Origin of the sequence: Micromonospora sp. NPDC049523, assembly GCF_040676775.1 — a bacterium.
Lineage (GTDB): Bacteria > Actinomycetota > Actinomycetes > Mycobacteriales > Micromonosporaceae > Micromonospora_G.
Genome location: NZ_JBFAPP010000004.1, coordinates 1 through 114210, shown reverse-complemented (window position 1 = coordinate 114210; position 114210 = coordinate 1). Strand labels below are relative to the sequence as shown.

Annotated in this window: 99 protein-coding genes, 1 tRNA gene and 1 pseudogene (1 of these 101 only partly in view); 35 read left to right on the top strand and 66 right to left on the bottom strand. The window is 70.8% G+C overall.

What is annotated here, in order from left to right:
* From AB0J90_RS07305 to AB0J90_RS07290, 4 genes are all read right to left on the bottom strand, one after another.
* On the bottom strand, positions 1-1231 hold the 5' portion of the coding sequence (locus AB0J90_RS07305) for a hypothetical protein (RefSeq protein WP_363593128.1). 41 nt of this gene lie to the left of the window's left edge; 1231 of the gene's 1272 nt are visible here — the first part of the coding sequence; it begins with the start codon at positions 1229-1231; its stop codon lies beyond the left edge, outside the window.
* Positions 1232-1630: 399 nt separating this feature from the next.
* Positions 1631-2593 carry a zinc-binding dehydrogenase gene (locus AB0J90_RS07300; RefSeq protein ID WP_363593126.1) on the bottom strand — a complete coding sequence of 321 codons (963 nt, stop codon included), beginning with the start codon at positions 2591-2593 and terminating at the stop codon, positions 1631-1633.
* Positions 2594-2744: 151 nt separating this feature from the next.
* A complete protein-coding gene (locus tag AB0J90_RS07295; RefSeq protein WP_363593124.1) occupies positions 2745-3923 on the bottom strand; it encodes an NADP-dependent malic enzyme in 1179 nt (392 codons plus the stop codon).
* A gap of 141 nt (positions 3924-4064) precedes the next feature.
* Entirely contained in the window at positions 4065-4421 is a 357-nt protein-coding gene (locus tag AB0J90_RS07290; RefSeq protein ID WP_363593657.1) for a S24/S26 family peptidase, read from the bottom strand.
* Between the two features lie 90 nt (positions 4422-4511).
* Here AB0J90_RS07290 and sodN point away from each other — a divergent pair, with 90 nt between their 5' ends.
* The 3 genes from sodN to AB0J90_RS07275 all read left to right on the top strand — a co-directional run bounded on the left by sodN (position 4512) and on the right by AB0J90_RS07275 (position 9477).
* Positions 4512-4919, top strand: a complete 408-nt coding sequence (gene sodN / locus AB0J90_RS07285) for a superoxide dismutase, Ni (protein ID WP_326562730.1) — start codon at positions 4512-4514, stop codon at positions 4917-4919.
* A gap of 104 nt (positions 4920-5023) precedes the next feature.
* Positions 5024-5455, top strand: coding sequence for a GNAT family N-acetyltransferase (locus AB0J90_RS07280; RefSeq protein WP_363593655.1), 432 nt, complete (start codon positions 5024-5026; stop codon positions 5453-5455).
* 257 nt (positions 5456-5712) lie between these two features.
* A complete protein-coding gene (locus AB0J90_RS07275) occupies positions 5713-9477 on the top strand; it encodes a S8 family serine peptidase (protein ID WP_363593122.1) in 3765 nt (1254 codons plus the stop codon).
* Between the two features lie 44 nt (positions 9478-9521).
* Here the strand turns inward: AB0J90_RS07275 and AB0J90_RS07270 are convergent, their stop codons facing one another.
* Entirely contained in the window at positions 9522-10538 is a 1017-nt protein-coding gene (locus AB0J90_RS07270) for a TrmB family transcriptional regulator (protein WP_363593120.1), read from the bottom strand.
* Positions 10539-10698: 160 nt separating this feature from the next.
* Positions 10699-10899 carry a hypothetical protein gene (locus AB0J90_RS07265; RefSeq protein WP_363593118.1) on the bottom strand — a complete coding sequence of 67 codons (201 nt, stop codon included), beginning with the start codon at positions 10897-10899 and terminating at the stop codon, positions 10699-10701.
* 57 nt (positions 10900-10956) lie between these two features.
* Between AB0J90_RS07265 and AB0J90_RS07260 the strand changes: the two genes are divergently transcribed.
* Positions 10957-11154: a hypothetical protein gene (locus AB0J90_RS07260; RefSeq protein ID WP_363593116.1), complete on the top strand. Its 198-nt coding sequence runs from the start codon at positions 10957-10959 to the stop codon at positions 11152-11154.
* An 84-nt stretch (positions 11155-11238) separates the two neighbouring features.
* Here the strand turns inward: AB0J90_RS07260 and AB0J90_RS07255 are convergent, their stop codons facing one another.
* On the bottom strand, positions 11239-12177 hold the full coding sequence (locus AB0J90_RS07255; protein ID WP_363593114.1) for an NADP-dependent oxidoreductase: 939 nt from the start codon (positions 12175-12177) through the stop codon (positions 11239-11241).
* A 102-nt stretch (positions 12178-12279) separates the two neighbouring features.
* Between AB0J90_RS07255 and AB0J90_RS07250 the strand changes: the two genes are divergently transcribed.
* Positions 12280-12696, top strand: coding sequence for a helix-turn-helix domain-containing protein (locus AB0J90_RS07250; RefSeq protein ID WP_363593112.1), 417 nt, complete (start codon positions 12280-12282; stop codon positions 12694-12696).
* Between the two features lie 26 nt (positions 12697-12722).
* Here the strand turns inward: AB0J90_RS07250 and AB0J90_RS07245 are convergent, their stop codons facing one another.
* Both AB0J90_RS07245 and AB0J90_RS07240 read right to left on the bottom strand, forming a co-directional pair.
* Positions 12723-13481, bottom strand: coding sequence for an SDR family oxidoreductase (locus tag AB0J90_RS07245; RefSeq protein WP_363593110.1), 759 nt, complete (start codon positions 13479-13481; stop codon positions 12723-12725).
* Between the two features lie 193 nt (positions 13482-13674).
* Entirely contained in the window at positions 13675-14598 is a 924-nt protein-coding gene (locus tag AB0J90_RS07240) for an aminoglycoside phosphotransferase family protein (RefSeq protein WP_363593108.1), read from the bottom strand.
* Between the two features lie 251 nt (positions 14599-14849).
* Here AB0J90_RS07240 and AB0J90_RS07235 point away from each other — a divergent pair, with 251 nt between their 5' ends.
* On the top strand, positions 14850-15284 hold the full coding sequence (locus AB0J90_RS07235; protein ID WP_363593106.1) for a VOC family protein: 435 nt from the start codon (positions 14850-14852) through the stop codon (positions 15282-15284).
* Between the two features lie 23 nt (positions 15285-15307).
* Here AB0J90_RS07235 and AB0J90_RS07230 read toward each other — a convergent pair whose 3' ends face one another.
* From AB0J90_RS07230 to AB0J90_RS07220, 3 genes are read right to left on the bottom strand one after another with little or no spacing between them, the layout of a single operon-like run.
* Positions 15308-15469, bottom strand: a complete 162-nt coding sequence (locus AB0J90_RS07230) for a hypothetical protein (RefSeq protein ID WP_363593104.1) — start codon at positions 15467-15469, stop codon at positions 15308-15310.
* Positions 15459-15668 carry a DUF397 domain-containing protein gene (locus tag AB0J90_RS07225; RefSeq protein ID WP_363593102.1) on the bottom strand — a complete coding sequence of 70 codons (210 nt, stop codon included), beginning with the start codon at positions 15666-15668 and terminating at the stop codon, positions 15459-15461. The genes AB0J90_RS07230 and AB0J90_RS07225 overlap by 11 nt, the downstream gene beginning before the upstream one ends.
* Positions 15659-16471, bottom strand: a complete 813-nt coding sequence (locus tag AB0J90_RS07220) for a helix-turn-helix transcriptional regulator (protein ID WP_363593100.1) — start codon at positions 16469-16471, stop codon at positions 15659-15661. Before AB0J90_RS07220 ends, AB0J90_RS07225 begins: the two co-directional genes overlap by 10 nt.
* A gap of 809 nt (positions 16472-17280) precedes the next feature.
* On the opposite strand from AB0J90_RS07220, the gene AB0J90_RS07215 reads away from it, so the two are divergent.
* Positions 17281-17643, top strand: coding sequence for an ATP-binding protein (locus AB0J90_RS07215; protein WP_326563155.1), 363 nt, complete (start codon positions 17281-17283; stop codon positions 17641-17643).
* Between the two features lie 310 nt (positions 17644-17953).
* On the opposite strand, the gene AB0J90_RS07210 is transcribed toward AB0J90_RS07215, so the two are convergent.
* Positions 17954-18406 carry a hypothetical protein gene (locus AB0J90_RS07210; protein ID WP_363593098.1) on the bottom strand — a complete coding sequence of 151 codons (453 nt, stop codon included), beginning with the start codon at positions 18404-18406 and terminating at the stop codon, positions 17954-17956.
* On the opposite strand from AB0J90_RS07210, the gene AB0J90_RS07205 reads away from it, so the two are divergent.
* Both AB0J90_RS07205 and AB0J90_RS07200 read left to right on the top strand, forming a co-directional pair.
* Positions 18405-19355 carry a diacylglycerol kinase family protein gene (locus AB0J90_RS07205; protein ID WP_363593096.1) on the top strand — a complete coding sequence of 317 codons (951 nt, stop codon included), beginning with the start codon at positions 18405-18407 and terminating at the stop codon, positions 19353-19355. The two genes, AB0J90_RS07210 and AB0J90_RS07205, sit on opposite strands and share 2 nt — an antisense overlap.
* A gap of 434 nt (positions 19356-19789) precedes the next feature.
* On the top strand, positions 19790-20047 hold the full coding sequence (locus AB0J90_RS07200; protein WP_326562714.1) for a WhiB family transcriptional regulator: 258 nt from the start codon (positions 19790-19792) through the stop codon (positions 20045-20047).
* Positions 20048-20148: 101 nt separating this feature from the next.
* Here the strand turns inward: AB0J90_RS07200 and AB0J90_RS07195 are convergent, their stop codons facing one another.
* The 5 genes from AB0J90_RS07195 to AB0J90_RS07175 form a co-directional block, all read right to left on the bottom strand.
* Positions 20149-21192: an aldo/keto reductase family protein gene (locus AB0J90_RS07195; RefSeq protein WP_363593094.1), complete on the bottom strand. Its 1044-nt coding sequence runs from the start codon at positions 21190-21192 to the stop codon at positions 20149-20151.
* A 111-nt stretch (positions 21193-21303) separates the two neighbouring features.
* Positions 21304-22158, bottom strand: a complete 855-nt coding sequence (locus AB0J90_RS07190) for a CbiX/SirB N-terminal domain-containing protein (protein WP_363593092.1) — start codon at positions 22156-22158, stop codon at positions 21304-21306.
* Complete coding sequence (locus AB0J90_RS07185) at positions 22140-22904, bottom strand: phosphoadenylyl-sulfate reductase (RefSeq protein ID WP_363593090.1); 765 nt, start codon at positions 22902-22904, stop codon at positions 22140-22142. The genes AB0J90_RS07190 and AB0J90_RS07185 overlap by 19 nt, the downstream gene beginning before the upstream one ends.
* Positions 22901-23059, bottom strand: a complete 159-nt coding sequence (locus AB0J90_RS07180; RefSeq protein ID WP_363593088.1) for a hypothetical protein — start codon at positions 23057-23059, stop codon at positions 22901-22903. Before AB0J90_RS07180 ends, AB0J90_RS07185 begins: the two co-directional genes overlap by 4 nt.
* On the bottom strand, positions 23056-24789 hold the full coding sequence (locus tag AB0J90_RS07175) for a nitrite/sulfite reductase (RefSeq protein ID WP_363593086.1): 1734 nt from the start codon (positions 24787-24789) through the stop codon (positions 23056-23058). The genes AB0J90_RS07180 and AB0J90_RS07175 overlap by 4 nt, the downstream gene beginning before the upstream one ends.
* Positions 24790-25600: 811 nt before the next feature.
* Here AB0J90_RS07175 and AB0J90_RS07170 point away from each other — a divergent pair.
* The 3 genes from AB0J90_RS07170 to AB0J90_RS07160 are packed head-to-tail and all read left to right on the top strand — an operon-like array spanning position 25601 to position 29490.
* Positions 25601-27088: a glycosyltransferase family 39 protein gene (locus tag AB0J90_RS07170; protein WP_363593084.1), complete on the top strand. Its 1488-nt coding sequence runs from the start codon at positions 25601-25603 to the stop codon at positions 27086-27088.
* A gap of 16 nt (positions 27089-27104) precedes the next feature.
* A complete protein-coding gene (locus AB0J90_RS07165; RefSeq protein ID WP_363593082.1) occupies positions 27105-28424 on the top strand; it encodes a glycosyltransferase family 2 protein in 1320 nt (439 codons plus the stop codon).
* The gene (locus AB0J90_RS07160; RefSeq protein ID WP_363593080.1) at positions 28417-29490 is read left to right on the top strand and encodes a glycosyl hydrolase; all 1074 of its coding nucleotides are present in this window, start codon (positions 28417-28419) and stop codon (positions 29488-29490) included. The genes AB0J90_RS07165 and AB0J90_RS07160 overlap by 8 nt, the downstream gene beginning before the upstream one ends.
* 39 nt (positions 29491-29529) lie before the next feature.
* On the opposite strand, the gene AB0J90_RS07155 is transcribed toward AB0J90_RS07160, so the two are convergent.
* Positions 29530-30546: a glycosyl hydrolase gene (locus AB0J90_RS07155; protein ID WP_363593078.1), complete on the bottom strand. Its 1017-nt coding sequence runs from the start codon at positions 30544-30546 to the stop codon at positions 29530-29532.
* Positions 30547-30825: 279 nt separating this feature from the next.
* On the opposite strand from AB0J90_RS07155, the gene AB0J90_RS07150 reads away from it, so the two are divergent.
* Positions 30826-32349, top strand: a complete 1524-nt coding sequence (locus tag AB0J90_RS07150; RefSeq protein ID WP_363593076.1) for a hypothetical protein — start codon at positions 30826-30828, stop codon at positions 32347-32349.
* 140 nt (positions 32350-32489) lie between these two features.
* Complete coding sequence (locus AB0J90_RS07145) at positions 32490-33947, top strand: glycosyltransferase family 39 protein (protein ID WP_363593074.1); 1458 nt, start codon at positions 32490-32492, stop codon at positions 33945-33947.
* Between the two features lie 120 nt (positions 33948-34067).
* Here AB0J90_RS07145 and AB0J90_RS07140 read toward each other — a convergent pair whose 3' ends face one another.
* On the bottom strand, positions 34068-35588 hold the full coding sequence (locus AB0J90_RS07140; RefSeq protein ID WP_326562707.1) for a histidine kinase N-terminal domain-containing protein: 1521 nt from the start codon (positions 35586-35588) through the stop codon (positions 34068-34070).
* 48 nt (positions 35589-35636) lie between these two features.
* On the bottom strand, positions 35637-36671 hold the full coding sequence (locus AB0J90_RS07135; protein WP_363593653.1) for an SIS domain-containing protein: 1035 nt from the start codon (positions 36669-36671) through the stop codon (positions 35637-35639).
* 219 nt (positions 36672-36890) lie between these two features.
* Here AB0J90_RS07135 and AB0J90_RS07130 point away from each other — a divergent pair, with 219 nt between their 5' ends.
* A complete protein-coding gene (locus tag AB0J90_RS07130) occupies positions 36891-38708 on the top strand; it encodes a tetratricopeptide repeat protein (RefSeq protein ID WP_363593072.1) in 1818 nt (605 codons plus the stop codon).
* A gap of 59 nt (positions 38709-38767) precedes the next feature.
* On the opposite strand, the gene AB0J90_RS07125 is transcribed toward AB0J90_RS07130, so the two are convergent.
* Positions 38768-40366, bottom strand: a complete 1599-nt coding sequence (locus AB0J90_RS07125; protein ID WP_363593070.1) for an MDR family MFS transporter — start codon at positions 40364-40366, stop codon at positions 38768-38770.
* 117 nt (positions 40367-40483) lie between these two features.
* Here AB0J90_RS07125 and AB0J90_RS07120 point away from each other — a divergent pair, with 117 nt between their 5' ends.
* A complete protein-coding gene (locus tag AB0J90_RS07120; protein WP_363593068.1) occupies positions 40484-41056 on the top strand; it encodes a TetR/AcrR family transcriptional regulator in 573 nt (190 codons plus the stop codon).
* Between the two features lie 45 nt (positions 41057-41101).
* On the opposite strand, the gene AB0J90_RS07115 is transcribed toward AB0J90_RS07120, so the two are convergent.
* The 7 genes from AB0J90_RS07115 to AB0J90_RS07085 form a co-directional block, all read right to left on the bottom strand.
* On the bottom strand, positions 41102-41629 hold the full coding sequence (locus tag AB0J90_RS07115; protein WP_363593067.1) for a GNAT family N-acetyltransferase: 528 nt from the start codon (positions 41627-41629) through the stop codon (positions 41102-41104).
* Positions 41626-41841 carry a biotin/lipoyl-binding carrier protein gene (locus AB0J90_RS07110; protein WP_326562702.1) on the bottom strand — a complete coding sequence of 72 codons (216 nt, stop codon included), beginning with the start codon at positions 41839-41841 and terminating at the stop codon, positions 41626-41628. Before AB0J90_RS07110 ends, AB0J90_RS07115 begins: the two co-directional genes overlap by 4 nt.
* Positions 41842-42217: 376 nt before the next feature.
* Entirely contained in the window at positions 42218-42505 is a 288-nt protein-coding gene (gene rsrA, locus AB0J90_RS07105; protein ID WP_363593066.1) for a mycothiol system anti-sigma-R factor, read from the bottom strand.
* 4 nt (positions 42506-42509) lie between these two features.
* Positions 42510-43316 carry a sigma-70 family RNA polymerase sigma factor gene (locus AB0J90_RS07100; protein ID WP_363593651.1) on the bottom strand — a complete coding sequence of 269 codons (807 nt, stop codon included), beginning with the start codon at positions 43314-43316 and terminating at the stop codon, positions 42510-42512.
* A gap of 384 nt (positions 43317-43700) precedes the next feature.
* A complete protein-coding gene (locus AB0J90_RS07095) occupies positions 43701-44318 on the bottom strand; it encodes an alpha/beta family hydrolase (protein WP_363593064.1) in 618 nt (205 codons plus the stop codon).
* A 50-nt stretch (positions 44319-44368) separates the two neighbouring features.
* A complete protein-coding gene (locus AB0J90_RS07090; protein WP_363593062.1) occupies positions 44369-44767 on the bottom strand; it encodes a WhiB family transcriptional regulator in 399 nt (132 codons plus the stop codon).
* A 199-nt stretch (positions 44768-44966) separates the two neighbouring features.
* The gene (locus AB0J90_RS07085) at positions 44967-45860 is read right to left on the bottom strand and encodes an SOS response-associated peptidase (protein ID WP_363593060.1); all 894 of its coding nucleotides are present in this window, start codon (positions 45858-45860) and stop codon (positions 44967-44969) included.
* A 175-nt stretch (positions 45861-46035) separates the two neighbouring features.
* Here AB0J90_RS07085 and aroA point away from each other — a divergent pair, with 175 nt between their 5' ends.
* From aroA to AB0J90_RS07065, 4 genes are all read left to right on the top strand, one after another.
* On the top strand, positions 46036-47343 hold the full coding sequence (aroA, locus tag AB0J90_RS07080; protein WP_363593058.1) for a 3-phosphoshikimate 1-carboxyvinyltransferase: 1308 nt from the start codon (positions 46036-46038) through the stop codon (positions 47341-47343).
* A gap of 60 nt (positions 47344-47403) precedes the next feature.
* A complete protein-coding gene (gene rsgA / locus AB0J90_RS07075) occupies positions 47404-48579 on the top strand; it encodes a ribosome small subunit-dependent GTPase A (RefSeq protein WP_363593649.1) in 1176 nt (391 codons plus the stop codon).
* 139 nt (positions 48580-48718) lie between these two features.
* Positions 48719-49510 (top strand): histidinol-phosphatase, encoded by a 792-nt coding sequence (gene hisN, locus AB0J90_RS07070; protein WP_363593056.1) that lies wholly within the window; start codon positions 48719-48721, stop codon positions 49508-49510.
* A gap of 72 nt (positions 49511-49582) precedes the next feature.
* Positions 49583-50458, top strand: a complete 876-nt coding sequence (locus tag AB0J90_RS07065) for a hypothetical protein (protein ID WP_363593054.1) — start codon at positions 49583-49585, stop codon at positions 50456-50458.
* 9 nt (positions 50459-50467) lie between these two features.
* Here AB0J90_RS07065 and AB0J90_RS07060 read toward each other — a convergent pair whose 3' ends face one another.
* Positions 50468-51667, bottom strand: a complete 1200-nt coding sequence (locus tag AB0J90_RS07060; protein WP_363593052.1) for a glycosyltransferase — start codon at positions 51665-51667, stop codon at positions 50468-50470.
* A gap of 474 nt (positions 51668-52141) precedes the next feature.
* Here AB0J90_RS07060 and AB0J90_RS07055 point away from each other — a divergent pair, with 474 nt between their 5' ends.
* Positions 52142-52738 carry a DUF5709 domain-containing protein gene (locus tag AB0J90_RS07055; RefSeq protein WP_363593050.1) on the top strand — a complete coding sequence of 199 codons (597 nt, stop codon included), beginning with the start codon at positions 52142-52144 and terminating at the stop codon, positions 52736-52738.
* A 48-nt stretch (positions 52739-52786) separates the two neighbouring features.
* Here AB0J90_RS07055 and AB0J90_RS07050 read toward each other — a convergent pair whose 3' ends face one another.
* Together AB0J90_RS07050 and AB0J90_RS07045 are read right to left on the bottom strand one after the other, a co-directional pair.
* Positions 52787-53449 (bottom strand): response regulator transcription factor, encoded by a 663-nt coding sequence (locus tag AB0J90_RS07050; RefSeq protein WP_363593048.1) that lies wholly within the window; start codon positions 53447-53449, stop codon positions 52787-52789.
* Positions 53450-53567: 118 nt separating this feature from the next.
* Positions 53568-54710, bottom strand: a complete 1143-nt coding sequence (locus AB0J90_RS07045; protein ID WP_363593047.1) for a DUF5931 domain-containing protein — start codon at positions 54708-54710, stop codon at positions 53568-53570.
* Between the two features lie 217 nt (positions 54711-54927).
* Between AB0J90_RS07045 and AB0J90_RS07040 the strand changes: the two genes are divergently transcribed.
* On the top strand, positions 54928-55386 hold the full coding sequence (locus tag AB0J90_RS07040) for an ATP-binding protein (RefSeq protein ID WP_363593045.1): 459 nt from the start codon (positions 54928-54930) through the stop codon (positions 55384-55386).
* On the opposite strand, the gene AB0J90_RS07035 is transcribed toward AB0J90_RS07040, so the two are convergent.
* Positions 55379-56317, bottom strand: coding sequence for a ribose-phosphate pyrophosphokinase (locus AB0J90_RS07035; protein WP_363593043.1), 939 nt, complete (start codon positions 56315-56317; stop codon positions 55379-55381). The two genes, AB0J90_RS07040 and AB0J90_RS07035, sit on opposite strands and share 8 nt — an antisense overlap.
* An 84-nt stretch (positions 56318-56401) precedes the next feature.
* Here AB0J90_RS07035 and glpK point away from each other — a divergent pair, with 84 nt between their 5' ends.
* Complete coding sequence (gene glpK / locus AB0J90_RS07030) at positions 56402-57889, top strand: glycerol kinase GlpK (RefSeq protein ID WP_363593041.1); 1488 nt, start codon at positions 56402-56404, stop codon at positions 57887-57889.
* Positions 57890-57906: 17 nt separating this feature from the next.
* Here the strand turns inward: glpK and AB0J90_RS07025 are convergent, their stop codons facing one another.
* Positions 57907-58737, bottom strand: a complete 831-nt coding sequence (locus AB0J90_RS07025; RefSeq protein WP_363593039.1) for a phosphoribosylaminoimidazolesuccinocarboxamide synthase — start codon at positions 58735-58737, stop codon at positions 57907-57909.
* Between the two features lie 322 nt (positions 58738-59059).
* Here AB0J90_RS07025 and AB0J90_RS07020 point away from each other — a divergent pair, with 322 nt between their 5' ends.
* Positions 59060-60373, top strand: coding sequence for an extracellular solute-binding protein (locus AB0J90_RS07020; protein WP_363593037.1), 1314 nt, complete (start codon positions 59060-59062; stop codon positions 60371-60373).
* Between the two features lie 84 nt (positions 60374-60457).
* Here AB0J90_RS07020 and AB0J90_RS07015 read toward each other — a convergent pair whose 3' ends face one another.
* Both AB0J90_RS07015 and AB0J90_RS07010 read right to left on the bottom strand, forming a co-directional pair.
* Complete coding sequence (locus AB0J90_RS07015) at positions 60458-60706, bottom strand: hypothetical protein (protein WP_363593035.1); 249 nt, start codon at positions 60704-60706, stop codon at positions 60458-60460.
* Positions 60707-60806: 100 nt separating this feature from the next.
* Positions 60807-61829, bottom strand: a complete 1023-nt coding sequence (locus AB0J90_RS07010; RefSeq protein WP_363593033.1) for a DUF695 domain-containing protein — start codon at positions 61827-61829, stop codon at positions 60807-60809.
* A 377-nt stretch (positions 61830-62206) separates the two neighbouring features.
* Here AB0J90_RS07010 and AB0J90_RS07005 point away from each other — a divergent pair, with 377 nt between their 5' ends.
* Positions 62207-64261, top strand: a complete 2055-nt coding sequence (locus AB0J90_RS07005) for a LuxR C-terminal-related transcriptional regulator (protein WP_363593031.1) — start codon at positions 62207-62209, stop codon at positions 64259-64261.
* 69 nt (positions 64262-64330) lie between these two features.
* Here the strand turns inward: AB0J90_RS07005 and AB0J90_RS07000 are convergent, their stop codons facing one another.
* The 8 genes from AB0J90_RS07000 to AB0J90_RS06965 form a co-directional block, all read right to left on the bottom strand.
* Positions 64331-65479, bottom strand: a complete 1149-nt coding sequence (locus AB0J90_RS07000) for an oxalate decarboxylase family bicupin (protein WP_363593029.1) — start codon at positions 65477-65479, stop codon at positions 64331-64333.
* Between the two features lie 351 nt (positions 65480-65830).
* On the bottom strand, positions 65831-67024 hold the full coding sequence (locus tag AB0J90_RS06995; RefSeq protein ID WP_363593027.1) for an Nramp family divalent metal transporter: 1194 nt from the start codon (positions 67022-67024) through the stop codon (positions 65831-65833).
* Positions 67025-67187: 163 nt separating this feature from the next.
* Positions 67188-69848 (bottom strand): hypothetical protein, encoded by a 2661-nt coding sequence (locus tag AB0J90_RS06990; protein ID WP_363593025.1) that lies wholly within the window; start codon positions 69846-69848, stop codon positions 67188-67190.
* Positions 69845-70654: an SDR family oxidoreductase gene (locus AB0J90_RS06985; protein WP_363593023.1), complete on the bottom strand. Its 810-nt coding sequence runs from the start codon at positions 70652-70654 to the stop codon at positions 69845-69847. The genes AB0J90_RS06990 and AB0J90_RS06985 overlap by 4 nt, the downstream gene beginning before the upstream one ends.
* Entirely contained in the window at positions 70617-72014 is a 1398-nt protein-coding gene (locus AB0J90_RS06980; RefSeq protein ID WP_363593021.1) for a Mur ligase domain-containing protein, read from the bottom strand. The genes AB0J90_RS06985 and AB0J90_RS06980 overlap by 38 nt, the downstream gene beginning before the upstream one ends.
* Before the next feature lie 279 nt (positions 72015-72293).
* Positions 72294-72367 (bottom strand) — tRNA-Met (locus tag AB0J90_RS06975).
* A gap of 235 nt (positions 72368-72602) precedes the next feature.
* Positions 72603-75629: a UPF0182 family protein gene (locus AB0J90_RS06970; RefSeq protein WP_363593019.1), complete on the bottom strand. Its 3027-nt coding sequence runs from the start codon at positions 75627-75629 to the stop codon at positions 72603-72605.
* A gap of 109 nt (positions 75630-75738) precedes the next feature.
* Positions 75739-76755, bottom strand: a complete 1017-nt coding sequence (locus AB0J90_RS06965; RefSeq protein ID WP_363593017.1) for a PDZ domain-containing protein — start codon at positions 76753-76755, stop codon at positions 75739-75741.
* A gap of 182 nt (positions 76756-76937) precedes the next feature.
* On the opposite strand from AB0J90_RS06965, the gene AB0J90_RS06960 reads away from it, so the two are divergent.
* The gene (locus AB0J90_RS06960; RefSeq protein WP_363593647.1) at positions 76938-78170 is read left to right on the top strand and encodes a zinc-dependent metalloprotease; all 1233 of its coding nucleotides are present in this window, start codon (positions 76938-76940) and stop codon (positions 78168-78170) included.
* 26 nt (positions 78171-78196) lie between these two features.
* On the opposite strand, the gene AB0J90_RS06955 is transcribed toward AB0J90_RS06960, so the two are convergent.
* Together AB0J90_RS06955 and AB0J90_RS06950 are read right to left on the bottom strand one after the other, a co-directional pair.
* Positions 78197-78796, bottom strand: a complete 600-nt coding sequence (locus tag AB0J90_RS06955; RefSeq protein WP_363593015.1) for a hypothetical protein — start codon at positions 78794-78796, stop codon at positions 78197-78199.
* A gap of 29 nt (positions 78797-78825) precedes the next feature.
* Complete coding sequence (locus tag AB0J90_RS06950; protein WP_363593013.1) at positions 78826-79356, bottom strand: M48 family metallopeptidase; 531 nt, start codon at positions 79354-79356, stop codon at positions 78826-78828.
* 513 nt (positions 79357-79869) lie between these two features.
* Here AB0J90_RS06950 and AB0J90_RS06945 point away from each other — a divergent pair.
* From AB0J90_RS06945 to AB0J90_RS06935, 3 genes are all read left to right on the top strand, one after another.
* Positions 79870-80037 (top strand): DUF5679 domain-containing protein, encoded by a 168-nt coding sequence (locus AB0J90_RS06945; protein WP_165436864.1) that lies wholly within the window; start codon positions 79870-79872, stop codon positions 80035-80037.
* Positions 80038-80277: 240 nt separating this feature from the next.
* Positions 80278-81351, top strand: a complete 1074-nt coding sequence (locus tag AB0J90_RS06940) for a hypothetical protein (protein WP_363593011.1) — start codon at positions 80278-80280, stop codon at positions 81349-81351.
* Positions 81352-81486: 135 nt separating this feature from the next.
* Complete coding sequence (locus AB0J90_RS06935; RefSeq protein ID WP_363593009.1) at positions 81487-82881, top strand: AarF/ABC1/UbiB kinase family protein; 1395 nt, start codon at positions 81487-81489, stop codon at positions 82879-82881.
* A 380-nt stretch (positions 82882-83261) separates the two neighbouring features.
* Here AB0J90_RS06935 and AB0J90_RS06930 read toward each other — a convergent pair whose 3' ends face one another.
* From AB0J90_RS06930 to AB0J90_RS06920, 3 genes are all read right to left on the bottom strand, one after another.
* The gene (locus AB0J90_RS06930) at positions 83262-83627 is read right to left on the bottom strand and encodes a WhiB family transcriptional regulator (protein ID WP_326562673.1); all 366 of its coding nucleotides are present in this window, start codon (positions 83625-83627) and stop codon (positions 83262-83264) included.
* A gap of 131 nt (positions 83628-83758) precedes the next feature.
* Positions 83759-84013 (bottom strand): hypothetical protein, encoded by a 255-nt coding sequence (locus AB0J90_RS06925; protein ID WP_363593007.1) that lies wholly within the window; start codon positions 84011-84013, stop codon positions 83759-83761.
* Positions 84014-84138: 125 nt separating this feature from the next.
* Positions 84139-86364 (bottom strand): ATP-dependent DNA helicase UvrD2, encoded by a 2226-nt coding sequence (locus AB0J90_RS06920; RefSeq protein WP_363593005.1) that lies wholly within the window; start codon positions 86362-86364, stop codon positions 84139-84141.
* A 76-nt stretch (positions 86365-86440) separates the two neighbouring features.
* Between AB0J90_RS06920 and AB0J90_RS06915 the strand changes: the two genes are divergently transcribed.
* Positions 86441-86692, top strand: a complete 252-nt coding sequence (locus tag AB0J90_RS06915; RefSeq protein ID WP_363593003.1) for a mycoredoxin — start codon at positions 86441-86443, stop codon at positions 86690-86692.
* 80 nt (positions 86693-86772) lie between these two features.
* Here AB0J90_RS06915 and AB0J90_RS06910 read toward each other — a convergent pair whose 3' ends face one another.
* Together AB0J90_RS06910 and AB0J90_RS06905 are read right to left on the bottom strand one after the other, a co-directional pair.
* Positions 86773-88011, bottom strand: coding sequence for an MFS transporter (locus tag AB0J90_RS06910; protein WP_363593001.1), 1239 nt, complete (start codon positions 88009-88011; stop codon positions 86773-86775).
* A gap of 32 nt (positions 88012-88043) precedes the next feature.
* Complete coding sequence (locus AB0J90_RS06905; protein WP_363592999.1) at positions 88044-88733, bottom strand: helix-turn-helix domain-containing protein; 690 nt, start codon at positions 88731-88733, stop codon at positions 88044-88046.
* Between the two features lie 355 nt (positions 88734-89088).
* On the opposite strand from AB0J90_RS06905, the gene AB0J90_RS06900 reads away from it, so the two are divergent.
* From AB0J90_RS06900 to AB0J90_RS06890, 3 genes are all read left to right on the top strand, one after another.
* Positions 89089-90045, top strand: coding sequence for a helix-turn-helix transcriptional regulator (locus AB0J90_RS06900; protein WP_363593645.1), 957 nt, complete (start codon positions 89089-89091; stop codon positions 90043-90045).
* A gap of 70 nt (positions 90046-90115) precedes the next feature.
* Complete coding sequence (locus AB0J90_RS06895) at positions 90116-90361, top strand: DUF397 domain-containing protein (protein WP_363592997.1); 246 nt, start codon at positions 90116-90118, stop codon at positions 90359-90361.
* 522 nt (positions 90362-90883) lie between these two features.
* Positions 90884-91186, top strand: coding sequence for a hypothetical protein (locus AB0J90_RS06890; protein ID WP_363592995.1), 303 nt, complete (start codon positions 90884-90886; stop codon positions 91184-91186).
* Between the two features lie 163 nt (positions 91187-91349).
* Here the strand turns inward: AB0J90_RS06890 and nudC are convergent, their stop codons facing one another.
* From nudC to AB0J90_RS06825, 13 genes are all read right to left on the bottom strand, one after another.
* On the bottom strand, positions 91350-92285 hold the full coding sequence (gene nudC, locus AB0J90_RS06885) for an NAD(+) diphosphatase (RefSeq protein ID WP_363593643.1): 936 nt from the start codon (positions 92283-92285) through the stop codon (positions 91350-91352).
* Positions 92286-92296: 11 nt separating this feature from the next.
* Positions 92297-93619, bottom strand: a complete 1323-nt coding sequence (locus AB0J90_RS06880; protein ID WP_363593641.1) for a pitrilysin family protein — start codon at positions 93617-93619, stop codon at positions 92297-92299.
* A gap of 29 nt (positions 93620-93648) precedes the next feature.
* The gene (locus tag AB0J90_RS06875; RefSeq protein WP_363592993.1) at positions 93649-94959 is read right to left on the bottom strand and encodes a pitrilysin family protein; all 1311 of its coding nucleotides are present in this window, start codon (positions 94957-94959) and stop codon (positions 93649-93651) included.
* A 9-nt stretch (positions 94960-94968) separates the two neighbouring features.
* Complete coding sequence (locus AB0J90_RS06870) at positions 94969-96099, bottom strand: LLM class flavin-dependent oxidoreductase (RefSeq protein ID WP_363592991.1); 1131 nt, start codon at positions 96097-96099, stop codon at positions 94969-94971.
* Between the two features lie 149 nt (positions 96100-96248).
* Positions 96249-97637 carry an FAD/NAD(P)-binding protein gene (locus AB0J90_RS06865; RefSeq protein WP_363592989.1) on the bottom strand — a complete coding sequence of 463 codons (1389 nt, stop codon included), beginning with the start codon at positions 97635-97637 and terminating at the stop codon, positions 96249-96251.
* Between the two features lie 199 nt (positions 97638-97836).
* Positions 97837-98781 carry a hypothetical protein gene (locus AB0J90_RS06860; RefSeq protein WP_363592987.1) on the bottom strand — a complete coding sequence of 315 codons (945 nt, stop codon included), beginning with the start codon at positions 98779-98781 and terminating at the stop codon, positions 97837-97839.
* 108 nt (positions 98782-98889) lie between these two features.
* Positions 98890-99099 carry a hypothetical protein gene (locus tag AB0J90_RS06855; protein ID WP_363592985.1) on the bottom strand — a complete coding sequence of 70 codons (210 nt, stop codon included), beginning with the start codon at positions 99097-99099 and terminating at the stop codon, positions 98890-98892.
* Positions 99100-99284: 185 nt separating this feature from the next.
* Positions 99285-100592, bottom strand: a complete 1308-nt coding sequence (locus AB0J90_RS06850; protein WP_363592983.1) for a DEAD/DEAH box helicase — start codon at positions 100590-100592, stop codon at positions 99285-99287.
* A gap of 192 nt (positions 100593-100784) precedes the next feature.
* A complete protein-coding gene (locus AB0J90_RS06845; RefSeq protein WP_326562658.1) occupies positions 100785-100988 on the bottom strand; it encodes a cold-shock protein in 204 nt (67 codons plus the stop codon).
* A 225-nt stretch (positions 100989-101213) separates the two neighbouring features.
* Positions 101214-104627 carry a UvrD-helicase domain-containing protein gene (locus tag AB0J90_RS06840; protein ID WP_363592981.1) on the bottom strand — a complete coding sequence of 1138 codons (3414 nt, stop codon included), beginning with the start codon at positions 104625-104627 and terminating at the stop codon, positions 101214-101216.
* Entirely contained in the window at positions 104624-108154 is a 3531-nt protein-coding gene (locus AB0J90_RS06835) for an ATP-dependent DNA helicase (RefSeq protein ID WP_363592979.1), read from the bottom strand. The genes AB0J90_RS06840 and AB0J90_RS06835 overlap by 4 nt, the downstream gene beginning before the upstream one ends.
* A gap of 120 nt (positions 108155-108274) precedes the next feature.
* Positions 108275-108820 (bottom strand): TIGR00730 family Rossman fold protein, encoded by a 546-nt coding sequence (locus tag AB0J90_RS06830; RefSeq protein ID WP_363592977.1) that lies wholly within the window; start codon positions 108818-108820, stop codon positions 108275-108277.
* A 4-nt stretch (positions 108821-108824) separates the two neighbouring features.
* On the bottom strand, positions 108825-109670 hold the full coding sequence (locus AB0J90_RS06825) for a TIGR00730 family Rossman fold protein (RefSeq protein ID WP_363592975.1): 846 nt from the start codon (positions 109668-109670) through the stop codon (positions 108825-108827).
* A 170-nt stretch (positions 109671-109840) separates the two neighbouring features.
* Here AB0J90_RS06825 and AB0J90_RS06820 point away from each other — a divergent pair, with 170 nt between their 5' ends.
* Entirely contained in the window at positions 109841-110020 is a 180-nt protein-coding gene (locus AB0J90_RS06820; RefSeq protein ID WP_363592973.1) for a hypothetical protein, read from the top strand.
* A gap of 81 nt (positions 110021-110101) precedes the next feature.
* Here the strand turns inward: AB0J90_RS06820 and dapE are convergent, their stop codons facing one another.
* Positions 110102-111175 (bottom strand): succinyl-diaminopimelate desuccinylase, encoded by a 1074-nt coding sequence (gene dapE / locus AB0J90_RS06815; RefSeq protein ID WP_363592971.1) that lies wholly within the window; start codon positions 111173-111175, stop codon positions 110102-110104.
* A gap of 104 nt (positions 111176-111279) precedes the next feature.
* Between dapE and dapD the strand changes: the two genes are divergently transcribed.
* Positions 111280-112239, top strand: coding sequence for a 2,3,4,5-tetrahydropyridine-2,6-dicarboxylate N-succinyltransferase (gene dapD, locus AB0J90_RS06810; RefSeq protein ID WP_363592969.1), 960 nt, complete (start codon positions 111280-111282; stop codon positions 112237-112239).
* A 111-nt stretch (positions 112240-112350) separates the two neighbouring features.
* Here dapD and AB0J90_RS06805 read toward each other — a convergent pair.
* Positions 112351-114210: pseudogene (locus tag AB0J90_RS06805) on the bottom strand (peptidase S8); the annotation flags it as partial.

Genomic DNA, 114210 nt, shown 5'->3' with positions numbered 1-114210 from the left:
TTGCCTTGTCCCAGCTGATCCCGGCTTGGCCGGGACGGGCCACCACACCGAAGCGGTAGTTCCGGCCGAAGACGTTCTGCCGGAACTGGATGTTGGTGCCCTTGAGGTCGTCGCGGATCCCGATCGAGTAGTTACCGCCGTTGCAGTAGTTCTGCTCGAAGGTCAGGTTGTTCACGCTCGGCCCGGTGGTCGAGCCGATCATGATGCAGGCGTTGAACGGATCCCCCGTCGTCGGGTTGTACGTCTCCAGCGAATTGCCGCGTACCACGATGTTCGAGGCGCCGGTGGTCTGCAACGCGTCGTTGTGCGAGCCGCTGGTCCGGGCGAGGTGGTGGATCCAGGAGTTCTCGATCACCGTGTTGCTGCCCAGGCGCGGGCCGTCGATCGTGTTGGTGATCTCCACCCGGCGCAGCGTGTAGTCGCCGCAGCAGACGGCCGCGGAGTTCTTGGCCTGGCCGTTGATCTCGACGTCCTCGACCAGCAGGTTGGCCGCGCCACCGAGGGTCCTGATCGAGTAGAGGCCGCCGCAGCTGATCCGCGACTTCCGCAGGATCACGTTCTTGGCGGTGACGGTCACGCAGCCCTTGATGTCGAGTCCGGTGAAGACCTGGCCGTCCTTGGTCGCGTTGATCGAGCCGGAGGCCTTGAGCGTGGTGCCGGCCGGTACGCCGGTGGTGTCCGGGCCGGGGAACGATTCCGGGATGCGGCCGGCGACCTCGCGCGGCGGCGGTGCGCTGGCGGCGGGCGGTGCGGTGGTACGGCTGGCGCTGGGGCGGGCGCTGGGGGTGGCGGTCGACTCCGACGGCGGCGGTTCGGGGTTCGGTCCGATCTCGGCTCCGGCGTTCACCGCCTTGCCGTTCCAGGTCGACTCGACAATCGTCGCGGGGGCGGAGTCGGAATACATGAAGCCGTTGCGGCAGCCGAAGATCTGCACCCGCCGGGCGGTGTAGTTGCCGAAGACCAGGCCATTGGTACGGGCCGAACCGCAATGAATCTTGGTGTCCTCGACCACGGTGCCGGAAAAACCGTCGAAAACCCGCAACGCGTGTGATGCCCCGCCGTAGCGGATCGTCGAATTCTTGATCGTGACGTTGTTCGCCCGTACGTGTATGTAGCCGTTGACCACGGCGCCGTCGATCACGGTGCCGTCCTTGTAGACCGCCATCGAACCGTCACGGCTGCCCGCGACGGCCACCCCGATGCCGGCAACGGCAATAACAAGGGTCGTCAAAATTACCAACAATGAACGCGGCCGGCGGCTAAATAACTTATGCCCGCCTCGCGAGGATCGTGATGCTTGTTCATTATCTGTGTGCGCCGCCGAGAACCTCAAGATCTAACCCCTTCGACCTACATATAGTCCGCAATCAGCAGAGCAGAACCGCATGACTGTACCGCGCACTCAAGGTGACCATGGGGTATCACAAGGAGATCGGAAACCGAACCTTTAGTTTTCCTAAAGGGGGCCTTTCCCAAGGCTTATCTCCGCTTTTCAGGGGCCTTATGCCGCTCGTTTGCCCTGCTTTGCCCAGGGAGAAAGGTCCGGATTTCCAAATCGCGGGGTCGCGCGTGTTCGGCCCGCTACCCTGGGCGAAAGGTGGGGCATCGCCGTCCGAAGCGGACGGTCGGCTCACCGGGTGTGGTCGAGCACCACCTTGCCGAACACCTCGCCCGACTGCAGCCGGGCGAACGCGTCGGCCACCTGGGAGAACCCGTAGACCGAGTCGACCACCGGACGGATCCCCCGGTCGGCACAGAACGCGAGCAGCTCGGCCAATTCGGCGGGCGTACCCATCGAGGTGCCGAGGATCTCCAACTGCAGCGCGAACACCCGACGCAGGTTCACCTTCGGCTCGTGACCCGAGGTCGCCCCCGACACCACGATCCGGGCGCCCGGCCTGGCGGACTTCATCGAGTGGTCGAACGTCGCCGCGCCGACCGTCTCGATCACCACGTCGACCCGCTCCGGCAGCCGGGCTCCGGGAGCCACCGCCGTCGCACCGAGCGCGGCGATCCGGTCCCGCTTGGCGGCGTCGCGGCTGGTCGCGTACACCCGCTTGCCCATCGCCACCGCGAGCACCACGGCGGCGGTCGCCACCCCGCCCCCGGCGCCCTGGACCAGCACCGCGTCACCCTCGTCGACCCGCCCCCGGTCGGTGAGCATCCGGTACGCGGTCAGCCAGGCCGTCGGCAGGCAGGCCACGTCGGTGAGCGAGAGCCCCGCCGGTACGGGCACCAGGTTCCCCCTCGGCACCGCGACCCGCTCGGCCAGCGTGCCCTGGAACTTCTCCGACAGGATCGACACGCCACGGGGGTCGGCCGGGTCCAGCACCACCGGGTAGACGAGCACCTCGTTGCCGTCCGGGTCGATGCCGGCGGCATCGCAGCCGAGGATCATCGGCAACTGCTCCGCGCTCAGCCCGACCCCGACCAGCGACCACAGGTCGTGCCGGTTGAGGGAGCTGGCCCTGACCTCCACGGTCACCCAGTCGTCGGCCGGGTGCACCGGCTCCGGACGATCACCGACGGTGAGCGCGGCGAGCGGATTGTCGGCATCGAACGTGGAGGCGAAGGCAGCACGCATGATCCGCACGCTAACAGCGCCGGCCCACCACCGGAACCGCCCCGCCCGCGCCGCCCCCACCGCCCGGCCCCCTGACCAGCCATCACGCGAAGCGATCCCGGAGATGGCCAAGGGTCCCTCCCTACCCGCGAAGCGATAGGAAGGGACCCCTTGGGCACACTCAGGCGCGGGCGACGCCGTCGCGGCGGGCAGCGTCCAGGACCGCCTCGGCGACCGCCGGGGCGACCCGCGGGTCGAGCGGCGACGGGACGATCGCGTCCGCGGTCAGGTTCTCGGCGACCACCGCGGCGATCGCGTCGGCGGCGGCCACCTTCATGCCGTCGGTGATCCGGGTGGCCCGCGCGTCGAGCGCGCCCCGGAAGATCCCGGGGAAGGCGAGCACGTTGTTGATCTGGTTCGGGAAGTCGCTGCGGCCGGTGGCGACCACCGCGACGTGCCGGCCCGCGACGTCCGGGTGCACCTCCGGGGTGGGGTTGGCCAGGGCGAAGACGATGCCGCCCGACGCCATGCCGGCGATCGCCGCCTCCGGGATCTGGCCGCCGGAGACACCGATCAGCACGTCGGCGTCGTGCAGCGCGGCGGTGATGTCACCCTGCCGGCGCGCGGAGTTGGTGAACCCGGCCAGCTCCGCCTTGACCTGGGTGAGCCCGTCGCGTTCCGGGTGCAGGATGCCGCGCGAGTCGCAGACCACGATGTCGTCGGGGTTGACCCCGCCCGCGGCCAGCATCCTGGTCACCGCGACGCCGGCCGCGCCCGCGCCGCTGATCACCACCCGCAGGTCGCCGAGCTTGCGGTTGAGCAACGTGGCCGCGTTGCGCAGGGCGGCGAGCACCACGATCGCGGTGCCGTGCTGGTCGTCGTGGAAGACCGGGATCGGCAGCGTCTCCTCCAGCCGGCGCTCGATCTCGAAGCAGCGGGGTGCGCTGATGTCCTCCAGGTTGATCCCGCCGAACGACGGGGCCAGCGCGGTCACCACCGAGATGATCTCTTCCACGTCCTGCGTGTCCAGGCAGATCGGCACCGCGTCGACGCCGCCGAACTGCTTGAACAGCACCGCCTTGCCCTCCATCACCGGCATCGCCGCGCGGGGACCGATGTTGCCCAGCCCGAGTACGGCCGAGCCGTCGGTCACCACGGCCACCGTGTGCGAGACCCAGGTGTAGTCGTCGACCAGTGCCGGGTCGGCCGCGATCGCCTCGCAGACCCGGGCAACCCCGGGGGTGTACGCGAGCGACAGGTCTTCCCGACTGGTCAGCGGTACCGTCGAGGCCACCGCCAGCTTGCCGCCTCGGTGCAGTTCGAAAACCGGATCAGCATGATCCACAGAAGACGATGACATGGGAACTCCAGGATTCGTCGAGCAGTTGGACCCAACCGGCTCGACGCGAGGTCGGCGAAAGACCGGCGGTGCGGTGCGGGGGGTCACCCAGGCACGGCCAATGAGCATACTGTCGTCTGTTTACCGTACCTGTGAGCAGGGTCATACCGAGTGGTAACCGAACCTCCGCAGGCGCGGCCAGTACCGCAGCACCACCCGACCGAGCACATCGGCCACTCCGTACGCTCGGGAGTCGTCCGTGATCAGCGGATTGTCACCGTGCAGCCACCAGCCGCCGTCCTCGGCGCGCACCACCCGCTTGACCACAACCAGGTCGGGGCGGCTGCGGAAGATCGCGACGACCACGTCACCGGGCCGGACGGCGCGACCACGGCGCCGTACCAGCACCGCGTCGCCGTGACGCAGCGTCGGCACCATGGACGGACCGACCACGAGTACGGCGAACAGCCCACGCCCCGACGGCACCGGCCGGTCCGGTCGATTTCCCGCTGGTCCCATCCGCACCAGGTTTCACCTCCCCGCCCCTGGGGACGTAAGTCAGGAGTAATGTCGTCTCGGATCATCGCAAACATCCCACGGAGGGCCTTGATGCGACTTCCACGCATCCTCACACCACGTTTCGTCGCGCACGCCCACTGCGACCTGCCTTGCGGGGTCTACGACCCGGCTCAGGCTCGGATTGAGGCCGAGTCCGTAAAGGCGATCTGCGAGAAGTACCAGGCCAACACGGACCCGGAGTTCCGGACCCGTGCCCTGATCATCAAGGAACAGCGCGCTGAGCTGGTCAAGCACCACCTGTGGGTGCTCTGGACCGACTACTTCAAGCCGCCGCACTTCGAGAAGTACCCGAACCTGCACTCGCTGTTCAACGAGGCCACCAAGCTGGCCGGTGGCGGCGGCGGCGCCAAGGCGTCGACCGACCCGGCCAAGGCCGACGAACTGCTGCAGAAGATCGACGAGATCTCGAAGATCTTCTGGGAGACCAAGCAGGCGTGAGCTCCACTGTTTCCACCGGCCGGCCACAAGCCGACCGGGGGGACGCGAGTCCCCCACCCGCGATTCGGCCGGCGCGTCCCTCGGACGTGCCGGCCATCGTCGCGATGGTGCACGAGCTGGCCGACTACGAGCGCGCCCCCGACGAGTGCCACCTCACCGAGGAGCAGCTACACGCGGCTCTCTTCGCCGAGCAGCCGGCGCTGTTCGGCCATGTCGCGCTCGACGCCGACGGTGAGCCGCTCGGTTTCGCGCTCTGGTTCCTCAACTTCTCCACCTGGCGCGGCGTACACGGGATCTACCTGGAGGACCTCTACGTCCGGCCGGCGGCCCGGGGCACCGGTACGGGCCGAAGGCTGCTCGCCACCCTGGCCGCCGTCTGCGTCGAGCGCGGTTACCAGCGGCTGGACTGGTGGGTGCTCGACTGGAACCCGGCCCGCGAGTTCTACCACTCGATCGGTGCCGCCGCGATGGACGAGTGGCTGCCGTACCGGCTTACCGGCGCAGCGCTGACCGATCTCGCCCGGCACGCCGACTGACGACTCCCGATCCCCCCGCCGGCAGCCATCCTGCCGGCGATGAGTGCTGCCCGCAGACCTAGATGCAGGTCGTCGCACACTATCGATCGATCACCAACTGTTGATAGCTGGTTTACCCGGTGCTGCGACGGGATGTCCACTTAGCGCCATGTCGCCTCTGCGGCACCGCCGATACGGGACCGGCGAAATATTCCAGCCACAGACTCCGAGCTGTCGCCATTTCTATGGCGGTCCGCTGAACCTGAGGAGTCTGGGACATGTCCACCCCCCTGCGTCGTACGGCCGCCGGCTTGGTGGCCGTACTCGCGATCACCGCCGCCGGTACCCCACCGGCATCGGCCGCGCCATCGACGGCCGTACCGCCGGGAGCGGCGCCGAGCCTGTCGACCGGCGGCTCGTCCAAGGTCACCCTGATCACCGGTGACGTCGTCGAGGTCGCCCCGGCCGGCGGTGGCCGGTACGCCGCCTCGGTCCACCCCGCCCCCGGCCGGGAGGGGATCACCTTCCACACCGTCGAGGTCGACGGCGGGATGCGGGTGCTGCCCAGCGACGTCGTCCCGTACGTCTCCGCGGGCACCCTGGACGCGGACCTGTTCGACGTCGAGGAGCTGATCGCCGACGGTTACGGCGACGGTTCGGCGGCCAACCTGCCGCTCATCGTCCGGTACCGGGACCCCGGCGCCGCCAGCACGGCCCGCGCCCTCGCCGGCACCACCGCCGCCCGCCCGCTGGCCAGCATCGGCGGTGCCGCACTGACCGCCCGCAAGGACTCGCTGGCCGGCTTCTGGCAGGCCGCCGCACCCGCGACGACCGCACCCGGCGCCCGGTCGACCGGCTCCGGTACACCCGCGTTCGGCAACGGGATCAGCCAGATCTGGCTCGACGGCAAGGTCCACCCGGTGCTCGACCGGAGTACCGCCCAGATCGGCGCGCCCGCCGCCTGGCAGGCCGGCTTCGACGGCACCGGGGTCAAGGTAGCCGTGCTCGACACCGGCATCGACCAGACCCACCCCGACATCGCCGGCAAGGTGGCGCTCGCGCAGAACTTCTCCGACAGCGCCGACACCACCGACCACTTCGGCCACGGCACCCACGTGGCGGCGACCGTGGCCGGCACCGGCGCCGGGTCCGGCGGCACCCGCAAGGGGGTGGCCCCGGGCGCGAGCCTGCTGGTCGGCAAGGTGCTCGGCGACGACGGCAGCGGCTACGAGTCGTGGATCATCTCCGGCATGGAGTGGGCCGCCGACCAGGGCGCGGCGGTCATCAACATGAGCCTCGGCGGTGGTGGAACCGACGGCAGTGACCCGATGAGCCAAGCGGTCGACCGGATCACCGCCGAGGACGGCACCCTGTTCGTGATCGCCGCCGGCAACGAGGGCGCGGACTACACCGTCGGTTCGCCCGGTGTCGCCCCGTCGGCGCTGACCGTCGGCGCGGTGGACCGGGACGAGTCGCTGGCCGAGTTCTCCAGCCGGGGCCCGCGCCTCGGTGACGAGGGCCTGAAGCCGGAGATCACCGCTCCGGGTGTGGACATCGTCGCCGCCCGTGCCACCGGCACCACCATGGGTACGCCGGTCGACGACCTCTACACGGCCGCGTCCGGCACCTCGATGGCCACCCCGCACGTGGCGGGTGCGGCCGTACTCCTGGCCCAGCAGCACCCCGACTGGTCGCCGGCACGACTGAAGAACGCACTGGTCAGCACGGCCCGTACGAACAGGGAACTGTCGGTGTTCGCCGAGGGTGCCGGTCGGGTGGACGTGGCCCGTGCGGTGAGCCAGCGGGTGTTCGCCACCGGGGTGGCCGACTTCGGGCTGCACACGGGCGCCGGACCGGACACCGCGCCGGTCAGCCGGACGGTGACGTACACCAACGACGGGACGGCGCCGGTGACGCTCACGCTCGCCGTGGACGTGTCGAACCTCGGCACCAAGGCCCCGCAGAACGGTGCCGTCACCACCGGCAGCGGCACGGTCACCGTACCGGCCGGCGGGTCGGTGGACGTACCGGTCACGGTCGACCTGGCCAAGCTCGCCCCCGGCCAGTACGGCGGCTGGGTCACCGCGACCGGGCCGGGTGGCGTACTCGTCACGACGGCGCTGGCGGTCACCTCGGAGGGGCCCCGGCACACGGTGACCCTGCGGGCGGTGGATCGCGCCGGCAAGCCGGTGGCGGTGCCGTTCGTCCTGCTCCAGGGCGACAGCAGCCGCTCGGACTTCCTCGGTTTCCTGTGGGAGGGCACGACCCAGCAGGTGCAGCTCGAGGAGGGCAGCTACCTGCTGAACGCGCTGATCTCCGACGGCGGTGTGCAGAACGAGCAGGCGACCGCGATCGTCGACCCGGAGTTGCGGGTCGACCGGGACATCGAGGTGCTGCTCGACGCCCGCAAGGGCACCCCGATCCGGATCGAGACGCCCAAGCCGTCCGAGCAGCAGGCGGTGCTGAGCTACTACGTGCACCGGGTGACCGGCACCGGCCGGCAGATGGACGTCGGGACGATGCATTTCAGCACCGTCCAGCAGGTCAACGTCACCCCGACGAAGCGGGTCTCCAGTGGGAAGTTCGAGTTCTCCTCCCGCTGGCAGCTCGTCGCGCCGATGGTGCAGGCCAAGGTCGACGGGGTGTCCGGTCCGCTGGACATCAACCTGACCGGGCAGTCCCCGGCGTACGCCGGCAAGCGTGAGTTCCCGCTGGTCTACGCCGGCCGGGGTACGCCGGCCGAACTGGCGGCGGCGAAGGTACGCGGCGCCGCGGTCCTGATCCGCTCGGCGAACGAGCCGGGTGGCGAGGAGGCGCCGAGCGAGGGCGAGGTGACCGCTGCCGCGGCTGCCGCCGGTGCGGCGGTGACCCTGATGGTCCGCCCGGCGGACTGGTCGGCCTGGACGGTGTGGCGGCCGACCGGTGACCGGGAGGCGATCCCGATGCTGGCTGTGACGGCCGACGCCGGGGAGAAGCTGATCGCCCGCGCGGCCAAGGGCCGGGCCAAGTTGGAGCTGACCCTGACCACCTCCAGCCCCTACCTGTACGACGTCCAGCATGTCGAGACCGGCCGGGTTCCGGACCGGATCGTCTACCGGGTGACCGAAGCCAACTCGGTACGGATCACCTCCAGTTACGCCGACAACGGCGGTATCCCTTGGCAGAAGGAGCAGCGATTCGGATGGCGCCCCTGGCAGACGTTTTCGTGGAACGACTCGTCCCGCTTCGTCGAGACCCCGAAGGTCCGCGAGGAGTGGGTGACCAGCGGGGACTCACTGTGGCAGCACCGGGTGGCGCACGACTGGCCGTGGAACGACTTCGGTGCGCTGGCGAATGGGATGACCGAGCCGCCCACTTCCTACCGTGCCGGTAGGTCGCAGGAGAGCTGGATCGCCCCGGTGGTCCGGCCGGCGTCGCCGGCCGGGGTGCCGGAGCTGGTCTCCACCCGCACCGGGAACGCGTTCGCGCTGCGGGTGCCCGAGTTCGTCGACTCCGACGGCCACTTCACCATCGGTGAGGCGACGCAGGTCGAGGCGAAGCTGTGGCGCAACGGCAAGCTGCTGGCCGAGTTGCCGAACGCGCGCCAGGATGTCACCACCACCGGCCCGGAGGCTCGGTACCGGTTGGCGTTGACCACCCAACGCGACGGCGAGGAGTGGAGCTGGGGTACCCGTACCGAGACGGTGTGGGACTTCCGCTCCGGTCAGCAGTCCGGTGACCGGGCCAGGCCGCTGCCGCTGTTGCAGGTCGACTACGCGGCGCCGGTGGACGCGAACGGCCGGGCGAGCGACCGGCAGCACACGCTCGGTCTGAGCCTGCGCAGCCAGGACGGTCTGTCGGCGCCGCGCGGCACCGAGCTGGCCGTCGACGTGTCGTTCGACGAGGGACGCACCTGGAAGAAGGCGCGGGTGTCCGGGGACGGCACGGACTACCGGGCGACGATCCCGGCCGGCAGGGGCACGGTGTCGCTGCGGGTCAAGGCCACCGACCGGTCCGGCAACGCGGTCACCCAGACCGTGATCCGGGCGTACGGCCTGCGCTGAGGCCCGTCGGGCGGGGCGACTGGTCCCGTCGCCCCGCCCGACGCTCAGAGCCAGCCCCGACGGGCGGCCTGGAACGCCAGGCCGGTACGGGTGTCCACCCCGGCGAGCAGCATCAACCGCTCCAGCCGGCGTTGCACCGTACGGCGGCTGACGCCGAGTTGCGACGCGATCGACTTGTCGGGGAAGCCGGCCACGAACAGCGACAGCAGGAAACGTTCGCTCCCGTCCAGCACCTCGTCGACACCGGATTCGGTGGCCACGGTCAGCTCTCCTCCGGTGCCACCGGGCTCGCTGTCCCAACGGATCGGGCTGGCCCGGTCCCAGTGGCTCTCGAAGAGGGCGAACAGCGCGTCGAGCAGTTCACTGCGCCGGATCAGGGCGGCGGTCGGCTCGCCGATCCCCTGGTGGTCGTCGGGTACGAGCGGGCAGATCGCGGTGGAGCGGTCGGCGATGGCGAGCCGGACCGGCAGCGCCGGCAGCGTACGGGCCTCCTCGCCGCCGCGTACGCTCTCGGCGATGCTGTCCAGTTCGCCGGGCATTTCCAGCAGCGCCCGTTCGTAGATCGCCCGGTACCGTACGCCTCTGGTCAGGGCGGTCGACTCTTCGGAGTTCTCCGGTCCGGACATGGCCAGCGGGTTGGCCCGGCAGAACCAGAGGATTTCCTCGCGGGCGGAGTTTTGCAGGTCCCGGAGCTGTTCCCGTAGCGCGGCGGCACCGACGACCACCTCCACCAGGTGGTCGGCGTTGCGGCGGCGGTCGCTGGCCCGGTATTCCTCGGTGAGCGCGGCAACCGCCTGGCGCGCGGTTTCCAGCGACTCCTGCCGGCGCAGCAGGGTGTTGCCGAGGGCGACGTCCGGCGGCAGGGGTTCGAACACCGGCTCGGGGCCGGGTCGGGCGACCGCGAGTCCCTTGCTGCGCAACGCTTCCAGCAGTCCGGCCGCCTCGGTCACCGGCAGCGCGGCCAACCCGGCCAGGTCGGCGGGACTGGCTGCGGAGAGCCGCAGGAGCAGCCGGTACGCCCGCTCCTCCGCGGCCCCCAGCAGCCCGGTGTCGTCGAACATCACGTGCCTCCCCTGCCACCACACCAGGTCGAACTCTACGAACCCCGCGGTCGCCCGGCACGCCCGTACGGGCGCCGCAGTGATCATTCGACGCCGGATCCGGCGGCACGGATCCACCGATGGAGAAATTTATTGATCACAAATCGGGGTGGTTGGTTCCTCAGTTGCCGGCCGGGACGGTGGTGAACTGTGCCGCGTACGCCTCGCCGGGGGCGATGGGGGTGATGACGTCGACCAGTACGCCATCGGGGGCGGCGACGATGAAGTGCCGCTTGCCGAAGTCCTCGCTGCGCAGGGAGAGTTCCTCGGTGAGCCCGGCTTCGTGCACCAGCCGCCGGTGTTCGGCGTCCACGTCGGTCACCTCGAAGTTGAGGATCAGCCCCTGGACCGGTCGGCGGTAGCCGTCGGGCAGCGTCTCGTGGGTGTGGAGGCGCTGGAGTCGCTGGCCAGGGCCGGGGTGATCGCCCCGCAGCCGGTCCAGCCGCTGGCCCGGCTGCTGTCCGGGGCGATGAACGAGGCCGCGCTCTGGCTGGCCCAGTCCACCGACCCGGCGGCACCGGACGCCACGATGGCAGCCCTGGAACGCCTGCTCGACGGACTCCGCCACCCGGCCTGACCCGTTTCGACATCGCCGGCCTCAACGCGCTCGGCTCGTCCGGCCGGTACGCGCTCGGCTCAGCCAGCCCGGAGCCCGCTCGGGTCAGAAGGCGATGACGAGGCGACCGCGTACGCCACCGGCTTCGAGCAGGCGGTGGGCCTGCCCGGCCTGCTCCGGTGGGAAGGTGTCGGCGACCCGGAGGGTCAGCACCCCGGTCTCGGCGAGACGCCGCAGCTCGTCGAGTTCGTCGGGTCGGCCGCCGTAGTCGGGCATGTAGACGTACCCGGCTTTGATCCCGCGCGGCGCCTCGGCGGAGCCGCCGCTGACCCACGCGAGGCCGCCGCCGTCGCGGATCGCGTCGAACAGGTCGGCGGTGCCGACCGTGTCGACCGCGCCGTCGACGCCTCCGGGCGCGAGCTCGCGGAACCGGTCCGCGACACCGGGCCCCCGCACGACCACCTGGTCCGCGCCGAGGGCCGACACCCGGGGTACGTCCGACGCCTTGGCATCGGCGTACACCGTCAACCCCGCCTGCTTGGCAAGCTGTACGACGAACCCGCCGACCGCGCCCGCGGCACCGGTGACCGCCAGCGTCGCCCCCGGCGGCAGGTCGAGCTGGTCCAGTGCCATCCGGGCGGTCAGCCCGTTCATCGGCAGTGTCGCCGCTTCGGCGTGACTCGTCCCGGCGGGCGCCCGCCCCACCCAGTTCGCGTCCAGCACGACATGTTCGGCGTAGCCGCCGCCGTCGGGCCGGATGGGGACGACCATCGCCATCACCCGGTCCCCGATCCGCAGGTCGGTTGCCGTGCCCGCGCCGATCTGGTCGACCACCCCGGCAACCTCCTGACCCGGCAGGTACGGCTGCCGCACGCCCTCCATCAGGGCCGCTATCCGGCCGGAGCGCAGCAGCACGTCACCCGGGGTGACCCCGGCCGCGTGCACCCGGATCCCGATCTGGCCCGGTCCCGCCTCCGGCCGGGGCAGTTCGACCACCCGGAGCACCTCCGGTCCACCGAACTCGTCCAGTCCCACCGCTCGCACGTGCGACACCTCTCCGTGATCCGCCGGGAACAGAGCCCGGCCCCTATTGGTTGCCTAGCTAGTACGTTTCGAATACCAGGGTCACCCCGTGGAGGAACCACCATGACGGCCGCACTAGCCGACAAGATCACCCCGGCTGCGGAGCCTGCGGTCACCTGCGACGCCGAACTCATGCGCAGCGTGCTGGCACGGGTCGGCGACAAGTGGTCCGTTGTCGTGATCTGCGAGCTGGGCAAGGGGTCCCGCCGGTTCAACGAGCTGCGGCGGCTGGCGTACCCGATCACCCAGCGGATGCTCAGTGCGACCCTGCGCGGCCTTGAGCGCGACGGAGTGGTCACCCGTACGGTGCACCCCACCATCCCGCCGCAGGTCGAGTACGCCCTCGCCCCCGCCGGGCGGACCCTGCTCACCATCGTGCAGGACCTCGCCGGCTGGACCGAGCAGAACCTCGACGACATCCGCGCCACCCGCGCCGCATACGACCGCCGCCGTGAGGATCCGGCCACCGCCGAGCTGTGAGACCGACGGCGGCTCGGTGGCCGCGCCTACTTCGCGGTCAGGCCGCCGTCGATCGCGAGCGCCGCCCCGGTGATGAAGGTCGCCTCGTCGCTGAGCAGGAATGACGTGAACGCGGCAATGTCGTCCTCCGCGCCGGCTCTGCCGTTCGGCTGCAAGCCCAGGAAATACTGCTCGATTTCCGGGTTCGCCGAGACCTGACGCCACAATGGAGTGTCGACGAGTCCGGTCACCAACGCATTCACCCGTACGCCTTCTTTGGCGACGTCGAGCGCCGCCGAACGGGTGAGCCCGACGAGACCGTGTTTCGCCGCCGAATAGGCCGCCAATTTTGCGTCGCCGACCACACCGACGGTCGAGGCGTTGTTCACGATGGAACCGCCGCCGGACGCGACGATCGCCGGGATCTCGTGCTTGAGGCTGTAGAACACGCTGGTCAGGTTGCGGTCGATCGTGCTGCGCCAGAAGGCGTCGTCGATGTCGCGTACGGCACCGACGGCGTTGCCACCACCGGCGTTGTTGAACGCCCCGTCGAGCCGACCGAACTCGGCGACGGCGACCCGTACCAGCTCAGCGACCTGCTCCTCCACCGTGACATCGGTCGGCACGAACAGGACCTGGCCACCGCCCGCCGCGATCTCGGCGACAACCTCCACCCCGCGAGCCTTGTCGCGGGCGCCGATGACAACCTTCGCGCCCTCGCTCGCAGCCCGTCGGGCGAACGCCCGCCCCATTCCCATGGTGCCGCCAGTGACAATGATGACTTTCGATTCAAGTCGCACAGACATCTTCCCCGTATCCCTTTCCGGAATGGTCGAACATCTCGACCGGAGCCCATGATTCAGAGCTATCCGGTGACACGGCCAAGGCTGCCCGCGGACACGCCGATCGACAAGAAGGCAGTTATAAGTGCGCAGGTTCCCCGCAGGGAACCGCCCGACCACGACCCGCCGACGCCGCGCCGGACAGAGCGACGGTGGATCAGGCGCCGCGCTCGTACTCGGCGAGGATGTCGTCGAGGATCAGCTTCTCGGCCGCCTGGCGACCGGGGTGGGCCCCGGCCAGACCGGCGAAGACGATCAGCGCCTTCCAGAGAGCCCAGGCACGTCCCCGGGCCCAGGTGCCGGGGTCGACGTCGAGCGCGGTCCGGAACGCCTCGCGGCTCGGTCCGGACAGCAGGGTCCAGGCGATCGTCACGTCACAGGCCGGATCGCCGACGCCCGAGCAGCCGAAGTCGATGACGGCCGCCAACCGGCCGTCGCGGACCAGCAGGTTCCCGATGGCGACATCACCGTGGAACCAGACCGGCGTACGTTCCCACGTCGTCTTGAGCGCCGCCTCCCACAACGCGGTGGCCAAGTCGCCGGGGATCCGATCCCCCAGCATCGCGATCGACCTCCGGGTGTCGTCGTCGTACGTCTCCAGCGGCCCGCCCCGGTACGCACTGTGCAGCCCCGGCGGCGGCCCGTCGCTCGCGTCGACCCGTTGCAGAGCGCCGAGGAAGCCGGCCAGGTCGGTGGCGAACTCGGTCAGATCACGGATGCGCTCGGGCTCCGCCACCTCGCCCTCGATCCACCCGTAGACGGACCAGTTCAGCGGATACCCCTCGCCCGGTACGCCCATCGCCAGCGGTGCCGGGATGGGCAGCGGCAGGTGCGGGGCGAGTTTGTGCAGGTACCGGTGTTCCTTGGCGACCTGTGGCTCGTACCCCGGTCCGCTGGGCAGCCGTACGGTCATCTCGTCGCCGAGGTGGAAGGTCCGGTTGTCCCAGCCACCGAACTCGACCGGCCGGACGGGAAGGTCGGCCCACTGCGGGAACTGCGCCCGGACCAGCCGCCGTGCCAGCGCCACGTCGATCGTCGGGAAGGCGTCGGCGTTCACCCGATCCGTTCCGTCCTGCTCCATCCGACCAGGGTTGTACGGGCGTCGGCCGGTCGCAACCAAGTTTGCGTCCGGCACAGCGGCGACCCGGCTACCGCCGGCCGGAAACGACTTCGGCGCCGCCCGTGGGCGCGGTACCCGCGCGCTGTACGGCCGCCGCGTAAGGCGAAGTGTCCCCGCCGCGCGAATCGAGGTTCCGCGGCGCCGCAGCCGCCTCGGTCGTTACGATCGCGGTGCTGACCTGCTCACGCAGACTTCGACGAGGAAGTTCCGACATGGCGAGCACCGGTCCTTTCCAGGTCCGCTTCCATCACGTCAGCCTGTCCGTGGCCGACCTCGATGCGCAGCAACGCTGGTATCAGGACGCGCTCGGGTTCACCAACGTGATCGAGCAGTTCGAACTTCCCCAACCGCCGGTGCGGACGGCCGTACTCCAGGCGAGCAACGGCGTACGGGTCGAACTCATCGAGCGGAAGGGCTCCACCCGTCCGGAGGCCTTCACCGATCCGCTCGACACCGCGCGTGGTCAGGGGTACGGCCACTGGGCCCTGGAGGTCGACGACCTCGACGACGCCTTCACGCGCCTGACCCAGACCGGCGCACAGCCCGTCTGGCCGCCGGCCGACGCGGTCCAGCCCGGCGCCCGGTTCGCCTACGTCAAGGATCCCGAGGGGAACCTCATCGAGCTGATCCAGCCGCCGCCCGGCTGACACCTGCTCGGCTCACGGCCGGGTCAGGAGATGTTCCACGAGTTGCCCGGACGCGCGGTGTTACGACCCGACCGTACGGCGGCCCGCGCGCGACGCCCGATCGGTATGAGCACGGCCAACAGCACGGCCGCCCCCACGATCGGGGTGCCGACCATCACCATGATCACCAGCCACTCATCCGACACCCGCAGCCGCCCCACTTCCCGCGACCGAGCCGACGAACGCGCGCCACGCGGCCGGGCCGAAGGTCAGGGTGCCGCCGTCACGGTCCTTGGTGTCCCGCACCGCGACCACGCCCGGCAGGTTGTCCGCCACCTCGACGCAGTTGCCGCCGTTCTGGCTGCTCCGGGTGCTCTTACGCCACTTGGCGCCGGTCAAATCCATTTTTCCGCCACTTCCACAATCAACTCGGTGGACTGTTGAGGTGGCAACGCCTCGCCCAGGATGGAATCCCACGCCTTGCGGATCCACATCAGACCGGACGCCTCGTTCACCACCTGGCCCCGCAACTGGTTGTCGAGATACACGACCTCTTCGCCTTTGGGCAGGGTGGCTAGCACGAAGGGGCCGCTCAGGCCAGCGTACCCACCGACCGACAGCGGCACGACGTGCAATCGAAGCTGTGGCATGTCAGCGCTGAGCTTCACCAGGTGGAGCAACTGCTCCCGCATCACCTCGGGTCCGCCCACCGACCGGTGCAGCATCCCCTCGTCGAGCACGCCCACGATCTGCGGCGGCTTCTCCCGGCCGAGCACCACCTGTCGTGCCAGCCGGGCGGCCACCCGTCGCTCGACCTCGTCCGGCGGGAGCAGGCCACCGCTGGCGAAGACCGCCCGGGCGTACGCCTCGGTCTGCAACAACCCCGGCAGGACCATGGACTCGTACGACCGCAGGGAGGTCGCCTCGGCCTCGGCCAGCATCCAGTCGCGGAACCAGATCGGGGATGCCTCGGCAGCCTTGAGCTTCACGGCCAGGCGCTCGTACAGGCCGCCGGTCCGCAGCGCCCGGTCGGCGCCCCGGATGAAGTCCTCGGTGAGTGCCCTGGTGCCGTTCTCGACCGAGCTGACGTGTGACGGGGAGAAGTTCGCGGCGCGGCCGAATGCCTCCTGGGTCATCCCGGCGGCGACCCGCGCGAGTCGAATCTCGTCGACGAGGAATGCGGCGATGGAGGTGCGGGTGTCGGTCAACTCAATGCTCCTCAGTAAATAGATCAACTACTCACGCCACCCCGACCGACCACAAGCGAATCGGCAAGCCCTCTCAGGGCGCGTCTGTGCATCGATTGCTATTCCGAACCTAGCGAACTCCACACCAGACTGTCACTACGCGGGAGCGTTCGGATTCAACGGCAATTGGACCCGGACGGGCGTGACCGCGAGGCCGCCCCGGTTTCCCCACCCGTCCCGGGGCGGCCTCTCCACCAACACCGAGGGAGCCCCCGATGCCCCACCCAGAGGACGTTTCCGCAGGCCCAAGCCCCGACCCCACGACCCCGCCAGCCCAGGAGCCGACCGCCGACCCGCCAGCCGCGACCGGCACTCACCGCCGCCGACACAACCAACGCACGTACGCCGAACCATCCACTTCCGGCCCGTACGAGATATTCGCGATCGGTGTCTCCGGTCGAACCCGGCAGCATCCCCCGACCCGACGGAAAAGCTCCCCATAAAGCAACCGATCCCCTATCACCCGAGCCACCAAACGCCCCCACAAAAACCCCCACCCACCCCACCCCCTCACTTCGTTGATCATGAAGTTAACGCGGTTTTCGAGCCCGAATCCGTCCGTAACTTCATGATCAACGAGGTGAGGGGGCGGGGTGGGGCGGTGGCGTGGGGCGGGGTGAGGGGGCGGGCGGTACGGTGAGGGTGCTCGCCGGTGCCGGGGCGGGTCCCGTTCAGGGGACCGGCGTGATCGCCGAGCGTACGCAGCCGAGGGAGATGGGCAACCGGTGACTCGATCTAATACCCAGCCGACGGTCGACGACGACATCGTGATGCTCACGGTGCCCGCCGACGGCGGGTATCTGGGGGTGCTGCGTACCGCGACCGCCGGTCTGGCCGCGCGGCTGCACTTCGCCCTGGACGAGATCGAGGATCTGCGGATCGCGGTGGACGAGGCGTGCGCGATGCTGCTCGCCATCGCCACCCGGGACGCCGAGCTTGAGTGCCGGTTCTCGGTGACGGACGACGCCCTCACCGTCGAGGTGACCGTGCCGACCACCTCGGGTGCCCGACTGCCGGCCGAGTCGTCGTTCGCGTGGAAGGTGCTGACCGCGCTGACCACCTCCGCCAACGCCACCGCCAACGGGCGTCAGGCGACGATCACCCTGCTCACCCGCCGCGCCGCCGAATTCTGAGCCGGCCCGGCCACGTTCCGAGCCCGGCCCGCCCAGCACCGAGCGGCCGAGCATTCGGTAGCCGAACACCAGGCAGCCGAACACCAGGCGGCCCAGCATCAGGTAGCCGAGCACCAGGCAGCCGAACACCAGGCAGCCGAACACCAGGCGGCCCAGCATCAGGTAGCCGAGCACCAGGCAGCCGAACACCAGGCAGCCGAACACCAGGCAGCCGAACACCAGGCGGCCCAGCATCAGGTAGCCGAGCACCAGGCGGCCGAGCATCGAGCCCGCCGGGTTCCAACCGGCCGAGAGGCGGAGCCCCGCGCGGTCAGCCGACGCCGAGGGCGCGGGCGGTGGGGGCAGAGACCAGCAGGCCGATGACCAACACGCCGAGCGCCATCAGCGGGATGCCGAGCCAGGCCAGCCCGCCCTGGATCATGTAGTAGCCGACCGGCAGCAACATCAACTGGAGCACGATCGCGGGTGCGCGGGCACCGGCCCGGCGCCGTACGAGCGCGGCGGCGAGCAGCCACAACACGAGCGCGCCGCCGGCCGTGAAGGCGGTCACGAACAGTGCGTTCACGAGGTCACTGGCGGTCGCGGTCAGGTCCGCGTAGATCAGGTAGGCCGCCAGCAACCCGAGGCCGGTCGCCTCGCCGCGCAGCAGCCACACGGCCCAGCGCAGCGGTCCGGGCACCAGGGCAGATTCGCTGGTCACGGGTGAGTCGGTGGTCACGCGCGAAACGATACCCGCGCTTTGTCGCGGTACAGTGCCGCCCATGCGGGCCCTTCTGGTGGTCAATCCCAAGGCCACCGCCACCAGCCAGCGCAGCCGGGACGTACTCGTCCGGGCCCTGCGCAGCGAGGTCGATCTCACCGTCGAGTACACCCGGCGGCGTGATCACGCAGTGAGCCTGGCCAGGGAGGCGGTACGGGATCGGATGGACCTGGTCGTCACGCTGGGTGGTGACGGCACGGTCAACGAGGTGGTCAACGGGTTGATGACGGCCGAGACCTCGACCGTCGACCCGGACCGGCCGCCGGCCGAGCGGCTGCCCGCGCTGGCGGTGGTGCCGGGTGGGTCGACGAACGTCTTCGCGCGGGCGCTGGGTCTGCCCCGGGAGTGGCCGGAGGCGACCAGCGTGATCCTCGACGGCGTACGGCTGGGCCGGTTCCGGTCGGTCGGCCTGGGTCGGGCGGACGACCGCTATTTCACGTTCTGCGCCGGCTTCGGGCTGGACGCCGCGGTGATCCACCGGGTGGAGCAGGCCCGGCGACGGGGGCGGGTCTCCACCCCCTCGCTCTACCTGCGCGCGATGCTCACCCAGTACGCCTTCGGCCCGGAGCGCCGGCACCCGGACATCGCGCTGGAACTTCCGGACGGGATCGTGGCGAGCGAGCTGGCCACGGTGGCGATCCAGAACACCGCCCCGTGGACGTACATCGGGGACCGGGAAGTGAACCCGAACCCGGACGCGTCCTTCGATCTCGGGCTCGACGTGATGGCCGTACGCCGGCTGCGCGTGCCGAGCACCACACGTACGGTGACGCAGCTGCTCTCGCGGAAAACTCAGCCGCACGGGCGGCAAATTCTTCGGTTGCACGACCTGGAGGAGTTTTCCCTGGTCGCAGGCCGTCCGCAGGCGTTCCAGCTCGACGGGGACTACCTCGGCGAACGAGAAAAAGTTCGATTCGCCTCCGTAAGCGCCGCACTAAGAGTAATCTGCTAGCGCTGGGGTACAGCCTCCTCCATGGCCCCCTGAAAACGAGCCGGACGAGGAGACGAGTGTCGGAAATGCCAGCAATGTCGCGTGGACTGTACTATATTGATCCTTGGCTGTGGCACCCTGGGTCCCGGCAAGCGCCGGAATTCGGACAAAAGGGTTGTGGGCTTGCTCACCCGTTCAGAGTTTTTCCGAGCGGTCCCCTTGACATCACGGGAGTTCGTGAAAGTATTCACAAGCGAACTTGAGTTACCGGGACGTTGCCTTGAACTACTCGCTAAGCGAGTTGCTCACGCGGCGCTCCCAAGCGCACAACAGCCTGCGCACGTGCTTGTCGAATCGATGGGTGTACACCGTCGGGATCGGCGCGCCACGGATGCATATAGGAAAAGATCCACGCTATCCACTGCCACCCACCCAGATTGAGGAGTGTTGCCGCCATGGACTGGCGTCACCATGCTGTCTGCCGCGACGAAGACCCGGAGCTGTTCTTCCCGATCGGGACGTCTGGCCCGGCTCTCCTTCAGGTCGAGCAGGCCAAGGCCGTCTGCCGGCGCTGCTCCGTGACCGAAGATTGCCTCCAGTGGGCACTCGAATCCGGTCAGGACGCGGGCGTCTGGGGCGGAATGAGCGAAGAAGAGCGGCGCGCGGTCAAGCGCCGTGGCGGACTTCGGGTCCTGCGCGCTCACACCGCCTGACCAACCACACAAACGCTGAACGCGCCGGGGGAGTTACTCCCCCGGCGCGTTCTGTTGTGGTTATGCCGAATGGATCAACACCGCGCGTCATAGAAGGATCACTACGCATCGGTAGTTAGCGTCTCGGCCCGCGCCCAGTTGGCTTTCACCGCCATCATCTGAGCGGTCTTCGTAGCGTCATTCTCGATCAGATCCGCCAACGTCTCGTCTATGCGGCGCATCACATCGGCGTCCAGCCGTACCCCCGCCGCGGCGGCGTTCTCGGTCACCTGCTCCGGTCGGGTCGCTCCGATGAGCGCCGTGCTGACGCCGGGGCGTTGCAGGGTCCAGGCGATCGCCAGTTGGGCCATCGACAGTCCCGCCTCCTCGGCGACCGGGCGCAGCGCCTGCACCCGCCGCAACAGCTCGTCGCCGAGCACCCGCCGGATGAACACCGGCGCCCTGCCCCCACTGGCCGCCCGAGACCCGACCGGCGGCGGCTGCCCCGGCCGGTACTTGCCCGTCAGCACCCCCTGGGCGAGCGGCTGGAAGACGATCTGGCCGAGGCCCTCCCGCTCGCACAGCGGCAGCACCTCGGGTTCGATCACCCGCCAGAGCATGTTGTACTGCGGCTGGTTCGACACGATCCGGCCGCGCAGCCCGAGCTGGTCGGCGAGGGCGAGCGCGTCCCGGATCTGCGGCGCGGTCCACTCCGAAACACCCAGGTAGCGCACCTTGCCCTGGCGTACGAGGTCGTCGAAGGCAATCAGCGTCTCCTCCAGCGGGGTCCGGTCGTCGTACCGGTGGGCCTGGTAGAGGTCGACGTAGTCGGTGCCCAACCGGCGCAGCGACGCGTGGCAGGACTCCAGGACGTGCTTGCGGGACAGGCCGCGGTCGTTGGGTCCGTCGCCGGTCGGCAGGCACACCTTCGTGGCGATCTCGACCGACTCCCGGCGTACGCCGCGCAGCGCCTCGCCGAGCAACTCCTCCGCGGCACCCCGGGCGTAGACGTCGGCGGTGTCGAAGGTGGTGATCCCCGCCTCCACCGCGGCCCGTACGCAGACCAGGGCGGCGTCGCGCGCCACCAGTTCACCGTGGGTGAGCCAGTTGCCGTAGGTGATCTCGCTGACCCGCAGGCCGCTGCGGCCAAGATGACGATGCTTCATGATCGGTCACCCTAGCCAGCGGGAGCGTGCGTCGATGTCCCCGCGACGGGCCGCTGATCTCCGCGCGACCTCCAGAAGTCCCTGTTCGGTGGGACGACCGGAAGCGGAGGCTCAGGCCGCGATCCGTGGGGCCGCGTCGGGGCGCCCGCGTACCGGATCCGTCGGTGGCGCAACCGGCGGAGCATCGCCGCTCACGGCCGCGACCCGGTCCAGCACCAACCGGGCGATCTCCGGCGAGTCCGTCAGCGGGGCGGCGATCGCCACCGCCCCGGCAGCCCGCGCCGAAGCCACCGCGCTCTCGTAGAGACGGCCGGGGGCGAGGAAGTAGGCGGCCACGCCGATGCGGCGGGCGCCGCCGGCCCGCAGCCGCGCCACCGCCGCGCCCGCGGTGGGCGGGGCAGCCGAGGCGTACGCGGCCAGGCTCGGCACACCAAACGCCTCCCCCAGCGCCCCGGCGACCGCCTCGACCGTACGACGTGCCTCCGGCACCCGTGTCCCGGCCGCCGCCAGCACCAACCCGTCCAGCGGACCTGCAGCCGCCTCGGCGGCCCCGGCGTACATAGCCTCGGCCAGCCGATGCCGGAGCCCGGCCAGCAGCAGCTCGTCGGGCGCGATGGCCACCTGCGCCGGGCCTAGCACGTCGGTGACGCGTACGGGCAGCCGCAGACCCTGGGCCTGCGCGGCGGCGATCGCGCCGGGGATGTCGACCCGACCGTGGTACGCGGCGGTCAGCAGCAGCGGCACCACCGTGGCGCCCCGGTGACCGGACGCCTCCAGCTCGTGCAGCACCGCCACCGGCCCCGGCGTGGTGTGGTCGAGGTAGGCGGCCCGTACCGGCAGGCCGGGACGGGCCAGCTCGACCGCCCGTACCAGGGCCCGGGTCGCCACCGCTGCCCGGTGGTCCTGGCTGCCGTGGGCAACCAGGACCACCGGATCCGGTCCGGATCTCATACGTGCAGGCCGCACTCGGTCTTCTCGAACATGGCCCACCGTCCGGCCCGGGGGTCCTCCCCGGCCTTGGTACGGCGGGTGCACGGCCAGCAGCCGACCGAGGTGTAGCCGGACCGGAACAGCTCGTTGACCGGCACGTTCCAGCGGGAGATGTAGGCGTCCACGTCCGCCTGGCTCCACGCCGCGATCGGGTTGACCTTCACCTTGCCCTTGCGGGCGTCGAACGTCACCACCGGTGTGTTGGCGCGCGTCGGTGACTCGTCCCGGCGCAGCCCGGCGGCCCAGGCGTCGTAGTCGCCGAGCGCCCGTTCCAGCGGCTCGACCTTGCGCAGCGCGCAGCACTCGTCCGGCGCCTTGGCGAACAGGCGCGGGCCGTACTCGCCGTCCTGCTGGCCGACGGTCAGCCGCGGCCGGATCGACCGGACGGTGACCGGCAGCGTACGGGCGACCGTGTCACGGACCCGGAGCGTCTCCGGGAAGTGCAGGCCGGTGTCGAGGAAGACCACGTCGACGCCGGGCGCCACGCGCGAGACGAGGTGGGCGAGGACCGCGTCCGCCATCGAGCTGGTGACGCAGAACCGGTCGGCGAAGGTGTCCGCCGCCCAGCGGGCGATCTCGTCCGCCGGGGCGCCCTCCAACTCGCGGGCGGCCTCGTCGGCGAGCGCCTTGAGTTCTGCGGGCGAGCGTCGGGCCGGATCCGCCGGTGCGGGCGCCGGGCCGAGCGTGACCAGCCCGAGCTTGGTTGCCGAGAGCATGTTCATCGCGCCACCGCCCGTCCCAGTAGTCCGCTGAACTTGACCGTGAACACCCGCGCGCAGGCGTGACACTCCCAGGCGCCGTGCGATTCCTCGTTGGGCCGCAGGTCCTCCTCACCGCAGTACGGGCAGTACAGCGGTGCCGCGCGGGTGTCGCTCATCTCAGCTCCTCCTCGTCGGCCCGGAGCACCCACTGGGCGAACGCCTCGCCCTGCTGGCGCCCGGCCAGGTAACGGCGGGCCACTCGTTCGACGTACTCCGGAAGTTCCTCTGCCGTGGTCTTGAGGCCGCGCAGCTTGCGGCCGAATCCGGCGGTCTGGCCCTGGGCCATGCCCAGGCCGCCGCCGAGGTGGATCTGGTAGCCCTCGACCTGCCGTCCGTCCGGTCCGACGACGATCTGGCCCTTGAGTCCGATGTCGGCGGTCTGAGTCCGGGCGCAGGCGTTCGGGCATCCGTTGATGTGGATGGACAGGTCGGCGTCGAAGTCGCGCAGCCGCTCCTCCAGCCGGGCCACGAGTTCCTGGCCGCGGGCCTTGGTCTCGACGATGGCGAGCTTGCAGAACTCGATCCCGGTGCAGGCCATCGTGCTGCGCCGCCAGACCGACGGCCGGGCTTCCAGGCCGATCCCACGCAGGGCCGTGACCAACGATTCGGTCCGCTCTTCGGCGACGTCGAGGACCAGCAACTTCTGGTACGGGGTGAGCCGTACCCGGTCGCTGCCGTGCTCGGCGGCGAGGTCGGCCAGGGCGGTGAGCTGGCTGCCCGACACCCGTCCGACGACCGGCGCGGCGCCGACGTAGAACTTCCCGTCGCGCTGGCGCTGCACCCCGATGTGGTCGATCGGCTTCTCCGGCAGCTCCGGCGCCGGACCGTCGAGCAGCGTACGGCCGAGGTATTCCTTCTCCAGCACCTCGCGGAACTTCTCCACGCCCCAGTCGGCGACCAGGAACTTCAGCCGGGCGCGGTGCCGTAGCCGGCGGTAGCCGTAGTCCCGGAAGATCGAGACGACGCCCTCCCAGATGTCCGGCACCTCGGCCAGCGGCACCCAGACGCCGAGACGCTGGGCCAGCATCGGGTTGGTGCTCAGGCCGCCGCCGACCCAGAGGTCGAAGCCGGGGCCGTGTTCGGGGTGGTCGACGCCGAGGAACGAGATGTCGTTGACCTCGTACGGGGTGTCGGCCAGCCAGGAGATCGAGGACTTGAACTTGCGCGGCAGGTTCGAGTAGGCCGGGTCACCGACGTAGCGGGCGACGATCTCGTCGATCGCCGGGGTCGGGTCGATCACCTCGGCCTCGGCCACTCCGGCGACCGGGCTGCCGAGCACGATCCGGGGGCAGTCGCCGCACGCCTCGGTGGTCTGCAGGCCGACCGCTTCCAGCCGGCGCCAGATCTCCGGCACGTCCTCGACCCGGATCCAGTGGAGCTGGATGTTCTGCCGGTCGGTGATGTCGGCGCTGTCGCGGGCGAAGGTGGTGGAGATGTCGGCGATGGTGCGCAGCTGCTCCAGGCTGAGCTGGCCGCCGTCGATCCGGACCCGGAGCATGAAGTGCTCGTCTTCGAGTTCGTGTGGTTCGAGCACGGCGGTACGACCACCGTCGATGCCGGCCTTGCGCTGGGTATAGAGCCCCCACCAGCGGAAACGTCCACGCAAGTCGGCGGGGTCGATCGAGGCGAAGCCCCGGTGCGCGTAGATGTTCTCGATCCGGGCTCGTACGTTGAGCGGGTTGTCGTCCTTCTTCGACCGCTCGTTGGGGTTGAGCGGCTCGCGGTGGCCGAGCGCCCACTGGCCTTCGCCGCGTGGCCGGCGGGGTGCCCGTGCCGGCCGGTTCGCGGCGGCGCTCACCTGTTCGGGGGCGGTAACGGGCCGGGCCGGGGTGCTGCTGACCGCCATCGCGGCGTCCTCCGTTGTCTGCTGAGACGAGTTGCTCGACGTACGCGGAAGCGACGGCACCCCGGTTGATCAGCGGGGCGGAGACAACGGTGTCAGCAGGCCGGCGCGGAGCGCACCCGAGACAGATTTGGTCCAGGTGGCGTCAGTAAGCCGGACAGATCGCGCTACGTACGCGGCCGTAGTCGACGTGACGGCGGCAGGTCAGCCCCAGCGTCACGACGCGGCCTTCGACGGCGGTCATGCCGCCTAGCATCTCATGCGGCCGGGAGAACCGCCAAGGCTCACCGCCGACGCCGCTGCCGCCGGGGGTGCCGGCCGGTGCCGGGTGAGGGGTTCGACCGCATCGCTGGACAGCCGGATCCCTTGCACAGCCGGGGACGCCGCCCAAAAGGAGACAGTCCCTCGCTAGCACCTTCGAAGCGATAGGAACAGCATGAGAATTCTCACGTTCGCCGAGTAGAGGACGACGCTGGGGATGTTTGTCTGAAAGGCGCCCGGCCTATCCGGAAAAGGCATAGGAATACGTAACCTCTGCGCAATCAACAGGAGACGCGACGGACACCCTTCCCGATGCGGCTGCAACGCGTGTCGGGGCTCGCGGCTAGCATGCTGAGGCTGACAAACGATCAAGCATCGAACCTGCTGCTCCACACACCGGTGGCCAGGGGCTCAGCACATGGCAAGGACAGACCACTTCCCGCCCCGCGACTTCGCGTTCGCCCGCCCTTGGTGAGCTCAGATGCCTGCTAATGACCAGACCGCCCTCTTGCCGAAACAGCAAGCGCAACCGCTCGCGGAAGCACCGTCCTCTGTGGACGCCTGGGATCGCCAGACCAACGATCCGGACATCGAGAACGGCCTGGCCGGTCAGCGCCTGGCGATGCGGCATCTCTCCTGGCTGCTACCCACCCTGCTGATGGCGGCGCTGGCGCTGGTCCGCCCGAACTGGCCCGGTCAACGGGCATCCGAGCTGGACGCCTGGGGTTTCGTCCTCCGGCCCTGGCACGAGGTGTGGCCGCTGCTCGGCAACCTCGAAACCACCTCGGTCCCCTACTACCTAGGTCTCAGGGTGTGGGCCGAGATCTTCGGCAGTTCGGACTTCGCCCTGCGGCTGCCCGCCATCCTGGCCATGGTGGCGGCGACCGCGCTGCTCACCAGGCTCGGCAGCGACCTGCTCACGCCACGGGTGGGCTTTCTCGCCGGCATCCTCTTCGCCATCCTGCCGACGACCTCCCGGTACGCCCAGGAGATCGGTCCGCAGGCGCTGAGCATCTGCTTCGCCGTACTGGCCACGTTCATCCTGGTACGCCTGTTCGACCGGCCGAGCCTCGCCGGGACCTTCGGCTACGGCGTCACGGTCGTGTTGCTCGGTCTGGTCAGCGCACCCGCACTGGCCCTGCTCGCCGGCCACGCCGTGGCGGTCCTCACCATGCGCCGCCGGATCTTCGTCTCCTGGCTCGTCGCCGTGCTGGTCAGCCTCGTGATCGCAGTCGGGTTCCTCTACCTCCTCCGGCCGCCGAAGCTCGGATTCGAATGGACCTCGCCGGTCGACCTGCCCGAGGTCACCCGGTTGCCGCAGGGACTGTTCGGCCTGGCCCTGCTCGCCGGCATCGTGGTCGGGCTGGGGCTGCTGAGCTTCTCGTTCCGCAAGCCCGCCGTGATCTTCACGACCTGGGCCGTGGGACCGGTTCTCGTGCTCTACGTGTGCAGCCAGTTCGTCGAGGTGTGGGATGCCGAGGCGCTGCTGTTCACCCTGCCCGCCTGGACACTGCTCGTCGGCACGGCCCTGCTGCGGGCTCCGGTGGTGCGCGGCGTGTTCACCGCGTTGCTGATCGCCCTGTTGGCCGTCTCCACCCAGGTGGACGTCCGGGCCAGGGACGGCCACGGGCAGGACGACGCCCAGCTCGCCGCCGTACTCGCCGAGAACCTCGCCACCGGGGACGTCATCGTCTACGGTCCCGGCCCCGACGACGAACGGACCGGACGGGATCTGGTCGCCCGCTACCTACCGGCGAACCTGCGCCCACGGGACGCGCTGATGACGCGGGCACCTCGTACCGACGGCCATCTTCTGGCCGAGGAGTGTGTCGACGTCGCCAAGTGCCTCGGCGGTGCGCCGCGGGTCTGGCTCCTGCGGGTAGGGCCGACCGAGGACGTGCTCGCCGGCCTGCCGGCGGCCAAGGACGGAGAACTGCGCACCCGGTACGTCGAGGAGCGCACCTGGCGCCCGACCGGACTGACCCTGACCCTGTTCACCCTGGCCCCGGCCGCTCCCCCGGCAAAGCCGGCAACCCGGTAGACGAGGATAAACCCGAATGCTTGCATTTATCCTCCAAATTCGGGCCTGGACGGAGAGCGGGCAATTCTTCCTGTTCGCCGCGTTCATGCTCATGATCTGGATTCTCTGGATTCTGCGCGTCAGCCTGGCCAGCCACTATCGGCCGTGGAAAACCCCGTACGACGTGACCACGTCTGTGATCATTCCCGTGGTCGACGAACCCGAGGAGTTGTTCCGCTCCGTCTTGGACCGGATCCTCGAACAGCGCCCCACCGAGGTCATCGTCGTGATCAACGGGCCGCGCAACGAGGTGCTGGAGAAGATCTGCGGCGACCTCGAAGTGCGCTGGGCGTGGACCGACATCCCGGGTAAGCGCAACGCCCTCAAGGTGGGCGTCGGCCTGGCCACCTCGGACATCGCCGTACTGGTCGACTCGGACACGGTCTGGACGCCGAACACCCTGGCCGAACTGGTCAAACCGTTCCGCGATCCCCGGATCGGCGGAGTGACCACCCAGCAGCGGATCCTCGACCCCGGGCGCACCGTGCTGACCCGGTGGGCCGACTGGCTGGAGAACGTCCGCAACGAGTACTCGATGCCGGCGATGAGCGTGCTGGGCACCGTGGGGTGCCTGCCGGGGCGGACCATCGCGTTCCGCCGGTCGATCCTGGTACGCACCATGGAACGCTTCATGAGCGAGAAGTTCCTCGGTGTCTTCCTCGAAGTCAGCGACGACCGGACGCTGACCAACTACACCCTGATGAGCGGCTTCCGGACCGTCTACCAGTCGACCTCCCTGGTCTACACCGACGCTCCGACGGAACTCAAGAAGCTGGCGAAGCAGCAGTACCGCTGGGCCAGAGGGTCGCAGTACAACACCCTGCGCATGTTGGGATGGATGCTGCGCCGCACACCCCTGCTCGCGGTCTTCTACATCGCCGACATCGTGGTCCCGTTCGTCCTCGTCGGCTCGTTCATCTCCTGGGCCATCTCGCTCATCTCCGGCGTGCACTCCGAGCTCTACCGGACTCTTCCGCTGCCCGCGAGTCCGGTGGTCGCGGTCGCCGCGGTCCTGGTGCTGAGCGGACTGCTGACGACCCTGTCGCTGGCCATCCGGTTCGGTCGACACTTCGCCCACCGGCCCGGTGACCTGGTCCACCTACCCACCTTCATGATGATCAACACCCTGCTGCTGATGCCGGTACGGGTGTTGGGCTTCTTCCGCATGGCACACAACGCGGGCTGGGGCACCAGGGCGGGCGGGTTCGCGGGCGAGAAGGAACGCAACCCGCTCCGGTTGATCCCGTACGCCCTGGGAGGGCTCATGCTGGTGGCTTCGGTGATGATCGGTGTCTGAGCAGAAGCAGGCCTCACGCCGCAGGTTCCGGATCTGGATGGTCGCGAACGGGGTGGTGCTGGCGGCGATCACCGGGTGGCTGCTCAAGCCGGGCACCGGCGACCTACCGACACCCGCCGCCGCGCCCGCTCCCGTCACCAGCGTCACCGCGAGCCCTTCGTCGGAACCGACGGTGATCACGAAGGAAGCGGTGCTGGCGCTGCCCGGTCAGCACTTCGGGCTCAGCTCCCCGGACGTGCCCTGGTCCAGCGCACGACTCGGCGAACTGTCGACCAGCGCCGGCGCCAAGCCTTCGATGATCATGACGTTCACGAAGTGGACCGAGGAGTTCCGGGCGGACGTCGTGAAGCGCAGCTACGAGCAGGGCGCCGTACCGATCATCTCGTGGGAACCGTGGGCCGGCATCAAGAGCGGCACCAGTCAGCCGGCCTACGCCCTATCCAAGATCGAGAAGGGCGACTTCGACCCGTACATCACCCGCTTCGCCACCGCCCTGCGGGACGCCAGGTTGCCGGTCGCGATCCGGTTCGCCCACGAGATGAACGGCAACTGGTATCCGTGGTCGGAACGGCAGTCGGGCAACAAGAAGGGCGAGTACGTCCGCGCCTGGCGGCACGTGCACGACATCTTCGAAAAGGTCGGCGCCGACAACGCGATCTGGCTCTGGAGCCCGAACATCCTCCGGCCCGTACCCAGCGTCAGCATCAGCGCGCTGTATCCGGGTGACAAGTACGTGGACTGGGTCGGCATGGTCGGCTACGCCGTCGCGGAGAGCACGGCGGCACCGGTGTTCGACCCCACACTGAAGGCATTGCGCGCGGTGACCCGGAAGCCCGTGGTGATCACCGAGACCGGCGTGCAGCCCGGCTCGCGCAAGGTCGGCTGGATCCAGGACTTCTTCCGGTGGCTGCCGAAGCATCCGGAGGTCATCGGTTTCGTCTGGTTCGAGTACAGCACCAAGGATGGCGGCAACGCGGACTGGCGGTTCACCGCCAATGCCCAGACGACCCAGGCGTTCCGGACCGGTGTGACCAGCCTGAAACTCGCTCCCGCCCCCCGCGGCTGAGACCGGGGTGGCCGGGCTGGTCCCGGCCACCCCGTGGAACTAGGGCCTCGGCGGCGCCTTCTCGAAGTCCTGCAGGATGCCGCGGATCACCGGCTGCGTCTCGGGGTCGTCCACCACGTTCCAGGACAGGTCACCGACCCGGTCGCCGAGTTGCGCCGCGCCACGGGACTCAGCCTGGGACAACGCGAGCCCCTCCACCCAGTCGGCGCCCCCGGTGTCGAGCCAGGTACGCAGATCGCTCAGCCACTTGACCCGTCCCGCTGCGGCGGTGTTGACCTCGGTGAGAATGAACTTCTTGTTGAAGAGCCCTCGGGCCAACTCGAACCGGGCGACGAAGTCCGCGACGCTGTACTCCTTGCGGGCACCGAAGTTGATCATCGTCGAACCAAGCAGGTCGACGTAGTCGTCGCCGGGCCAGTAACCCCGCAAATTCTTCGTCCAGTCCTCCGCCGGCTCGAAGATGGAGGGATTGACCGAGAAGACAAAGCGGGCGTTCGTGGCACCTTCCGCGCGGAAAATGTCCACTATGTGCCGCCAGGCTGCGACATACCCGGCCGGGTCCCGACTCCACGGATACCAGTTACCGTTCATCTCGTGCGCATAGCGTACGTAGACGAGCAGCCCCGAGGCCGCGACCGACTTGGCCCAGCTCCTGATGTATTCGTCCTTCTTACCTGCCGCAATCGCCGCGTTACTGAACTCCGGCTGCTCGACGTACTGGGCGACCCTGCCCTTGTCGGCGCTCACCGACTGCCACGGCTCCCAGGTGAGCATGAAGGTCCTGACGCCCTGTCGTCGGAGTTCGGCGAAGTGCGTGTCAATCGTACGATTACGACTCCACGCCTCGAATTCCATGACCATGGTCGGTGGGGCCCCCACCGCGCCGGCCCACTCGTCGACGTGCCACGGATCCATTGCGACGCCCAACACCCGACTCGGCACTTCGGCTTCGGCCACTTCGGCCGGCGAACGGTCGCCTGACCCGCACCCGGCCAAACTCACGGCCGCTGCAAGCGCGACCAATAGCAGTACGGCCGATCTACGGCCAGCGGTCACCACGTGCGTCCTCCAACGAATCTCGACGCTGCCCGGAATACCGGCCCCCGAGCATCAACGGAACGGCAGAGCCCGTTGCGAACGCACCTGCCACGAACTCGCAACACGCCTGACCACCAGTTCTCATGGTAGCGGCAGAACGCGCTCGGGTAATCGTCGGTACAATCCCTTACGGATCCGTGATCCGATGCGGAACGCATGGTCGTACCGCTGCTCGCAACGGGTGACCGACGAATCGCGGTGCGCGGAACAGCGGGCCCGGGGAGGGATGGCTACCGGGTGTCCAAGAGGGCATTGTTCTGGGTGGGAGCGCTCGTCGCCTGCCTCACCGTCACAACGGGCATCGCGATCGTCCTACGCCCACAGGCGGACCCGCGCAGCGCGGCGGCACCCGCGTCCGACCCGCCGTCGACCGTGCCGCCGACCGCACCGTCGGGCGGTCTCCCCGCGACCGTCACCGTCGCCGCCGGCACCGAACTCGGCGCCCTCGACAACCCGGCCAGGTACCAGAACCAGAGCGGTCCATCACAGACGCTCACCCCGCTCGACGAGAAGCGGATAGCGCAACTCGAACCGGTCGTCCTCCGTGGTTGGTTCAAGCCGGAGAGCTATTACGACCATCTCACCGACAGCTACGACTTCGACTACCCGACGCCGGGCGGCGGCAAGCGCTTCTACGCGTACGCGGACCAGCTCGACCGCCTGTCCGAACAGATTTTCGCCAATTTCGACCAGTGCGATCCGGAGTTGATGACGCCGAACGACCCGGGGCGGTGCCGTGCCGTGTTGAAGGCAGGCATAAGGCACTACAAAGAGCGTTATCCGAGTCTGCGGTACATCGAGCTGTTCAACGAGCCCGACAAGACCTGGGAACCGAGTCCGGTCGAGCGCGCCCCGATCAGCGCGGCCGACTACTACACCTGGTACAAGGTCGGATACTCCATCGTGAACGAACTCAACGAGGAACTCGCCCCGGCCGTCCCACTGCGCATCGGCGGGCCCGCCGCGTACACGTTCGATTCGCCGTTCCTGAAGGAATTCCTGGACCGGTTCCGAGCGGACTCCGAGCCCACCAAGAGACTCGATTTCCTCTCCTACCACCAGTACCGGCGCCGTGACGACCCGGCCAGCGCGCAAACCGAGAAGAAGACCGCACAACAGTGGTTGTCGGAACGCGATCTGGACCCCGCGACGCCCGTTTACGTGACCGAGTACGGCGTCTTCCCCGGCGCGAACACCGGGACCACTTTCGAGGAAGACCTGCTGACCCAGGCCGCGGCCATGTCCACCCTCGGCTACTACTACGTCGCCGGCGGCACCGACATGGTGATGCATTGGGTCTTCGACCACGGCGAAAACGACCGGAAATCGCTGCTGGTCGACGGCGCCGACGGCAAGGTCAACCCGTACTACAACCTGGTCGCGATGCAGCGGAAGCTCAAGAGTCAACGGATCAAGGCCACTGCCGGCCCACTGAGCCCGAAGGGCATAGGCGTCAATGCCCTTGCCACCCGGGACAGGACCGGAATCGCCATCCTCGCCACGAACTACCAGTGGACCGACGGGACCGCGCAGTATCTGGTCGACCTGAGGGTCGACGATCTGCCCAGCGAATACACCAAGGGCAACATCCTGGTCGAGCGTTACCTGGTGGACGCCACCACGAGCAACTACGCGTACGACCCGACCCGTTCCGATCTCCAGCGGGTGGAGCGGTACACGATTCCTGCCACGTCGAGCCTCACGGCCACCTTCCACCTCGGTCGCAACGCCATGTCGCTGGTCGTGGTCACCCCCTTCTGAACCGGACACCCGCCCTCGGATACCTGCCGAAAACCCGTCCGGTCGAGCCGACGCCTCCATATGCTGGCGGAAGGTCCATGAGCTGCCGACCGCAGCACTCGGACACAGAGTTCGACCGAACAGATCTCCGAGGGTCGACCATGCCACTGCCGGCAGGCACCGGGGAGGCCCGTCCGTCGTCGAGCTGGCTCGACCGCTTGTCCTGGCTCTGGCCGGCACTGCTGACCCTGGCGATCACCCTGGTCCAGATCGACCGCGCCCCGCTGTGGCGTGACGAACTCGCCACCTGGAGCGCCGCCTCCCGTCCCACCGGCGACCTGCTCCGGCTGGCCGCCAACATCGACGGCGTAGCGGTCGCGTACTACCTGTTCATGCACGGCTGGATCGAACTCTTCGGCGACTCGGTGACCGCCCTGCGACTGCCGGCCGCACTGAGCCTGGCCGGCGCGGCGGCGCTGGTCGCCGTACTCGGGGGGCGGCTGTTCGGCGGGCAGGTGGGGCTGATCGCCGGGCTGCTCTTCGCCGTACTGCCGAGCACCTCCCGGTACGGCCAGGAAGCCCGCCCGTACGCCCTGGCCACCCTGTTCGCCGTACTCGCCACGCTGCTGCTGGTACGGGCGCTGGACCGCCCCGGCTGGTGGCGCTGGACCGGCTACGCCGCCGCTCTGGTCGGCCTGGGCCTGTCACACCTGCTGGCGACGAGCCTGGTCCTCGGGCACGCGGTGGCGGTACTGCTCGCCTGGCGGCAGCAGCACGAGCGGCGGCTGTGGCGTTGGCCGCTCGCTCTCGTACCGGCGATCCTGGTGCTGGCACCGCTGGCCCGGCTCGGCCGCGACCAGCAGACACGGCAACTGAACTGGGTACGCCCACCGACGCTCACCGACCTGCCCGACCTGCCCGGCGACCTGCTCCAGAACGGCACCGTCGGCGGTCTGCTGGTCGGACTGGCGGCGATCGGTCTGGTCACCCGGGGGCGCTGGGGCGTGGCGCTCGGCGCCTGCGTGCTGCTCCCCGCCGCCCTGCTGTACGTCGGCGGGCTGCTCACCCCGCTCTGGGTGCCGCGCTACCTGCTCTTCACGGCGCCGTTCGCCTGCCTGCTCGCCGCCGGCACGCTGGCGCCGCTACGGCTGCGCTGGGCGGTGCCGATCGTCGCGCTCGCCGGACTGCTCGGCGCACCGGCCCAGGCCAACCTCCGGCGTACGCACGAGACACCCCGCTCGGCGCCGATCGACTATCCGGCCGCCACCCGGATCATCGGCGCCCACCAGCAGCCCGGTGACGGCATCGTCTACTCCCCGCGCGACCCGCGTGCCTTCCTGGACATCGCCGTCCTGTACTACCTCGGCGAGCACCACCCGCGCGACGTGCTCGCGGTCGAGGGTCCGGTAGCCGCGGCCACCCTGGACACGCCCGAGTGCCCCCGACCGGCCACCTGCCTGACCGGCGTCACCCGCGTCTGGCTGCTCACCCGTGGGAAGCACGGGTCCGACCCGCTGGCCGCCGCCAGTCCCGCCAAGGCCACCGCCCTGCGCGACACCTTCCGGATAACCCGGACCTGGACCGTCCCCGGCCTGACCGTCACCCTCCTGACCCGCTAGCCGGCCCGTACAGACCCGCTAGCCGGCCCGTGCAGACCCGCTAGCCCGCCCCCGACCCGTCAGCCGGCCCGTCCAGACCTCACCCGACCCCGGAAAACGGCCCGGACCACCAGTTCCGGTTCACCGTTTGCCGAGCGGGACCACCAGGACGGCTTCGGTGCCACCCTCGGCGCGGTTGCGCAGTTCGATGGTGCCGGCGAGCTCCCCGGTGGCCAGGGCACGGACGATCTGCAAACCGAGGCGGCCACCGCTGGCCGCGTCGAAGTCGGCGGGCAGCCCCTGGCCGTTGTCGGCGACGGTCACGTGCAACTGCTTGCGGAACCGGTGCGCCGACACCACCACCTCGGCCGCGCCCTCCTCCATGCCGCCTTCCTCGTCGGGGGGCGGGAAGCCGTGCTCGACCGCGTTGAGCAGCAGTTCGTTGAGGACCATCACCAGCGAGGTGGCGATCTCCGCCGGCAGTACGCCGAACGTGCCCTCCCGGCGCATGCGTACCGCCACCTCGGTCGCGGCGACCTCGGTGGCGGCGGAGGCGACCCGGTCGACGATCCCGTCGAACTCCACCGCCTCGTCACTGGACATGGCCAGGGTCTCGTGCACCAGGGCGATCGAGGCGACCCGGCGTACGGACTCCTCCAGTGCCGCCTTGGCGGCCGGGATGTCGACCCGGCGGGCCTGCAGGCGCAACAGGGCGGCGACCGTCTGGAGGTTGTTCTTCACCCGGTGGTGGATCTCCCGGATGGTGGCGTCCTTGGTGATCAGGGCCCGGTCGCGGCGGCGTACCTCGGTCATGTCGCGGACCAGGACCAGCGCGCCGATCGGCACCCCGGCGGGCATCAGCGGCAATGCCCGGGTCAGTACGGTCGCACCGCGCGCCTCGATCTCCCGGCGGGCCGGCGCCTCGCCGCGCAGCGCGGCCAGCACCCGGTTGCCCGCCTCGGTGCCGTCGAGCGGGTCGGCGGCCAGTCGGGTGTTCAGCGCGGCCAGGTCCTCCCCCACCAGATGCGAGGCGAAACCCAACCGCCGGTACGCCGACTGCGCGTTGGGGCTCGCGTAGGTGACCTTCCCGCTGGCGTCGAGCCGGACCAGCCCGTCCCCGACCCGGGGCGCCGAGGTGGTCTCGCCCGGGTGCCGGGGCGGCGGGAAGGTGCCGTCGGCGAGCATCTGGGCCAGGTCGTCGGCGGTGGTGAGGTAGTTCAGCTCCAGTTGGCTCGGAGTACGGGCGGTGGAGAGGTTGGTGTCCCGCCCCACCACCGCGATCACCTCACCCGACTCGCCGTCGGCGGCGCGCAGCCGGACCGGGATCGCCTCGTGCCGGGCGGGGGTGTCGCCGTACCAGACCGGGTCACCCTCGCGCCAGATCCGCCCCTGGGTGTACGCGATGGTCAGGTGGGCCACCTCCGGCCCGCCGACGATCCGCCCCACCTGGTCGTCCTGGTACGCGGTCGGTGCGGTGGTCGGGCGTACCTGCGCGACGCAGAGGAACGCGTCGTTGTCGCCGTCCACCGGTACCCAGAGCAGCAGGTCGGCGAAGGAGAGGTCGGACAGGAGCTGCCAGTCGCCGGCGACCCGGTGCAGGTGGTCGATGTCGGCCGGACGGAGCAGCGTGTGCTCCTCGGCAAGGTCGCGCAGCGTGGACATCAGGCAAGCCTGCCACGTCCACCGCACCGGGCCGGCATGGCGGCCGACTCAGAGGGTGGAGGTGACCTTGTGCAGACCGCGGGGTGCGTCCGGATCCTCGCCCCGGGCCAGCGCGAGCGCGAGTGCGAGCTGCTGCAACGGCAGGATGTCGAGCAGTGGGGCGTACCGCTCGTCGACCTCCGGCACGACCAGCCGGGCGGTGGCACCGGACACGTCCGCCGGCCCGATCGCGACCACGTCGGCCCCGCGCTCGCCGACCCGGGCGAGCACGTCACGCATGGCCGTGCCGCCGGGACCGGCGCCGACCACCGCGAGCACCGGCACGTCCGGGTCGGTCATGGCGAGCGGGCCGTGCAGCAGGTCGGCGCCGGAGAAGGCGAGCGCCGGCAGGTACGAGGTCTCCATCAGCTTCAACGCCGCCTCGCGGGCGGTCGGGTAGGCGTAACCCCGGCCGGTGGTGACGACCCGGGCGGCGAACCGGTAGCGGGTGGCGAGCTGGCCGGCGGTCGGGTCGGCGAGCGTACGTTGCGCCAGCGCCGGCAGGGCGGCCAGCGCGGCCCGTTCCTCCGCGGGCAGTACGCCGTTGCCGGCGCGTACCCCTTCGATGAGCATGAGCAGGGCGAACAGCTCGGCGGTGTACGTCTTCGTGGCGGCGACCGCCCGCTCGTGCCCGGCGGCGACGTCGACGGAGAGTTCGGCGACCCCGGTCAGCGGCGAGTCGGGGGCGTTGGTCACGGCGAGGGTGAGCGCACCGGAGGCGCGGGCCTGGCGCAGCACCTCGGCCAGGTCGGACGAGCCGCCGCTCTGGCTGACCCCGATGACCAGCGCGCCGGACAGGTCGGGGCGGGCGCCGAAGAGGGTGACCGCGCTGGGCGAGGCGAGCCCGGCGGGCAGGCCGAGCCGGATCTCGGTGAGGTACGCGGCGTAGAGCGCGGCGTGGTCGGAGGTGCCGCGGGCGGTGAACACGACGTGCCGGGGGCGGCGTTCGGCGATGACGGCGGCGATCCGGGCGATCGCGTCGGCGTTCTCCGGCTCCAGCAGGCGCGCGAAACCGTCCGGCTGCTCGGCGATGTCGGCCGCCATACCGGCTCCCGGATGTGCCACGAGGACCTCCCCATCCATGCGCGATTGCCGCGCGTTTCATGCTCAGTCTTGCACGAAGTGAAGCGTATGAGCAATCAAGCAAGCAGTATCGAGCAGATAATCACCGCCTCTCCCGATCATGCTTTAGGCTTCCCGACCCAGGGGGGAACGAACGCGCGACGAGAGGCCGACACCGTGTCCGAGGGAGTGTCCGAGGGAATGGACGACCCGCGACTGTCGGCCGAGGGTGAGCTGGCGTTGGCGCGGCTGGCCCTGGACGAGGGCGACCTGCGACACGCCGCCGGGCACCTTGCCGGCGCGCTCGCGTACGCGCCGACCATGCCCGAGGTGCACGAGGTGCTGGCCCGACTGGCGGCCCGCAGCGAGGGCGGGGTGGACCTCTTCCCGCTCGACCACCACCCGTTCATCGGTGCCGTGGTGGCCCGCGCCCACCTGCTCGCCGCCACCGGCCGACCCGACGAGGGTCTCGAACTGCTCGCCGCCGCCACCGCGCACGCGCCGGGCGCCGACTGGGCCGGGGTGCCCTGGGTCAGCACCCCCGAACTGCCAGCCCTGCTCGACCCGGAGCAGATCGCCCGGCTGCTGATGCAGATCTGCGCCGCCGTCGCCGACCCGGTCGACGAGGACGAACGCGAGCCGCTGCGGCCGTACCTGCTGCTGGCCCGGCACGCGATCGACACGTACCCGGACCACGGCCTCCTGCTCGGTGCGGCGTCCGCGCTGGCCCGCCGGGTCGGCGCGATCGACCAGGCGGTGGCCTGGGCGGACACCGGGGCACGGATCATGCCGTCGAAGCTCGCCGAGGTGTGGCTCGGTTACGCCTACCGCAGCGCCGGGCGCACCGCCGAGGCGCTCGCCGCGCTCAACCGGGCCGTCGACCACGACCCCGACGACCTTTCCGTGTACGCCGACATCGCCGGCACCCTGGCCGACCACGGGCGCCTGGACGAGGCACTCGGTTGGATCGACCGGGCCCTGCTGCGCGACCCCACCTTCGACTGCGCGGTGCACACCGGTCACCGACTCCGCTACCAGCGCGACGGCAGGCTCGACCACCTGGTGGCGCTCGCCGACTTCCGCCGCGACCACCCGGACGACACCCACGAGCACGGTGACCTCGCCGAGTGCTGCCAGGGCCAGCCCTGGCTGGGGCAGATCCCGGCGGCCGGCGAGGCGGTCACCAACGTGCTCCGGCAGGTGCTGGCCGACGAAGGCCCGGTCCGGGGCGGCCAGCTGCGGCTCAGCGGGCTGGAACCGCCGAGCGCGATGCGGGCGGTGGCGGCTGCCGTACCGGGGTTGGCGGTCGAGGTGGCCGAGGTGGCCGCCCCGGACATCCGGGAGCCCCGGCGCTCCTCGGCCCGACGGCTCTGGAGCTATCAGGGCACGATCGCCGTACCGGCGCTGCCGGCACCGTCACCCACCGCGGTCGACCGGATCCGGCAGCTCGCCCACCCGGCCTGGCCGCACCCGCCGGCCGCGTACGACGCCGCGGTCGGCCTGGCCACACTGGAGGTCGACGACCTGCTCGGGCTGCTGGTGCACCCGCCCGCGCCGCCGGCCACCCCGCTGGGGCGGACGCTGGCCGAGCACGACCCGACCCTCTGGGTACGGTGCGTGCAGGTCTGGGCCTGCCTCGGGCTGCTGCACCACCGCACCGACGAACCGTGGGCCGACTCGACCCGGCGCCGGGTCCTGGTCGACCTGGTCTGGGGAGTGGAGGACTGGGTCACCGAGGCGGCGCTGTGCGCGCTGGTCACCGCGGCCTGGGTCGACCCGGCGGTCCGCGCCGACGTCGCCACGATCGCCGCCGAACGGCTCGCCGACAGTGTCGCCGTGGCCCAGCAGCGGCCCGTCTCGATCGCCCGCTCGCTGGCACAACTGGTCCTGGCCACCCCCGAGATCACCCCGGACACCCGGGCTACCGCACGAGCGATCCTGGCCACCGAGACCCCCGCCGCCCGCCCGTACCGCTGGCTCTCCCGCCTCTGGCACCACCTGCGCCGCCCGCGCCCCTGACGTAGACACGAACGCGCCGGCCCCGTTGGGTACGGGACCGGCGCGTTCGTACGGACAGGTCAGTGCACCGGGGCGTTGGCCAGGGCGGTCTCGGCCTGCTCCTCCGGGGTTTCGTCGGTCGGGGCGTTGGAGTCGCGCAGCGGGATCTCCTTGATGAACCAGGCGAGCACCGCGACCGCGGCGGCGAAGAAGACCGCCCAGGTGAAGACGCCGGAGATGGAGTCCGCCAGCCCGCCGAGCACCCCGTCGCGTACGTTGGCCGGCAGTTCGCCCAGCTTCGCCGGGTCCACCCCGCCCCCGCCGCCGCTGGTGAGCTGGTCCGCGGCCTGTGCGCCGAGCTTGTCCGAGAGGCTGTCGTGCAGCCGGTTGGCGAAGACGGCGCCGAACAGCGAGATGCCGAAGGAGCCACCGATCGACCGGAAGAAGGTCGCCGCGCCGCTGGCCGCACCGAGGTCCTTCTGCTCGACGCTGTTCTGTGCGATCAGCATCGAGGTCTGCATCAGGAAGCCCATGCCGACGCCGAGGACGACCATGTAGAGCGACAGCACGGTCTTGCTGGTGTGTACGTCGATCATCATCAGCAGCGCCATGCCGGCGGTCATCGCGACGCCGCCGATGATCGGGTAGATCCGGTACTTGCCGGTCTTGGTGATCATCCGACCGGCGATGATCGAGACGACCAGCATGCCGAACATCAGCGGGAGCAGCAGCAGGCCGCTGTTGGTGGCCGAGGCGCCCTGCACGGTCTGCTGGAACAGCGGCAGGAAGTTCATCGCGCCGAACATGGCGAAGCCGAGCAGGAAGCCGACCGCCGAGATGACCGCGAAGTTGCGGTTGGTGAACAGGTTCAGCGGCAGGATCGGCTCCGACACCCGCCGTTCCACCATCGCGAAGATCGCCAGGCTGACCACGGCCAGTGCGGCGAGGCCGAGGATCTGCGGCGAGGTCCAGTCGTACTCGTTGCCGCCCCAGGTGGTGATCAGCACGATCGCGGTGATGCCGACCGACAGCAGGGCCGCGCCGAGCCAGTCGATCCGATGCTCGGTGCGGTACTTCGGCAGGTGCATCCGGGTGATCAGCACGATCAGCGCGAGGCCGCCCAGCGGCAGGTTCACGTAGAACGCCCAGCGCCAGGAGAGGTTGTCGGTGATGAAGCCGCCGACCAGCGGTCCGGCGACCATGGCGATGGCCATGATGCCGGCCATCAGGCCCTGGTAGCGACCGCGTTCGCGGGGCGGCACCAGGTCACCGATGATGGCCATCACGCCGACCATCAGACCGCCGGCCCCGAGGCCCTGGATGGCCCGGAACGCGATGAGCTGGATCATCCCGTCCTTGGTGCCACCGAGCATCGGCGAGCCGGCCATGCCGCAGAGCGCGGAGCCGATCAGGAAGATCACGATCGAGGTGAGGAAGACGGCCTTGCGGCCGTACAGGTCGCCGAGCTTGCCCCAGATCGGCGTCGAGACGGTGGTGCCCAGCACGTACGCCGTCACTACCCAGGTGAAGTGGTTCAGCCCGCCGAACTCGCCCACGATCCGGGGCAGTGCGGTGCTGACGATCATGTTGTCGAGCATCGCGAGCATCATCGCGATCATGAGACCGGTGAGCACGACCCGGATGTTCGGTCGTGCCACCGCCTGCTCGGTTGTGGTCATCGGTAAGCTCCCCCTGAGCTGCAACCAACTTACTTGCCGGCCGGCTAGCGCCCTTACTAGCCGTACGGTAAGCTGGCGGCCAGGTCCAGTCAAGCCAATTCGACATATGGGGGTCGGGTGTCTGACAACACAGGCAACACCAGGGCCCGCATCCAAGCGGTCGCTCTCGAACTCTTCACCGAGCAGGGCTACGAGAAGACATCGCTGCGCGAGATCGCGGAACGGCTGGGCGTGACCAAAGCCGCCCTCTACTACCACTTCAAGAGCAAGGACGACATCGTCAACAGCTTCGTCGAGGACCGGCTCGACCGGCTCGACGGCCTGATCAAGATGGGTGCGGAGCCGCCGGTCGACGTGGCGGCGCGACGGCGGGAACTGCTCAGCCGCTACGCCGACGAGTTCTTCGCCAGCACCGGGCACTCGGTCATGCGGTTCTTCGACCAGAACCAGACCGTGCTCAAGAGCCTGCCGGCCGGGCAGATGATGCGGGAGCGACTGCTCCAACTCGCCACCGTGCTGGCCTGGCCGGAAGACTCACCGACCGCACAGCTGCGGGCCACGCTCGCGTTGTTCGCCGTACACAGCAGCTGGTTCGCGATCCGCAGCCCGGAGATCACCGACGCGCAGCGGCGAGAACTCGCCCTGGAAATCGCGCACGAACTGGTCGACCGGATCGACAGCACGCCGTAGGCCGCGCGACTGCCTGCCCGGCGGGTCCCGCCGGGCAACACGACGTCAGGCGACGCCCGTAGCGGCGGTCACCGGAGCCAGTTCCAGGCGCAATGCCAGCAGGTCCACCCCGGCGGCCGGGGCCCAGTCCCGCTCGGGGATCCGGACGAAACCCAGCCGGGCGTAGAGCCGCTGGGCGCCGACCACGAAGTCGCGTACGCAGATCACCACCGCGCCGAAACCCAGCTCGGCGGCGCGGGCCACACAGGTCCGGGCCAGCAGTTCGCCGACGCCCCGGCCCTGCGCCTCGGGATCGACCGCCAGCATCCGGAACTCCGCCTCGCCGGGGGTGGAGACTTCCGCGTACGGGGTGCCGGGCAGCACGAACAGCACCGCCCCCACCACCGTGTCCGTACGCGTGTCGACGGCCACCAGCAACTCGCCCTCGGCCGCCCGCCCGGCGACGTCGTTCAGCGTCTTGGCGTAGTCGTGCTCGCTGTTGAGCTGGCCGCTCGCCCGGTACGCCGCCACGGTCAGCTCGGCGATCGCCGGGAAATCCGCCGGCACCGCGAGCCGGACGAGCAGATCCGTCATTCGATGACCGCGATCAGGTCACCGTCCTGCACCACGTCGCCCTCGTTGACCGCGAGCTGGCTGAGCACGCCGTCGGACTCCGCGATGACCGGGATCTCCATCTTCATCGACTCGAGAATCACCAGCGTGTCGCCCTCGGAAACGGTGTCGCCAGCGGTGGCGACGACCTTCCAGACGTTCGCCACCATCTCGGCGCGAATCTCCTCGGCCATGGTGTGGCCCTCCCTCGTCGACGCAGTGTTGCTGCGAACGGTATCCAATCATGAGCCGGCCCGCGCCGGGGCCACGGCGGGGCGGACTAACATCATCGGGTCGACTCCCGGTCCCGGGAGAACCTGTCCGACGGGAGGCCAGCATGGCGAAGAAGTCTCGCAAGAAGAAGGCTCGGAAGAAGAGCGCCGCCAACCACGGCAAGCGCCCCAACTCCTGACCGAAGCTCGACGCCGCCCGGCGGAGATGCTCGGCGGTCCCGCGGCGGGCCCTGAACCAGGGCCCGCGCGGGACCACAACGTCGATGCGTACGACGTCGATGCGTACGCTCGGGCGAGGTGGCCGATCCCCCGGCGATGAGAGCCGGGGTCGGGTCGGTCAGTCCGGCAGGAATTCGCGGGACTGGTCGGTCTCGAAGACCAACTCGGTGAGGCGGAGCCGGAGCCGCTCACGCAACTCCGTCGGCGCGGTCTCGTTGCCGCAGCAGCGGGCGACCAGCGCCTTCACCTCCTGCTCGATGCCGTACTCGCGCAGGCATCCGGTGCAGTCGTCGAGATGGTCGCGAATCAGATTCCGTCGCTCGTCGGCGCATTCCAGGTCGAGGTACAGATAGACCTCGGCAAGCACCTCACGACAATCGGTTTCGTGCGGTTCACCGCAACTCACGGTCCTACACCTCCCGGCCGGCTGCGGCAGAGTCCTTGGACGTCGCCGCCGCATGGAAGCCCCGGTCTGCGGCGTAACGCTCGAGCAGCTTGCGCAGATTGCGCCGACCCCGGTGCAGCCGGGACATTACCGTACCGATGGGCGTTCCCATGATGTCCGCGACCTCCTTGTAGGAGAAGCCCTCGACATCGGCGAGATAGACCGCCAGCCTGAATTCCTCCGGCAACTGCTGCAACGCCTGCTTGACGTCGCTGTCCGGCAACCGGTCCAGTGCCTCGGTCTCAGCCGACCGCAGGCCACTGGAGGTGTGCGACTCCGCCTCGGCCAACTGCCAGTCGGTGATCTCCTCGGTCGGCGCCTGGATCGGCTGACGCTGCCGGCGCCGGTACGAGTTGATGTACGTGTTGGTCAGGATGCGGTAGAGCCAGGCCTTGAGGTTGGTGCCCTCTTCGAACTGGTGGAAAGCCGCATAAGCCTTCAAAAAGGTCTCCTGGACCAGGTCCTCCGCATCCGCCGGATTACGGGTCATCCGCAGGCCGGCGGCGTAGAGCTGATCGACGAAGGGCAGCGCGTCGCGTTCGAACCGCGCCCGACGCTCGTCCGTCGCCTTGTCCGGTTGTGTCAACCGCACATCCCCCCGCCTCGGTTGCACGTCCCGGTAGCGGCCGGAAACGGACGGCCGGGGCGTGCTCAGGACCAGCCCCGACGGCGCCAACGACGCCACGGAACCAGTCGACTTTCCCGCCGAGGATACGCGGAATTCGGGGCCCGTAGATTGGGTTCGGGCCGTGCTGGTGCTCACCGTGCGCAGTTCGCGCGTCGCCCGTCCCGGCCTTCGAGCACCCACCACGCGGTGTGGCCCCGTGGCGTGTTCGGCGCGCTGCGGATTCCGTGTTTCGGTCGGCACCGGTCAACCCCCTCGCGCTGAGTAGCTTCCGGGAGTTGTAACGCTGGGCGACCGGTGGGGCATTCCGGTGATCCCGGCCCCATCCCTGGTCCCGGCCGGCAACCCTTGGCTGGGGCCGTCCACGGCTGGGACCAGGAAGGGCCTGGGAGGATGATGCCGAGCCCTCGTCCTACGTACTGCTGCTGTCCCCTCGGGTGTCCGGCATCATGAAAAGCAACGATCTCCGCAGGCCTGGGAAACGGTCCGGTTCCGGGTCAGCAGCCGGTCAGAATCGCCGCGTTGCGCCCGTCAACGGGCCCAACCCCGCTCCCGCAGCCAGGCCACCGCGAGCGACGCCGTGCCGGCCGGATCCTTGCGCAGGTCATGCCCCTCGCCGGGGCGTACGAGCACGCTCACCCCGGCGGTCACGGGTGGGACACCGAACGGATCCCGGTCGCCGTTGAGCACCAGCGTGGGCAGACCGGTCAGCAACTCGGCTGCCCGGGAGCGCTCGGGCCGACCCGGCGGATGAAGCGGAAAGGCGAGCGCCACGATCCCTACGGCGCCCGTCGCCACCGCGGTCCGGCAGGCCACCCGGGCACCACTGGAGCGCCCGCCGACAACGAGCGGTAGCCCCGGATACCGATCCGCCAGTACGGCGGCCACCGCCGCCCAGGCCTCGTCGAGGTGTCCCGCGGGTGCCGGGGCCCGGCGCCCGGCAACCCGGTACGGCTGGGTGATTCGCGCCACAAAAACACCGGACGCCCCCGCCTGATCACGCAGAGCGATCAGGTCGGGTGCGTCCACGCCGCCACCGGCACCATGTCCGAGCATCAGCAGACTGACGGGCGAGCCGGCATCGGGCGGATCGACCTCGACCCGCGCTGGCCCTCGCGGGGTATCGACAACCTGGTCACCGTGGCGCACCTGGTCATTCTGCTCCCGCCGCGAGCGCGCCGGCCCGCCCGGTCGTCAGCTCAGCGGCTCAACGGCACCAGCGTCAACAGCCGGTCTCTGACCGGCGGCCCGCTCTCGTCCACCACCGCGTCCGGATCACGCTGTACCTGGCCCCGCCAGGCGACCAGCATGGCCCGGCGTTCCCGGGGCGTGGTGGCGCCCCATACGCCGTGGCAGTCGCCCACCTCCAACGCCCAGGCCAGACACGCGCCCTGGACATCGCAGGTACGGCAAAGCGCCACTGCCGCATCCGCCGGTTCACTAGGTGCCGGAAAAAATGTTTCCGGGTCCACGCTCTGGCACACACCCCTGGTACGCCAGGCATCGTCAAGTTGCCGCTCCGCCACTGCCCGCAACAATCGCGGGTCACGCCGTGCTGCGGCAACCTCGTGCGGGCGTGGCATCCGCGCCCGTGTCATCCACCCACCTCCCCCGTGGGACCGGCATGATCGGTGGGCCTCACCCGCCCGGTGCGAATCCGTACCCACTGCCGGCGCTGTGTTCTATCGCACTATTGCGGGCGGAGACAAGGGTTTGCGGGGAACCTGCGCGAAGTACAGGGCGACGATTCACCCCGAACTCTGGCAAATCAGCACGCGCCAATGTGGCGGGCGACGCTCAGAAAAGCGTCAATTCGTCGGGTGCCGCGGGGTCCGTACGCAAAGGGGGCGCGCTGACCCGGGCGACGAGTTCCGGGCCGTCGTTGCGTACGTCGCCGACGCCCCTGCCGACCGGACGGATCTCGATTCCGGCGAGCATTCGCGCGGACGGCGGGGCGAGCAGATGCGCCGCCGAATCCCCGCCGTCGAGCCAGTCGTCCCAGCGCTCCGGCGCCAGCAGCAACGGCATCCGGTCGTGTACGTCGGCCAACTCGCCGACCGCCGCGGTGGTGATCACGCTGCAGCTCAACAGTGGGCCGTCCGGGCCCTTCCAGACCGACCAGAGGCCGGCGAGGGCGAGCACGCCACCGTCGGCAGGGGTCATGAAGTACGGCTGCTTGGTGCCGCCGTCACCGCGTACCCACTCGTACCAGCCGTCGGCCGGGACGAGGCAGCGGCGCTTGGCGAACGACCGCGCGTACGCGTTGGTGGTGGCGACCGTCTCGGCCCGCGCGTTGATCATGCGTGCGCCGCCGCGAGCGTCCTTCGCCCAGGCCGGCACCAGGCCCCAGCGGGCCACCGACAGCGCCCGCCGCCGGGTTGCCGGAGCGTCGCCCTGGTCCCCGGGGCGCTCGTCCGCCGTGTCGGCGCCGGCACCGGCAGCGCGGTCGCCGGCAACGCCAGCACGGCCGCCGACAACGCCAGCACGGCCGCCGGCCAGGCCAGCATGATCATCGGCCGCGGCAGCGCGATCGTCGGTCGCACCGGCGGAGGCGGACATCCGGACGATCGGCACCGGATCGGTCGGCGCCACGTTGTAGTCCGCGTCGAGCCGGCCGCCCGTCTCGTCGTACGACTCGAAGAGCTGGCTCAGGTCGGCCGCGCTGCGGGTCGTCGCGTACCTGCCACACATGGCCCCAACGCTAGCCCGTCGAGCCGGTACCGGCCGCCCCTGAGATCAACCTGCTACCGCACCGAGATCAACCGGCCGACCAGCGGAGATCAACCCGAGATCCGGCCATCCCGGCAAGCGGGAGCGCCCGGACCGCCGAGTCCGGCGCCGCCACCCGGCGCGGCAGAATGTACGGGTGGCAAACCTGACCGCGACCCGTCCCACCCAGCCGTGGAGCGCGCCGACCGCGACCGACCCGGTAGTGACGACGCTCACCCTCCCCGGGTCCAAGTCGATGACCGCGCGTGCCCTCGTACTGAGCGCCGTCGCGGTCGGCTCGTCCACCCTCCGCCGGCCGTTGCGGGCCCGCGACACCGAACTGATGGCCGCCGGGCTGCGCGCCCTCGGCACCCAGGTGTCGACCGTCGACGAGGAACGCTGGCTGGTCCGGCCGAACCCGCTGCGCGGACCGGCTCACATCGACGTCGGCCTGGCCGGCACCATCATGCGGTTCGCCCCGGCGGTCGCCGGACTGGCACACGGGCCGGTCACCTTCGACGGCGACCCGCACGCCCGTACCCGCCCGGTCGGCCCGCTGCTCGACGCGCTGCGCCACATCGGCGTACGGATCGACGCCGCCCCCGGCGACCGGCTGCCGCTGACCGTGCACGGCGCCGGTGAGGTGACCGGCGGTGAGGTGGTCATCGACGCCTCGGCCTCCAGCCAGTTCGTCTCCGGGCTGCTGCTCGCCGCACCCCGGTTCACCCACGGCATCACCGTGCGCCACGTCGGCCCGCCGGTCCCCTCCGCTCCCCACCTGCGGATGACCGTGCAGATGCTGCGCGCGGCCGGGGCCGGGGTCGACGACACCACGCCGGACGTGTGGGTGGTCGAGCCGGGGCGCCTGTCCGGGCGCGGCTGGGACATCGAGCCCGACCTTTCCGGTGCGGTGCCGTTCTTCGCCGCCGCCCTGGTCACCGGCGGCTCGGTGACCCTGACCGACTGGCCGCACAGCAGCCTGCAACCGGTCGACACCCTCCGTACGCTGCTGCGCCGGATGGGCGGCGAGGTCACGCTGGACACCGACGGGCTGACCGTACGCGGCACCGGCGTGATCCGGGGCATCGACGCGGACCTCTCCGACGTCAGCGAACTGACCCCGGTGCTCTCCGCGCTCGCGGCCCTGGCCGACGGCCCATCCCGGCTGCACGGGGTGGGACACATCCGCGGCCACGAGACCGACCGGCTGGCCGCGCTGGCCCACGAGCTGACCAACCTCGGCGCGCACGTCGTCGAGTCCCCCGACGGCCTGGAGATCCACCCCCGGCCGCTGCACGGCGGGACCTTCCGGACCTACGCCGACCACCGGATGGCGCACGCCGCCGCCGTGATCGGGCTGACCGTCGCCGGAATCGAACTGGACGACGTGGGGTGTACCTCGAAAACCCTGCCGGAGTTCCCGGCACTATGGTCAGCGATGGTGGCCGGCGACGAAAGCGCGTGACAGCCGACCCCCGACCCGCTCCGCGACGACGCGGACGCGGCACCGGAAGAGGGGGCTGAGCTGACCGGCAAACGGCGGGAGTACCGCGAGGAGGACGTCCGGATCCGGCCGGGCCGTTCGTCGCGCCCCCGTACCCGTACCCGGCCCGCACACGACGACGCCGTACCCGCGTTCGTGGTCACCGTCGCCCGTGGCCGCTACATCTGCGTGCTCTCCGAGGACGACGACGGGCGGCACGGGCCGAACGACGGATCTGCCGCCGCACCCATGGTCACCGCGATGCGGGCCCGGGAACTGGGCCGCAAGTCGGTGGTGGTCGGCGACCGGGTCTTCCTGGTCGGGGAAACCACCGGCCGGGACGGCGCGCTGGCCCGGATCGTCCGGATCGCCGAGCGCCGGTCGGTGCTGCGGCGTACCGCCGACGACGACGACACCACCCCCGAGGGCCGGCTCGAACGGGTGGTGGTGGCCAACGCCGACCAGCTCGTGATCGTCAGCTCGCTGGCCGACCCGCCGCCGCGTACGGGGTTCATCGACCGCTGCCTGGTCGCCGCGTACGACGCGGACGTCGAGCCGCTGCTCTGCCTGACCAAGTCGGACCTCGCCGGGCCGGAGGAGGTGCTCGACTACTACGCCGAACTGGACCTGCGGTACGTGCTGGTACGACCCGACTCCGACCTGGCCGAGTTGCGCCGGCTGCTCGGCGACCGTGTGTCGGTCATGGTCGGTCACTCCGGGGTTGGCAAGTCGACCCTGGTCAACCGGCTGGTGCCGGACGCCGACCGGGCGGTCGGTGTGGTCAGCGCGATCGGCCGGGGTCGGCACACCTCGACCAGCGCCGTCGCGCTGCACCTGCCCCCGCTGCCGACCGCCGAGCCACCCGACTCCGGCATCGACGCCGAGCCGGACGGCTCCGGAGCCGAGCCGGGGCTGGTCGAATCCGGCGTCGTGTCCGGCGGCGAGGAGATCAGGCCCGGTAGGGACGTCGGCGCGGGATGGATCATCGACACGCCGGGGATCCGGAGCTTCGGGCTTGCCCACGTCTCCGCAGACAGCCTGCTGCACGGCTTCGCCGACCTGGTCGAGGGCACGGTGGACTGCCCGCCCAACTGCGAGCACACCGCCGCAGACGCCGAATGCGCGCTGCCGGCCTGGGTGGCGGCGGGACACGCGGACGCGCGCCGGCTGGCGTCGTACCGCCGGTTGCTGGCGTCCCGGGCCGGCGAAACCGAGTAGCGGGTCTTCCCCGTCCCCGGCGGGCCGGACCGAGTCGCGGGTCTTCCCCGTCCCCGGCGGGTCGGACCGAGTAGCCTGCGCCACGCGGAGGGTGGGTCCTTGATCGCTTCGAACCCCGATCTCGGCTACCTTTCCGGCCATGGCCCGGTATGCGGATGATCTGTCCCTCGCCCACGTGCTCGCCGACACCGCGGACTCGATCTCGACGGCCCGGTTCCGAGCACACGACCTGCACGTGGAGTCGAAGCCGGACCTGACCCCGGTGACGGACGCGGACCAGGCGGTCGAGCGCGCGATCCGGGCCACCCTGGCCCGCACCCGCCCGCGTGACGGCGTCATCGGCGAGGAGTACGGCAGTGCCCTGCCGGCCGCCGGCTCCGGCACCCGGCAGTGGGTGATCGACCCGATCGACGGCACCAAGAACTTCGTCCGCGGGGTGCCGATCTGGGCCACCCTGATCGCCCTGATGGAAGGCGACCAACCGGTTGTCGGGCTGGTCTCCGCACCGGCCCTGGGGCGCCGCTGGTGGGCCGCCACCGGCCACGGGGCGTACGCCGGGCGGCACACCGCCGCCGCCACCCCGATCAAAGTCTCCGGCGTACGGCGACTCGCCGACGCCAGTGTCTGCTACTCGTCGCTCGACGGCTGGGCCGAGAACGGACGCCTGCCGGCGATGCTGGATCTCATCCAGGGCGGGTGGCGCAGCCGCGCGTACGGCGACTTCTACGGTTACATGCTGGTCGCCGAGGGGGCGGTCGACATCATGGTCGAACCGGAGTTGTCGCTCTGGGACCTGGCCGCCCTGATTCCGATCGTCACCGAGGCCGGCGGCACTTTCACCGACCTCGCCGGACAGCCGGGGCCGGCCGGTGGCAGCGCCGTGGCCAGCAACGGGCTGCTGCACGAGGACCTGCTCCAGCGGCTCGGCTAGCCGTCTTCCCGCCCCTTGTCCACGGTCGCGGGCCCTGCGGCGGCCCGGGCCGGGAACCTCTATCCTCGCCGGATGGCTTCTGCGGGCTGGTGTTTCCTGGCGGGCATGATCGTCGCCTACGGTGTCGCCAACCTGCTCCAGTCGGTGGCCGCCGCGCGGACCACGGTCCACCACAGCTTCGATCCGGGCCTGCTACTGCGCCTGGCCTGCCAACGGACGTACCTGCTGGGGCTCGGCTGCCAGGTGCTCGGTTTCGTGCTCGCCTTCCTGGCCCGGCGGGACCTGCCGCTGTTCCTGGTCCAGGCCGCGGTGGCGGCCGGTCTGGGTGTCACCGCGCTGCTCGGGGTGCTGCTGCTCAACTGGCGGCTGCCGGTCACCGAGGTGGTCCTGCTGGTGCTGCTCCTGGTCGGCATCACCGCCCTGGTGCTGGCCGCGAGGCCGGCGCACTCCCGGCCGCTCGGTCCGACCGCGGTGGTCGCCCTGGTCGCGACCCTCGGCCTGATCGGTGCGCTCGGTTTCTTCGCCGTACGCCTGCACGGCGCCCCGGGTTCGGTGGCACTGGGTGCGCTGGCCGGGCTGGCGTTCTCCGCGGCGGCGGTTTCCGCCCGACCGCTGGCGTCGGCCGAGTCGTTCACCGCGTGCGTACGCAACCCGTTGTTCTACCTGCTGATCGCGCACTCGATCGTCGGCCAACTCCTGCTCGGGCTGGCCATGCAGCGGGGTTCGACCACCGCGGCGGTCGCCGCGATGGACGCCGCCGGTGCGCTGCCGGCCGCGGTGGTCGGGCTGCTGCTGCTCGGCGACCGGATCTGGCCGGGGCGGGAGTGGTTGGCCGGCGTCGGTTTCCTGCTCACCCTCGCCACCGTGATCGGCCTGACCCGGTACGCCGAGCCCCAGCACCAGCGTGCCGCCAGCGCCGCCCGGCACCCGTCCCGCGTTCCGGTATGACCCCGCCGCTCACAACTCGGCGTCGGGGTTGCGGAGGCGGACCACCTTCTCGTAGACGCGCTCCAGGGCACCAGCGGTGCGTTCCCAGGTGTAACTGCACCGCACCCGGTCCACCGCCGCGTGCCCGTACGCGAACCGCCGGGCGTCGTCGGTGAGCAGCCGGCGCAGGGTCACCCCGAGCCCGCGTACGTCACCGGGCGGGACCAGCCGGCCGGTGACCTCGTCCACCACCGTGTCGGCGATGCCGCCCAGCGCGTAGCCGACCACCGGCACCCCGCACGCCATCGCCTCCAGCGGCACTCGCCCGGCTGCGGCGTACCGCTGGGTGCAGGCGACCACGTCTGCGGAGCGGTACCAGGCCGGCATGCGTACGTGCGGCACGTCGCCGACCAGCAGCACCCGGTCGCCGACACCGTTCTGCACCGCCAGTTCACGGATCCGGCGGGCATCGGCATCGTGGTCGAGCGCGTCTCCCGGCGGGCCGCCGAGGATGATCAGTTCGGCGTCGCCGACCAGGCGCAGCGCCCGGATCAGGTCTTCCTGTCCGTGTCCGGCCGACAGGCCGCCGACGGAGAGGATCCGGGACCGGCGCCCGCGCGGTGCCGCTTCGCCGTCCGGGGTGAACCGGTCCACGTCGACACCGGCGGGCACCACCGTCACCGCCGCCCGGTCCAGGCCCATCCGGGTCAGCTCGTCCACCTCGTCGGTCGACTGGGCCACCGCCAGGTCGACCGCCCTGGTCAGGGCACGCTCCAGGGCGATCCGCTCCCCCGGCCCGGCGTACTCCCGGCCGAGGTGGCGCAGTTGCTCGGCACCGAGTGAGTGGAAGGTCTGTACGACCGGAATTCTGGTCTCCCGTACGGCGTTAGCCGCCGCCAGGCCGCCGATCCAGAAGTGGCCGTGCACCACGTCCGGTGCCCAGTCGCTGGACCAGTGTTCGATCAGCCAGCGCCCGAACTCGGACACGTGCGGTACCAGGCTGGCGGTCGGGGCGCGGGTCGACGGGCCGACCGGCACCCGCTCCACCCGGTAGCCGTCGGCGTCGGTGCTGTCCGGTAGTTCCGGATCCTCCCGCCGCTCGTAGACCCGTACGTCGTGACCCCGGCCGCTGAGTTCGGCAGCCACCCGCGCCACATGCTGCTGGGTACCGGTCGCCGTACTGGACGGGCCGGGTGGGCCAGCGTGTGCGCGGACGAGGCCGACACGCATCGGGTCACCTCCATCGAGGGTGGCCGGGCCAGCGGCAGACTGGCCGGGGCGGTCTCCCGGTGGCGGGCACGCCGAACGGGTGACCGGGCCAACGGGCTTTCGATCAGAGTCTCCCGTTAACCGGGCCCGGCGGAGCCGAAACCTGCAACTCGGGCCGGTGGTCACCGACGGCCGGACGGCCGGGGCGCTCGCGTACCCGGACGATCGGCCGGGAGATGCCCGAACCGGTCGGCGACCCCGTCCGCCGCGCGCCGCACCGGCGACCCGGGAACGGTACGAAGCACGCGTGCGCCCCACCCCGGCCCGGAGTACGCCGCACCCGCACCACTCGCCGTCGACCTGGTCCACTGTGGAATGGGACACCGACCGGGTCGGGCGGGTTCCGGGGACGAACCAGTCAGACGGTCACGGTGCCGGGACAGCCGGACACCGCTGGTCGGTTATGCCCGTGGGGCAACGGGTAGTTCCCTCGGTATGCGTGATGACGACTACCCCGTACCCCTGTCCGACCCGGAGGCCGAGGGCCTGCCCGGCACCGCCGACGACGACTCGACTGCCGGGGACGACGTCAACACGGGCCGCGAGGCGGACGGGCCACAGCCCGCCGCGCTTCCGGCGGACGTGCCGCAGGCGGTCGACCGGTTCGGGAACACCGCCCAGGAGCAGCTCGACGGTGAGTCGGTGGACTACAAGATCGGGCGCGAACAGCCCGAACCCCCGATCGACGACCCGCTCGCCGGGCCGGTCGACCCGGCGATCGCGCGCGAGGCGGACAGCGACGAGGCCGCCGCCCAGGCCCAGTTCGACGCGGACGTGATCGATGCCGGCCCCAGCTCGGACCCGGCCTCCGCGGTGTCGATCTACGATCACGGCAATCTGGGCGGGCCGACCCAGCCGATCGTGGGTCGGCTGGTGGAGCCGGACCAGGGTAGCCGCGACGACACCGAGACCGACGCGATCGCCGCCGACGCGGGCTCGGCCGGCGGCGGGCCGACCGCCGAGGAACTCGCCATCCACGAGACCGAGCCGCCCGGCGACCGGGAACCCGGCCTGACCCAGCCCCCGCCCTGACGAACGGGCCCTTCGACGAATCGGATCGGTCGGCGGTCGTGCGTCGGGTCAGTTGTCGAGGCCCTGCTCGATCGCGTAGCGGGTCAGTTCGACCCGGTTGTGCAACTGGAGCTTGCCGAGCGTGTTCTGTACGTGGTTCTGCACCGTACGGTGCGACAGCCCCAGCCGCTCCGCGATCTGCTTGTACGACAACCCCTTCGCGACCAGTCGGAGCACCTCGGTCTCCCGGTCGGTGAGCCGTGGTGTGCCGTCGTCCTCGACCGGGTCGGGTACCGCGGCGAGCCGGCGGTACTCACCGAGCACCAGTCCGGCCAGCCCCGGAGTGAACACCGTGTCACCGGCGGCGGTACGCCGTACCGCCTCCAGGAACTCCTCCGGGGCGGCCGACTTGACCAGGTAACCGCTGGCACCGGCCTTGACCGCGTCGAGCACGCTCTGCTGCTCGCCGCTGGCCGAGAGCATCAGCACCCGTACCCCCGGCACCCGACCGACCAGCCCGTCGATCACCTCGACGCCGGAGATGTCCGGCAACTGCAGGTCGAGTACGACCACGTCGGGACGGGCGGCGGCGGCGATCCGGACCGCCTGGCGGCCCTCACCGGTGGTGGCCACCACGGCGTAACCAGCCTCGGTCAGGTCGCGGGCCACCCCCTCCCGCCACATCGGATGGTCGTCGACCACCATCACCCGGATTGGTGTGCCCGTACTCATGTTCCCCACCCTAGATGGTGTCGGTTTTCGTCAGCCGTACCTCGATGCCGATCCCCTCGGTGCCGATCTCGCATCCGCCGTAGGCGCTCTCGGCGGCGAGACTTTCGAACCGTTCGGGTCAGCCGATGGGGATACGCAGTTCGATCTCGGTGCCCTGGCCGGGGCCGGTGGTGATCCGTACCGTGCCGCCGAGAGCGTCGATCCGGCCCTGGATCGACTGCGCCACGCCGAGTCGCCCCTGCCGCGCGGCTTCCGCCAGCCGCTGCGCGGGGATGCCGGGCCCGTCGTCGCGGATCGATACGGTCACCACGCCGGCTTCCTCCTCGACCAGCACCCACGCTCGACCACCGCCGTGCCGAGCGGCGTTGTCCAGGGCCGCAGCCGTCGCCGCGCCGACCTCACGGGCCAGCACCCCGGGCAACCGTACGGGGGTGGCCGGCATCGCCACCGACACCGTCGCCGACGCATAGCCACCGAGGACCGTACGCAGATCCGCCTCCGGGCCCTCGGCGGTGTCGCCGGCCTGGGTCGGCGGCGGGGTCGCGATCAACGCCCGCAGTGCCGCCTCCTGCTCACCGGCCAGCCGAGCCAGCTCACCGGCCTCGCCGCCGAGCCGAGCCCCGCGTCGCTGGACCAGGGCGAGCACCTGTAACACCGAGTCGTGGATGCCCCGGGCCAGCCGTTCCCGCTCCCGGGTGGCGGCCTCCAACTCGGTGGCGCGCTGGAGGCTCTGCTCGGCGATCGCGGCGAGCCGGGCCACGTGCCCGAGGGCGATCCCGGCGAGCAGCATCAGGATCACGCCGTTCACCGTGGCCTGGATGACCTCGTCACGCATCAGCAGGTCAGTGCCGCCGAGGATCAACGCCGCGATCGCGCCCCGCCGCCGGCCCCCGGTGACCGCCCAGGCAAGCACCGGTCCGCCCTGCCACGCCACGGCCAGCGTGGGCACACCCGAGGCGAGCGCGGACTGACCGGCCACCCAGACACTTGCCAGCAGTACGGCCATCACCACCAGCAGGTCGGTGACGAGCAGCGGCCAGTGCCGCCGGGCGGGTCGGGCGTACGCGTAGCTGGCGAAGATCGTCCAGGCGGTCATCGACACCAGCACCGGTACGGCCGCCGCCGGGTGGGCGTACTCGCCCAGGTTGATCAGCACCAGGGCGAAGACGTAGCCGAGAGAGGCGAACCGGAAGACCGCGATCGCCCGCCACAGCGGCACCTGGAAGCCGCTCGCCGGCTGCTCGATCGGTCTCTCCGGCACGATCCCGACGATGTCACATCAACGCGGCCGGGACGAGTCCCTCATTGTCGCGCCGACTCGGTCGGGACGAGTCCCTGCTGTCGCACCGACGCGGCGCGACGAACCGGTCTTGGGCGGATCCGGCGCCGAGACCCGGCCGGGCGCGCGACTGTTGCGGCATAACCTGACGTAGGGTGGAAATGCCATAAAGCATCTCTCGATCGATGGCGAGCCGACCATGACCAGCGCTGCACCCCGCACTCCGCGTACGGTGGTGCCCATCGACGCACCCCCACTCCTCACCAAGACCTTCGACCGCGGTCAGGTGACCGAGCTCCGGCACTCCGTTGCCGCCTTCGCCGAGGCATCGGGGCTCACCGGCGAACGCCTCGACGACTTCGTGCTGGTCGTCAACGAGCTGATCACCAACGCCGTACGGCACGGCGGGGGTCGGGGTTGGCTGCGACTCTGGCAGGCGCCCGGGACGATCGGCTGCGAGATCTCCGACCAGGGCACCGGCATCGACGCCGACCGGCTGCACGACCGGCGCCGACCACCACCGGACACCATCGGCGGCTGGGGCCTCTGGCTGGCCCGCCGGCTCAGCGACGAGATCACGGTGCAGACCGGTCCGGCCGGCACCACCGTACGGATCATCGCCGCCCTGCCCCCCGACGACCCGGCAGCGGTCAGCTGAACAGTGCGCTGACCGACTCGCCGTTGTGGATCCGCCGCATCGCCTCGGCCAACGCCGGAGCCACCGAGAGCACCTGCAACTTCGGCACCCGCTTCGCCACCGGAATCGGCACCGTGTTGGTGCAGACCACCTCGAGCACGCCGTCCTGCTGGCTCAGCCGCTCCAGCGCGTCACCCGAGAACAACCCGTGGGTGCAGGCGAGCCGGATCGAACGCACCTTCAGGTCCCGCAGGTGGTCCATCAGCTCGATCATGGTGCTGCCCTTGGCGATCTCGTCGTCGAGCACGATCACGTCCCGGTCCGTCACGTCGCCGATCACCGCGCTGATCTGCACCCGGTCGTCGCTGAACCGCTGCTTCGCGCCGGCCGCGACCGGGGTGCCGAGCATCCGGGCGAAGGCCGCCGCCTCCTTCGCGTTGCCCAGGTCCGGCGAGACGACCACGGTCTCGGACAGGTCGTAGCGCTTGAAATGGTCGGCCAACTCGCGCAGCGCGTGCAGGTGGTCGACCGGAACGCTGAAGAAACCGTGCACCTGCGGCGAGTGCAGGGTCAGCGCGAGCACCCGGTCGGCACCGGCCGCCACCAGCAGGTCCGCCACCAGCCGGGCACCGATGCTGATCCGGGGCGCGTCCTTCTTGTCCGACCGCGCGTACGCGTAGTGCGGCAGGACCACGGTGATCCGGCCGGCCGAGGCACCACGCGCCGCGTCCAGCATGAGCAGCAGCTCGACCAGGTTCTCCTGCACCGGGGGGACCAACGGCTGGATCAGGAATACGTCCCGCTCCCGGCAGTTGGCCTGTAGCTGCACCTCCAGGCAGTCGTTGGCGAACCGGGAGACCCGGACCGGGTGCAGGGGGACGCCGAGGTGGGCACAGATCTCGGCGGCGAGTTCGGGATGGGCACTTCCGCTGAAGACGGCGATGTCGCGCACGGTCGCATCCTAGGTTTCCCGGCCGCCGCCGGGCGCGTGACCGGGCCGATGCGCACCCCCACCCATTCCGGGTACGGTGCGGCGGTGACCGAGCAGTATGTCGCCGCCATCGACCAGGGCACCACCTCCTCCCGGTGCATGGTCTTCGATGCCACCGGCACCCCGATCTCCGTGGCACAGCGCGAGCACCGGCAGCACTTCCCGCAGCCCGGCTGGGTCGAGCACGACGCCGAGGAGATCTGGGAGAACGTCGAGTGGACGATCCGGGAGGCGCTGGCCGGTGCCTCGATCGGCCCCGACCGGCTCGCCGCTGTCGGCATCACCAACCAGCGCGAAACCACCCTGGTCTGGGACCGCACCACCGGACGACCGGTGGCGAACGCCATCGTCTGGCAGGACACCCGTACGGTCCCGCTGCTGCGCCGGCTCGACCAGACGTACGGCGAGCACCGGTTCCGGGCGCGTACGGGGCTGCCGTTGGCCACGTACTTCGCCGGGCCGAAGCTGATGTGGCTGCTGGCCGAGGTCGACGGGCTGCGTGAGCGGGCGGAACGCGGCGAGGTGCTCTTCGGCACCATGGAGAGCTGGCTGATCTGGAAGCTCACCGGTGAACACGTCACCGACGTGACCAACGCCAGCCGTACGCTGCTGATGGACCTGCGCACGCTCGACTGGGACCCGCAGATCCTGGACCTGATGGGGATCCCAGCGGCAATGCTGCCGCAGGTCCGCTCGTCCGCCGAGATCTACGGTACGGCCACCGGGGTGCTCGACGGCGTACCGGTGGCCAGCGCCCTCGGCGACCAGCAGGCGGCCCTGTTCGGCCAGACCTGCTTCGAGCCCGGCGAGGCGAAGTGCACGTACGGCACCGGCAGCTTCCTGCTGCTCAACACCGGCACCGAACCGGTCGTCTCCGGCCACGGCCTGCTCACCACGGTCGGCTACCGGATCGGCGACCAGCCCGCGACGTACGCGCTGGAGGGGGCGATCGCGGTCACCGGGTCACTGGTCCAGTGGCTGCGCGACAACCTGGGACTGATCTCCGCCGCGCCCGAGGTGGAGGAGCTGGCGCGCAGCGTCGAGGACAACGGCGGCTGTTACGTCGTACCGGCGTTCTCCGGCCTGTTCGCGCCGCACTGGCGCAGCGACGCGCGCGGGGTGATCGCCGGCCTCACCGGTTACATCACCAAGGGGCACCTGGCCCGGGCGGTGCTGGAGGCGTCCGCCTGGCAGACCCGCGAGGTGGTGGACGCGATGAACGCCGACTCCGCGGTGCCGCTGCGCAACCTGCGGGTGGACGGCGGGATGACCGGCAACGAACTGCTCATGCAGTACGTCGCCGACGTGCTCGACGTACCGGTGGTGCGGCCGGCGGTGACCGAGACGACCTGCCTCGGCGCGGCGTACGCGGCCGGCCTGGCGGTCGGATTCTGGCCCGATCTGGAAACGCTGCGGGCCCAGTGGCGCCAGGACGCGCAGTGGCAGCCGGCGATGGACCCGGATCACCGCAACCGGGAGCTACGCAACTGGCGCAAGGCCGTCGAACGCACCCTCAACTGGACCGACGACTGACCGTCACCCGACGAGGATCACCACTGGCGGCCGGTGAGCCGTTCGTAGACGTCGACGTAGCGGGCTCGGGTGGCGGCCACGATCTCCTCCGGCACCTCGGGCGCGGGCGGCTTCTTGTCCCAGCCGGTGCTGACCGCCCAGTCCCGGACGAACTGCTTGCCGAGGGAGAACTGCTCCCGTCCCGGCTGGTACGACTCCGCCGGCCAGAAGCGCGACGAGTCGGAGGTGAGCACCTCGTCGGCGAGGACCAGGGTGCCGTCCGGCGCCCAACCGAACTCCAGCTTGGTGTCGGCCACCAGGATGCCCCGCTCGGCGGCCAGTTCGGCGCCCCGGCAGTAGACGTCCACGGTGATCTGCCGCAGCTGCTCGGCGGTTTCCGCGCCGACCTTGTCGACCACGTCGGCGAAGGTCATGAACTCGTCATGCTCGCCCATCGGCGCCTTGGTGGTCGGCGTGAAGATCGGCTCGGGCAGGATCGACGCGTCGACCAGGCCGCGCGGCAGCTCGACCCCGGAGACCGAGCCGTCGCGCTCGTACTCCTTGAGTCCCAGGCCGGTCAGGTAGCCGCGGGCGATGCACTCGACCGGCACCATCTCCAGCCGCTGGACCCGGATCGCCCGGCCGGCCCACTCCGCCGGTACGTCGGTGGCGGAGATGACATGGTTCGGCACGACGTCGGCTAGCTGCTCGAACCACCACAGCGAGAGCGCGGTGAGCAGCTTGCCCTTGTCCGGAATCGGCGTCGGCAGGACCGCGTCGTAGACCGATACCCGGTCGGAGGCGACCAGGATCAGGTCATCGCCGTCCGCGTAGACGTCCCGTACCTTGCCCGAGTGCAGCAGTTCCACGCCGGCAAGTACATCACGCCCGGTCGCGGCAACCCACGCGCCGTCGCCCCGGTGTGACGCGACTCCATCCGTAACCCGACGCACCAGGTCTGAGCTGGGCAGGAACGGCACGTCCCGGCGCAGATCCGGGCACCGTACGCGATGGGGCACACCCCGGTCCCCATCCCGCGTGTTACGACCATGGGTCATACATGTCAATGCGTCGTTGCCGCCGCCGCTGGACCGGACCGTGGATCTCGACCGGACGGCCGTTGACACCCGGTGGGCCCACCTGTGTAAATGTTCCCGATTGAGCCTCTGACCGGCGCCGTTGGGAGATAACGTGCCCCCTGCCTTCCGCCCGTCCCGGCGCCGGGCGCTGGCCACCGCCACCGCGGCCCTCGGCCTGCTGCTGAGCAGCAGCCTGACCGCCTGCGACGGCGCGCAGGACACGCCGTCCGAAGGCCCGATCCGGCTCTCGATCTTCTGGTGGGGTGGCGAGAAACGCGCCGAGCTGACCGAGCGGGCGCTGCAGCTCTACTCGTCCCGGCACCCCGAGGTGACCTTCCAGGTCACCTGGCAGGGCAACACCGGCTACTACGACCGCCTGTCCAGCCAGGCCGCCGGCGGCAACCCGCCCGACCTGTTCCAGATCGACGACAACTACCTGACCGAGTACGCCGAACGCGGCATCGTCCTCGACCTGACCGAGCACGTACGCCAAAACCGGCTCGACCTCACCGGCCTACCCCCCAGCCTGTCCCAGTACGGCCAGGTCGCCGGCCGGACGATGGCGGTCGCCGCGGCCGAGAACACCCCCGGCCTGATCTACAACAAGAGCCTGCTGCGCCGACTCAACCTGCCCGAGCCCCGCATCGGCATGGAGTACGACGAGTTCGTCGAGTGGGCGACCCAGGTCACCGACGCCACCGACGGCAAGGTCGCCGGGACGATGGACCCCTCCGCCGACTACAAGGCGCTCTGGCTGTGGCTGCGGTCGCAGGGCAAGGAGCTGTACCGGGGACGGCAGCTGGGCTTCACCGAGGCGGACATGACCCGCTGGTTCGACCTGTGGCGGGACGCCCGCTCCGATCGGGCCACCCCGTCGGCTGTGGTCACCGCGGAGGCGAACAGCGGCGACGTCACCCGCCAACTGGTCGCCACCGGCAAGGCCGCGACGAGCTTCATGTGGTCGAACCAGTTGCCCGAGTTGCAGAAGCTGACCCAGGACGAACTGGGCGTAGTCACCTACCCCGGCGCCCCCAAGGCCCAGTGGGCGCGGGCATCGATGTACTGGGCCGCCTTCCGCGGCTCCCGCCACCCGGAAACCGTGGTGGACGTGATCAATTTCCTGGTCAACGACGTGGAAGCCGGGCAGATCCTCGGCACCGAACGAGGACTGAGCGCCAACCTCGACGTCCGCTCGTACGTCGAGGACACGTTGACCGATCAGAGCATGAAACTCACCGCGGCCTTCGAGACCTCGATGGTCGACCGGTTCGGGCCCGCCCCGACACCGCCGCCCCGAGGTCACGCGAAGGTACGGGCACTCCTGATCAGCGTCGCCGAGAGCGCACAGTCCGGCCGTGCGACCTCGAAGGAGGCGGCGCGGGCGTTCGTCAGCGAGGCCAACGCCTCACTGGCCGCCGGCGGCTGAGCATCCGGAGACGAGCAGCGCGGACACCACCGGAGGCAGCGGCCGGGCCGGCGCCGGATCGGGCGCCGGCCGGCCGGGACCCGGTCAGCGGCGGCCGGAACGGCGACGGAGCAGCAGTACCAACACCACCACGATCGCCACCACCACGACGCCGCAGCAGACCAGCCCGAACAAACCGGCACCGATACCGCTGCGGCGCGGCCGACGGGCCGCCTCCAGCACCAACTCGCCGGGTCCAGACGACGCCCAGGCCGCCACCGGCACGAAAACGGCCAGGCTCGCCGTAAGTACGACGGCGCTGAGCCTTGCCCACCACTTTCCAAGAGAAGCCATGGCTACATCCTCCGTGTTGGGCGCAACCCTTACGCCTCGCTCGACGATTGGGACGTTACCCACGGCGGGGCGGAAAGTACCCTCGGAGCGCCGGGAACGGTCACGGGCACAGTGGGCGGATCGCCTGCCAGCCCGGGTCGTAGCGGGTACGCAGGCGTACCCGGCCCTGGTCCCAGCCCCGGACGACCTCCCGTACCGGCCCGAGCGGCGAGGTGCCCGCCTCGGCGTACAGGTGGAAGGTCCGGCGGCCGGCGCAGCTCTCGTGGGCGACCAGCACCGCGCCCGACGCGGCCGCCGCGATCTGCTCCTCCAAGCGCTCCAGCGCGGCAAGCGCCGCCTCGGTCGGCAGACCGGTCTCCGCCGCCCGGTACGGCACCACCACGCCCAGATGGGTGTCCAGGTGCGGCCACCGGACCGGCTTGAGAGGGTGCCGCACCGCGGCGGTCTGCGGACTGCCGCCGACCGGGGCGCGTTCCAGCAGCACCCAGCTCGTCTCCCGCAACCGCCGGGCCAACTGGGCCACCACCGCGCTGAGCGCCTCACCCGACTCGGTACGGGGCGGCAGCGTGGTGCTCACCTCGACCCCGCCCACCCACAGCTCGACCGCGACCTCGCCGAGCAGCCAGTCCAGGGCCAGGAACGCCACCCGCATCCGGTCCGGTTCAGCCAGCCGGCCAAAGTCGGGATGGTGCACGAGTACGTCCACCTCGTACCTGTCGGGGTCGATCCGGCAGGCGAACCGCAGCTCGGTCAGTTTGATCTCGTGCCCGGAGACGGTCAGCGCGGCCGACAGCGAGGCCGGATCGGGTTGCCGGGTCGAGTGGTACTCCCAACGGTCGTCGGCGGGCGGGGCCGCCCGGCGCCAGCGTTCGGCGACCGCCCGCAGCCGGGGCGCACCAGCGGCCGAGACGACAAGCGCGTGGCCGGACCGGGTGCCCTGGGCGAACTCCCACTCCAGTTCCCGGTCGATCGCCTTCACCCGCCCGCTCACCTCGGCGATGAGATCGTCGGACCAGGTGCCGTCGGCGATGGCCGCCTCCACCCTGGGCCGCACCCCGGGCCACCACCGCCAGAATTCGGCGATCGCCGGACCGACATTCCTGTGCTGGCGCGAGAACAGCATGGCAACGGAGCGTACGACCGATCTAGCCAACTGTTGATCGGCCGATCAGCCTGACTCGCTGATCTTCACCGATATCTTCCCGATCCCGACGGGTACGGATTCCCGACGCTGCTCCCGCTACAGGAAAGACTCCCGACTCTGCCCCCGCAACAGGGAACCGGAGATTCGCGGATCACCGACGCCACCGGTAACGCGTGTATAGCCTCGACATGCCGGTCCGAATGCAATTCACATTCGCACCGCGCGAACCTTGCGGGACGGACCCGAGCCGTCCCGACCGGCCGTTGCCGAGGGGGTGTCCCGTGCCCGCATGGCCACTGTTGCGCCGACCCGGCAGACGGGCCACCCGACCGGGTGCGTCACCACGCCGAACCAGGATGCGTACGGGCAGCTCCGGGCTGGGCGGCAGCGGGCCACTGGCGGCCCTGTCGGCCGTACAGCGGTCGATCCTGCGAACACTGGCGCTGACCGGGACACCGGCCGAACTGTCCTTCGTCGAGCGGATGGTACGGCGCTCCGGGCCAGCGCTCGAACACGACGTCGAAACCCTCATCGGGTACGGCCTGCTCCGCGACGCCACCGACGGACTGCACCTGGCCGACCCGGGCGTACGCCGAGCGGTGTACCGGATCACCCCACCGTCGCTGCGCACCGCCACACACGTACGGGCCGCCGCGATCCTGGAGCGGTCCCGCCCCACGCTCGCCGCCGGACAGCTACTGCGGGTGCTGACCACGGCACCACCGCCGGACGGCGGCACCGAGCCGGAGCGGGTCGACCTCGACCTGGTGTCCCGGCTCGCCGTCGACTCCGCGGTGGACCCGTCCGTGGCGGCGGAGCTGCTGCTGGCCGTACACCGCCGCTACGGTGCGGGACTCGACCCGCGACACCGTCGGCGGTTGCTGCCCGCACTCGTCGACCACCTGATGCTGGCCGGGCGTGCCGAGCAGGCGCTGGCCGTACTGACCGAGGAGATCGCGGCCGACCGGGACGGCCCGGAGCAGCGAGCCGTCCTGCTCGGCCGGTTGGGGGCATGGCACGCCACCGGACGCCCGTCGCTGGCCCTGGCGTACCTGCACCGGGCGTTGGCCCAGGACCAGTGCGCTCCGGTGCACCGGGCCTGGCTGCTCACCACACTCGCGGCGACCGCCGGGCCGCTCGGCCAGCCCGACATGACCGCACTGCTCGACGAGGCGGAACGGGCCGAACGGGAGAGTCCCGCCCCCGGCGGCACCGTACGCCTGGCGCTGGCCCACGGCGGTGTGGCGCTGGCCGGCGGCGACCTGCCCACCGCGCGACGGGTGTTGGGGCAGGTGGACCCGCACACGCCCGCGTCCCGGGCACCGGCCGCCCTGCTCCGCGTCGACCGGATCGCGGTCCAGCTCGCGCTCGGCGAGTTCGACGACGCGCGGACCGCGCTCGCCGCCGCCGCCGTGGAGGTCGGACGGTTCGGCCCGGTGGTCGAGCCCATGCTGACCGCGCTCGACTGCCTGCTCCGGATCACCGTCGGCGAGCTGCCCGAGGCCGAGGCCCGGACCCGGCTCGCGCTGCGCCCGCGCCCGGACCGGCAACTACCCGAGGACGTACGCCTGGAGCTGCTCGCGGTCGCCGTCGAGGCGCTGATCCGCCGTGGCCGACCGGACCGGGCCCGGAACCTGCTCCGGGCCGAGTCCCCGGCCACCGGCTGGCCGGACCTGATGCCGTGGATCCGGCTGGGTTGCGCCGCGGCGACCGACCCCGATCCGGTACGACACGCCGACCTGCTCCGGCGCACCGTCGACGGGCTCCGCCACTCGCTCGCCCACCTGGTCCGGTTACCGCACCGGGGTCCGGTACTGGTCCGGGCCGTCCTCGCCATCGGCGAACCGGCGCTGGCGCGTACCGTCGCCGGCTACACCGCGACGATCGCCGACCGGGTCGGCGGCCCGCTCTGGTCCGGCCTCGCCGGCCATGCGGCGGCCCTGGTCGAACAGGATCCGACCACCCTGCGGCAGGCGGTGGCCCGGCTGCGGGCCAGCACCGCCCGGCCGGCGCTGGCCGACGCGCTGCTCGACCTGGCCCGGCTGCCCGGCGTGCCGCCGAACGAGGCCGGCACCGCAGCCCAGGAGAGCGCGGCGCTGTACGGGCGGATAGGCGCCACCGGCGACCAGGAACGGGCCCAGCGACGGCAGCGGGCCCTCGGCGCGACCGAACAGCGGCACCGGGATCCCCGTCCCCGAGCCGGCCTGGACGCGCTCACCCACAGCGAGGTACGGGTAGCGGCGCTACTGGCCGCCGGGGCGACGAAGCAGCAGGCGGCAGCCCAGCTCTTCGTCTCGTTCCACACGGTCGACACCCACCTGCGGGCGATCTACGCCAAGCTCGGTATCCGTACCCGGTTGGAGCTGGCCCGGATCTGGGACGGCGACCAGCCCGCCGGGGACGTCTCCTGACCGACGCAAGCGGTTCGGACCGGCGGTGGGTGGGACGCTCGTCGCGCCGCACCCACCGCCGGTCGACGCTCAGCGGACCACCGGCTGTTTCGTCTTCGGCAGCGCCTCGATCATCTCCCGTGGCAGGTTCAGCGTGTCCGCGCTGATCTGCGGCGGCGTGTTGGCCATCCACTGGGCCAGCGAGATGTCCTCGAACCGTGGGTTGCGGAACATCTCCAGGAACCGCAACGGCTCGTCACCGAGGTTCTCGATGTAGTGCCCGTACGCGAACGGCACGTAGCCGACGTCGCCCGCCTGGTAGTTGAACGTACGGTTCATGCCGGAGCTGGCGAAGACACCCATCCGGCCGAAGCCCGAGATGTAGTACTGCCACTCGTCGTCGGTCGGATGCCAGTGCAGTTCCCGCATGCCGCCCGGTTCGATCTCCACCAGGGCGGCGCAGATGGTGTTCGCGGCGGCGAAGTTCGTCGAGTCGGCGATCCGTACGGAACCGCCCTTGAAGCGCTGCGGCGCCTGCGCGTGCATCCGGTGCTTGAACGTACGCGGCACGTCGCCGGTCGGGCTGACCACCTTGTCGGCCGAGAGCGCGGGCGGGACCTGTCCGCTGAAGATGTACTTGTCCCGCTCGGGCAGGTTCTCCATCTGGTCCATCGTCCAGCCGAAGTTCTTGGCCAGCACCTTCTTCGGCACGTGCGCGAAGAAGTCGCTGATCAGGAAGGTGCCGTTCTCGGTGAACGCCCCGTCGTCGAAGACCAGCAGGAACTCGACCCCGTCGGCGAGCGCCTGGATGTGATGCGGCACGCCCTTAGGGAAGAACCACAGGTCGCCCTGCTGCACGTCGTCGAGGAAGTTGCGGCCCTCCTGGTCGACGGCGCTGATCCGGCAACTGCCGGCCAGCACGTATGCCCACTCGGACGCCTGGTGCCAGTGCAGCTCTCGGTAGGCGCCGGGTTCGAGTTTCATGTCCACCCCGGAGAGCTGGCTGGCGATCGGCAGCTCGCGCTGGGTCACCTCACGCGTCCACCCGCCCTTCTCGATCCGGGTATGCGCCATCGAGAAGGAGAACTTCAGGTTCGGCACCGTGCCCTGGTCGGTCGGCGGCGGCACGAGCAGGTCCGGGTTCTGCCGGTCCAACTCGACGTTGCGCGGGCCGGGGTCCAGTCCGCCCTGGTCACCTCTGACGGGCTGGAGTACGTCCTGACGAGCGAAGTCGGGCATCGTTGTTCGTCCTCTCTGGTCGGTGCCGCGTCGGGCGCGGCCGGGATGGCAGGAAGAACAGGGCACGGGTCGAAGCCGGCCCGCCCTGGGCGGTCACGGCGACGGGAATCGCCAGGCAGGTGAGCAGCAGCGCGGCAACGGCCCACCAGGAGATCCCGGCCGCCGCCCCGGCGACGGCGAGCGCGACGAGGGCGACGAACCTGGTCCGAACACCGGTCAGCGAGGTCTGGGCGATAGGCGATGCCGGCGCGGTGGGTCCGATGAGCGGTGGCGCCGGGTGGTACGGGGTCGGGGTTCGCACGGGTACGACTCCTCTCAGGTCCGGGTCTTTTGCCGTACGCCGATCGGGTTTCACAGCAGCAGGACGATCGGCAGGCTGAGCCCGAGTACGGCGACCACCGTGCCCGCCGCCGCGGCCACGTGCGTGGTCAGCGGGGCGTTGACCAGCGGGCCCATCAGCGACCGGTCCCGGCAGAAGAGGACCAGCAGGAAGAGCGCCACCGGCACGCCGAGTGAGATCACCACCTGGCTGAGGATCAGCAGGCCGGTCAGCGGCGCACCGAGGACCAGGGCCAGCACCGCCGGAGTCATGGTCACCAGCCGGCGCAGGTGCACCGGCACCCGTCGGGCCAGGAAGCCGCGCAGCACCACGTCTCCGGCGAGCGTGCCGACGCCGGACGAGGAGATGCCCGAGGAGAGCAGGGCGATCGCGAACGCAAGTGCGGCGGCGCCACCGACCTGGGTCGCCAGGTGTTCGTGCGCGGCGAAGAGATCACCCGTCCATCCACCGGCGGTGGCCGCGCCGAGTCCCGCGCCGAGGGCGATCATCGACACGTTCACCATCGTCGCCACGCCGAGGCCGACCACGCAGTCCAGCCGCAGCGCGCGGCGTACCAGGGTGGGTTGCGCCTGCGCCGCGGTCGCCGCCGGTCCCCGGTCCTGGACCAGGGCGGAGTGCAGGTAGACCGCGTGCGGCATCACCGTCGCGCCGACGATGCCCATGGCCAGGACCAGCGACTCGGCACCGTCGAGTCGCGGCACCAGCCCGGCCGCCAGTCCGCCGGCCGACTGGTGGCCGACCACCAGCAGGTCGTAGCCGATGCCGGTGCCGATCAGCAGCAGCGCCGCCGCGCTCATCAACTCGAAGCGCCGGGTCCGGCCCCGGCGGCGCAACTCCAGCAGGAGCAGCGACACGACCGCGGTGACCAGCGCGGACAGCGTCGGCGGTAGGCCGAAGAGCAGGTGCATGCCGATCGCGGCGCCGACGAACTCGGCCAGGTCGGTGGCGAGCACCACCACCTCGGCCTGCAGCCAGAGCAGCCGGTTGCCCCAGCGGGGAAACCGCTCGCGGCACAGCCGGGGCAGGCTCCGCCCGGTCGCCAGTCCCAGCTTCGCGGCCTGGAACTGGACCAGGATGGCGACCAGGCTCGCCGCCACCACCACCCAGACGAGCAGGTAGCCGGAGGTCGCACCGGCGGTCAGGTTGGTCGCCACGTTGCCGGGGTCGACGTAGGCGATCGCGGCGACCAGGGCCGGACCCAGCATGGGTGTCAGCCTCGATCGACCGCGACCCGCTACCGGTGCCTCGGTGCTCGGCGCAAGCGCATCCGTCGTCACCACCCGATCGTGGCGCCGCCGCCGTTCGCTCCACATCGCGCGAACACGGGGGATCTGAACTGCGGTTTTCCGAGCCTTCGGGGATGAGGGCTCAGATGGCCGCCCTGCGGAGATGGATCCACAGAGCCTGTTGCCAACGCAGCGCCTCGCGCGGATTCCGCCACTGCCGCTGTAACGCCGTGAGGCACCGATAAGCAAATATTCGCGAGATGGGCCGCATGTCCGGAATATCCCTCAAATCGGGTCCGCAAAGTCGCAGAGCACAATCGCAGGGCAGATCACGTGCGGCGGCAGCGGCCAGGGGCCGACTCATGCAGGACGGGGTCAACTCGTACACCAAGGCACGAACCCGCGCCGACTGAGCCGCGACCGGGTCGCCATGTACCCGACGGCGGCTCTCCCCGAAGTTGAGGACGATCGTCATCGCCGCCAGCGCCAACGCCGACTCGTCGGTCAGCTCTCCACCGGCGGCGTCGAGCGCCTCGGTGTCGTCCGGCCAGACATACCTGTTGACCACGCGACGTAAACGCTCGGGCGGCTCGCGCAACGCGTCGACCAGAACCCTCGCGTACCGACGCGCTATCTCGTGCTCGTTGTCAGCATCGCGCCGGAGCAGACACAGTCGTCCGACCGCCGCCATTCGAGCGGGTTCCACCGCAGCCAGCAGCATCGCCGCCTGCATGGCGACGATGCGCGACAGCCAGGACCGGCCATTCATCCCGAGCTCCACGACCACCTGCCAGAGCGAGTCGGCGACCGGGTAGCCGTGGGTGAGCGCGAGGTACGCGGCGTCCTTACAGCCTTCCGCGAGCGAGATCTCCAGACCGACGTCGGGGCGACCGTCGCGGACAGATCCTCCGCCGGGGACCGTGGCGGCGGCGAGGCGGCGGAGGAGTATCCCCGGCTCCGGATCGCCCGCCCTGCTCAGCGCGACGGACGGCAGGACCCAGCACAGCGACGCCACCGCCATACCAGGCCACGGTTGGATGACCCGCCGGTCGTACCACGCGAGTCGCCCCTGCTCGGCAACCTTCACCAGGCCCGACCACTCTGAGCGGAGCCGGTCCCAACTGGTGACCCCGTGCCGACCGAGATGGCGGGCGATGACACGGCGCATGAGGTGAGAATTCCGGTTGAACGCCGGCGGTTTCACCCGGCTCCAGAGAAACTCCGTATAGGCCCCCGCCGCTCGACCGGGTATCCGCTGCACCAGAAGCATCCGCTCGACCTGGTCGGCGGTCTCCCACGCTCCGTCCATCCAGTCCACCGTCGGAAACACAACAGGTTCATCCGATACGAGCAGAGCCGCGAAGGCGTCACCGAACGCGGACAGCGGTGCGCCGTCACGGACGCTCCTGAGCACCCCTCGCCACGCACGATCCCGACCGCTACCCGCTGTCCGCACCCGCTGGACCGCCTCCGCCGCGAACGCGGTGCCGCCCCTAAGACGCGACTGTTCGTACGGACGGGGCCGCCCAGCCAACCAGACACCGACCGCGGCCTCGCCCACCTCCGGATCGGCAAAGCGGACGAAGAGCCTGTCCTGCCGACGACGCCGCGCCACGATCCGCTGCCGCTCAAGGGTGGCCAACTGCCCCGCGAATCCCTCCAACTCGTCCTCGGCCAGCTCGCCGAGCAGTTCAGCGTATTCGACCTCGATCGACTCCAGCAGCGCCATACGCCGCGCGAGCCGCTCGACCAGCGGTGTGGCCTCGCCGCCAACCCGCGGGTACCCCGCCTCGCGCAGCACCCGGAAGGCGACCCACAGCCGGCCGTTCTCGGTCAGCCGTCGGGTCAAGGCCGCCAAACGCCTGCCGTCGACCCGCCGCTGCCGTACGACGGACTCGATCGTGAGCAGGCTGTACTGCATGGCGGCCGCGAACCGTTGCTCCGTTGCCGCCCGGTGCTCACCGTCCTCGTCGGTCCCGTCGACGCCAAGCATGACCAGCGCCTCGGAGTGCTCGATCGTGGGCAGGGTGACGCGATGTTGCCCGAGGTCCGGATCGATCGAACCCGGGTCGACCACGGCAAGAAACGGAAGGTTCGCGGCGATCAGATCTCGGGCACGGTCTGCGGCAACAGCCATCATGGAGGCACGATCGGTCGGATGATTGACGACATCGACCCCGTCGATGACAACCACGATCCGACGGCTGCGCGCAAGGGCTTCGAGAATCCGCAGGAACGGCACATCCGTAAGGCCCGCGCGTCCGAGCAGCGCGCGGAACTCGTCCGAGGCCGCCGCCGCCGGCCCGGCGTGGTCCAGGCGCTGTTGCGGTATGACCAGCGCGACGATGTTCGCCCGTGACAGTGCCGCGACCAGGTCCTCGACAAAAGACGCCCGGAGACCGCCGGGTGGGGTCTCCAGTAGCAGCGCGGCATGGTGGCGGTCGTCGCACAGTTGCGTCACGAGGGCCCGGGCCTGGTTCGGCCAGCGCCCCGAGGGTTGTCCGGCGGCCACCACACCCCGCTGGTACGCCAGCAGCCGCTGCCGAATCCGCCGATGGGTGCCGACGCTGAACACGACGACCGCAGTGACCGCCACGATGACCGATGCCGCGACATTGATCGCGACATCGGCAACGGTGGACGCAAGCGTCCCGAGGCGCAGCGCCAACACGAGTCCGAATACGAGCGCGGCCGCGAAGGCACCCACTGTGAGCCAGCGCACCCACTCGTACCGGACATTCGTCCGTGCCCACTGCAGCAGGGCGCTGCCGGTGTAGCCGGCGAGAAAGCCGATACGGTTCATGAACGTGCTCTGGGTCTCATCAACGACTGCCCGGCATCGACCACGAGCACCGTTCCGGTGACAGCGGGATTCTCAAGTCCCAGAGCGACCGCCGCCGTGGCCGCCTCCGCCGGCTCAAGGACCGAACCTCGCGGAACCAACGCCGCCCCCAGCCTATCGAAGTCGACCTCCCGGCCCGCCTGTCCGGCCAGCCGGACGTAGTTTTCGGTCCTGGTCGTGCCGAGGGCGACGGCATTGATCCGGATCGCCTCCCGGGAGAGCGGCACGGCGAGCGACCTGACCAGGCCGTGCAGCGCGGCCTTGCTTGAGGAGTATCCCGGCGCGCCGTAACCGCCCAGGGCGTTCAGTGATGAAAACAGGGTGTACGAGCGGTCTCCGGACGTCTTCCGTAGCTCCTCGACCGTTCCTCGGATGACCCCGTAGGCCGAATAGAGGTTGAGGGCGACCGTGCGCCGGAACACCTCCATCGGAATCCTGACGGGGTCGGGCTCGCGAAGTTCGTCGGCGTCAGAACCACCGATCACGTGGAAAACATGCCGTACCGGCCCGGCCGCGCACAGTTGTGGGCCCAGGTCTTCGGGGAAGTCCCCGTCGCTGAGATCGACGATGTGCCACCCGGCGGTGGCGAGCCCTTCAGGCTGGCCGACGATGTCGAGGCCGACCACGGCCAGTCCCCGGCCGGTCAGAATCTGACAGATCGCCCTACCGATATCACCAGCAGCGCCCGCGACAACCGCGACATCCGAGCTCGTCATTGCTTCCCAATCCTCATCGTTGGCGGTCGAACATGGCAACCAGGTGTCCATCGAGACGCGATGCCCCGAGGAAGCAGACGACGGAACACCCCGCAAAGTCGTCGAATCCGAGGTCCTCGCGCTCCCGTACCTCGGCGGCGACACCTCGCGTACGCAACAGGTCGACTGTTGTTTCCGGAAACCGCGACTGATCCGCTGTTGTCGCCGTGTCCTCGAAGCCGGTTATCGACCTGGCCAGGTAGACGAGATCAAACAGCGCCAACGCGCGGACGTAGCCATCCCCGAACGCGGTCAGCCGCTCATATCCGCTCGGTAGGAAATAGGCTCCGATACGCCCCTCGGGGTATCGCCTCCTCAGCACCTGCACGGCAGTTTGTATTTGTACCGGATTGTGCCCGTAGTCGTCATAGTAGTCGGCGCCCGCGTGGCGTCCGACGAACTCGATCCGGCGCCTCGGCGCGCAGAGCGTCGAGTAGTCGACCTCAGCCAGGGCGTCGAATTCCGATCCTGTGGCCAGGTGACATCCGATGGCCACGGCAAGGTTCATCGCGTTATGGACACCGTGCAGCCTCGTCCGCACGGTCAGCTCACCGCGAGGTGTTCCGTACCTGGCTCGGAAGCCCTCGTTCCGATGCGACACCTCCAGCAGCCGCACCTCGGCGTCGGCTTCGACACCGAAGGTGATCGGACGGATATCGGTGCGATCGCGCACCCTATCGAGCAGCTCACGGTTAGCCGACGGCAGTACGGCGCTCTCCGCTCCTGCGGCGAACTGGGCGAAGGCGAGATCCAGGGCTTCAGGAGAGTCGTACGAGGTCGGGTGCTCGCCCCAGTAGACCGACGTCACCGCCGCGACCGAGGTGGGCAGCGCCAGCATCGCCCGGTTGACCTCGCACGCCTCCGCGACGGCGATCGGGAGGTCGCCGCACTCTCCGTAGGAAATCTCCCGGCCCAGTACCTCGCCACCAAGATAGAGGGTGGGGCTCAATCCCAACTGATGATAGATCTGGGCGGTGAGCGCCACCGTCGTGGTCTTGCCGCTCACGCCGGCTATCGCGATGACCCGCGCGGCCGTCGCGGCGAGCAGTTGAGCCAATGCCTGTGGTCGGGCCAGCACGGGTATGCCAATGAGCCGGGCATTCATCAGATCCGGGTGATCGGGGCTGACTGCCACGCTGTGCACAACGAGGTCGATATCCGCGCCCGCCGGGGCGGTTGCGCGATCCGACCCGCCAGACACGGGACATGACATTTGTTGATCCACATTGCGCCGGTCGCATCCCGTGACGTCCCACCCCCGACCCCTGTACAGCCGGGCCAAGCCCCGCATCCCTTGACCGAGAATCCCGACAAGGTGTACCGATGGTGACTTCTGGCGGCCGCTTCCGAGGATGCGAGGGGTGACATCCATGCAGCCCATTTTGTCAGGCCGACAAAATGATTCTGGCTTCCAGCGGCCTGTCCGATATCGGACTGGGGAACGCGGAACAGCTACAGCCGCTCCCCACCTACCCGGCTCATATGCCCACGGGCAGGCCACACCACCACGCTGGGCGCTGCTAGAGACGCCCCGCTCTTGTCCAGCCCTTCCGCTGTCTCGTGGCGCCCGAGTCTCGTGGCGCCCGACAGGAAGAGCGTTAGAGCCCGCCCCCGATCTTCCGGGACGGGCTCTAACTTGCAACTTCGATCGTAGCGGGGACAGGATTTGAACCTGCGACCTCTGGGTTATGAGCCCAGCGAGCTACCGAGCTGCTCCACCCCGCGTCGGCTCGTTAACACTAGCGCACCGGCACACGCGCCCGCAAAACGAGCCGACACAAGGTCCGTACTTTGGCTCTGACCAGGCTCTTCACCGTACGGCGAGGGATGCGGAACGCTGCCGGTCGACAGCGCGCGGCATTCGGCGGAGCAGCCCATACCCCAAGAAAGGGCTCGGGGTACGGAAATCGAAGATCTGATTCCCGTACCCCGAGCCGATGGTCTACCAGCCGTACGATGTTCAGCCGCTCGGCGTACCGGCCGGCGGGCTCGGTGTGTTCGCCGGTGGCGTGGGTGAACCCGCCCCCGTCGGCGTGGAACCCGGCACCCCGGCCGCCCGCTGGGCCGCCTGGAACTCGGTCAGCGCGGTGTCCAGCGTCTTCAGCGACTTGCCCCACCGCTCGACGTCACCGGACGCCTGAGCGGCCTGGACCTCGGCGATCGCCTGCTGCACCTTGGCCGCCGCCGCCGCGAGTTCACCGGTGAGTGCCGGCGGCGGGGTCGGCGTCGCACCGGGACTCGGCGTGGCCGACGGATTGTCGGTCGGCGCCGGTGGCGTGGCGGGTGGCGGATTGTTGGCGCCGGCCGCCTTGCCCTGCTCGACGAGCTGTTTGATGCCGTCCTGCAACGTGTTGGCCAGTACGACGTACTCGCCGCCGTCACCGTAGGAGAGCAACACCCGCTGCAGCAGTGGGTACGCGTTCTGCTGGTTGCTCTTCACGTAGACCGGCTCGACGTAGAGCATGCCGTCGCCGAACGGCAGCGAGAGCAGGTTGCCGTACTGCACCTGGGCCTGGTTGGACGAGAGCAGGTTGAGTTCCTGCCGGATCGCCGCGTTGTTGGTCATCTTCTGGTGCACCTGCACCGGACCGGAGACTGCCGTCTGGTCGGGTAACTCCAGCACCTGCAACTGCGGCTGCCCGTTCACGTACGACCCGGAGATCAGCGCGGCCAGGTTCTGCCGGCTGGCCGGGGTCACCGCGGAGGTGAGCTGGAAGCGCGGCGTGTCCTGCCCGGGGAACTGGGTGAACAGGTAGTACGGGGGCTGCCGCTGGCCGGTGTCGGGGGCGTCCGGGACGTTCGGGACCTCCCAGAAGTCCTGCCCGGAGAAGAACTCCCGAGGGTCCGTGACGTGGAACTTGGCCAGCAGGTTGCGCTGCACCTTGAACAGGTCGGCCGGGTAGCGGAAGTGCGCGGCCAGGTCGGCCGGGATCTCCGACTTCGGCGTCACCAGGTCCCCGCCGAAGGCCTTGTTCCAAGCCTTGAGCACCGGATCGGTCTCGTCGAACTCGTAGAGCTTGACGGTCCCGTCGTACGCGTCGACGGTGGCCTTGACCGAGTTGCGGATGTAGTTGACGTTCTCCCGGGCGAGTTGGAAGGTGCCCCGCCCGGTCAGCTCGTCGGCCGTCTCGGTCTGCAGGTTGACCTGCTCCGCGTACGGGTAGGTGGCGGCCGTGGTGTAGCCGTCGATGATCCACTGGATCCGGCCACCGACCAGCGCCGGGTACGGGTCGCCGTCCAGCGTCAGGAACGGCGCGACCTTCTCCACCCGGTCGCGCGGGTTACGCACGTAGAGCAGCTTGGAGTTCTCGTTGACCGCGGCGGAGAGCAGGAAGTTGCTCTCCTGCTCCTTGATCGCGTACAGCAGCTTGCGGGTGAACGAGCCGATCTCCACCCCGCCGGTGCCGGTGTAGGTGTAGGTCTGCCCGCTGTTGTTCTCGCTGTCGTTGCCGGTCGGGCGGTCGAACTCGACGTTGCGGTCCGAGTCGGCCTGGCCGACGATCGCGTAGTCGCTGTCGTCCATCTGCTCGCCGTAGTAGATCCGCGGCTGGTCGGCCGGGATCTGCTCGGCCGAGGCGGAACAGCCGGCCTGGGCCTGGTTGCCGAGGAAGCCGGAGACGAAGAACGGCTGGCCGCCGCAGACCACCTGGTTCGCCGGAGCGCTGACCAGCCCGTACCCGTGGGTGAAGACGGTGTGCCGGTTGATCCAGTTGCTCTGCTGGGTGGTCAGCTCGCCGTAGTTGATCTCGCGCATGCCGACCACGTAGTCCTGGGTGGCGCCGTTGACCGTGTAGCGGTCGATGTCGAGCTTGGGGCCGAAGTCGTAGAAGCCACGGACCTGCTGCAACTGGGTGTAGGTCTCGGAGATCAGTTGCGGGTCGAGCAGCCGGATGTTCGGCACCACGGAGGTGTCGGTGGCCAGCGCGGCCGGCGGCTTCAGGTTGCCCGCGCCGTACGGCGTGGTCCGGGTCGCGGCCAGCCCGAAGGACGCCCGGGTCGCCTCGATGCTGCGCTGGATGTACTGCGACTCCTTGTCCTGGAGGCTCGGCTTGACCTCGAAGGTCTGCACCGCCCACGGGTAGATGCCGCCGATCGCCACCGCCGAGACGCCGAGCAGGGCCAGTGAGATGCCCGGCCAGACCAGGTTCCGCATCACCGCGTTGGAGAACACGATGATCGCGATCGCGACCACGATCGAGATGTAGGCCAGGATCTCCTTGGCCGGCAGCAGCGCGTTGATGTCGGCGTAACCGGCGCCGTAGGTGTTGACGCTCTCGTTGAACTCCAGCAGCATCGCCCGCCGGTCCAGCACGTACGCGATGGCCTTGAGTAGCACGAAGACCGCGACCAGGGTGGTCAGGTGGGCCCGGGCGGCGTTGGTCATCCGGTCGCCGACGCCCTGCAACCGGACCCCGCCGAAGATGTAGTGCACGGCCAGCGAGCCGATCACCGAGAGGACCACGACGGTGAAGCCGACCCCGAGCAGGTAACGCCAGAACGGGAACTGGAAGACGTAGAAGCCGATGTCGATGCCGAACTCCGGGTCCTTGACCCCGAAGTCCTGGCCGTTGCGGAACAGCAGCCACTGGCTCCACCGGCTCTGCGCGGACAGGCCGGCGAAGAGGCCGACGATGACCGCGATCGCGCTGATCCAGGCACCGATCCGGGGTGCCAGCGCCATCCGGTAGCGCTCGAGCGTGGCCTGTTCGGCCGAGTGCGGGCGCAGCACCGGGCGCAGCCGGTAGGCCAGCCACAGGTTGCCGCCGATGATCACGGCCATGGCCGCGCCGACGGAGGCGAACAGCCCGATCCGGGTGACCAGGACGTCGGTGAAGACCTGGGTGTACGAGACCTCGTCGAACCACAGCCAGTCGGTCCAGGCCTGTACCCCCCAGCCCAGCAGGGTGAACAGCAGGAACACCCCGACCAGTACGCCGACCGTCACGCGACCGCGCCGGCTCATTCTCGGTAGGGGACTGCTACGCATGACCACTGTTGGCTCCGCTCCACGGTGATCGGCTCCGACCAGGCACCCAGAGTACGGGGTCCACCTGAGCGGGATGAGCCCAAGGTGAGCCGAAGGTGAGCGGACCGGTTCAGCAGCGTGGCGGTTGGCCTCCCGTGCGCAACAGGTTCAACGCGTTCAGTGCGTCCTTGAGCGTGCCGATCCGGTACAGCGGCAGGCCCGGTTGGGGGTTGCGGACGGCCTCCTCGCAGTTGTCCGCCGGCACCAGGAACGACACCGCGCCGGCCTGCTTGGCGCCGACCAGCTTCTGCGGGATGCCGCCGATCGGTCCGACGTTGCCCTCGTCGTCGATGGTCCCGGTACCCGCGATGATCTTCCCGCCGGTCAGGTCATCGGGGGTCAGCTTGTCGATGATGCCGAGGGTGAACATGAGTCCGGCACTCGGTCCCCCGATGTCGCCCAGGTCGATCTTCAGCTGGAACGGGTGCGGTTGCCGCTGTTCGATCTCCACCCCGATCCGGGGCGGCTGACCACTGGCCGCGGCGGTGGTGACCGTGGTGGTGCCGGGCGTGCCGCCGCGTACGAAGCCGACGGTGAGGGCGGTGCCGGCCGGTTGGGCCCGGACCAGCTCGGTGAGCCGGGTCGCGGTCGGCACCGGCTGACCGTTGACGGAGGTGATCACGTCGTCGACCTTGAGCCGGTCCACCGACGGGCCGCCGGCCGTGACGGCCTTGACCGTGACCTGCACCGGGAAGCCCAGCTCCCGCAGGGCGGCGGTCTCGGCACTGGTCTGCGAGGCGGTGAAGTCCTCGGCGTTGCGCTCGTCGACCTGCTGCTGGGTCTGCCCCGGCGGGTAGATCAGCTCGCGCGGCACCACGGCCTCGGAGTCGGAGAGCCAACCGGAGATGGCCGACAGCAGCCGTACGTCGGGTTGCACACCCACCGTGGTCAGCCGCAACTGCCCGGCCGAGGTGGAGGTCTCCCGGCCGGTCACCTGGATCACCTCCTTGCCGTCCTCGGTGCCCAGCGTGTTGACCGTCGGTCCGGGGCCGAGCACCACGTACGGGATGGGTGCCCCGATCACGCCGAGGCTGAGCAGGGCGGTGAGCAGCGCACCGAGCAGGACTGTGACCCCGCGACGTCTCATGCGCCAGAGCGTACCGAGGCCCCCTGGGGGTCCCGCCGGTCGAACCCCTTAGTTCTCCCTGAGCGCAACACCTGGACCAGCATCCGGCCCCCTCGCGCGCGTACCGTGGACGGGTGCCTGATATTCCGTTCGGCTTCGCGCTCCCGGGTGGCCAGCCGCCCGACCCCAACGACCCGCAGCAGATGCAGCAGTTCATGGCTCAGCTGCAACAGCTGCTCGCCGCACCGGGCAGCGGCCCGGTCAACTGGGATCTGGCCCGCCAGGTGGCGGCCAGCCAGCTCGCCTCGTCCGGGGACCCGGCGGTCACCCCGTTCGAGCGACACGCCGTGGAGGAGGCCCTGCGCCTCGCCGATCTCTGGCTCGAGCCCAGCTCGGCGCTGCCGTCGGGCATCCAGACCTCGGTGGCGTGGAACCGGAACGAGTGGATCTTCCGGACTCTCGACGTGTGGCGCAAACTCTGTGACCCGGTCGCCGGCCGGATGGTCGCGGCCATGGGTGACCTGGTGCCGCCGGAGCAGCGCGCCCAGCTCGGCCCGATGCAGTCGATGGTCGCCAGCCTCGGCGGTGCCCTCTTCGGCGGTCAGCTCGGCCAGGCGCTCGGCTCGCTCGCCGCCGAGGTGCTCTCGGCCGGGGACATCGGCCTGCCGCTCGGACCCGCCGGCACGGCCGCGCTGGTCCCGGCCAACATCCGGGAGTACGGCACCGGCCTGGAACTGCCCGAGGACGAGGTACGCCTCTACGTGGCCCTGCGCGAGGCGGCTCACCAGCGCCTGTTCGGCCACGTGCCGTGGCTGCGCGGACACGTGCTCACCGCCGTGGAGATGTACGCCGCGGGCATCACGGTGAACCGGGAGGCGATCGAGGAGGCGATGGGTCGGGTCGATCCGACCAATCCCGAGTCGTTGCAGGCGCTGGCTCTGGAGGGCATCTTCACCCCGGAGGACACGCCGTCCCAGAAGGCGTCGCTGGCCCGGTTGGAGACCGCGCTGGCCCTGGTCGAGGGCTGGGTCTGCCATGTCGTGGACAACGCCGCCGCGGAGCGACTGCCGAACGTGGTCAAGCTCGGCGAGGCGTTCCGCCGCCGCCGGGCGGCCGGTGGGCCGGCCGAGCAGACCTTCGCCGCCCTGGTCGGGCTGGAGCTTCGCCCGCGCCGGTTGCGGGAGGCCGCGGCGCTCTGGGCGGCGCTGACCCAGCACCGGGGCATCGCCGGCCGGGACGCGATCTGGGGACACCCGGACCTGCTGCCCTCGGGTGAGGACTTCGCCGACCCGGAGGGCTTCGCTCGCGCCCAGCTCGACCTCGACGAGCTGGACAGTTTCGACTTCACCCAGCCGGGCGGCCCGAAGGGCGGCGACCAGGGCGACAGCGAGGGCGACGACGGCCCGGAGCAGAACGGGGAGAAGAACCCGTCCTGACCCCGTGAGGCGCCTCTCCGCCCCCGTCAGGGGGCGGAGAGCAGCGTCCTGGTGGTGTCCCAGCCCTCGACGGCAGGATCCAGGGTGGCCAGCTCGGCCGGGCTGCGCAGGCGACGCCAGCCCGGCGTGACCGCCACCTCGGCCGGGTCCGGCGCGGCGGCTCGGAGCGTGTCCGCGTCCGCCGTGTCCAGGTCGATCGCCGACAGCCAGTCCGGCGCGGGCAGCCGCGCGGCCACCCCGAACAGCCCCGGTCCGGGCGCGGCCGGGGCGATCGCGACACTGCGGCTCGTCAGCGGCCGGAGCAGCTTGCCCAGGATCAGGCCGGGCAGGTCGGGTGCGTCGGCGACGATCACGGCCGCCTGGTCGTACCCGTCGGCGGCGGCCGCGGCGAGGGCCGCACCCACGGTACGGGCCGGCAGGTCGTAGATCGGCATGCCCGGCCAGACCACCGCGTCGGCCAGGGCCCGCTGCTCGGCGGCGGCGGCGATCGCCGGTTCCACCTCGCTGAGCGTGGCGATCAGGTCGACCACGTCCTCGGCCAGGGCGGCCTGCCAGCGGTTCGGGTCGGTTCCGGGGGGCGACCAGCGCACCGGCCCCAGCAGCGTTATCAGCAGACGTCGGGCCATCCGGTGACCCTAGCCCGGCGCCGTGGCGCTCAGTCGGTGAGGTTGACCCCGGCGGCGGCCGCGACCCCCTCCAGGTATCCCCGGGCGCGCTCGGCCTTGGGATAGCGCCCCACGAGCGCCCAGAACCGGGCGTTGTGACTCGGTACGACGAGATGCGTCAGCTCGTGCAGCAGCACGTAGTCGATCACCCAGTCGGGCATCTCCTGGATCCGGTGCGAGATCCGGATGGTCCGGTCGGCGGGTGTGCACGAGCCCCACCGCCCGTTCTGGTTGGTGACCCAACGCACGCTCGCCGGGATCGCGATCCGCCCGTGTTCGGGCAGGTAGCGGTCGATCAGCCGCTGGGCCCGTAGCAGCAGGTCGTCGTCGGAGCGGCCGGTGCGCTCCTCCCTGGCTGCCAGCCGGGCGAGCATCTTGTCGACCCACTCGCTCTCCTCGGCACGGGAGAACTGGTCCGGGATGAGCACCACGACCCGCTCGCCGTCCCGGTACGCGGACACCGTCCGACGCCGACGCTCACTGCGCCGTACCTCGACGACCGGCTTGCGCGCCACAGCCATTACCGGTTCGCGACAGCCCGGGTTTCATTCACGAAGGAAAACTAATGCGTAGTGACCAGGGGACCGCAAGAGTCAACCCATCGACACGCGCCAGGAAAATCCCGGTTAGCGGCCTGCCGTCCGAAAAAAATATTTGGCCGGTCCCTCGCCGGGACCCGCAACAGCGGCTGACCGGTGCGTACGCGACGGCAACCGGTAGGCGACCCCACGGTAAACGATCAACCTGAGCGCTCCTCACGGGCACCCCCGGAATGACGTTCTGAAGGCATTCAACCGGCGTGTCCCTGCGAAACTGACTTATCCGACCTATTCCGGCATGCACACTCTCGTCGTCGGCTTACTCACAGTGCCGGCGCATTGCTGACATGGAACCGCCCGCACCTGGGTAGGGTCCGCCGGACCGGCGGTCACACAGTGGTGATCGCGGAGAAACCCCAGCGCCAGGGCTTGGAGGCCCGCCGCCGGGCACCCGTCGGGTGAACTAGCCGACGGGATAGGACGAGGAGGGGCACCGTGGCCGAAAAGGCCCAGACCTACAACGGTTACTGCGTGAAGTGCAAGGAAAAGCGCGATTTCGAGGGCAACGTCGAGGTGTCCAAGACGGGCATGAACATGGCCAAGGGCAAGTGTCCCGTCTGTGGCACCACGGTCAACCGGATCCTGGGCAAGGCCAAGGTCTGAGCGACCGAGGACGAGCCCACTCGCGGGGGTTGGGGCGGCCACTCGGCCGCCCCTTCCCGTACCCGCGGGCCAGGGGCACTGTCGCGGTACAGACACCCGGTGTCATGTCCCGACGACGACAGAAGTTACCCGCCGGTTGTGGATAACCCGCCAAGTCCTGTGGATAGTGCACGGCAGGGCCGGGCATGCCTGTGGATAACGATCGACCGACCGTTCGGCAACGATGACAGCGTGTCACCCATGACACGTACCACGCTCCCCCGGCCCACGCTCCTTCCCGGCCTGGTCAGGCTCTGGCGCGACCGGCACACGCTGCAGCTCGGCCTCGATCCCAGCCGCGCCGTCCTGCTCGAAGTGGCGAACCCCGGTGCCGCCCGACTGCTCGACCTGCTCGACGGCACCCGCAGCGAACGGGTGATCCTGGACCAGGCCGCACGGCTCCAGGTCAGCCGCGACGACGCCCGTACGCTGATCGACACGCTGCGCGCCGCGGGCCTGGTCGTCGGGGCGCACACCCTGCTCCCGGCGGACCTGCCCGAGCCGGCCCGTCAGCGGCTCTCCAGCGAGGCCGCGGCGATCGCCCTGCGCGGCCCGGACGCCACCGCCACCCCCGCCCAGCTGCTGCGTCGGCGCCGCACCGCGCGGGTCGTGGTGACCGGCCGGGGCCGGCTCGGCGGTCCGGTCGCACTCGCGCTCGCCCAGGCCGGCGTCGGCCACGTGCACCCCGACCTGGACGGTCGGGTCGAAGCCGACGACGTGACCTGCACCGGCTCCGCCGCCACCGATGTCCGCCGACCCACGGCCGAGGCGGTCGCCGACGCCATCATCCGTGCCGCCCCGGGCACCGAGACCCGACCGGTACGGCGCGGCCACGCCAGCCTGGTGGTCCAGGTCGGCACCGACCGGCCGGCCAGCCTGCTCGCCGCCGGGTACGCCCAACGCCGGCAGGCGCACCTGCTGCTGAGCCTGCACGACGGCGTACCCGTGGTCGGGCCGCTGGTCCGGGCGGCCGGCACCCCGTGCCTGAACTGCCGTGACCTGCACCGGCGCGACCGCGACCCGGGCTGGCCGGAACTCGCCGCCCAGCTCGCCACCGAGCCAACGCTCCAGGCGTGCAGCACACCCACCCTGCTCGCGGCGGTCGGCTACGCGGCCGGCGAGGTGCTCGCCTTCCTCGACGGCGGCGTGCCGGAGACGATCGGTGCGGCGGTGGAGATCCGGACACCGGGGCGGTTCCGCCGCCGGACCTGGCCACCGCACCCCGACTGCGGCTGCGGCACCCGCCGCCGGAAACCACGATCCCCGGCGGCGTAGCGGGGCCCTCCGGACCCCCTCGGGGGCCGTATCTTCCGGCCTCGGCACAACGAATAACGGTCAACCGGTGCCAGGGTGGCCCGAGCCACCCGCTGACGGCGGTCGTGACCAAGGAAAGTCGGTAACAATGATCTGGTGACCGACATCCCACGCCGGGCCGTCTCCCGGACCGCCAAGCTAGCCGCCCTGCCGCTCGGCTTCGCCGGTCGGACCGTGCTCGGCGTCGGTAAGCGGGTCACCGGCCTCGCCTCGGAGGTGATCTCGGCCGAAATCCAGCAGCGTACGGCCGAACAACTCTTCAGCGTGCTCGGGCAGCTCAAGGGCGGCGCGATGAAGTTCGGTCAGGCGCTGTCGGTGTTCGAGGCCGCGCTGCCGGAGGAGATCGCCGCGCCGTACCGGCAGGCGCTGACCAAGCTCCAGGAGTCGGCTCCGCCGCTGCCGGTGGCGAGTGTGCACAAGGTCCTGGCCGAACAGCTCGGACCGGACTGGCGGTCGTACTTCCTGGAATTCGACGACAAACCGGCCGCGGCGGCGAGTATCGGGCAGGTGCACCGGGCCATCTGGAACGGGCCTCCGGTCGTACCGGCCGGCACCCGGCGGCGCGGCACCAAGGCCAAGGCCGCCGCCACCGGCCGCCCGGTCGCGGTGAAGGTGCAGTACCCCGGGGCCGGCGACGCGCTGCTGGCCGACCTCAAGCAGCTCTCCCGGCTCGGCAGCATGTTCCGGGCAATCCAGCCCGGACTGGACATCAAGCCGCTGCTCGCCGAACTACGCGACCGGATCAGCGAGGAACTCGACTACGAGCTGGAGGCGGAGTCGCAACGCGCCTTCGCCGCCGCGTACGCCGGTGACTCGGAGATCTTCGTGCCGGAGGTGGTCGCGGCCAGCCCCCGGGTGCTGGTCACCGACTGGGTCGACGGCATCCCGATGTCCCAGATCATCGCCTCCGGCACCGAGGAGCAGCGCAACCAGGCCGGGCGACACCTGGCCACCCTGCACTTCTCCGCACCCGGCCGGGCCGGACTGCTGCACGCCGACCCACACCCGGGCAACTTCCGGCTGCTGCCGGACGGTCGGCTCGGCGTGATCGACTTCGGTGCGGTGGCCCGGCTGCCGGGCGGCCACCCCGAGCCGGTCGGCCGGCTGGTCCGGCTGGCCCTCGCCGGGGAGGCCGAAGCCGTGGTGGCGGGTCTGCGCGGCGAAGGCTTCATCAAGCCGACCGAGGTGATCGACGCCGAGGCCGTACTCGACTTCATCATGCCGGTACTCGAACCGCTCTCGGTGGACGAGTTCCGGTTCACCCGCGCGTGGCTTCGCGTCGAGGCCGGACGGCTGACCAACCCGAGGTCACCGGCGTACCAGTTGAGCCGGCAGCTCAACCTGCCGCCGTCGTACCTGCTGATCCACCGGGTCACGCTCGGCTCCATCGGGATCCTGAGCCAGTTGGAGGCGAAGGCGCCGTACCGGGACATCGTGGAACGCTGGCTGCCCGGTTTCGCCCCGCCGGGCGGCACGGCCGAAGACGACTAGACACGAGAACGGGCCGAGGGCGGATCCGGGTGCTGGAAAGCACTCTCGGATCCGCCCTCGGCCATTCGGGCCGGTCGGTGAGGACCGGCGGGGACGGTCAGCGGGACCGCCCGCTCAGCAGCGGGCGGTCGCCGGGTGGTTAGTAGAGCCCCTGCTCGCGGGCGGCCCGACGGTGGGCCTCCAGTGCGATGACACGGGCGGAACGGGTTGCCTCAGTGCGCGTGGTGTGACGACCGGCCTGAGGCAGTCGCATTCGAGCACGTGACAACGCTTCTTGGATGAGATGCATCTCTTCGACTCCGTTTGGATTCTGGATCGCGGTGTTCGGGAAAACGTTCGATACCGGCAGGGAGCCGGCGTACGACTGGTTCGGGTTCATGTCAGGCCGCCAACCGGACAGCGCCGCGCGACTCGGACAGCCCATCGGCCGCCAACCGCGCCTCGGCCTCGACCCGCAGCATCACGTCACGCGCGACGTCCTCCTTGCGCGGACGGCCACGGGGCCGCTTACGCGGAACAACCGCGCCACGCTCGAAGATCTCGCCGCCCCAGACGCCCCACGGCTCCGCTCGGTCCACCGCACCGGACAGGCACTCGACGCGCAGCGGGCAGTCCCCGCAGAGCGACTTTGCCAGTTCCAGCTCGGTGGGCGAGTCGGCGAACCACAGGTCGGGGTCGAACTTCCGGCAGGGCAGATTCGCCTCCAACTCAACGGTCAGGTCAAGTGGAGCCAACGCCAGACTCATGGCCCGGTCACCTCTCTCTCGCTTCGATCTCGTGGATCGCTGTCCTACGTACTTGTGGCGAAACAAAAACTGAGGCCGCGGATCCCGGTAAGCGGGTTCCGCGGCCTCGAGGTGAGCCGGTGGTCTGTAGATCAGACCGGCCTTCCTCGAGGTGGAACACCGCGAACATCCATCCGCTTCTTGGCCAGTTGGATGCCTTCGCCCGTGAAGCCACTCGTGCCATTGATCCCCGCGGACGCGGCAACCCGGACCAGCTCGGCCTGGACCGGAGCCTGGTGCGCCTGGGGGACCAACGGAGTGCCGACGGTCAGCAGAGTCCTGGCCGTCGACACCGGTGCGAGAACAGTCAGCAGCGCCGACGGTCGCTCGTAGCGGTAGATCTCCATGGGACTCGCCTCCTGTCTCACACTCGTCGCCAACATGTCGTTACCCCTCTTGAGCAGGCCTTTAGCCCCTGCTCGCGAGGTGTGCCTTGAGGCTATTCCTCATCCGGGGGCGAGGGCAAACGGTTTTACGGCTCGATTGTCGAAGTTTTTTCCGGGCCCAACTCGTCCACTGTCGCGCCGCCCACCAGAGCGAGCACCGCGTCGCCGTACAGGCCGAGCTTGCGGGGGCCGATCCCGGCGATCGCCAGCAGCCCGTCGACGGCACCCGGACGGCGCTCCGCCAGCGCGGTCAGCGTGGCGTCGGTGAACACCACGTACGCAGGGACTTTCTGGGCGCGGGCGACCCGCGAACGCCAGTCGAGCAGGCGCCCGTACAACTCGTCGTCGAGATCCGACGGGCAGTCCGAGCAGCGCCCCAACTTGCGGTCCACCCCGGCGAGCAGGGTGGCTCCGCAGATACGGCAGGAGATGACCCGATTCCGTCGCGGGTCGGGTTTCCGACCGGCGACCGTACCGGTCGGGCTCGCCGCCCGCTCGCCGCCAGAGCGGTCGAGCTGCGGCAGGAACCGCGACGGGCGACGGGGCCGACCACCGGGCGAGCGGGCCGAGGCGTACGACAGCCACAGCCACTCCCGAGCGCGGGTCACCCCCACGTAGAGCAGCCGCCGCTCCTCCTCCACCTGCTCGACCGTCTTGGCGTACGTGGTCGGCAGGGTGCCGTCGGCCAGCCCGACCAGGAACACCGCGTCCCACTCCAGCCCCTTCGCCGAGTGCAGCGACGCCAGCGTGACCCCGTCCACGGTCGGTACGTGCTGCTGGGTCGCCCGGCGCTGCAACTCGGTGCAGAAGTCCGCCAGCGACACCGCCCGTTCCACCCACCCGACCGGGTCGCTCGCGACCGCGGGGCTCGCCAGCCCACTCCTCGCGCTCGCCGCCGCGGCGTCACCGATGGGCAGCAGGTTCGGGGTGCTCGCGTACTCCTCGGCGAGCTGGACCAGCGCGGCCAGCGCCTCCCAGCGCTCCCGGGCCGCGCCACCGGGCGGTGGCTGTTCGCGGGCCCAGCCGACCGCGGAGAGCGCGTCGACGACCGCCTCGACCAGCGGGATCTCGGCCGGCGTCGAGCGCACCGCGGAGCGCAGCGCGATCATGGCCTGGCGCACCTCGGTCCGCTCGAAGAACCGCTCGGCACCCTGCACCAGGTACGGCACCTCGGCCTCGGCCAGCGCCTTCTCGTACGCCTCCGACTGCGCGTTGGTGCGGAACAGCACGGCGATCTCGCGGGCCGGCGTACCCGAGGCGATGAGCTGCCGGCAGCGGGCCGCCACCGCGGTCGCCTCGGCCGGTTCGTCGGGGAAGATCCGCAGGTCGGGCTCGGGTCCGGGTGACCGCTGACCGACCAGTTCCAGCCGGAGCTGCGCCTCGGTGCCACGGGCCTGCCGGATCACCGCGTTGGCGAGGCCGACCACCTGCGGGGTCGAGCGGTAGTCCCGGACCAGCCGGACCACCACCGCGTCCCGCCGTCGGCGCGGGAAGTCGACCAGGTACGCCGAGGTCGCACCGGTGAACGAGTAGATCGTCTGGCTGGCGTCGCCGACCACGGTCAGGTCGTCCCGCCCGCCGAGCCAGGCGTCCAGCAGCCGCTGCTGCAGCGGGTTGACGTCCTGGTACTCGTCCACCACGAAGTGCCGGTACTGGGCGCGTACCTGCTCGCCGACGTCCGGGTGCTCCTCGATGCCCCAGACCGCCGCGCGCAGCATGTCCTCGAAGTCGATCACCCCGTTGGCGCGTTTGACCTGCTCGTACGCGGCGAAGACCTCGGCCACCCGGGCCGGGTCGTGCGGAGTCTCACGCAGTGCCTTGGCCGCCGCCACCACGTACTCGGCCGGCTCGACCAGCGAGGACTTCGCCCACTCGATCTCACCGGCGAGGTCCCGGGCGGCTGCCCGGTCCGTACGCAGGCCGGATCGGGCGGCGGCCAGGGTGACCAGCCGTACCTTGCTGTCCAGCAGTTCCGGCATCGGCCGGCCCTCCAGCAGCCGGGGCGCGAAGTAGCGGACCTGGCGCAGCGCCGCCGCGTGGAAGGTGCGGGCCTGTACACCGCCCACCCCGAGCGCGGTCAGTCGGGCGCGCATCTCGGCGGCGGCACGGGCGGTGAAGGTGACCGCGAGCACGTGTCGGGCGGCGATCTCCCCGGTGAGCGCCCGATGGGCGATCCGGTGGGTGATGGCCCTGGTCTTGCCGGTGCCCGCGCCGGCCAGGATGCAGACCGGGCCGGCCGGTGCCGTGACCGCGGCGCGCTGCTCGGGGTCCAGCCCGGCCAGCACCCGTTCCGCGCTTGAGTCAACCGCCACAGCTAGGAATCATCGCAGCCGGCTTCGGCGTTGCAGCGATTAGCCTGTCGATCGACGACAACTGGAGGACCTGATCATGCTGACCATGTACTCGACGTCCTGGTGTGGCTACTGCCACCGGCTCAAGTCCCAGTTCGATCGGGAGGGGATCGCGTACCAGGTGGTCGACATCGAGCAGGACCCGAAGGCAGCCGAGTACGTGATGAGCGTGAACGGCGGCAACGCCACCGTCCCCACCGTCCTCTTCCCCGACGGCACCGCCCTCACCAACCCCTCCATCACCCAGGTAAAGCAGCGCCTAACCCCCACCCCCACCCCCTCAGCCTGACCCCCCGCCCCCGCGGAAACCGTTGTTGATCATGAAGTTGGCGACGCGACACGCCGATCGGCAGCGCGCCAACTTCATGTTCAACGAGTAGGGGTGGGGGCCAGGGGTGGGAGGGGGGTGGTGGGGGTTGCGGGGGTTGTCGGGGGTGAGAGGGCGCGGCCTAGCCAGAGGAAGCGGGCGACGGCGAGCATGGCGACCGCCATCAGGGCGAACAGCAGGCGGTAGTCGACCACACCCACCAGCACCGCACCGAGTCCGATGGAAAGCGATTGCGGGCCGCTGATCAGCGCCTCGGACGCGGCCGCGACCCGGCCGACCAACGGCACCGGCGTACGCCGCTGGGTGAGCGTGTTGAGCGAGACGATCACGATCGGCAGGGCGAAGCCGGCCATCACCATCGCGACGAAGCCGAGCAGGAGATTCGGCTCCACCAGGGCGAGCACCGCCGGCGCGAAGATCGCCACCCCGGTGGCCAGCGCACCCACCTCACCCAGCCGCCCGACGATCGTCGCCGACGACAGGCCGCCGAGCAGGCCACCGATCCCCTGTACGGTCAGCAGCACGCCGACGAAGGCCGGTGGATGGCCGAGCCCCCGATCGACGTACGCGAAGATCAGCGACTCACTGAAGCCCAGCACCAGCATGGTCATGGCGGTTCCGGACACTCCCCGGCGTAACGCCGGATCGTCGACCATGTGCCGTACGCCGGCCCCTATCTCGGCCAACCAGCCCGGCTGGGCCGGGGCGGGTGCGCTCTCCCGTACCTTCATCCGGCTGACCGCCGCCGCCGCGCTGAGAAAGCCCAGCGCACCGAGGGTGGCCAGGGCCCAGCCGCCGACGCCCGCATAGAGGGCCGCTCCGGCCAGCGGGCCGACCAACCGTAGGCCCTGCTTCACCGTCTGCAGCGCACCGTTCGCCTCGGCCAGCAGGTCACCCGGGACGATCTCCTTGATCAGCCCGATCAGGGTCGCACTGAGCGCGACGTAGGAGAGCCCGTAGAGGGCGCTGACCGCGTAGATGATCCAGACGTCGTCCCGGTCCCGGACCGCGTAGAGCGGGGTGAGCAGCGCCGCGGTGCCGAGGTTGACGGCGACGAAGAACACTCGTCGACGGAACCGGTCCACCATCCAACCGACCAGCGGCGCGAGCGCCATCGGCGCGACGATCGCGAAGATGGTCGCCCCGGCCATCCCGTCGGAGCCGGTCAGGTCCTTGACCCAGATGGCGAGCGCCAGGAGCAGGATCGATTCGGCGATCATGCTGGCGACGAGACCTCCGAAGAGGAGGCGGAAGTCGGGGCGGCGGAGGATGGCACGCATGGTGAGGGGTCCCTTCGTGCGCGGCAGCGGCGCTAGCCGTCGTCCGCGTCGGTCGGCTCGGCCGGCCGAGCCGGCACGCCCCAGGCGATGAAGCGGACCGGTCGCGAACCGGGTGGTCGTGCTTCGGGGTCGGTCAGGCTCGGCAGCCGGCGGGACAGCAGTTCGGTGATGGCCGCGCCGATCTCGGCGAGCTGCGCCGGGGTGCACCAGCCCATCGACTGGGCGAGGAAGCCCGCCTCACGCCACTGTGGCGTCTCCTCGTGTCGGCCCCCCAGCCACTCGCGCAACGCCTGGTATTCGAGGTCGAGCAGCACCTGGTGGGCGGCGGCACCGACCCGCGACCGCGGGTCGGCATCGACACCGGACTCCGGATCGGCGCCGGTGCGGCTCGGTCCGGGGTCCGCGTACGCACGGGGCGAGTCAGGCTCGGCTTCGCCCGTACCAGACGGGTCGCCGGGTCCCCAGCGGTACCGCTGGAGCACTATCCGCCAAGGACGTTGCCGTCCGGTGCCGCCGCCGGCCTCCTCGACGAAGCCGTAGCGGGCTAGCTGACGCAGGTGCCAGGAGCAGTTGGCGGGGCTTTCGCCGACCTGTTCGGAGATCTCCGTCGCGGTGGCCGGGCCGAAGAGCGCTACCGCGTCGAGGATGCGTAACCGCAGCGGATGGGCCATGGCACGCAGCATCCGGGGATCCCGGATGTCCCGGACGGCCGGTTGCGGCATGGCCGGAAGCGTAGCTTTCGAAAGCTTTCTTTGGAAAGAGATCCTTTTTCGGGTCCGAAAGAGAGATCCTTTCTTGGACACGCCGGGACCCCAATTCCGCACCGGAGTGCGACGGCCGGCATACTGACCGTGGGGGGCAGTCTGAAGTGGTCATGACCCGGCACGACCGGGCTCGACACGGTGTCCGGCATCCGCCGGGCTCGAAACGATCGAGAGCGAGGACCAGTTGCCTCCAGCTCAATCCAACTCCGCCGAATCCACCTCCTCGGCCGAATCCACATCCTCGGCCGAATCCACCTCCTCGGCCGAATCCACCTCCTCGGCCGATTCCAAGGCGGCCGTGCCCAGCCCGCTGATGCGGCGGCGCCGGCTCGGTGGCGAACTGCGCCGTCTGCGCGAGTCGGCCCGACTCACCGGCGACCAGGTGATCGAGCAGATCGGCTGGGCATCGGCGTCCAAACTGTCCCGGCTGGAGAACGGCCGCAGCCGGCCCGACCCGCAGGACGTCATGGTCCTGCTGGAGCTCTACGGGGTCACCGGGCCACTACGCGACGAACTCGCCACCATCACGGCGGAAGCCGGGGACGTACGGAGTTGGCTGCGCTCGTACCCGGTGATGACGCCGCGCCAGCGTAGCTTCGCCGAATTCGAGGCCGGCTGCGCCGACATCCGCGAGTACAACCCGGTTGTCGTGCCCGGCCTGCTCCAGACCAGGGAGTACGCCCGGGCCCGGATCATCTCCTTCCGTCCGCTCGGCAACCACTCCACCGACGCCGAGAAGTCGGACGTGGAAAATCCCGAGACCGAGGTCGAGGCCCGGATGGCCCGACAGCTGCGGTTGATCCAGGAAACCCATCCGCCGCGCTATTCGGCCGTGATCGAGGAGGCCTCGCTCAGCCGGCGGGCCGGCTCACCGGAGGTCATACGCGGACAGCTCAACCAGCTCTGCAAGCTCGCAGCATTGCCCAACATCACGTTGCAGGTGCTGCCGAGCCAGGCGCGGATCGCCAACTGGTACCTGCCGCACACCGGCTTCTCGCTCTACCGGTTCGCCGACCCGCAGGATCCGGAGACGCTGGCAATCGAGGGGCACTCCACCAACCAGGTGCTCACCGATCGCGACGAGCTGGACCGGTACACCGTGGTCTTCGAGTGGCTCCAGTCCGCGGCGCTCACCGCCGAGGACACCCTGACCTGGCTGGCCGAAGCGGCCGGACGGGTCTCCAGCGAGGCGGGGCGAAGCTCGTCGGGTCGCGGCTCGACCACACCGCCGATCCAGCGTCGACGGACCGAACGCCTGACCGAGCAGTGACTCGTCGCGGCCGGACGCCGTTGGACGGACGGCCACCCGTCACGATGCACCAGTCAGGTAGGAGCTGACCATGAACACTGCCCGTTCGTCCCCGGTGCCGGACCCGCTCGGCGAGCACCTCTCCGGCGCCGCCTGGCGGACCAGTTCGCGCAGCCAGACGTCCAACTGCGTGGAGGTCGCGCCGCTCGGCGACGATCGGGCACCGGTGGCACTGCGCGACAGCAAGGACCGAGGCGGGCCGGTGCTGGTATTCGCCCGTACCGGTTGGTTGGACTTCATCGCCGGCGCCAAGGACGGCGAGTTCGACCTGAACTGAACGTCGCGTCGTCGAGGGCTGCCCGTGTATGCGTGACCGCGTGCGCCGGCAGCCCTCGACGCATACCCTCGCGAAGGCTCATACCCCCGCGAAGGCTCATACCCTCACGAAGGCTCATACCCTCACGAAAGCGCATACCCTCGCGAAAGCGCATATCCTCGCGAAAGGCGTGTTCCGCTCCCGGACCGGTGGCGGCCGAACGTCTCCACGCGCGACTCGGCGGTGACGCAGCGGTCATCGGCCTCTGTGGAACCGACGAGAGCGCTCAGTTACCTTGCACCGCAACGGATCCGGCCCCGCCGAGGCCGTCCGACGCGCCCGGTCGGCGCCTGATCCACTGTGATACCGCCACTGAGCAGGCATCACCCGAATGGCTGACCCGCGAAACCAATCAGCGCGTATCACTTGCCGGCGACGCTCCGGTGCGTAACATGGCGAGTGGAACTACGTGGAAGTTCCACGAAGCAACTCCACTCAGTAGTTACACGATCATCATCCGTCACGGTTCATCCGGAGACGCTCATGCGGTTTCTGATCGTTCGCACCGACATCCGTACCGCCGCCGACGACGACCTGGCCTCGATCTGGGCCGGCGGTGGCCGGCTGCGCGACGAGCAGACCGCGCCCGAGAACCGCCGTCAGATCGTCCGCGCGGACGATCGCGACGCCGCACTGATCCTGGCCCGCGCGCTGTCCACCGTCGGAGCCGTACGCGCCGGCCGGCAACGGGTCAAGGTGGTGCCGCTGGGCGAACCCGAGCTGAAACCCCACGCCGAGTGGCGGGAGCAGCCGGGAACAACCGGCCAGCCACCACGCCCCACCTGATAGACGACCGCCGTACGCCGGCCCGGCTCCCCCGCCGTGCACCACGCCACAGCCGGCCTCGGCGGCCCATGATCTTGGCCCGTGACCGCCGCGGCAACGACGGTCACGGGCCAAGATTGTCCTGCGGGCACTTCCTCGACGGGAGCACGGAACAGTCGGCCGGTCAGGCCTCTTCCAGCCAGCGGTGGATCAGGTAGAGCGCGATCGACGACGGCGGCGGCAGCCCCACCCGCAGACCCGCGTCCGCCTCGACCCGAGCATCGGCCAGCACGTCGGTGATCTCACGCCGGCTGAACCAGCGGGCCTGGGCGATCTCGGTCGGGTCGACCCGTATCGGCTGCGCCGGATCGGCCCGAGCCAGGAAGCCCAGCATCAGCGAACCGGGAAAGGGCCAGGCCTGGCTGCCCGCGTACGCGAGGTGGTCCAGGCCGATGCCGACCTCCTCGGTCACCTCGCGGTGCACCGCCGCCTCGGCCGACTCACCCGGCTCGACGTACCCGGCCAGGCAGGAGAACCGGCGAACCCCGTCACGCGGACGCCAGGCCGCGTTGTTGCCGAGCAGACACAGCCCCTCCGGACCGGGCTTGCCGTCGTGCACCAACACGATCATCGCCGGATCGGTACGCGGCCAGACATGGTTGCCGCCGTCGTCGACCCGCGACCAACCCGCCTCGATCACCTCCGTCGGCAGCCCGGTGGTTGACGAGTACGCATGCCGCGCGTGCCAGTTGCCCAGCGCCACCGCGGTGGTGAACAGCCCCGCGTCGGAGTCGCTGAGCAGGTGCCCCACGTCGCGCAGCGACACCGCCCTGGTGTCCGGCAGCACCGGCAGCGGGGCGTCGACCGCGAAGACCGGGGTGCCGTCCGGCTCCACCCCGAGGAACAGCCGGCCGAGGGCGTCCTCCGGTACGTCCGACGCCGCCAGCAGCAGCAACGTCGGCCGGTCGGTCTGCGGGCCGACCAGCGCCCGACCGCCACCGGCGATGTCCACCACCAGGATCCGGGCCCGCTGCCAGGCAGACGCCAGCCAGTCCGGATCCGCCCGCCGGTGCGCCGCCCGGTCCAGCGTCGTGCGGGCCAACGGTGGCCCGTCGGCCATCTCCATCCAGGTCACGACGCGCCGGCCGCCGGCTCGACCGGGGTCAGCGCGGCGAGTGGGCCGGCGATCCGCGCCGCGTCACCGAGTACGACGGTGACCGCGCCGGCCGGAGCCAGGTACTTCGCCGCCGCGGCGGCCACCTCGTCGCGGGTGACCCGCGCCAACCGGGCCGAGTGCTCGGCCAGGTAGTCCAGACGCAACCCGTACCCGGCGTAGACGCTCGCCACCGCGGCCAGTCCGGCCTGCGTCGACACGCCGAGTTGCAGGGTGCCCAGGGCGTACTGACGGGCCTGTTCCAGTTCGTCCTCCTTCGGCGGCAACGAGGCCAACCGGCCCAGCTCGTAGATCGTCTCCAGCAGCGCCGGGCCGGTCACCTCGGTCGCCACGTCGGCCGCGACGATCAGGGCCGAACCGGCGACACCGTGCTCGATCACCGAGTGCGGCCCGTACGTGTAGCCCTTGTCCTCGCGGATGTTCTCCACCCAGCGGGACGAGAAGTAGCCACCGAAGACCAGGTTCGCCAGGTGCAGCGCGGCGTGGTCCGGATGCGTACGCGGCACCGCCGGCAACGCCATCCGCAGCGACGACTGCACCGAGTCCGGGCGGTCCACCAGCACCAGCGGCCCAGGTGTCAGTGCCGGAGCTGGCGGCAGTTCGAGCGCCCGTCCCGCACCCTTCCATCGGCCGAGCGTGGCCTCGGCGGCCTCCAGCGCCCGCTCCGGCCGTACGTCACCGACGATGACCAGAACCGCGCCGGACGGATGCACCCGATCGGCGTGCAGCGTACGGAGCTGGCCCGGCCGGACCGCCCGTACCTGCTCCGGTTCCGGGGTCTGCACGGCGTACGGGTGCTTGCCGTACATCCGGTGCAGCAGCGCCTCCCGGGCCACGTGCGACGGCTGGCTCTTGGCGACCTGGATGTGGTCGATCATCCGGTCCCGCTCGTTGGCCACCTCGTCGGACGGGTAGGCCGCGTCGGTGAGCACCTCGGCGAGCAGTTCCAGGATCCGGTCCAGGCCGGTGACCAGCCCGTTGCCGGAGACCATCAAGCGGTCCGGGTCGGCACCGGCGGCCAGCCCGCCGCCCACCTTCTGCAACTCGGAGGCGATGTCCAGGTTGGACATCGTCGCGGTGCCGGAGAGCAGGGTCTGGGAGAGCAGCACCGAACGGGCCAACGGCGCCCGGCCGAACGGCACCCAGAGGCGCACCTCGACCAGGGGTACCGAGGGTCGCCGGACGGCGATCACGGTCAGCCCGTTGGGCAGCGTCACCTCCGCCTGGGTGGGCACCTTGAGCTTGCGGGTCGGGCCCAGCGCGGGCAGGGCGAGCTTCACCTCGTCGCTGGCGGAGCTGACGGTGCCGTTCACTTCGCTCCTCCGGGGATGACCTCGACGGCCGCCCGACGCTCCGGACTCAGGGTCGCGGCGGCCGCCCGTACCTGCTCCTCGGTGACCTCGCCGAGCAGCCGGGGCAGGTCGTTGATCAGTTCGGGTGCGCCGCGCTGCTGTTCGAGCACGGCCATCTGCAGGGCCCGGCCGAGCACCGCGTCGGTCCCCCGCAGCAGGTGGGTGGCCATCCGCGCCTGGGTACGCGCCAACTCGCCGTCGACCAGCCCGTCCATCGCGATCCGGGACGTCTCCTCGTCGATGGTGCGCAGCACCTTCTCCACGTCACCGCCGGGCGGCAGGTGCGCCTCCACCAGCAGTGCGGTGGGGTCCCGTACGCCGAACGGCTCGCCCATGAAGCCCAGGTAACCGCCGATGCTGGTGACCGTACGGTCGCGCAGCACCAGCCGCTCGACCAGCCGGGAGGCGTCGCCGTCGGTCAGCACCTCGGCCAGCACCACGTACGGCAGGTAGCCGGCCAGGTCGGCGACCGGATCCGGCACCCGCCACGCCGCCGCGACCGCGGGCAGCGGCGCCAACCGGTCCGAGTACGACTGCCGCCGCTCGCCGGTCAGGTCCGGCTCGGCGAAATCGGGCCGGGTCGGCGCCGGTCGCGCCGGTACGGAGTCGAAGTGCCGGGCCACCAGTTCGCGGGTCTGCGCCACGTCCAGGTCCCCGCTGACGGCGAGTACGGCGTTGCCGCAGGCGTAGTAACGGTCGAAGAAGTCGGCCGCCTCGTCGACGGTCGCGCTCTCCAGGTCGTCGAAGGAGCCGTAGCCGTCGTGCGCGTTCGGGAACGTGTCGAACATGATCGGCGGCAGCCGCAGCCAGGGGAAACCGCCGTACGGGCGGTTGAGCACGTTGACCCGGATCTCCTCCTTGACCACGTCGACCTGGTTGCGCAGGTTCTCCTCGGTCAGCCGGGGTCCGCGCATCCGGTCGGCCTCCAGGAAGAGCGCGCGTTCAAGGGCGTTGCTGGGCAACGTCTCGAAGTAGTCGGTGTAGTCGAGATGGGTGGAGCCGTTGAACGTGCCGCCGGCACCCTGCACGTGCCTGAAGTGGGCCAGCTTCTCCAGGTTCGCCGAGCCCTGGAACATCAGGTGCTCGAAGAGGTGGGCGAAGCCGGTCCGGCCCTCCGGTTCGGATCGGATGCCGACGTCGTAGACGACCGCCACTCCGACCACCGGGGCGCTGCGGTCCTGGGTCAGCACCACCCGCAGGCCGTTGTCGAGGGTGAACCGCTCGACCGGATACTTCGTTGCTGGAATCTTTGATCTCCGCGCCGCCACGACCCGACCCTAGCGCGTCCCCACACCCGCGTGCGGCGCCGTTGCCCCGACCGGGGACGGCTGGTCGGCCGCCGCGCCGATGCGGGTGAGCGGAAGCACCTCCCGGCCGACCCGGTACGCCTCCTCCAGGTGCGGCCAGGCGGAGAGCACGAACTCGTCGACACCGAGCGCGGCGTACTCGTCGAGCCGGGCGGCGACCTCGGCGTAGCTGCCGACGAGCGCGGTTCCGGCGCCCTCGCGTACCAGGCCGACACCGGCCCAGAGGTTGGGCGCGATGGTGAGCCCGTCGGTGGTGCCGGCGTTGAGCGCGGCCATCCGGGCCTGGCCGACCGAGTCCATCCGGGCGAACCGCGCCTGCGCGGCGGCGATTCGGGCCGGGTCCATGCCGGCGAGCAGCCGGTCAGCCTCGGCCCACGCCTCGTCCGCGCTCTCCCGGGCGATGACGTGCAACCGCAGACCGGTACGCAGCGCCCGGCCGTGCCCGTCGGCGAGCCGGCGGATCCGGGCGACCCGTTCGCCGATCGCGGTCGGCGGCTCGCCCCACATCAGGTACACGTCGGCGAGCCGGGCGGCCACCGCCTCGGCGGCCGGGGAAGCTCCCCCGAAGTAGATCGGCGGCGGCTCGGCCAACGGGGTGGACAGGCCACCGCGCTCGATCCGGTAGTGCTCGCCGGAGTAGTCGAACGGTGCACCCTGCCAGGCCAGCCGGAGCACCTCCAGGGCTTCGGCGGTCCGGGCGTAGCGCGCGTCGTGGTCGAGGAAGTCGCCGTACGCCCGCTGCTCGGCCGGGTCGCCGCCGGTGACGATGTTGATCGCCAGCCGGCCGTCGGAGATCGCCTGGAACGCCTCGGCCTGCTGGGCGAGCAGGGTCGGTAGGGCGAAGCCGGCGCGGACCGCGACCAGTAGCCGCAGCCGAGTGGTGTGCCGGGCGACGGCGGCGCAGACGATCCAGGGATCGGGGCAGCCGGATCCGACCGGGGTCAGCGCGGCGGTGAAGCCGGACTCCTCGGCGGCCCTGGCGACCTGGCTCAGGTAGTCCACGCTCGCCACCCGGTCGTGCCGGGCGGCCCCGGCCCGTACGGTCGCGGCACCGACCTGGTGACCGTCGCCGGAGGTGGGGAGGAACCAGTGGAAGGTCACGGTCTGCTCGCCTCCCGCGCCGGGGCGCGCTCGATGATCGGGTCCCTATCTCCGTAAGTCCTACTGGTTAGATAGGGATCTTGTCCAGAGGCATTCGTGCTCCGCCACGGTCGCGCTCGCACCGGGCGCGGCGACGGTTGATCGGCGTGTCAGGCGGTGGCGACGAGTGGGCTGGTCACTCCGTCAAGGGCGGCGAACCGGTACGCCAAACCCCTGGCCTGGCCACGGATCTCCGGTACGGCGGTGGTCTCCCACAGCCGGCCCCGACGCGGTGAGCCGAGCGTCCAGAGCGGGGCGGTGGGCGTACCGTCACGTCCACGCAGCGCACCGGCCTCGTCCACGTCCAGCCCGAGCCCGTACGGCCCCGGGTGGGCGAGACCGTCGGCCAGCAGCTGCCGTACCAGGGAATCCGCCGAGGCGGGCAGCCGGCCCGGACCGGTGCAGTTGACCATCGCGCCGTACCCCTCGGGGCGGTTGTCGCCACCCGGCACCGGCCCACGGTGCCCGAGCCGTACGTCCAGTCCACCCTCCGGTCCCGCTTCGACGGCCTCGACCACGGCGGCCCGTACCGTCAGCCGGCCGGTGGCGCGCAGTCGCGCCACCTCGTCGGCGATCTCCGGGGCCATCCGGTGCCGGTGCACCTCCCAGTGTCGGGCCAGGTGCCGCAGGAACCGGTCCCGGTCCGCCGCGGAAAACCCGGCCCAGTAGGTGTCCAGCCGGGGTCGCAGCCCGTCGACCACCGCCCGCCAGTCGGCACCCGCCTCGACCAGGGCGCGGACCTGGCGGACCAGCCGGCGCAGCGACTCGGCCGACGCCGGCAGTCCGGCGGGCACCGCCGCCGGCTGGCCCGGCCGGTGCTGTGCGTTCGGCAGCAGCCCGTGCCGGGAGACGGCGATCATCGGCCCGCGCTGGCCCGCGGCGGCCAGGCTCAGCGCCACGTCGACCGCGGTGAGACCGGTGCCGACCAGCAGCACCGGCCGGTCGGCCGGAACCGCGTCCAGCGCACCGGGCGACCACGGGTCACGGACGTAACCCGACCCCCGCGCACCCGAGGCGGGCCAGCGCTGCGCCGGGTCCGCCGAGGCCGGTGCCCCGATCGCGAGTACGGCCCGATCGGCGGCCAGCCGCTCGCCGGAGTCGAGTACGGCACCGACCCGCCCGCCGGTGCCGACGATCCGGCTCACCCGGTCCCGGACGATCCGCAGCCGCCCCGCCGCCTCCCGCTCGACCGCCCCGAGTACGTCCCGCAGGTAGTCGCCGTACCAGCTCCGGGGCATGAAGTCACCGGCGGCGACGGATGGCCGGCGGACCCGACACCAGTCGACGAAGTCGCCGGGCGCGTCCGGGTCGGCGCTCATCGTGCCGGCCGGCGAGTTGAGCAGGTGCCACGGTTGGGCCGCCGGCCCGTACGCCACTCCGGTGCCGGGGGACGCGGACGGATCGACCAGTGTCACCGAGGCTGCGGTGTGCCGTAGCAGTTCTCGGCTGACCAGCACGCCGCTACAGCCACCACCCACCACCAGCACCGTCCGGCTCATGCCGCCGCCCCTCGATGTTGATCCGGAAAATCCTATGCCGAAAGTAGGAGATCAACGACCTCGCCCGCTAGCGGTCGTGAGATATTCGGCGGGATCCGGAGGCGAATGCGGGACACTCCGGACGGCGCCGACCGGGAAACCGTACCCAGGCGGCCGACCCGCTCCGACCGTTTCGGCGCAGTTCGCCGTCGGCGTGGCGTCAGATCGGGCGGACCGACGCGAGCGCGTCGTCGACCACCCAGTCAAGCTCGCGATGGGTGCCCGGAATGGAGACGTAGAAGATCGCGGCGGTGGCCCGGCCGACATCGATGCAGGCAACCGCGGCCAACTCGTCGGTCGCCTTGAGCCCCGCCCGGCTGAAGTGCAGCCGGAACACGGTCACCCAGGCGGGCCGACCGCCGAGCATGGTCCGTTCGTCGCGGAACAGTTCCATCCGGCTCGGCTGCGGGTAGTACTCGGCCCGCACGTCGGCGGCCACCTGCCGGCCGACGCACTCCAGGTCGAAGGTGAGGGCGTCGTTCTCCGCGGCGGGCACTGCGGCGGAGAGGATCGACGCGTGGTAGTCACTGAAACCGTCGTACGACGGCTCGGTGACGAAGTGCTGCCCCACCTTGTACGGCACCTCGAGCATGCCCGCGTTCCACTCGGCGTCCCACGGCAGCCAGGGTGCCCCGTACTCGGTGTAGGAGATGCCCGCCTCCTCGTCGACCGTACGCGGACCCACCGACGGCGACCCGCCCGGCGCGGCCGACCGCGGTGTTGTCGGCAACGCGGTCGCCTGCGGCGACGGGGCGTCGGGCGGTGACGCGGTTGGCGACCCGCCCGGCGGCAGCGCGCTGGCCGGTGGGCACATCCGGGCCAGTGGCGGCCTCGTGTCGGCCGGGGCGGAGAAGTCGTCACCGAACAGGTGCGGATCCGAGCCGAGCGTCATCGCGAGAACCACCGCCAGGCCGGCGACCAGGACCGCGCCGGCCGTACCGGCGAACCACCACAGGCGGTACCGTTCGCGCCCGACCGGTGCCGGCGGCGCCACAGCGGACGGAGCCGCGACGGGCGGGCCGCCGAGCCGGGTCACCGGGCCGGCCGCCCATGCCGTACCCGGTGTGGGCCGGGGCGGCGGCTCGGGTGGCATCGCGGGAGGCATCTCCTCTAGTCAACACCAGCACCCGACGAGTTGCCGACCAGCCCTCGCGGTCGGCCGCCGACCTCGCCATGGACGCGCCCGGCACAATCCAGCGAAAACCGTCCCAGATCAGCCGGAGCCGACGAGGTTCGGCTCGACGCTGTCGGCCGCGCGGGGCGGTGGGGCCTGCAACTCGACCACGTGCGGACGACTGGGCCCGCTCGGGGTGTCGTACCAGGGGGTGAAGGCCGCGATCAGGGCGAGAAGAAGTCCACTGAGGGCGACCGCGAGCACAACGAGGAATTCTCGTACCGCCCCCGGTCCGGCAGTCAAGATCATGACGACCTCCCCATCGGGAACCCGTCGACCGACCCGCCAGCTCCCCAGGGAACAGGATCACCCATGACCGGACACAACGCAGTCATCCATCGGACGCAATCCGATGACCCGATCGGTTCTCCGCCTACGCCACCACACCCACCCCTTCGCCTGTCCAGGGCGAGGGGTGGGTGTGGCGGGGTGGGTCAGACGGCGCGGGGAGTGCTGGGGCGACGGGGCCGACGCGTACGGCCCGAGCTGCGGTGCTGGGCTCGCGGAGACGCACCGCCGGGCTGGTTGGGAACCTGGGCGGGCTTCGGCGCGACCACCGTCACCGGCACGCCGGACGGTACGCGGGCACCGGTCACCCGGACCAGTTCGGCGTCACCCGGCCGGACCTGCGCCGACTCCGGCCGGATCCCGGCGGTGGCCATCAACCGGGCCATGTCCCGGCGCTGGTCGGGGGTGACCAGCGTGACGACCGCACCGGACTCGCCGGCCCGGGCGGTACGACCGCCGCGGTGCAGGTAGTCCTTCGCCTCGGTCGGCGGGTCCACGTTCACCACCAGGTCCAGCCCGTCGACGTGGATGCCACGGGCCGCCACGTCGGTGGCGACCAGCGCGGTCACCTGGCCGTTGCGGAACTGCTCCAGCACCCGGGTCCGCTGCGGCTGGGACTTGCCGCCGTGCAGCGCCGCGGCGCGTACGCCGCTCGCCAGCAGTTGCCGGGCCAGCCGGTCGGCGCGGTGCTTCGTACCGGTGAACAGGATCGTCCGGCCCTCGCGGGCGGCGATCTGGGTCGTGGTGGCGGCCTTGTCGGCCGCGTCGAGGTGCAGCACGTGGTGGGTCATCGCGGTGACCGTGGCGGTCCCCGGATCCACCGAGTGCGACACCGGGTCGGTCAGGAAGCGGCGGACCAGCCGGTCGACGCCACGGTCCAGGGTGGCGGAGAAGAGCATCCGCTGCCCGTTCGGCGCGACCTGCTCCAGCAGCCGGGTGACCTGGGGCAGGAAGCCCATGTCGGCCATCTGGTCGGCCTCGTCGAGCACGGTGATGGTGACCTGGTCGAGCCGGCAGTCACCGCGGTTGGTCAGGTCGGCGAGCCGACCCGGCGTGGCGATGACAACCTCGGCACCGGCGCGCAGGGCGTCGGCCTGGCGCTGCAGGGAGAGACCGCCGACGACGGTGACGCAGCGCAGGTTGACCGCGCGGGCGTACGGGGCGAGCGCGGTGGTCACCTGCTGGGCCAGTTCCCGGGTCGGAACCAGGACCAGGGCCAACGGCTGACCGGGGCGGGCCCGGCGACCGGCGGTACGGGAGAGCAGCGGAAGCCCGAACGCGAGTGTCTTGCCGGATCCGGTGCGACCGCGACCGAGTACGTCCCGACCGGCGAGCGAGTCGGGCAGGGTGGCGGACTGGATCGGGAAAGGCTCGGTGATGCCATTCGCCACCAGCGCGGAACGCAGCGCGGGGGCGAGCGGGGCGTCGGTGAACGACGCGATGGCATGGGTCATGGATAGCACCTTCCTCAAGGCGGCACGTGTCGAGGAAGGTGCCCGTGGGGCACTGGCCGCCGGGAGCCGTGAAGGGCTCCACCAGCGATCGCAAGCACGAACCGATGGGAATACGCGGGGCCGGCCCGCGCCAGCATGGCGCGGGCCGGTCACGTCACCGCGCCCGGCGGGCGCAGTGGGGTGTAACTGGGTTCAGATCAGCCGGATGTTCTCGGCCTGCGGGCCCTTCTGGCCCTGGGTCACCTCGAACTCGACCCGCTGGTTCTCGTCCAGGCTCCGGTAGCCGGAGGACTGGATCGCCGAGAAGTGGGCGAAGACGTCGGCGCCGCCGCCGTCCGGGGTGATGAAGCCGAAGCCCTTGTCAGCGTTGAACCACTTGACGGTGCCAATTGCCATTTGTTTCGTCTCCTTGACGGAACGATCGGTCCCGCACTTTTGCGGGCCGAAGAGAATCGCCCGCGCCCGGCAGGCGCGGATCGGTGTCGCCCCCTGGTCGCCCCGCCCGGAGAACTCCGGACATAACAAAGAGCGCCTGGGTTACAATCCCGCAGGCGCACACAGAGTCTCTGGGAACCAAAACTGCAACTTGGTCAGCCTAGCACGTACCTGCCGGAACAGCCATCAAGCCACCGGCAGCGCGGTGATCAGCGCCGCCAGACCGTCCGCGTCGAGCAGGTCCACCGGACGTACGGTGCTTCCCTCGCGTACGTAGTGGAAAGCGGCTCGTACCTGCTCCAGCGGCACCCCGGCCAGCTCCGCCCAGGCCAGCCGGTACGCGGCCAGCTGCACCGCCGCCGCGTCCGCCGCCGCACCCACCGGCTCCCGTCCGGTCTTCCAGTCGATCACGTCGAAACGGCTGCCCGGCCCGCTGAACACCGCGTCCATCCGGCCCCGGACCACCACCCCGGCGACCACTGTGGCAAATGGCACCTCCACCTCGACCGGCACCCGATCGGCCCACTCGCTGGCCAGGAACCGCTGCTGCAACTCGACCAGCGCCTCGTCCGGCGCGGCGTCCTCGTCGGCCGCCCCCGGCAACTCGTCGATGTCGAGCAGCCGACCGGCCCCGAACCGCTGCTCCAACCAGGCGTGGAAGGCCGTGCCCCGGCGGGCGTACGGGTCCGGGCGGGACGGCATCGGCCGGCGCAGCGTACGGGCCAGCGCGTGCGGGTCACGACGCAACGCCACCAGTTGCGACACGGAGAGGTGACCGGGGAGCGCGACCTCGATCGGCCCGACCTGCTGGGCGAGTTCCGCCCGCTCGGCGAGGAGCAGGTCCGCCTCCCGCCGCCACCGGTCGAGATCCGGATCGACAACGGGCTCGGTCTCCGGCTCGCCACCCGGTTCAAGCTCGCCGTCCGGGTCACGGGTGTCGGCGGGCAACGGTGGGCCGGTGTCGGCGGCCATGAGCTGGCGGACCAGGGCCGCCGCGTCGGCCATCACCGGACGGCGGCCACCCAGCGGGTCGGCGGGCCACTCGGCCTTCAGCACCACCTCGGTGGTCGGGTTGACCGCGTCACCGGCCGGCTCCGGCGCCCAAGCGTCGATCACGTAACCGTCGCCGGCCAGGCAGCGGTCGTACACCTCGCGGAGGAAGACCGACGGGCCGCGAGCGAGCTTCGCCCCGTCACCCCACCAGTAGCCGGAGCAGAGCAGCAGCCGCCGGGGCCGGGTCACCGCCACGTACGCGAGCCGGCGCTCCTCCCGTTCGTCGTGTGCCCGCCACTGCTCGGTGAAGGTGGTGAGCGCCTTCATCACGCCCTTCTGGTCGGCCACCTCGTCGAGGTCCAGTACCGGCAGCCCGTCCGCGTCGCCGCGCAGCGGGAACGGCAGCACCCCCAGGCCGAGCAGGTAGTGGTCGGAGTTGCGGACCGGGCCGGGCCAGACGCCACGGGTCAGCCCGGCGACCGCGACCACATCCCATTCGAGACCCTTCGCGGCGTGCGCGGTGACGATCTGCACCGCGCCCTCCATCACCTCCAACTCGCCCGGCGCCAGCCCCCGTTCCTCCTCCTCGGCGGCGGCCAGGAAGGCCAGGAAGCCGGAGAGGGAGGCGTTGGTCGAGTCACCGGAGAACCGGGCGGCGACGTCACCGAGGGCGTCCAGGTGGCCACGGGCCAGGCCGGCGTCGCCGCCCCGGCCGTCCGTACCGGCCCGTACCGCGACCTCCACCTCCAGGCCGATGGTCCGCTCGACGTCCGCCACCAGGTCCGGCAGCGACTGGTCCAGGCGGTGCCGCAGCAGGCCCAGTTCCAGGCCGTACGCGCGCAGCCGGGCATAACCCTCGGCCGAGTAGAGCTGCGCCGGCCCCAGGTCGGCCAGCGCCTCCACCAGGGTCGCGTCGTCCAGCCGGTCGGTGCTGATCTCGGGCTCGGCATCACCGTCGGCGCGGGGCAGTTCCCGCCGGACGGTGGCGATGGCCCGGGACCTCTTGTGCAGCGCCACCAGGTCGCGCGGGCCGATCCGCCACCGGGCCCCGGTGAGCAGCCGCAGCAGCGCCGCCCCGTCGGTCGGGTCGGCGAGCACCCGCAGCGTGCAGACCACGTCGCGTACCTCGGGTGTGTCCAGCAGTCCGCCGAGCCCGACCACCTCGACCGGCAGCCCCCGCTCGCGCAGGGCCGCCTCGATCGCCGGGATCTGGCTGCGCACCCGGACCAGCACCGCGCTGGTCGGCCGCCGGTCGACCGGGATGTGCTCGGGCAGCGCCGACGGCATCCGGGCCGCCCCGCGCCAGGCGGCGAGCAGGCTGTCCGCGATCCAGTCGGCTTCTTCCTCGTACGTGGAGAGCAGCGCGCAGTGCACGGTCCCGCCAGCGGCCCCCCGGGCGGTCCGACCCGGGATCGGGTCGTCCACCCGCATCGCCGCCGCCAGTTCGCTCACCTGGGCCCCGGCGGCCCGCAGCGGCACCGCGAGCCCGTTGGCGACGCCGAGGATCTCGGGCCGGTTCCGCCAGCTCGTGGTGAGGGTCAGCGTGCGCGCGGGGCGGCCAGCGGTGTGGTTGAACTCGGTCGGGAACCGGTCCAGGGTGCCGGCGCTCGCACCCCGCCAGCCGTAGATGGACTGGCACGGGTCGCCGACCGCGGTGACCGGGTGACCGCCGCCGTAGAGCGCCCGCAACAGCACCACCTGGGCGTGGCTGGTGTCCTGGTACTCGTCGAGCAGCACCACCCGGTAGCGCTCGCGTTCGATCGCGCCGACCTCCGGGTGGTCCCGGGCGACCCGGGCCGCCCGGGCCATCTGGTCGCCGAAGTCCATCGCCTCGAAGTCGTCCTTGCGCTGGTCGTACGCGCGCACCAGGGGCATCAGCTTGAGCCGGATCTGCTGGATCTTGAGCGCCTTGCGTACGTCGGCGTAGATCTTGCCCGGCTGGGAGCTGACCTCGGCGTAGAACCGCCCGGTCCAGGCGGCCAGCTCGTCCGGGGTGACCAGGTGCTCGGCCAGTTCACCGGCGAGGGCCAGCACCGCGTCGGTGATGGTGCTCGGCATCCGGTCGACATCGGACATGTCCCCGTCGTACGTACGCACCAGCAGGTCGGCGAGCTGCCACCGGGACGCCTCGGTGAGCAGTCTTGTCGACGGCTCGTACCCGGCACGCAGCCCGTGCTCGGTGACGATCCTCGCCGCGTACGAGTGGTACGTGGCCACCGTCGGCTCACCGCCGAGCTGGTCGCCCTCCGGATCCCGGCCGTCGCGCCCGAGCCGCCGGACCAACTGGTCGAGCCGGGTACGGATCCGGTGCGCGAGTTCTCCGGCCGCCTTGCGGGTGAAGGTGAGCCCGAGCACCTGCTCGGGTTGGACGTACCCGTTGGCGACCAGCCAGACCACCCGGGCGGCCATCGTCTCGGTCTTGCCCGAGCCGGCACCGGCGACCACCAGCAGCGGCTCGACCGGCGCGGCGATGATCGCCGCCTGTTCCCGGGTGGGTGCGTGCAGCCGCAGCAGTTTCGCCAGCTCGACCGGGGTGTAGCGCGGGCCGGCGTCGGCTGTCCGCGACGGCGGCGGCGCCGTCGCGGCGAACAGTGACGACTGGCTCAATCCTGCTCTCCACGCTGGGTCGGCGGCGTCATCCCCGGCCGCCGGGCGGGCGGTTCGACCACCTGGCGGCCCTTGCCGGAGACCGGGCAGCTGGTCCGGACCGGGCAGACCCGGCACTTGCTGTTGGCCACCGCGGCGAAGGTCGAAGCGGCCATCGTATCGGCGGTACGCCGGACCATCGCCCGCGCCCAGCCGGCCTCGTCGGCCGCGGTGACCGGGGCCTGGCCCTGTTCCTTCGCGTCCTTGGTGCCGGTGCCGAGCTGCACCAGCGCCGCCCCGCCCGACTCGGCGCCGAACTCGGCGAACGCGCCCGCCTCGACCGCCGCCTGGTACGCGCCGAGCTGCGGATGTTCGGCCAGCTCGGTGCCGGTGACAGCGGTGGACTTGCCGGTCTTGAGGTCGATCACGACCAGCCGGCCGTCGGCGTCGACCTCCAGCCGGTCCACCCGGCCGGTCAGGTCGATCGGTCGGGTGGGGTCGTCCAGCCGGACCGCGAACTCGTGCTCGATGGCGAGCAGCCGGCGCGGGTTGGTGGCCAGCCAGCGGAGCAGCTTGTCGACCATCGCCTCGGCCCGCTGCTTCTCCGGGCCGGCCATCCACTGGGCGGCCAGGTCGATCACGTCGAAGCGCGCGGTGACGTACTCGATGAGCTGGCCACGGTCGGCGCTGGCGTCCTCGGCGAGCATCGCGGCGGCGTGCACCAGGTTGCCCACCCCCTGCGCGCCGCTGGCCGGGGCCGCACCGCCGTGCCGCTCCAGCAGCCAGCGCAGGCTGCACCGCAGCGCGCTTTCCATGGTGGACGGGGTGACCTTGACCGGTTCGCCCTCGTCCACCAGCGGCCGGTCGTCCGACAGCGCCCGCAGGCCCCACCAGTCGTCCGGGTGGGCGCCGGGCACCCCGGCGACGGCGAGCCGGGCAAGCTGGGTCGCGGCCGCCTGCCGCCGCTGGTCGGACGAGGCCGGGTCGATCACCACGGTACGCAGTTCCGCCACCAGCGCCGGCAGCGTGAGCGCCCTGGGCGCCCGCTCCACCGGCAACTCCCCCGGCTCCTCCCCCGCCTGCGACACCTCCGCCTCCGGTTGTGGCGTTGCTTCCGTCTCCGGAACCGGGACGTGCGGGCCATCCGGGGCGGGTGACGGGGAGGGATCCGGGCCGGACGAGCCGACCGGGCGGGAGCCGGGGTCGGCCGGAGGGGCCAGCTCGTAGAGGAAGCGGCTCGGCTGCTCCTCGTGGTCCATGCCGCCGACCGCCGCCGACGCGACCGCGCTGACCAGCAGCCGGCGCCGGGCGCGGGTGATCGCCACGTAGAACAGCCGGCGCTCCTCGTCCAGCAACGCCGAGGTCTGCCCGACCAGGCTGGCCGCCAGCCCGCTACCGTCGGCGCGGCCGGCGAGCACCTCGACCAGTCGCTCCGAGCCGAGCAGGCTGCCACGCAGCCGCAGGTCCGGCCAGGTCCCCTCCTGTACGCCGGCAACCGCGACCAGATCCCATTCGAGTCCCTTGGCGGCGTGCGCGGTCAGCAGCCGTACCGCCTCGCCGGGGTCGGCACTCGGTGCCAGGGTGTCGGCGGGCAACTGCTGACCGAGCACGTGGTCGAGGAACACCTCGGTACGCGCACCCGGCAACCGGTCGACGAACCGGGCGGCCGCGTCGAAGAGCACCACGATCGCGTCCAGGTCCCGGTCGGCCGCGGCGGCCCGCCAGCGGGGCGCGTTCTCGCCCTCGCCGGTGGCGGTCCGGCCCCGGCCGATAGCACCCGACCAGCGCTCGGCCAGCCCGCTGTCCTGCCAGACCGCCCAGAGCACCTGCTCGGCGGTTGCTCCGGGAGCGGCGGCGGCGGTCCGGGCGGTAGCCAGCAACCCGGCGACCGCCTGGGCCGGTGCCGCCCAGCGCCGCTCGATCGCGGCCAGCTCCGCCGGATCGCGCAACGCCTCGACCAGCAGTTCCCCGGACGGCCTGCGGTCACCGCCGGCCAGCGCGAGCGCGCGCAGGCCCTGCCGCAACCGCCGTTCGGCCAACGGGTCCGCCCCGCCGAGCGGCGAGTGCAGCAACGCGACCGCAGCCTCCTCGTCGAGCCGGGCCGGCTCCAGCGCGCAGCGCAGCAGCAGCAACAGCGGGGCCACCGCCGGTTGCAGGTGCAGCGGCAGGTCCTCGGCGTGTACGACGGTCGGCACCCCGGCGGCCTGGAGCGCCCGCTGCAACGAGGGCAGTTGCCGGGGCGCCGACCGGACCAGCACCGCCATCCGGGACCAGGGCACACCGTCGATCAGGTGGGCGGCGCGCAGCGCGTGCGCCAGGTACGCCGACTCGCCGGTGGCGGAGCGGAACGTACGGACTTCGACGGTGCCGGGTTCGGCGTCCGGCAGCGGTGTGAGTTGCCGGTGGGTGATCGGTCCGCGCAGCCGCCGGGCGACCCGTGCGGCGGCGCCGAGCAGACCCGTACCGCCCCGGTAGGCGGTGCTGAGCAGGACGGTCCGGGCCACCGCGCCCGAGGCGGTACGGAACCGCTGCGGGAAGGCGGCGACACCGGCCGGGTCGGCACCACGGAACGCGTACGTCGAGGAGTCCGGGTCGGCGAACGCGACCAGCGGCTTGCCGCCTCCGGCGATCAGGTTGAGCAGTTCGAGCTGGGCCGGGTCGGTGTCGGCGAGTTCGTCGACGTAGACGTACGTCAACCGGCGCCGCTCGGCGTCCAGCAGCTCCGGGTCGTCGACGAGCAACCCGCTGGCGGCCCGGACCAGCTCCGCCGGGTCGTACGCGATCGAGCCCCGGCCGGTCGCGTCGCGCAGCGCCAGTACGGCCACGTACTCGCGCAGGAAGCGGGCTGCGGCGGGCCAGTCGGCCCGGCCCAGCCGCTCGCCCAGCCGGGCCAGCTCGACCGGCCCGACCCCGCGTTCGGCGGCACGTTGCATCAGGTCGCGTAGCTGGCCGGCAAAGGCCCTGGTCCGCAGCGCCGGGCGGAGTTGCTCGGGCCAGCCGATCCGGTCGGCCGGTGCGTTCGCGTCGGCGGCTGCGTTCGGGTTGGCGGGTGCGTTCGGGTTGACGGCTGCGTTCGGGTTGACGGGTGCGTTGCCGTCAGGCGGGTTCTCCTCGCCGACCACGTCGAGCAGCTCACGGATGATCAGGTCCTGCTCGGGGCCGGTGAGCAGCCGTGGTGACGGCTCACCGCGTTCGGCGGCGGCCCGGCGCAGCAGGCCGAAGGCGTAACCGGGGAAGGTGCGTACCAGTGGTTCGTGCATCACCCGGGCGCCGATGCCGGTGACGCGGGCCTCGATCCGGTGGCGCAGCGCGGTGGCGGAACGCCGGCCGAAGGTCAGCACCAGGATGCGTTCCGGGTCGACGCCGCCGGCCACCCGCGCGGCCACGGCCTCGACCAGGGTGCTGGTCTTACCGGTGCCCGGCCCGCCGAGTACGAGCAGCGGCCCGTCGACGTGCTCGACGACCTGCTGTTGCCGGGGGTCGCCGACCCGCGCCGGCACGGCCTCGGCCGGCCGACGAACGAGCTGGTACGCCTGCACGCCGCCCATCACACCATGCCGCCCCGACGCTCCCGCGTAGGCAAGGGCGGCTTGTCACCGCTTTCGGCAGCGCCGCCGGAGCGAGGACCGCACGGGGTGACCGCGTGGTGACGGTGACGGGAGCGCGGGTCAGTCGAGGCGGGCTTCGATGGCGTCGAGTGCGGCGCCGATCGAGTCGACCACCACCAGCAGGTTCATCGCCCGCTGGTGGGCGAAGCGGGTGGGTGCGAGTCCGTACAGCCAGTCGATCAGCCCGGTGTAGAAGCCGTCCTGGTCGAGCAGGACGACCGGCTTGTGGTGCATGGCCAGCGTGGCCATGGTCCAGACCTCGAAGAGTTCGTCGAGGGTGCCGAGCCCGCCGGGCAGGGTCAGGAACGCGTCCGACTTGTCGATCATCGCGGTCTTGCGGCTGGCCATGCCGTCGGTGATCACCAACTCGTCCGCGTGCCGGTCGGCGACCTCCAGGTCGACCAGCGCCTGCGGGATGATGCCGAGCGTGTGGCCGCCGGCCGCGCGGGCGCCGTCGGCGAGCGCGCCCATCATGCCGACACAGCCGCCGCCGGAGACCAGGGTGTGGCCGCGCCGGGCGAGTTCACCGCCGGTCTCGGTGGCGAGGTCCAGCCAGCGCTGGTCGAGCGTACGGGAGGAAGCGCAGAAAACGCAGATGGCGGCCATCGACTCACCCTTCGCGAGAGGTGGAAGCTGCCTGTTGGTCGGCTCCCGCCTGCGCGATGGCCGTCTCCTGGAGCGCTTCCTGTTCCGCGGCGAGCGCGGCGTCGGCATCTACGATATGCCCGACGGCGGTGGCCACATCATCGGTGACCAGTATCAATTCGAGATCAGCCGCTCCGATCTTGCCGGTTGCGGCGAGGGTGTCGCGCAGCCAGGCGAGCAGCCCGCTCCAGTAGTCCTTGCCCATCAGCACCACCGGGAAGCGGGTCACCTTGCCGGTCTGCACCAGGGTCAGCGCCTCGAAGAGTTCGTCCATGGTGCCGAAACCGCCCGGCAGGACCACGAACGCCTGGGCGTACTTGACGAACATGGTCTTGCGGGCAAAGAAGTAGCGGAAGTCGATCGCCATGTCGACCCAGTCGTTGATGCCCTGCTCGAACGGCAGCTCGATGCCGAGCCCGACGGAGAGCCCGCCAGCGTCGGTGGCACCCCGGTTCGCCGCCTCCATCACCCCGGGGCCGCCGCCGGTGATGACCGCGTAACCGGCGCGGGCGAGGGCGGCACCGAGTTCCTCGGCGAGCTTGCACTCGTCGCTGTCCGGCAGGCTGCGCGCCGAGCCGAAGACGCTCACCGCGGGCGGCAGGTCGGCCAGGGTGTCGAAGCCCTCGACGAACTCGGAGAGGATGCGCAGGGCTCGCCAGGCGTCCTTGGTCTTCCAGTCGGCCCGGCTGCGGGAGTCGAGTAGGCGCTGGTCGGCCGTACTGGATGGGATGGCGTCGCGGCGCAAGGTGACCCCGCCGCCGTGCCGCTCCGGCCCCCGGGCCCTGCCGTTGCGTCCCTTGCTGTGACTCATGCGTCCACGGTAGTGGGATGGCCGGTCCGCGTCGGCAACTCACCCCGGCAACGGGAAAAGTGCGCCGCTCAGGTGCAACCTAACGGCCCCCGTACGCGTCTTACTATTCACATACCGGGTATGCACGGGGTCCGGCAGCGCCGCCGGACACCTTTGGGGGGAGGCGCACCGTGATCAACAACAACGAGATCATCCGGCTCCGGCGACAGATGCACCAGCGAATCCGCGCCGTGGTGGCCGAACGCCGGGTTGCCCGCCAGCAGGATTCGACCGACGACACCACGTTCGACTCGACGATCGCCGCGGAGACCTCCAGCGGTCCCGGCGAGGGTTCGCTGATCGGCGGATGAGCCGGGCCGGCCAGGCCTGATCCGGCCGGGCCGGCCCGTGCTTCGACCCGGCCCGGGGGCCGGTGGTCGAAGCACGACGCGTCAGGCCGGCGCGAGCCAGCGATGCAGGGTTGCCGCCCCGTCGCGGATCTTCCCGATCTCGACGTGCTCGTCCGGCGCGTGCGCCAGGTTGGGGTCACCCGGCCCGAAGTTCAGCGCCGGGATGCCGAGCGCGGCGAACCGGGCCACGTCGGTCCAGCCCAGCTTCGCCACCGGCTCCTCGCCGACCGCCGTCAGGAACTCCCGGGCCGGCGCCGCGGTCAGTCCGGGCAGCGCCCCCGGAGCCACGTCCACCAGGTTCACCTCCAGACCGGCGAACACCTCGCGTACGTGTGCCTCCGCCTCGGCCGGCGACCGGTCCGGCGCGAACCGGTAGTTGACCTCGATCTCGCACCGGTCGGGCACCACGTTGCCGGCGACCCCGCCGTGGATGCCGACCGCGTTGAGGCCCTCCCGGTAGATGCAGCCGTCGATGGTGACCGTCCGGGCCTGGTAGCCGGCCAACCGGTTGAGCGCCTCGCCGGCCGCGTGGATGGCGTTCACCCCGCGCCAGGACCGTGCCGAGTGCGCCCGCCGTCCGGTGGTCGTCACGATCGCCCGCAGGGTTCCCTGGCAACCGGCCTCGACCACGCCGTACGTCGGTTCGAGCAGCACCGCGAAGTCGGCCGCGAGCCACTCCGGGTGCGCGTTGGCCACCAGGGTCAGGCCGTTGTACCGGCTGTCGATCTCCTCGGCCTCGTAGAACAGGTACGTCACGTCGTACCGAGGCTCGGCCAGGCTCACCGCCAGATGCAGGGCGTACGCGACGCCGGACTTCATGTCCGAGGTGCCGCACCCGTAGATCAGGTCGCCCTCGCGCTTCGACGGGAAGTTGTCGTTCAACGGCACCGTGTCCAGGTGCCCGGCCAGCACCACCCGCTGCGAACGGCCAACCTCGGTACGGGCCATCACCGTGTTCTGGTGCCGCTGCACGTCCAGGTGGGGAACCGACCGCAGCACCTCCTCGACGTGGTGCGCGATTTCCTTCTCGTTCAGCGAGACGGACTCGATGTCGACCAGGGCGCGGGTCAACGCGACCGGATCGGCCAACACCTCGGGGGTCAGCGGGTTCTCCATGTCCGGCACGGTACCGTCAAGATTGTGCGGGCGCGGACCGAGCGGGCGAGCTGTGCTGTCCATGACTCGCAGCGCCCGCAGCTCCCGAGGACAAGGATGACTCGATGACTTCCGCGCAGCCCGCCTGGGGTATCGGACTGGCCACCGTCACCGCCGATGACCAGGTGCTCGACACCTGGTACCCGACCGGCAAGCTGGGCCTTGGCGCACTGCCGCTGGTGCCCGGCGAGGAGCAGGCCGACGTACTCGACCTGCCGCCGGGAGCGGTCGGCGAGCGGGCGCTGCCCGGTCTGCGTACGGTGGTGGTGATCACGGAAATCGGCTCGCTGGCCGACCCGATCAAGGACGCCTCCGACGCGTACCTGCGTTTGCACCTGCTCTCCCACCGCCTGGTGCGGCCCAACGAGCTCAACCTCGACGGCATCTTCGGCCAGCTCGCGAACGTGGCCTGGACCTCGGCCGGGCCGTGCCCGCCGGACCGGGTGGACGAGCTGCGGGTGATCGAGCGCGCCGCCGGCCGCCACCTGGCCGTGTACGGGGTCGACAAGTTCCCCCGGATGACCGACTACGTGGTCCCGTCCGGGGTACGGATCGCCGACGCCGACCGGGTGCGGCTCGGCGCCCACCTGGCGCCCGGCACCACGGTCATGCACGAGGGTTTCTGCAACTTCAACGCCGGCACCCTGGGCACTTCGATGGTCGAGGGCCGGATCGTGGCCGGGGTCGTGGTCGGCGACGGCTCCGACGTCGGCGCCGGTGCCTCGATCATGGGCACGCTCTCCGGCGGCGGCACCGAGAAGGTCCGCATCGGCGAGCGCAGCCTGCTCGGCGCGAACGCCGGGATCGGCATCTCGCTCGGCGACGACTGCGTGGTCGAGGCGGGTTGCTACATCACCGCCGGCTCCAAGATCAGCCTGCCGGACGGGACCGTGGTCAAGGCCCGCGAACTCTCCGGCGTGGCCGGGCTGCTGTTCTGGCGCAACTCGCTGACCGGCGCCCTGGAGGCCCGGCCCCGCACCGGACACGGCATCGAACTCAACGCCGCCCTGCACGCCAACGACTGACGCGGACGAAGGCGGGGTGCCGGCTCGGTCGAGCCGGCACCCCGTTTCCCGTTCCTGCTACCTCAGGTTGTCGCGCTACTTCAGCTTGTCGCGCTACTTCAGCTTGTCGCGCTACTTCAGCTTGTACGCGCGGATCACCTGCTGGGTGACGGTGTCACCGGCGGAGTCGGTCGCCTTGGCGCGCAGCGACACGTACTTCGCCCCGCCGGGGTGCCGTACGCTCGCCACCCAGCCGGACTTCGTCGGCCGGACCTCCGCGTCCCGCCAGGTACGCCCGTCGTCGTACGAGACCTCCACGGTCAGCCGCCGCACCTGCGCACCCGGCGCGCCGGGCTGCCGCTGCACGTTCACCGGGATGTCGAACGCCCTGCCCGCCGGAGCGGCGTTGCCCGCGTCGAGCTTCGGCGCGTACCGGATCGCCATTGCCGGCAGCTTGACGAACTCGTCGCCCGGCACCTGCCCGGAGCGGAACGTCCACGCCGCCTCGGTCGAGGTGGCCAGGTCCGAGACGTCCCGGGTCGCCGACACCACCACCCGGTAGTCGGCCCGACCGGCCGGCACCTCGAACTCGCCGTAACCGGGATCCGGGCTCTCCCCCACCAGCTTGCCGTTGCGGTAGAGCGCGGTACGGGCGGTCGTGGTGAGCGAGCCACCCCCGTGCCCGGCGGCGTCGCTGTAGAGGGGCAGGGCGACCACGATCGTGTTCCCCAGCCGGGTGATGCCCGACTCCGGCCAGCGGGACTCGGGGAAGGACGGACCGTACGGCGCCTCGTTCCACACGTCCCGGTACTCCCGCCCGGCCTTGTACACCGTCGGCGGCGTCTCCAGCACGGCCTGGAGCACCGGCCAGCCGTCCTCGCCCGGCACGCTCAACTCCAGCGCGGACTCCCAGCGCACACCGCCGTTGGTGCCGAGGTACTCGACCCGCTGCCCCGGCAGTTCCACCGGCAGGACGACCGCCCAGGCACCCATGTCCTCGGGGAAGACCGGGAACAGCAACCGGTGCGCGTCCTGACCGGCCACGCCGCCCCGGAACTCGTTGCGCACCGTGGCGAGGTCCCGGTCCCGGTAGTGGCGCACGTACCCGTTCGGGAACCGGCCGGCGAACTGTTCGGCGACCGCGTACAGGTAGGGGCTGTCGGCGAAGTCGCCATCGGGACCCTGCTCCGCCCACTGGCTGCCGATCTGGCCGACGAAGCCTTCCTTCGCCGGGCCGGTACCGAGCGAGCCGGCGTAGAGGCCCTCGAACGTGTCGGCCAGCACGCTGGTGCCGTACCCGGCGGTTTCGGTCACCCAGGACGCCGTCACGTCGATCAGCGCCGGGACGGCGGAACGGTGGGGCACCGTCACCTCGACCGGCCGGGCCTTACGGGCGTCGACCGTGATGCTGGTGTTCTTGTCGAGGGCCAGCTCGGGCTGGACCAGCATGGTGGAGTCGAACTCCTCCTCGGCCCGCTCGCGGAAGATCATGCTGCTCAGGCCGTAGTTGCCCTTGGGCAGCCGTACGGTCGCGGTGCCGTCCTCGCCGTACACGCTGGTGAAGAGGAACCGGTCGAGCCCGACCAGCAGGCTGCTGTACTCGACGGGCACCCCGCCGATCTGGTCGATGTGGCTGATCGTCAGGTCGTAGCTCTCGACCTCCTTGTTCACCCCGACCGGGGTGGTCACCACGGTTGTCCCGGCGGTGGCGGTGAGCCGGCCGGACCAGTAGCCGTCCGCGCTGGCCACGCTCGTGTCGGCGGTCACCGTGACCGCTGCCTGACCGCCGGCCGGCACGGTCACCCGGGCCGCGCTGGTGGTGAACAGACCGGCCGGTGCGGCGACGCCCTCCGGTCCGGTCACCTGCACGGCCAGGTCCAGGGTCAGCTCGGTGCTGCCGGGGTTGCGGTAGGTGACGGTCCGGGTGACCGGGACGTCGTCCGCGTGCGGCCAGATGGTGCGACCGAACGAGAGACTGGCCGGGTCGGTGGT

Excerpts from the sequence above, each read along its gene's own strand:
- AB0J90_RS06915 (WP_363593003.1), top strand. The coding sequence starts at position 86,441 with ATGCTGACCATGTACTCGACGTCCTGGTGTGGCTACTGCCACCGGCTC.
- AB0J90_RS07290 (WP_363593657.1), bottom strand. The coding sequence starts at position 4,421 with ATGGGACCAGCGGGAAATCGACCGGACCGGCCGGTGCCGTCGGGGCGT.
- AB0J90_RS07180 (WP_363593088.1), bottom strand. The coding sequence starts at position 23,059 with ATGAGCGACACCCGCGCGGCACCGCTGTACTGCCCGTACTGCGGTGAG.
- AB0J90_RS07060 (WP_363593052.1), bottom strand. The coding sequence starts at position 51,667 with ATGCGTGTCGGCCTCGTCCGCGCACACGCTGGCCCACCCGGCCCGTCC.
- AB0J90_RS07130 (WP_363593072.1), top strand. The coding sequence starts at position 36,891 with ATGGACGACCCGCGACTGTCGGCCGAGGGTGAGCTGGCGTTGGCGCGG.
- AB0J90_RS07055 (WP_363593050.1), top strand. The coding sequence starts at position 52,142 with ATGCGTGATGACGACTACCCCGTACCCCTGTCCGACCCGGAGGCCGAG.
- AB0J90_RS07295 (WP_363593124.1), bottom strand. The coding sequence starts at position 3,923 with ATGTCATCGTCTTCTGTGGATCATGCTGATCCGGTTTTCGAACTGCAC.
- AB0J90_RS06865 (WP_363592989.1), bottom strand. The coding sequence starts at position 97,637 with ATGAGCCGGACGGTGCTGGTGGTGGGTGGTGGCTGTAGCGGCGTGCTG.
- AB0J90_RS06940 (WP_363593011.1), top strand. The coding sequence starts at position 80,278 with ATGACACGTACCACGCTCCCCCGGCCCACGCTCCTTCCCGGCCTGGTC.
- AB0J90_RS06895 (WP_363592997.1), top strand. The coding sequence starts at position 90,116 with ATGAACACTGCCCGTTCGTCCCCGGTGCCGGACCCGCTCGGCGAGCAC.
- AB0J90_RS06955 (WP_363593015.1), bottom strand. The coding sequence starts at position 78,796 with ATGGCCCGACGTCTGCTGATAACGCTGCTGGGGCCGGTGCGCTGGTCG.
- nudC (WP_363593643.1), bottom strand. The coding sequence starts at position 92,285 with ATGGCCGACGGGCCACCGTTGGCCCGCACGACGCTGGACCGGGCGGCG.
- AB0J90_RS07090 (WP_363593062.1), bottom strand. The coding sequence starts at position 44,767 with ATGACACGGGCGCGGATGCCACGCCCGCACGAGGTTGCCGCAGCACGG.
- dapD (WP_363592969.1), top strand. The coding sequence starts at position 111,280 with ATGACTTCCGCGCAGCCCGCCTGGGGTATCGGACTGGCCACCGTCACC.
- AB0J90_RS07115 (WP_363593067.1), bottom strand. The coding sequence starts at position 41,629 with ATGACGGATCTGCTCGTCCGGCTCGCGGTGCCGGCGGATTTCCCGGCG.
- AB0J90_RS06845 (WP_326562658.1), bottom strand. The coding sequence starts at position 100,988 with ATGGCAATTGGCACCGTCAAGTGGTTCAACGCTGACAAGGGCTTCGGC.
- AB0J90_RS07065 (WP_363593054.1), top strand. The coding sequence starts at position 49,583 with ATGGCTTCTGCGGGCTGGTGTTTCCTGGCGGGCATGATCGTCGCCTAC.
- AB0J90_RS06830 (WP_363592977.1), bottom strand. The coding sequence starts at position 108,820 with ATGGCCGCCATCTGCGTTTTCTGCGCTTCCTCCCGTACGCTCGACCAG.
- AB0J90_RS07005 (WP_363593031.1), top strand. The coding sequence starts at position 62,207 with ATGCGTACGGGCAGCTCCGGGCTGGGCGGCAGCGGGCCACTGGCGGCC.
- AB0J90_RS06965 (WP_363593017.1), bottom strand. The coding sequence starts at position 76,755 with ATGAGACGTCGCGGGGTCACAGTCCTGCTCGGTGCGCTGCTCACCGCC.
- AB0J90_RS07140 (WP_326562707.1), bottom strand. The coding sequence starts at position 35,588 with ATGTCCACGCTGCGCGACCTTGCCGAGGAGCACACGCTGCTCCGTCCG.
- AB0J90_RS07015 (WP_363593035.1), bottom strand. The coding sequence starts at position 60,706 with ATGGCTTCTCTTGGAAAGTGGTGGGCAAGGCTCAGCGCCGTCGTACTT.
- AB0J90_RS07185 (WP_363593090.1), bottom strand. The coding sequence starts at position 22,904 with ATGAACATGCTCTCGGCAACCAAGCTCGGGCTGGTCACGCTCGGCCCG.
- AB0J90_RS06970 (WP_363593019.1), bottom strand. The coding sequence starts at position 75,629 with ATGCGTAGCAGTCCCCTACCGAGAATGAGCCGGCGCGGTCGCGTGACG.
- AB0J90_RS06825 (WP_363592975.1), bottom strand. The coding sequence starts at position 109,670 with ATGAGTCACAGCAAGGGACGCAACGGCAGGGCCCGGGGGCCGGAGCGG.
- AB0J90_RS07250 (WP_363593112.1), top strand. The coding sequence starts at position 12,280 with ATGACGGCCGCACTAGCCGACAAGATCACCCCGGCTGCGGAGCCTGCG.
- AB0J90_RS07275 (WP_363593122.1), top strand. The coding sequence starts at position 5,713 with ATGTCCACCCCCCTGCGTCGTACGGCCGCCGGCTTGGTGGCCGTACTC.
- AB0J90_RS07135 (WP_363593653.1), bottom strand. The coding sequence starts at position 36,671 with ATGGCGGCCGACATCGCCGAGCAGCCGGACGGTTTCGCGCGCCTGCTG.
- AB0J90_RS06850 (WP_363592983.1), bottom strand. The coding sequence starts at position 100,592 with ATGACCCATGCCATCGCGTCGTTCACCGACGCCCCGCTCGCCCCCGCG.
- AB0J90_RS07125 (WP_363593070.1), bottom strand. The coding sequence starts at position 40,366 with ATGACCACAACCGAGCAGGCGGTGGCACGACCGAACATCCGGGTCGTG.
- sodN (WP_326562730.1), top strand. The coding sequence starts at position 4,512 with ATGCGACTTCCACGCATCCTCACACCACGTTTCGTCGCGCACGCCCAC.
- hisN (WP_363593056.1), top strand. The coding sequence starts at position 48,719 with ATGGCCCGGTATGCGGATGATCTGTCCCTCGCCCACGTGCTCGCCGAC.
- AB0J90_RS06835 (WP_363592979.1), bottom strand. The coding sequence starts at position 108,154 with ATGGGCGGCGTGCAGGCGTACCAGCTCGTTCGTCGGCCGGCCGAGGCC.
- AB0J90_RS07040 (WP_363593045.1), top strand. The coding sequence starts at position 54,928 with ATGACCAGCGCTGCACCCCGCACTCCGCGTACGGTGGTGCCCATCGAC.
- AB0J90_RS06980 (WP_363593021.1), bottom strand. The coding sequence starts at position 72,014 with ATGGATGTCACCCCTCGCATCCTCGGAAGCGGCCGCCAGAAGTCACCA.
- AB0J90_RS06910 (WP_363593001.1), bottom strand. The coding sequence starts at position 88,011 with ATGCGTGCCATCCTCCGCCGCCCCGACTTCCGCCTCCTCTTCGGAGGT.
- AB0J90_RS07225 (WP_363593102.1), bottom strand. The coding sequence starts at position 15,668 with ATGGATTTGACCGGCGCCAAGTGGCGTAAGAGCACCCGGAGCAGCCAG.
- AB0J90_RS07235 (WP_363593106.1), top strand. The coding sequence starts at position 14,850 with ATGGCGAGCACCGGTCCTTTCCAGGTCCGCTTCCATCACGTCAGCCTG.
- AB0J90_RS07010 (WP_363593033.1), bottom strand. The coding sequence starts at position 61,829 with ATGCTGTTCTCGCGCCAGCACAGGAATGTCGGTCCGGCGATCGCCGAA.
- AB0J90_RS07110 (WP_326562702.1), bottom strand. The coding sequence starts at position 41,841 with ATGGCCGAGGAGATTCGCGCCGAGATGGTGGCGAACGTCTGGAAGGTC.
- AB0J90_RS07085 (WP_363593060.1), bottom strand. The coding sequence starts at position 45,860 with ATGTGTGGCAGGTACGCGACGACCCGCAGCGCGGCCGACCTGAGCCAG.
- AB0J90_RS07245 (WP_363593110.1), bottom strand. The coding sequence starts at position 13,481 with ATGTCTGTGCGACTTGAATCGAAAGTCATCATTGTCACTGGCGGCACC.
- AB0J90_RS07195 (WP_363593094.1), bottom strand. The coding sequence starts at position 21,192 with ATGAAGCATCGTCATCTTGGCCGCAGCGGCCTGCGGGTCAGCGAGATC.
- AB0J90_RS07240 (WP_363593108.1), bottom strand. The coding sequence starts at position 14,598 with ATGGAGCAGGACGGAACGGATCGGGTGAACGCCGACGCCTTCCCGACG.
- AB0J90_RS06960 (WP_363593647.1), top strand. The coding sequence starts at position 76,938 with ATGCAGCAGTTCATGGCTCAGCTGCAACAGCTGCTCGCCGCACCGGGC.
- dapE (WP_363592971.1), bottom strand. The coding sequence starts at position 111,175 with ATGGAGAACCCGCTGACCCCCGAGGTGTTGGCCGATCCGGTCGCGTTG.
- AB0J90_RS07200 (WP_326562714.1), top strand. The coding sequence starts at position 19,790 with ATGGACTGGCGTCACCATGCTGTCTGCCGCGACGAAGACCCGGAGCTG.
- AB0J90_RS06890 (WP_363592995.1), top strand. The coding sequence starts at position 90,884 with ATGCGGTTTCTGATCGTTCGCACCGACATCCGTACCGCCGCCGACGAC.
- AB0J90_RS06860 (WP_363592987.1), bottom strand. The coding sequence starts at position 98,781 with ATGCCTCCCGCGATGCCACCCGAGCCGCCGCCCCGGCCCACACCGGGT.
- AB0J90_RS06925 (WP_363593007.1), bottom strand. The coding sequence starts at position 84,013 with ATGGAGATCTACCGCTACGAGCGACCGTCGGCGCTGCTGACTGTTCTC.
- AB0J90_RS06985 (WP_363593023.1), bottom strand. The coding sequence starts at position 70,654 with ATGGACACCTGGTTGCCATGTTCGACCGCCAACGATGAGGATTGGGAA.
- AB0J90_RS07270 (WP_363593120.1), bottom strand. The coding sequence starts at position 10,538 with ATGTTCGACGACACCGGGCTGCTGGGGGCCGCGGAGGAGCGGGCGTAC.
- AB0J90_RS06995 (WP_363593027.1), bottom strand. The coding sequence starts at position 67,024 with ATGCTGGGTCCGGCCCTGGTCGCCGCGATCGCCTACGTCGACCCCGGC.
- AB0J90_RS07205 (WP_363593096.1), top strand. The coding sequence starts at position 18,405 with ATGCGGGCCCTTCTGGTGGTCAATCCCAAGGCCACCGCCACCAGCCAG.
- AB0J90_RS06905 (WP_363592999.1), bottom strand. The coding sequence starts at position 88,733 with ATGCCGCAACCGGCCGTCCGGGACATCCGGGATCCCCGGATGCTGCGT.
- AB0J90_RS06930 (WP_326562673.1), bottom strand. The coding sequence starts at position 83,627 with ATGAGTCTGGCGTTGGCTCCACTTGACCTGACCGTTGAGTTGGAGGCG.
- AB0J90_RS06855 (WP_363592985.1), bottom strand. The coding sequence starts at position 99,099 with ATGATCTTGACTGCCGGACCGGGGGCGGTACGAGAATTCCTCGTTGTG.
- AB0J90_RS06990 (WP_363593025.1), bottom strand. The coding sequence starts at position 69,848 with ATGAACCGTATCGGCTTTCTCGCCGGCTACACCGGCAGCGCCCTGCTG.
- AB0J90_RS07215 (WP_326563155.1), top strand. The coding sequence starts at position 17,281 with ATGCTCACGGTGCCCGCCGACGGCGGGTATCTGGGGGTGCTGCGTACC.
- AB0J90_RS07050 (WP_363593048.1), bottom strand. The coding sequence starts at position 53,449 with ATGAGTACGGGCACACCAATCCGGGTGATGGTGGTCGACGACCATCCG.
- AB0J90_RS06950 (WP_363593013.1), bottom strand. The coding sequence starts at position 79,356 with ATGGCTGTGGCGCGCAAGCCGGTCGTCGAGGTACGGCGCAGTGAGCGT.
- AB0J90_RS07000 (WP_363593029.1), bottom strand. The coding sequence starts at position 65,479 with ATGCCCGACTTCGCTCGTCAGGACGTACTCCAGCCCGTCAGAGGTGAC.
- AB0J90_RS06900 (WP_363593645.1), top strand. The coding sequence starts at position 89,089 with ATGCGGCGGCGCCGGCTCGGTGGCGAACTGCGCCGTCTGCGCGAGTCG.
- AB0J90_RS07145 (WP_363593074.1), top strand. The coding sequence starts at position 32,490 with ATGCCACTGCCGGCAGGCACCGGGGAGGCCCGTCCGTCGTCGAGCTGG.
- AB0J90_RS07175 (WP_363593086.1), bottom strand. The coding sequence starts at position 24,789 with ATGGCGGTCAGCAGCACCCCGGCCCGGCCCGTTACCGCCCCCGAACAG.
- AB0J90_RS07280 (WP_363593655.1), top strand. The coding sequence starts at position 5,024 with ATGGTGCACGAGCTGGCCGACTACGAGCGCGCCCCCGACGAGTGCCAC.
- AB0J90_RS07210 (WP_363593098.1), bottom strand. The coding sequence starts at position 18,406 with ATGGGCGGCACTGTACCGCGACAAAGCGCGGGTATCGTTTCGCGCGTG.
- AB0J90_RS07165 (WP_363593082.1), top strand. The coding sequence starts at position 27,105 with ATGCTTGCATTTATCCTCCAAATTCGGGCCTGGACGGAGAGCGGGCAA.